The 114,447-nt window shown below is 71.3% G+C and carries 105 protein-coding genes (2 of these 105 running past the window's edge); 27 read left to right on the top strand and 78 right to left on the bottom strand.

Going from position 1 to position 114,447, the window contains the following annotated elements:
• Together pyk and SALPAC3_RS0121920 are read right to left on the bottom strand one after the other, a co-directional pair.
• On the bottom strand, positions 1-366 hold the start of the coding sequence (gene pyk / locus SALPAC3_RS0121925) for a pyruvate kinase (RefSeq protein ID WP_026185806.1). The gene continues 1,083 nt to the left of window position 1, outside the view; the window shows 366 of its 1,449 coding nt (coding positions 1-366); the start codon lies at positions 364-366; its stop codon lies beyond the left edge, outside the window.
• Positions 367-735: 369 nt separating this feature from the next.
• Entirely contained in the window at positions 736-1,599 is an 864-nt protein-coding gene (locus tag SALPAC3_RS0121920) for an esterase/lipase family protein (protein ID WP_026185805.1), read from the bottom strand.
• 265 nt (positions 1,600-1,864) lie between these two features.
• Between SALPAC3_RS0121920 and SALPAC3_RS0121915 the strand changes: the two genes are divergently transcribed.
• The 3 genes from SALPAC3_RS0121915 to SALPAC3_RS0121905 are packed head-to-tail and all read left to right on the top strand — an operon-like array spanning position 1,865 to position 3,952.
• On the top strand, positions 1,865-2,842 hold the full coding sequence (locus SALPAC3_RS0121915) for an ABC transporter ATP-binding protein (RefSeq protein ID WP_026185804.1): 978 nt from the start codon (positions 1,865-1,867) through the stop codon (positions 2,840-2,842).
• Entirely contained in the window at positions 2,839-3,690 is an 852-nt protein-coding gene (locus SALPAC3_RS0121910) for an ABC transporter permease (protein WP_018223317.1), read from the top strand. The genes SALPAC3_RS0121915 and SALPAC3_RS0121910 overlap by 4 nt, the downstream gene beginning before the upstream one ends.
• 10 nt (positions 3,691-3,700) lie before the next feature.
• Positions 3,701-3,952 (top strand): helix-turn-helix transcriptional regulator, encoded by a 252-nt coding sequence (locus SALPAC3_RS0121905; protein WP_018223316.1) that lies wholly within the window; start codon positions 3,701-3,703, stop codon positions 3,950-3,952.
• A gap of 90 nt (positions 3,953-4,042) precedes the next feature.
• Here SALPAC3_RS0121905 and SALPAC3_RS0121900 read toward each other — a convergent pair whose 3' ends face one another.
• The 8 genes from SALPAC3_RS0121900 to trpC form a co-directional block, all read right to left on the bottom strand.
• Positions 4,043-4,840 (bottom strand): SGNH/GDSL hydrolase family protein, encoded by a 798-nt coding sequence (locus tag SALPAC3_RS0121900; RefSeq protein ID WP_018223315.1) that lies wholly within the window; start codon positions 4,838-4,840, stop codon positions 4,043-4,045.
• Between the two features lie 148 nt (positions 4,841-4,988).
• Positions 4,989-6,494, bottom strand: a complete 1,506-nt coding sequence (locus SALPAC3_RS0121895; RefSeq protein ID WP_018223314.1) for a glutamate synthase subunit beta — start codon at positions 6,492-6,494, stop codon at positions 4,989-4,991.
• Positions 6,487-11,208: a glutamate synthase large subunit gene (gene gltB, locus SALPAC3_RS0121890; protein ID WP_018223313.1), complete on the bottom strand. Its 4,722-nt coding sequence runs from the start codon at positions 11,206-11,208 to the stop codon at positions 6,487-6,489. The genes SALPAC3_RS0121895 and gltB overlap by 8 nt, the downstream gene beginning before the upstream one ends.
• Positions 11,209-11,401: 193 nt before the next feature.
• Entirely contained in the window at positions 11,402-12,589 is a 1,188-nt protein-coding gene (locus tag SALPAC3_RS0121885) for an FAD-dependent oxidoreductase (RefSeq protein WP_018223312.1), read from the bottom strand.
• 14 nt (positions 12,590-12,603) lie between these two features.
• Complete coding sequence (gene lgt / locus SALPAC3_RS0121880) at positions 12,604-13,701, bottom strand: prolipoprotein diacylglyceryl transferase (RefSeq protein WP_018223311.1); 1,098 nt, start codon at positions 13,699-13,701, stop codon at positions 12,604-12,606.
• Between the two features lie 140 nt (positions 13,702-13,841).
• The gene (gene trpA, locus SALPAC3_RS0121875) at positions 13,842-14,645 is read right to left on the bottom strand and encodes a tryptophan synthase subunit alpha (RefSeq protein ID WP_018223310.1); all 804 of its coding nucleotides are present in this window, start codon (positions 14,643-14,645) and stop codon (positions 13,842-13,844) included.
• A 4-nt stretch (positions 14,646-14,649) separates the two neighbouring features.
• Entirely contained in the window at positions 14,650-15,882 is a 1,233-nt protein-coding gene (gene trpB / locus SALPAC3_RS0121870; protein WP_018223309.1) for a tryptophan synthase subunit beta, read from the bottom strand.
• Positions 15,883-15,913: 31 nt separating this feature from the next.
• Positions 15,914-16,717: an indole-3-glycerol phosphate synthase TrpC gene (gene trpC, locus SALPAC3_RS0121865; protein WP_018223308.1), complete on the bottom strand. Its 804-nt coding sequence runs from the start codon at positions 16,715-16,717 to the stop codon at positions 15,914-15,916.
• 467 nt (positions 16,718-17,184) lie between these two features.
• Between trpC and SALPAC3_RS0121860 the strand changes: the two genes are divergently transcribed.
• The gene (locus SALPAC3_RS0121860; RefSeq protein ID WP_018223307.1) at positions 17,185-17,430 is read left to right on the top strand and encodes a hypothetical protein; all 246 of its coding nucleotides are present in this window, start codon (positions 17,185-17,187) and stop codon (positions 17,428-17,430) included.
• A gap of 55 nt (positions 17,431-17,485) precedes the next feature.
• Here SALPAC3_RS0121860 and SALPAC3_RS0121855 read toward each other — a convergent pair whose 3' ends face one another.
• Genes SALPAC3_RS0121855 through hisI form a run of 3 tightly spaced genes read right to left on the bottom strand, consistent with a single transcriptional unit; the run spans position 17,486 to position 20,066 of the window.
• The gene (locus SALPAC3_RS0121855; protein ID WP_018223306.1) at positions 17,486-18,079 is read right to left on the bottom strand and encodes a Trp biosynthesis-associated membrane protein; all 594 of its coding nucleotides are present in this window, start codon (positions 18,077-18,079) and stop codon (positions 17,486-17,488) included.
• Positions 18,076-19,629: an anthranilate synthase component I gene (locus SALPAC3_RS0121850; protein ID WP_018223305.1), complete on the bottom strand. Its 1,554-nt coding sequence runs from the start codon at positions 19,627-19,629 to the stop codon at positions 18,076-18,078. The genes SALPAC3_RS0121855 and SALPAC3_RS0121850 overlap by 4 nt, the downstream gene beginning before the upstream one ends.
• Positions 19,626-20,066 carry a phosphoribosyl-AMP cyclohydrolase gene (gene hisI, locus SALPAC3_RS0121845; protein WP_018223304.1) on the bottom strand — a complete coding sequence of 147 codons (441 nt, stop codon included), beginning with the start codon at positions 20,064-20,066 and terminating at the stop codon, positions 19,626-19,628. Before hisI ends, SALPAC3_RS0121850 begins: the two co-directional genes overlap by 4 nt.
• Before the next feature lie 118 nt (positions 20,067-20,184).
• On the opposite strand from hisI, the gene SALPAC3_RS0121840 reads away from it, so the two are divergent.
• From SALPAC3_RS0121840 to SALPAC3_RS0121830, 3 genes are read left to right on the top strand one after another with little or no spacing between them, the layout of a single operon-like run.
• Positions 20,185-20,922, top strand: a complete 738-nt coding sequence (locus SALPAC3_RS0121840) for an ABC transporter ATP-binding protein (RefSeq protein WP_018223303.1) — start codon at positions 20,185-20,187, stop codon at positions 20,920-20,922.
• A complete protein-coding gene (locus tag SALPAC3_RS0121835) occupies positions 20,919-21,674 on the top strand; it encodes an ABC transporter permease (protein WP_018223302.1) in 756 nt (251 codons plus the stop codon). The genes SALPAC3_RS0121840 and SALPAC3_RS0121835 overlap by 4 nt, the downstream gene beginning before the upstream one ends.
• A gap of 30 nt (positions 21,675-21,704) precedes the next feature.
• On the top strand, positions 21,705-22,343 hold the full coding sequence (locus SALPAC3_RS0121830; protein ID WP_018223301.1) for a TetR/AcrR family transcriptional regulator: 639 nt from the start codon (positions 21,705-21,707) through the stop codon (positions 22,341-22,343).
• A gap of 22 nt (positions 22,344-22,365) precedes the next feature.
• On the opposite strand, the gene SALPAC3_RS0121825 is transcribed toward SALPAC3_RS0121830, so the two are convergent.
• Both SALPAC3_RS0121825 and SALPAC3_RS0121820 read right to left on the bottom strand, forming a co-directional pair.
• Entirely contained in the window at positions 22,366-24,132 is a 1,767-nt protein-coding gene (locus SALPAC3_RS0121825; protein ID WP_018223300.1) for an ABC transporter ATP-binding protein, read from the bottom strand.
• Between the two features lie 96 nt (positions 24,133-24,228).
• Positions 24,229-26,106, bottom strand: a complete 1,878-nt coding sequence (locus SALPAC3_RS0121820) for an ABC transporter ATP-binding protein (protein WP_050563706.1) — start codon at positions 26,104-26,106, stop codon at positions 24,229-24,231.
• 129 nt (positions 26,107-26,235) lie between these two features.
• Between SALPAC3_RS0121820 and SALPAC3_RS0121815 the strand changes: the two genes are divergently transcribed.
• Entirely contained in the window at positions 26,236-26,865 is a 630-nt protein-coding gene (locus tag SALPAC3_RS0121815) for a TIGR03085 family metal-binding protein (RefSeq protein WP_018223298.1), read from the top strand.
• Positions 26,866-26,962: 97 nt separating this feature from the next.
• Here the strand turns inward: SALPAC3_RS0121815 and SALPAC3_RS0121810 are convergent, their stop codons facing one another.
• Together SALPAC3_RS0121810 and yczR are read right to left on the bottom strand one after the other, a co-directional pair.
• Positions 26,963-28,270 carry a low temperature requirement protein A gene (locus SALPAC3_RS0121810; RefSeq protein ID WP_026185802.1) on the bottom strand — a complete coding sequence of 436 codons (1,308 nt, stop codon included), beginning with the start codon at positions 28,268-28,270 and terminating at the stop codon, positions 26,963-26,965.
• A gap of 59 nt (positions 28,271-28,329) precedes the next feature.
• A complete protein-coding gene (gene yczR / locus SALPAC3_RS0121805; protein ID WP_018223296.1) occupies positions 28,330-29,787 on the bottom strand; it encodes a MocR-like transcription factor YczR in 1,458 nt (485 codons plus the stop codon).
• A 61-nt stretch (positions 29,788-29,848) separates the two neighbouring features.
• Here yczR and yczE point away from each other — a divergent pair, with 61 nt between their 5' ends.
• Together yczE and SALPAC3_RS0121795 are read left to right on the top strand one after the other, a co-directional pair.
• Positions 29,849-30,490 carry a membrane protein YczE gene (yczE, locus tag SALPAC3_RS0121800; protein WP_018223295.1) on the top strand — a complete coding sequence of 214 codons (642 nt, stop codon included), beginning with the start codon at positions 29,849-29,851 and terminating at the stop codon, positions 30,488-30,490.
• Between the two features lie 142 nt (positions 30,491-30,632).
• Positions 30,633-31,094 carry a hypothetical protein gene (locus tag SALPAC3_RS0121795; RefSeq protein WP_018223294.1) on the top strand — a complete coding sequence of 154 codons (462 nt, stop codon included), beginning with the start codon at positions 30,633-30,635 and terminating at the stop codon, positions 31,092-31,094.
• Between the two features lie 34 nt (positions 31,095-31,128).
• Here the strand turns inward: SALPAC3_RS0121795 and hisF are convergent, their stop codons facing one another.
• From hisF to hisD, 10 genes are all read right to left on the bottom strand, one after another.
• Positions 31,129-31,896: an imidazole glycerol phosphate synthase subunit HisF gene (hisF, locus tag SALPAC3_RS0121790; RefSeq protein ID WP_018223293.1), complete on the bottom strand. Its 768-nt coding sequence runs from the start codon at positions 31,894-31,896 to the stop codon at positions 31,129-31,131.
• 112 nt (positions 31,897-32,008) lie between these two features.
• On the bottom strand, positions 32,009-33,013 hold the full coding sequence (locus SALPAC3_RS0121785) for an NADP-dependent oxidoreductase (RefSeq protein ID WP_018223292.1): 1,005 nt from the start codon (positions 33,011-33,013) through the stop codon (positions 32,009-32,011).
• Between the two features lie 5 nt (positions 33,014-33,018).
• Positions 33,019-33,468: a MarR family winged helix-turn-helix transcriptional regulator gene (locus tag SALPAC3_RS0121780; RefSeq protein WP_026185801.1), complete on the bottom strand. Its 450-nt coding sequence runs from the start codon at positions 33,466-33,468 to the stop codon at positions 33,019-33,021.
• 171 nt (positions 33,469-33,639) lie between these two features.
• Positions 33,640-34,365 carry a bifunctional 1-(5-phosphoribosyl)-5-((5-phosphoribosylamino)methylideneamino)imidazole-4-carboxamide isomerase/phosphoribosylanthranilate isomerase PriA gene (priA, locus tag SALPAC3_RS0121775; RefSeq protein WP_018223290.1) on the bottom strand — a complete coding sequence of 242 codons (726 nt, stop codon included), beginning with the start codon at positions 34,363-34,365 and terminating at the stop codon, positions 33,640-33,642.
• Between the two features lie 17 nt (positions 34,366-34,382).
• A complete protein-coding gene (locus SALPAC3_RS0121770) occupies positions 34,383-34,706 on the bottom strand; it encodes a hypothetical protein (RefSeq protein WP_018810901.1) in 324 nt (107 codons plus the stop codon).
• On the bottom strand, positions 34,703-35,368 hold the full coding sequence (hisH, locus tag SALPAC3_RS0121765) for an imidazole glycerol phosphate synthase subunit HisH (protein WP_018223288.1): 666 nt from the start codon (positions 35,366-35,368) through the stop codon (positions 34,703-34,705). Before hisH ends, SALPAC3_RS0121770 begins: the two co-directional genes overlap by 4 nt.
• The gene (locus tag SALPAC3_RS28445) at positions 35,365-35,538 is read right to left on the bottom strand and encodes a hypothetical protein (protein ID WP_018223287.1); all 174 of its coding nucleotides are present in this window, start codon (positions 35,536-35,538) and stop codon (positions 35,365-35,367) included. Before SALPAC3_RS28445 ends, hisH begins: the two co-directional genes overlap by 4 nt.
• A 31-nt stretch (positions 35,539-35,569) precedes the next feature.
• The gene (gene hisB / locus SALPAC3_RS0121755; RefSeq protein ID WP_018223286.1) at positions 35,570-36,181 is read right to left on the bottom strand and encodes an imidazoleglycerol-phosphate dehydratase HisB; all 612 of its coding nucleotides are present in this window, start codon (positions 36,179-36,181) and stop codon (positions 35,570-35,572) included.
• Entirely contained in the window at positions 36,178-37,254 is a 1,077-nt protein-coding gene (locus tag SALPAC3_RS0121750) for a histidinol-phosphate transaminase (protein WP_018223285.1), read from the bottom strand. The genes hisB and SALPAC3_RS0121750 overlap by 4 nt, the downstream gene beginning before the upstream one ends.
• Complete coding sequence (hisD, locus tag SALPAC3_RS0121745; RefSeq protein ID WP_018223284.1) at positions 37,251-38,573, bottom strand: histidinol dehydrogenase; 1,323 nt, start codon at positions 38,571-38,573, stop codon at positions 37,251-37,253. The genes SALPAC3_RS0121750 and hisD overlap by 4 nt, the downstream gene beginning before the upstream one ends.
• 107 nt (positions 38,574-38,680) lie before the next feature.
• On the opposite strand from hisD, the gene SALPAC3_RS0121740 reads away from it, so the two are divergent.
• A complete protein-coding gene (locus SALPAC3_RS0121740; protein ID WP_018223283.1) occupies positions 38,681-39,379 on the top strand; it encodes an LON peptidase substrate-binding domain-containing protein in 699 nt (232 codons plus the stop codon).
• On the opposite strand, the gene SALPAC3_RS0121735 is transcribed toward SALPAC3_RS0121740, so the two are convergent.
• The 24 genes from SALPAC3_RS0121735 to mraZ form a co-directional block, all read right to left on the bottom strand.
• On the bottom strand, positions 39,294-40,121 hold the full coding sequence (locus SALPAC3_RS0121735) for a DUF2567 domain-containing protein (protein ID WP_018223282.1): 828 nt from the start codon (positions 40,119-40,121) through the stop codon (positions 39,294-39,296). The two genes, SALPAC3_RS0121740 and SALPAC3_RS0121735, sit on opposite strands and share 86 nt — an antisense overlap.
• 56 nt (positions 40,122-40,177) lie before the next feature.
• Positions 40,178-41,617: an AAA family ATPase gene (locus tag SALPAC3_RS0121730; protein WP_026185800.1), complete on the bottom strand. Its 1,440-nt coding sequence runs from the start codon at positions 41,615-41,617 to the stop codon at positions 40,178-40,180.
• A 44-nt stretch (positions 41,618-41,661) separates the two neighbouring features.
• On the bottom strand, positions 41,662-42,849 hold the full coding sequence (locus SALPAC3_RS0121725; RefSeq protein WP_018223280.1) for a hypothetical protein: 1,188 nt from the start codon (positions 42,847-42,849) through the stop codon (positions 41,662-41,664).
• Positions 42,850-42,898: 49 nt separating this feature from the next.
• Positions 42,899-43,843, bottom strand: a complete 945-nt coding sequence (locus SALPAC3_RS0121720) for an RluA family pseudouridine synthase (protein WP_018223279.1) — start codon at positions 43,841-43,843, stop codon at positions 42,899-42,901.
• Positions 43,840-44,559: a signal peptidase II gene (lspA, locus tag SALPAC3_RS0121715; RefSeq protein ID WP_018223278.1), complete on the bottom strand. Its 720-nt coding sequence runs from the start codon at positions 44,557-44,559 to the stop codon at positions 43,840-43,842. The genes SALPAC3_RS0121720 and lspA overlap by 4 nt, the downstream gene beginning before the upstream one ends.
• Positions 44,560-44,622: 63 nt before the next feature.
• A complete protein-coding gene (locus SALPAC3_RS0121710; protein WP_012014414.1) occupies positions 44,623-45,042 on the bottom strand; it encodes a TraR/DksA family transcriptional regulator in 420 nt (139 codons plus the stop codon).
• 592 nt (positions 45,043-45,634) lie between these two features.
• Positions 45,635-45,967, bottom strand: coding sequence for a DUF167 domain-containing protein (locus tag SALPAC3_RS0121705; RefSeq protein WP_018223277.1), 333 nt, complete (start codon positions 45,965-45,967; stop codon positions 45,635-45,637).
• Entirely contained in the window at positions 45,948-46,502 is a 555-nt protein-coding gene (locus SALPAC3_RS0121700; RefSeq protein WP_018810897.1) for a hypothetical protein, read from the bottom strand. The genes SALPAC3_RS0121705 and SALPAC3_RS0121700 overlap by 20 nt, the downstream gene beginning before the upstream one ends.
• Before the next feature lie 109 nt (positions 46,503-46,611).
• A complete protein-coding gene (locus tag SALPAC3_RS0121695) occupies positions 46,612-47,424 on the bottom strand; it encodes a DivIVA domain-containing protein (RefSeq protein WP_018223275.1) in 813 nt (270 codons plus the stop codon).
• A 41-nt stretch (positions 47,425-47,465) separates the two neighbouring features.
• The gene (locus SALPAC3_RS0121690; RefSeq protein WP_018223274.1) at positions 47,466-47,774 is read right to left on the bottom strand and encodes a YggT family protein; all 309 of its coding nucleotides are present in this window, start codon (positions 47,772-47,774) and stop codon (positions 47,466-47,468) included.
• A gap of 30 nt (positions 47,775-47,804) precedes the next feature.
• Positions 47,805-48,485 carry a cell division protein SepF gene (locus tag SALPAC3_RS0121685; RefSeq protein WP_018223273.1) on the bottom strand — a complete coding sequence of 227 codons (681 nt, stop codon included), beginning with the start codon at positions 48,483-48,485 and terminating at the stop codon, positions 47,805-47,807.
• Positions 48,486-48,672: 187 nt separating this feature from the next.
• Positions 48,673-49,416 (bottom strand): YggS family pyridoxal phosphate-dependent enzyme, encoded by a 744-nt coding sequence (locus SALPAC3_RS0121680; RefSeq protein WP_018223272.1) that lies wholly within the window; start codon positions 49,414-49,416, stop codon positions 48,673-48,675.
• Between the two features lie 9 nt (positions 49,417-49,425).
• Complete coding sequence (gene ftsZ / locus SALPAC3_RS0121675; protein WP_018216362.1) at positions 49,426-50,541, bottom strand: cell division protein FtsZ; 1,116 nt, start codon at positions 50,539-50,541, stop codon at positions 49,426-49,428.
• A gap of 226 nt (positions 50,542-50,767) precedes the next feature.
• Positions 50,768-51,550, bottom strand: coding sequence for a cell division protein FtsQ/DivIB (locus tag SALPAC3_RS0121670; protein ID WP_018223271.1), 783 nt, complete (start codon positions 51,548-51,550; stop codon positions 50,768-50,770).
• Positions 51,551-51,582: 32 nt separating this feature from the next.
• Positions 51,583-53,127, bottom strand: a complete 1,545-nt coding sequence (murC, locus tag SALPAC3_RS0121665) for a UDP-N-acetylmuramate--L-alanine ligase (RefSeq protein WP_018223270.1) — start codon at positions 53,125-53,127, stop codon at positions 51,583-51,585.
• The gene (gene murG, locus SALPAC3_RS0121660; protein ID WP_020493370.1) at positions 53,124-54,230 is read right to left on the bottom strand and encodes an undecaprenyldiphospho-muramoylpentapeptide beta-N-acetylglucosaminyltransferase; all 1,107 of its coding nucleotides are present in this window, start codon (positions 54,228-54,230) and stop codon (positions 53,124-53,126) included. The genes murC and murG overlap by 4 nt, the downstream gene beginning before the upstream one ends.
• Complete coding sequence (locus tag SALPAC3_RS0121655) at positions 54,230-55,636, bottom strand: FtsW/RodA/SpoVE family cell cycle protein (RefSeq protein WP_232430572.1); 1,407 nt, start codon at positions 55,634-55,636, stop codon at positions 54,230-54,232. Before SALPAC3_RS0121655 ends, murG begins: the two co-directional genes overlap by 1 nt.
• A gap of 227 nt (positions 55,637-55,863) precedes the next feature.
• Positions 55,864-56,988 carry a phospho-N-acetylmuramoyl-pentapeptide-transferase gene (gene mraY / locus SALPAC3_RS0121650; protein ID WP_018223265.1) on the bottom strand — a complete coding sequence of 375 codons (1,125 nt, stop codon included), beginning with the start codon at positions 56,986-56,988 and terminating at the stop codon, positions 55,864-55,866.
• Complete coding sequence (locus tag SALPAC3_RS0121645) at positions 56,985-58,400, bottom strand: UDP-N-acetylmuramoyl-tripeptide--D-alanyl-D-alanine ligase (RefSeq protein ID WP_018223264.1); 1,416 nt, start codon at positions 58,398-58,400, stop codon at positions 56,985-56,987. The genes mraY and SALPAC3_RS0121645 overlap by 4 nt, the downstream gene beginning before the upstream one ends.
• Positions 58,397-59,980, bottom strand: a complete 1,584-nt coding sequence (locus tag SALPAC3_RS0121640; RefSeq protein WP_456300021.1) for a UDP-N-acetylmuramoyl-L-alanyl-D-glutamate--2,6-diaminopimelate ligase — start codon at positions 59,978-59,980, stop codon at positions 58,397-58,399. Before SALPAC3_RS0121640 ends, SALPAC3_RS0121645 begins: the two co-directional genes overlap by 4 nt.
• Before the next feature lie 52 nt (positions 59,981-60,032).
• A complete protein-coding gene (locus SALPAC3_RS0121635) occupies positions 60,033-62,183 on the bottom strand; it encodes a peptidoglycan D,D-transpeptidase FtsI family protein (protein WP_026185799.1) in 2,151 nt (716 codons plus the stop codon).
• A gap of 2 nt (positions 62,184-62,185) precedes the next feature.
• Entirely contained in the window at positions 62,186-62,764 is a 579-nt protein-coding gene (locus SALPAC3_RS0121630; RefSeq protein WP_018223261.1) for a cell division protein FtsL, read from the bottom strand.
• Entirely contained in the window at positions 62,754-63,860 is a 1,107-nt protein-coding gene (gene rsmH, locus SALPAC3_RS0121625; protein WP_033660477.1) for a 16S rRNA (cytosine(1402)-N(4))-methyltransferase RsmH, read from the bottom strand. Before rsmH ends, SALPAC3_RS0121630 begins: the two co-directional genes overlap by 11 nt.
• Before the next feature lie 204 nt (positions 63,861-64,064).
• Positions 64,065-64,493 carry a division/cell wall cluster transcriptional repressor MraZ gene (gene mraZ / locus SALPAC3_RS0121620; protein WP_012014432.1) on the bottom strand — a complete coding sequence of 143 codons (429 nt, stop codon included), beginning with the start codon at positions 64,491-64,493 and terminating at the stop codon, positions 64,065-64,067.
• Positions 64,494-64,845: 352 nt separating this feature from the next.
• Here mraZ and SALPAC3_RS0121615 point away from each other — a divergent pair, with 352 nt between their 5' ends.
• The 3 genes from SALPAC3_RS0121615 to SALPAC3_RS0121605 are packed head-to-tail and all read left to right on the top strand — an operon-like array spanning position 64,846 to position 67,575.
• Positions 64,846-66,093, top strand: coding sequence for a MurT ligase domain-containing protein (locus SALPAC3_RS0121615; RefSeq protein WP_018223259.1), 1,248 nt, complete (start codon positions 64,846-64,848; stop codon positions 66,091-66,093).
• Positions 66,083-66,802 (top strand): type 1 glutamine amidotransferase, encoded by a 720-nt coding sequence (locus tag SALPAC3_RS0121610; protein ID WP_018223258.1) that lies wholly within the window; start codon positions 66,083-66,085, stop codon positions 66,800-66,802. Before SALPAC3_RS0121615 ends, SALPAC3_RS0121610 begins: the two co-directional genes overlap by 11 nt.
• Positions 66,799-67,575 (top strand): TVP38/TMEM64 family protein, encoded by a 777-nt coding sequence (locus SALPAC3_RS0121605; protein ID WP_018223257.1) that lies wholly within the window; start codon positions 66,799-66,801, stop codon positions 67,573-67,575. Before SALPAC3_RS0121610 ends, SALPAC3_RS0121605 begins: the two co-directional genes overlap by 4 nt.
• Positions 67,576-67,693: 118 nt before the next feature.
• Here the strand turns inward: SALPAC3_RS0121605 and leuS are convergent, their stop codons facing one another.
• The 7 genes from leuS to mbhE form a co-directional block, all read right to left on the bottom strand.
• Entirely contained in the window at positions 67,694-70,558 is a 2,865-nt protein-coding gene (leuS, locus tag SALPAC3_RS0121600) for a leucine--tRNA ligase (RefSeq protein ID WP_018223256.1), read from the bottom strand.
• A 267-nt stretch (positions 70,559-70,825) separates the two neighbouring features.
• Positions 70,826-71,182, bottom strand: coding sequence for a monovalent cation/H(+) antiporter subunit G (mnhG, locus tag SALPAC3_RS0121595; protein WP_018223255.1), 357 nt, complete (start codon positions 71,180-71,182; stop codon positions 70,826-70,828).
• Positions 71,179-71,436, bottom strand: coding sequence for an MrpF/PhaF family protein (locus SALPAC3_RS0121590; protein ID WP_018216379.1), 258 nt, complete (start codon positions 71,434-71,436; stop codon positions 71,179-71,181). The genes mnhG and SALPAC3_RS0121590 overlap by 4 nt, the downstream gene beginning before the upstream one ends.
• A 3-nt stretch (positions 71,437-71,439) precedes the next feature.
• A complete protein-coding gene (locus SALPAC3_RS0121585) occupies positions 71,440-71,826 on the bottom strand; it encodes a Na+/H+ antiporter subunit E (RefSeq protein ID WP_018223254.1) in 387 nt (128 codons plus the stop codon).
• A gap of 55 nt (positions 71,827-71,881) precedes the next feature.
• The gene (locus tag SALPAC3_RS0121580) at positions 71,882-73,366 is read right to left on the bottom strand and encodes a monovalent cation/H+ antiporter subunit D family protein (RefSeq protein WP_018223253.1); all 1,485 of its coding nucleotides are present in this window, start codon (positions 73,364-73,366) and stop codon (positions 71,882-71,884) included.
• Positions 73,345-73,668 carry a sodium:proton antiporter gene (locus SALPAC3_RS0121575; RefSeq protein ID WP_018223252.1) on the bottom strand — a complete coding sequence of 108 codons (324 nt, stop codon included), beginning with the start codon at positions 73,666-73,668 and terminating at the stop codon, positions 73,345-73,347. Before SALPAC3_RS0121575 ends, SALPAC3_RS0121580 begins: the two co-directional genes overlap by 22 nt.
• Complete coding sequence (gene mbhE, locus SALPAC3_RS0121570) at positions 73,665-76,415, bottom strand: hydrogen gas-evolving membrane-bound hydrogenase subunit E (RefSeq protein WP_018223251.1); 2,751 nt, start codon at positions 76,413-76,415, stop codon at positions 73,665-73,667. The genes SALPAC3_RS0121575 and mbhE overlap by 4 nt, the downstream gene beginning before the upstream one ends.
• A gap of 327 nt (positions 76,416-76,742) precedes the next feature.
• Between mbhE and SALPAC3_RS0121565 the strand changes: the two genes are divergently transcribed.
• The 3 genes from SALPAC3_RS0121565 to SALPAC3_RS0121555 are packed head-to-tail and all read left to right on the top strand — an operon-like array spanning position 76,743 to position 81,568.
• The gene (locus tag SALPAC3_RS0121565) at positions 76,743-77,795 is read left to right on the top strand and encodes an AAA family ATPase (RefSeq protein ID WP_018223250.1); all 1,053 of its coding nucleotides are present in this window, start codon (positions 76,743-76,745) and stop codon (positions 77,793-77,795) included.
• Between the two features lies 1 nt (position 77,796).
• A complete protein-coding gene (locus SALPAC3_RS0121560; RefSeq protein WP_018223249.1) occupies positions 77,797-79,092 on the top strand; it encodes a DUF58 domain-containing protein in 1,296 nt (431 codons plus the stop codon).
• Between the two features lie 16 nt (positions 79,093-79,108).
• Positions 79,109-81,568, top strand: a complete 2,460-nt coding sequence (locus SALPAC3_RS0121555; protein WP_018223248.1) for a transglutaminase TgpA family protein — start codon at positions 79,109-79,111, stop codon at positions 81,566-81,568.
• 50 nt (positions 81,569-81,618) lie between these two features.
• On the opposite strand, the gene SALPAC3_RS0121550 is transcribed toward SALPAC3_RS0121555, so the two are convergent.
• The 9 genes from SALPAC3_RS0121550 to SALPAC3_RS0121510 all read right to left on the bottom strand — a co-directional run bounded on the left by SALPAC3_RS0121550 (position 81,619) and on the right by SALPAC3_RS0121510 (position 92,180).
• The gene (locus tag SALPAC3_RS0121550) at positions 81,619-82,014 is read right to left on the bottom strand and encodes a DUF3040 domain-containing protein (RefSeq protein ID WP_018223247.1); all 396 of its coding nucleotides are present in this window, start codon (positions 82,012-82,014) and stop codon (positions 81,619-81,621) included.
• A 114-nt stretch (positions 82,015-82,128) separates the two neighbouring features.
• On the bottom strand, positions 82,129-83,388 hold the full coding sequence (locus tag SALPAC3_RS0121545) for a DNA polymerase IV (RefSeq protein WP_018223246.1): 1,260 nt from the start codon (positions 83,386-83,388) through the stop codon (positions 82,129-82,131).
• A gap of 61 nt (positions 83,389-83,449) precedes the next feature.
• Positions 83,450-84,688: an alkaline phosphatase family protein gene (locus tag SALPAC3_RS0121540; protein WP_018223245.1), complete on the bottom strand. Its 1,239-nt coding sequence runs from the start codon at positions 84,686-84,688 to the stop codon at positions 83,450-83,452.
• The gene (locus SALPAC3_RS0121535) at positions 84,685-85,455 is read right to left on the bottom strand and encodes a methyltransferase domain-containing protein (RefSeq protein WP_018223244.1); all 771 of its coding nucleotides are present in this window, start codon (positions 85,453-85,455) and stop codon (positions 84,685-84,687) included. Before SALPAC3_RS0121535 ends, SALPAC3_RS0121540 begins: the two co-directional genes overlap by 4 nt.
• Positions 85,456-85,532: 77 nt before the next feature.
• Entirely contained in the window at positions 85,533-85,712 is a 180-nt protein-coding gene (locus SALPAC3_RS0121530; protein WP_018223243.1) for a hypothetical protein, read from the bottom strand.
• Between the two features lie 98 nt (positions 85,713-85,810).
• Positions 85,811-89,185, bottom strand: a complete 3,375-nt coding sequence (locus SALPAC3_RS0121525) for an error-prone DNA polymerase (RefSeq protein ID WP_018223242.1) — start codon at positions 89,183-89,185, stop codon at positions 85,811-85,813.
• Positions 89,186-89,239: 54 nt separating this feature from the next.
• Positions 89,240-90,826: a DNA polymerase Y family protein gene (locus SALPAC3_RS0121520; RefSeq protein WP_018223241.1), complete on the bottom strand. Its 1,587-nt coding sequence runs from the start codon at positions 90,824-90,826 to the stop codon at positions 89,240-89,242.
• Positions 90,823-91,605: a hypothetical protein gene (locus SALPAC3_RS0121515; protein ID WP_018223240.1), complete on the bottom strand. Its 783-nt coding sequence runs from the start codon at positions 91,603-91,605 to the stop codon at positions 90,823-90,825. The genes SALPAC3_RS0121520 and SALPAC3_RS0121515 overlap by 4 nt, the downstream gene beginning before the upstream one ends.
• A 125-nt stretch (positions 91,606-91,730) precedes the next feature.
• Positions 91,731-92,180, bottom strand: coding sequence for an SAV_6107 family HEPN domain-containing protein (locus tag SALPAC3_RS0121510; protein ID WP_018223239.1), 450 nt, complete (start codon positions 92,178-92,180; stop codon positions 91,731-91,733).
• Positions 92,181-92,731: 551 nt separating this feature from the next.
• Here SALPAC3_RS0121510 and SALPAC3_RS0121505 point away from each other — a divergent pair.
• From SALPAC3_RS0121505 to SALPAC3_RS0121480, 6 genes are read left to right on the top strand one after another with little or no spacing between them, the layout of a single operon-like run.
• Entirely contained in the window at positions 92,732-93,220 is a 489-nt protein-coding gene (locus tag SALPAC3_RS0121505; RefSeq protein ID WP_018223237.1) for a YbaK/EbsC family protein, read from the top strand.
• A gap of 6 nt (positions 93,221-93,226) precedes the next feature.
• Complete coding sequence (locus SALPAC3_RS0121500; protein ID WP_018223236.1) at positions 93,227-93,985, top strand: monooxygenase; 759 nt, start codon at positions 93,227-93,229, stop codon at positions 93,983-93,985.
• Positions 93,982-94,551, top strand: a complete 570-nt coding sequence (locus SALPAC3_RS0121495; RefSeq protein WP_018223235.1) for a GNAT family N-acetyltransferase — start codon at positions 93,982-93,984, stop codon at positions 94,549-94,551. Before SALPAC3_RS0121500 ends, SALPAC3_RS0121495 begins: the two co-directional genes overlap by 4 nt.
• The gene (locus SALPAC3_RS0121490) at positions 94,548-95,426 is read left to right on the top strand and encodes a carotenoid biosynthesis protein (protein ID WP_018223234.1); all 879 of its coding nucleotides are present in this window, start codon (positions 94,548-94,550) and stop codon (positions 95,424-95,426) included. The genes SALPAC3_RS0121495 and SALPAC3_RS0121490 overlap by 4 nt, the downstream gene beginning before the upstream one ends.
• Before the next feature lie 52 nt (positions 95,427-95,478).
• Positions 95,479-96,606 (top strand): glycosyltransferase family 2 protein, encoded by a 1,128-nt coding sequence (locus SALPAC3_RS0121485; RefSeq protein WP_018223233.1) that lies wholly within the window; start codon positions 95,479-95,481, stop codon positions 96,604-96,606.
• A 9-nt stretch (positions 96,607-96,615) separates the two neighbouring features.
• Positions 96,616-98,103, top strand: a complete 1,488-nt coding sequence (locus SALPAC3_RS0121480) for a phytoene desaturase family protein (RefSeq protein WP_018223232.1) — start codon at positions 96,616-96,618, stop codon at positions 98,101-98,103.
• A 127-nt stretch (positions 98,104-98,230) separates the two neighbouring features.
• On the opposite strand, the gene SALPAC3_RS0121475 is transcribed toward SALPAC3_RS0121480, so the two are convergent.
• Both SALPAC3_RS0121475 and metF read right to left on the bottom strand, forming a co-directional pair.
• Positions 98,231-98,920 carry a CDP-alcohol phosphatidyltransferase family protein gene (locus SALPAC3_RS0121475; protein ID WP_026185796.1) on the bottom strand — a complete coding sequence of 230 codons (690 nt, stop codon included), beginning with the start codon at positions 98,918-98,920 and terminating at the stop codon, positions 98,231-98,233.
• A 44-nt stretch (positions 98,921-98,964) separates the two neighbouring features.
• On the bottom strand, positions 98,965-99,882 hold the full coding sequence (gene metF / locus SALPAC3_RS0121470) for a methylenetetrahydrofolate reductase [NAD(P)H] (protein ID WP_018223230.1): 918 nt from the start codon (positions 99,880-99,882) through the stop codon (positions 98,965-98,967).
• Between the two features lie 181 nt (positions 99,883-100,063).
• Here metF and SALPAC3_RS0121465 point away from each other — a divergent pair, with 181 nt between their 5' ends.
• On the top strand, positions 100,064-101,146 hold the full coding sequence (locus SALPAC3_RS0121465) for a polyprenyl synthetase family protein (RefSeq protein ID WP_026185795.1): 1,083 nt from the start codon (positions 100,064-100,066) through the stop codon (positions 101,144-101,146).
• Between the two features lie 47 nt (positions 101,147-101,193).
• Here SALPAC3_RS0121465 and SALPAC3_RS0121460 read toward each other — a convergent pair whose 3' ends face one another.
• Positions 101,194-101,574: an Rv2175c family DNA-binding protein gene (locus tag SALPAC3_RS0121460; RefSeq protein WP_018223228.1), complete on the bottom strand. Its 381-nt coding sequence runs from the start codon at positions 101,572-101,574 to the stop codon at positions 101,194-101,196.
• 185 nt (positions 101,575-101,759) lie between these two features.
• On the opposite strand from SALPAC3_RS0121460, the gene pknB reads away from it, so the two are divergent.
• Together pknB and SALPAC3_RS0121450 are read left to right on the top strand one after the other, a co-directional pair.
• Positions 101,760-103,742, top strand: coding sequence for a Stk1 family PASTA domain-containing Ser/Thr kinase (gene pknB / locus SALPAC3_RS0121455; protein ID WP_018223227.1), 1,983 nt, complete (start codon positions 101,760-101,762; stop codon positions 103,740-103,742).
• Positions 103,739-104,602, top strand: a complete 864-nt coding sequence (locus tag SALPAC3_RS0121450; RefSeq protein ID WP_018223226.1) for a deoxyribonuclease IV — start codon at positions 103,739-103,741, stop codon at positions 104,600-104,602. The genes pknB and SALPAC3_RS0121450 overlap by 4 nt, the downstream gene beginning before the upstream one ends.
• Before the next feature lie 18 nt (positions 104,603-104,620).
• Here the strand turns inward: SALPAC3_RS0121450 and SALPAC3_RS0121445 are convergent, their stop codons facing one another.
• The 4 genes from SALPAC3_RS0121445 to SALPAC3_RS0121430 form a co-directional block, all read right to left on the bottom strand.
• On the bottom strand, positions 104,621-105,640 hold the full coding sequence (locus SALPAC3_RS0121445) for a threonine aldolase family protein (RefSeq protein WP_018223225.1): 1,020 nt from the start codon (positions 105,638-105,640) through the stop codon (positions 104,621-104,623).
• Between the two features lie 195 nt (positions 105,641-105,835).
• The gene (locus SALPAC3_RS0121440) at positions 105,836-107,242 is read right to left on the bottom strand and encodes a class II 3-deoxy-7-phosphoheptulonate synthase (RefSeq protein ID WP_026185794.1); all 1,407 of its coding nucleotides are present in this window, start codon (positions 107,240-107,242) and stop codon (positions 105,836-105,838) included.
• Between the two features lie 125 nt (positions 107,243-107,367).
• Positions 107,368-107,856, bottom strand: a complete 489-nt coding sequence (locus tag SALPAC3_RS0121435) for a hypothetical protein (protein ID WP_026185793.1) — start codon at positions 107,854-107,856, stop codon at positions 107,368-107,370.
• A gap of 140 nt (positions 107,857-107,996) precedes the next feature.
• Positions 107,997-109,604 carry a glycosyl hydrolase family 18 protein gene (locus SALPAC3_RS0121430; protein WP_026185792.1) on the bottom strand — a complete coding sequence of 536 codons (1,608 nt, stop codon included), beginning with the start codon at positions 109,602-109,604 and terminating at the stop codon, positions 107,997-107,999.
• A gap of 401 nt (positions 109,605-110,005) precedes the next feature.
• Here SALPAC3_RS0121430 and SALPAC3_RS0121425 point away from each other — a divergent pair, with 401 nt between their 5' ends.
• Positions 110,006-111,022 carry a LacI family DNA-binding transcriptional regulator gene (locus tag SALPAC3_RS0121425; protein WP_018223221.1) on the top strand — a complete coding sequence of 339 codons (1,017 nt, stop codon included), beginning with the start codon at positions 110,006-110,008 and terminating at the stop codon, positions 111,020-111,022.
• A gap of 74 nt (positions 111,023-111,096) precedes the next feature.
• Here SALPAC3_RS0121425 and SALPAC3_RS0121420 read toward each other — a convergent pair whose 3' ends face one another.
• The 4 genes in view from SALPAC3_RS0121420 to SALPAC3_RS0121405 are tightly spaced (at most 1 nt apart) and all read right to left on the bottom strand, a layout consistent with a single transcriptional unit that may run on beyond the window.
• Positions 111,097-112,059, bottom strand: a complete 963-nt coding sequence (locus tag SALPAC3_RS0121420; RefSeq protein WP_018223220.1) for a carbohydrate kinase family protein — start codon at positions 112,057-112,059, stop codon at positions 111,097-111,099.
• Positions 112,056-113,333, bottom strand: coding sequence for an AGE family epimerase/isomerase (locus tag SALPAC3_RS0121415; protein WP_018223219.1), 1,278 nt, complete (start codon positions 113,331-113,333; stop codon positions 112,056-112,058). The genes SALPAC3_RS0121420 and SALPAC3_RS0121415 overlap by 4 nt, the downstream gene beginning before the upstream one ends.
• A 1-nt stretch (position 113,334) precedes the next feature.
• Complete coding sequence (locus tag SALPAC3_RS0121410) at positions 113,335-114,228, bottom strand: carbohydrate ABC transporter permease (protein ID WP_018223218.1); 894 nt, start codon at positions 114,226-114,228, stop codon at positions 113,335-113,337.
• Positions 114,225-114,447 carry the end of a carbohydrate ABC transporter permease gene (locus tag SALPAC3_RS0121405; protein WP_026185791.1) on the bottom strand. It continues 674 nt past the right edge of the window, so only the last 223 of its 897 coding nucleotides appear in the window; the start codon falls outside the window, past its right edge; it ends in the stop codon at positions 114,225-114,227. The genes SALPAC3_RS0121410 and SALPAC3_RS0121405 overlap by 4 nt, the downstream gene beginning before the upstream one ends.

Genomic DNA, 114,447 nt, shown 5'->3' with positions numbered 1-114,447 from the left:
GTCGCCGGGCTTCACCTCCTCGGGCAGCTTCCGGTAGGTGCAGGCGACTCGGTCCCGGGTGCCGAGAACGTCATCACCGGTGATGACCACCGAGTCACCGGTGCGCCACTCGTGCGGACCGTCAGCGAACCGGCCAAGCCGGATCTTGGGACCCTGGAGGTCGGCGAGAACCGCGACCGGCCTCCCCGCCGCCTCGGCCGCCTCCCGCACCAGCCGGCAAACCGCCTCGTGATCGGCGTGGCTGCCGTGGCTGAAGTTGAGCCTCGCCACATCCATTCCGGCCTCAACAAGGCCACGAATACGCTCCGGCGAGGAGACGGCGGGGCCGAGTGTGCAAACAATCTTTGCGCGGCGTGTCACGCCCATCAGGCTAATCTCTCCTCCGGGCCGGTCCGCGGGCCGACCCCTGTCGCAGTGCGAACACGTTCTCCGACGTTGCGCGGCTGCACGGCCGGCAGTGGATAACCGCCGGGAACGTCGTGGGGGGCGGGCGTCGGCGACCGCGCGCCCCGAGATCGTACCGCCCACGGTAAGCCGGGCCGAAAGGCATGGGTTAACAGCGCGGGGACATTCGACCTCGCTCGCCGGTTTGCCCGATCCCCGCCCCACTGCGACCGGGAACGCACGCCACGGGAGGGCCGAAGCAGCTTGGCACGCGGCCCGGGCGACAACTGGATCAGCCGGCACAGCCCAGTGGGGCGGTCTACGTGCCGACCGCCCCACCGGAAGACATGCCTAGACGGCCCAGCAGTTGGGGCGAATCGACTCGTCGCGCAGCGCCTGCCGAATCACCGTGTAGGTGGTCCCGTCCAGCGCCAGCCCGAGGTGCCCGACCAACCGCAGCGGACACCAGGACTGGATCAGTACGTTTTTCGCCCCGTCATCCAGCGCGGCGTTGCGCACCGGCCGCACCAATTCGTCCTGCCACGTACGAACCGTGGTGTAGCTGACCGAGCCGGGGGTGTCGTCGCCGGCGTTGAGGTCGGCGAGGAAGTCCGAACCGATCCTCATCTGCTGACAGGCCACCACACCAGCGCAGCTGCCGAGCCCGAGGAAGGCGATGACGTTGGCCACGTACGTCCCGTACTGCGGGCTGCCGAGGCTGACGTATCGGTCGACGGCTCCGGTGCCACCGAGTCGCTTCAGGTAGTAGCGGGCCACCAAGCCCCCCTCGGAGTGCCCCACCAGATCCACCCGGGTGGCACCGGTGGTGGCGCGAACCTGATCGACGTAGTCGGCGAAGGCGCGGGCCGAGGTCGGGATGTCGCCGAAGCCCAGCCCCGGCAGTTCATAGATGAAGGGACGGAAGCCATCGGCGCCCAGACGCGCGGCGAGCGGCTCGTACGCGAAGGCGAAACCGCTCAACCCGCCAACGATGATTACCGGGTTGTTGGTCGCCACGGCCGGGCCGGCTGCGGCGGCACCGGAGCTACTCGCCGGGGCGTCGTGGGTGGACGTTTGCTCAGCCGCAGCACCGGCGGGTGCCGCACTGACGGCGCCCTCCGGGACGGCGGGTGCTGCGCTGGCGGCGACACCGGGGACGGTGAGCGTGGCGCCGAGCGCGAACGCGAGCACGACGGCGGTCTTTCGAAGCAGCATGGGCTGCACCTCCATGAGGGTGGTGGGTGCGGTGCGAGTCCGATCGACCGGTGCGAACGATGATGCGGGCAGTAATTCTCGTTCGTCAATGCCTAGCTACCTCCCAGTAACCTGTTGTTCCACCTACGGCACACTCCGGCGATCCAGACAAAGACCCCCCAGAGGGATACGACTCGCGGAACCCCCACACCGCAACACCGCCCCAACCCCGTCAGGAGAGAGTTGCTATACCTAATCCTGTAGTAGAGGTGCTATCTTCAAGAGCATGACTACAGTCGAACGGTCGGAGGCTGTCGAGGCCCCCCGAAGTCCCGACGATCATTTGGTCCTCGACGTTCGAGACCTACGCATGCGCTACGGCACCGTGGACGTGCTGAACGGCATCGACCTCACCGCGCAGCGAGGGGAGGTGATCGCGCTGCTCGGGCCGAACGGTGCCGGCAAGACCACCACCATCGAGATCCTTGAGGGGTTCCGGCTGCCCTCAGCCGGCTCGGTCCGGGTGCTCGGCGTTGAACCCGCCCGCGGGGACGAGCGGTGGCGTGCCCAGATCGGCGTGGTGCTCCAGTCCTGGCGTGACCACGGCCGGTGGCGGGTCCGGGACCTCCTCTCCCACCTCGGCGACTACTACGCGCCGTACGCGACCGACCTGATCCAACGCCCGTGGCCGGTGGACGACCTGCTGGCGGCTGTCGGGCTGACCGCACACGCCAACGCTCGGGTGTCCCGGCTCTCCGGCGGGCAACGGCGGCGCCTCGACGTGGCGGTCGGCATCGTGGGCCGGCCAGAGCTGCTCTTCCTGGATGAGCCGACGGTCGGCCTTGACCCGGCGGCCCGCCGGGAGTTCCACGAGCTCGTGCACCGCCTCGCCGACCTGGACCAGACCACCATCCTGCTGACCACCCACGACCTGGCCGAGGCGGAGAAGCTCGCCGACCTGATCGTCATCCTGGCCAACGGCCGGATCATCGCCCGGGGCTCGCCGGACCAGCTCTCCCGCCGGCTGACCACCGATGCGGAGATCCGCTGGACCTGCGACGGCCAACGCCACGTACACGCCACCATGGACGCCACCGGGTTCCTGCGCGACCTGCTCCGCGACCACGGCGACGGGGTGCAGGAGCTGGAGGTACGCCGAGCCAACCTGGAGGACGCGTACCTGGCCCTGGTGCACGAGGAGGAGACCGGAATCCGTACCGGCTGGGCCGATCGGGTGTGGCAGCAGCAGGAGGAGACCCGATGAACCCGAAGACCACCGCACTCCGGGTCGGCCTGCGGCGCGGAGCCATCGAGTTGCGCAGCACCTTCACCAACGGCCAGGACCTGTGGAACTACTTCTTCCCCACGGTGGTGCTGCTGGTCGCCGTCTTCTTCATGCGGGGGGCGACCGTACCCGGCACCGACTTCTCCCTCGGTGCGCGGACGCTGCCCAGCGCGCTGGGCATGGGCCTACTCTTCGGCGGGCTGCTCGGGCTGGCCCAGCAACTCGTCGTGGACCGGGAGGACGGCACCCTGCTGCGGGCCAAGGCCATCCCGAACGGGATGCTCGGCTACCTGGTCGGCAAACTGGTGCTGGTCTCCTCGGTCGCGATGATCGGCCTGGTCATCCAACTGACCCCCGGGATGCTCTTCCTGGACGGGCTCCGGCTGGGCGACCCCGGCGCCTGGTTCACGCTGGCCTGGGTGGTGCCGCTCGGGCTGGTGGCGACGCTCCCGCTGGGCGCGATGATCGGCTCCCTGATCGAGAACCCGCGCAACATGGGGCTGGTGGTGCTGCCGGTGATGGGGCTCATCGGCATCTCCGGCATCTTCTACCCGATCACCGGCCTGCCCGACTGGCTCCAGGGCACCGCCCAGGTCTTCCCGCTCTACTGGCTAGGCTTGGGCATGCGCTCCGCGCTGCTTCCGGCTGACCTGGCGGCGGTCGAGATCGGCGAATCCTGGCGCCATCTGGAGATGGTTGCCGTCCTCGGGGCGTGGGCGGTGCTCGGACTCGTGCTGGCGCCGGTGCTGCTGCGACGGATGGCCCGCCGGGAGTCCGGCTCGCGGGTCGCGGCCCGACGGGAGCAGGCCATGCAGCGGGTCGGATGAGAGGGCATTGATGAGCGAGACCGTGCACAACCGAATCGCGGTACTGCGCGCCGAACGGGGCATCTCCCGACGGCAGCTCGCCGACGCGCTCGGAGTGCACTACCAGACGATCGGCTACCTGGAGCGGGGGGAGTTTCGGCCCAGCCTGCACCTGGCGCTGCGGATCGCCGCCCACTTCGAGGTGCCGGTCGAGGTGGTCTTCTCGATCGAACCGTTTCCCCGCATCGGTGATGCCGCTGTCGGGAACCGCCGCCCAGCGTGAAGCAACGGCGGCGGCCGGCGACGTCGATGTCCACACCCGCCGCCACCGTCGGCCGGCCGTCCACCTGGGACTGCCGGCCGACGGGCGGGATCAGCCGGTGACGGCGTTCAGCGCCGGCAGGTAGCCGTCGCGGTAGCCCTCGTCGTTGGGGTGGTACGCCTCGATGATCCTGGTGACGTCGTTGATCCAGGGCTCGTCACCGCAGACGCCATGGCCGGCGAAGTGGGGACGGAGGTCGGCGAAGGCGGCACCGGCCGCGCCGGCACGGCCGGCGGTGATGCTGTTGAGAAGGTCAGCGGCGTCGTTGAGCTGCTGTCGCTTGGTGGCGCTCATCCCGAACAGGCCACACCAGCCGGTCTCGAAGAGTCGCGGGTAGCCGAGCACGATCAGCTGGGCGTTCGGCGCCCGGTCCCGGATCGTCGCGTAGGTGGCGTCCAGCCGGCCGGGCAGGGTGGTCTGGGCGAAGTCCCGGGCCTCGTCGATGGCCTCCGTGCAGGCCGAGGTGCTGCCGAACCGACAGGTCAGCATCACGCTGGCGAAGCCGACGTCATTACCACCGATGGTGACCGTCACCATCGTGGTGCTGGCGCTGAGCGAGTCGACCTGGTTGTTGATGACGTCGGCGGTGACCGCGCCACCACAGGCCGGGAACTGGAAGCTGGTCACCGCATTCGCCGCAGCCCAGCGCGGGGCGTAGGACTTCTGACTGCGCAGGCAGCTGGATCCGTCGTACGGGCCGGCGCCGACGCCGGAGGAGTACGAGTCGCCGAGCGCGACGTAGTTGATGGTCGCGGCCTGCGCGGCGCTGGGGACCAGCACCGCGCCGACAACGGCGACGCAGAGGGCGACCAGCGCCGCCAGGGCGCGGGCGGGTGCACGGGGTGGCATGTGGACCTCCACAGGGCCGGGGGGTGGGGAGCCCAGAGACCGCGCGCGTGGCCAGGGTAGAGCTTGTTACTAGCTGGTAATGCTACCGAAACAATTCACCAAAGTGAATCGTTTCACCCGGCCACCCGCGCCCCCGGCCACCCGCCCCTCAGCCGGCCAGCGGCCGAGCGTCCGATCCCACCGGCGCCGGCAGCGAACCCCGCCCGTCCAGGTACGAATGGATGGCGGCAGCGGCGGCCCGGCCCTCGGCGATCGCCCACACGACCAACGACGCGCCCCGGTGCATGTCCCCGGCGACGAAGACGCCATCCACATCGGTCTGCCAGTCCGCACGGGCCGCTACCGCGCCCCGTTCGTCACGGGACACCCCGAACTGCTCAAGCAGCGGCTGCGGCTCGGTACCGTCGAAACCGATCGCCAGCAGTACCAGGTCGGCCGGCAGCTCCCGCTCAGTGCCCGGCACCGGGGTGACGAGCCGCCGGCCATCGCGCTTCTCCACCGTCACCTCGGCGATCCGGACCGCCCGCACCGCCCCACTGCCGTCGTCCACGAACTCCTGCACGGCGACGGCGAAGACCCGCTCCCCGCCCTCCTCATGCGCCGGGTACTCGCGCAGGATCCACGGCCAGGTCGGCCACGGATCCCGTGCCTCGTCCCGCTCCCGGGACGGCTGCGGGTAGAGGTCGAGCTGGTACACCGCGGCGGCGCCCTGCCGGTGGGCGACGCCGAGGCAGTCCGCGCCGGTGTCTCCGCCACCGATGATGACGACGTTGCGGCCCGCCGCGTCGATCGGCGTGCCGTCCGGCAGCACCGCGGTGGCCGGCGGGTTGGTCTCCGCGGCGGCCACCACCCGGTTGGCCGCGACGAGGTGCCCCATCGCCTGATGCACCCCGCGCAGCGAACGCCCCGGAGTCGCCGGGGTGTCCCGGCTGGCCAGGGCACCGCAGGCCAGCAGCACCGCGTCGTGCTCGGCCCGCAGCTGCTCGGCGGTCACGTCGACACCGACCTCCACCCCGGTCCGGAACCGCACCCCCTCGGCGGCGAGCTGTGCCAGCCGCCGATCGATGTGGTGCTTCTCCAGCTTGAAGTCCGGGATGCCGTACCGCAGCAGGCCGCCGAGGGCGTCGTCCCGCTCGTACACGGTGACCGCATGCCCGGCCCGGGCCAGCTGCTGCGCGGCGGCGAGCCCGGCGGGCCCGGAGCCGACCACCGCCACCGCACGGCCACTGGCCGGCGGCACCGACCAGGGCCGTAGCCCGCCGCGGGCCACGGCAGCGTCGGCGATCTCCACCTCGACCTGTTTGATCGTGACCGGCTGCTGGCCGCCGAGGCCGAGTACGCAGGCCGCCTCGCAGGGGGCCGGGCAGAGCCGACCGGTGAACTCCGGAAAGTTGTTGGTGCCGTGCAGCGTCTCCACCGCGGCGTCCCAGCCACCGGTGCGGACCAGGTCATTCCAGTCCGGGATGCGATTGCCCAGCGGGCAGCCGTCGTGGCAGAACGGAATGCCGCAGTCCATGCAGCGGGTGGCCTGCTCCCGGATCAGCTCCTCACCTGCCGGTGGGTAGACCTCCCGCCAGTCCATGATCCGCACCGGAACGGGCCGTCGGGCGGGAAGCTGCCGGTCGTACCGCAGGAAACCAAACGAATCAGGCACGAGCTACCTCCTGGACAGCCACCCGCGCGACGGGCGACACCGGCGTGGACGGTGCGGACGACGTGGGCTGCGCTGCCGGCGCCGCCAAGGCGCTCATCACCGCGTCGTCCACGTCGTAGCCGGCGGCTTCGGCAGCCCGCATGATCTCCAGCACCCGGCGGTAGTCCCGGGGCACCACGGCGGTGAACTCCTCCACCGCCTCCGACCAACGCTTGAGCAGCTCCTCCGCGACCGCGGAGTCGGTCTCGGTGTAGTGCCGCTGGACCAGGTCATAAAGGGTTGCCTGCTCCTGCTCGCTCAGGGGCGTCAGGTCCACCAACTCCGTGTTGACCCGCCGACGATCCAGCCGCCAGACGAACGCGGTCCCGCCGGACATCCCGGCCGCGAAGTTCCGCCCCGTCGGCCCCAACACCACGACCGTACCGCCGGTCATGTACTCGCAGCCGTGGTCGCCGACGCCCTCGACGACAGCAGCCGCCCCGGAGTTGCGTACCGCGAACCGCTCCCCCGCCCGACCGCGGAGGAAGACCTCACCTGCCGTGGCGCCGTAGAGGATGGTGTTGCCGGCGATGATCTGATCCTCCGCCCGCCGGCCCGGCATGGCCTCCGCGTCGACAAAGGGCGCGGCCCGGTCCGGTCGGAGCACCAGCCGCCCACCGGAGAGCCCCTTGCCGACGTAGTCGTTGGCGTCGCCGTGCAGCCGCAGGGTGACCCCGGACGGCAGGAACGCGCCAAACGACTGCCCCACGGTGCCGTACAGGTCGAACTCGATCGTGTCGGTGGGCAGGCCGGCCCCGCCGTGGCGGCGGACCACCTCGCCACCGAGCATCGCGCCGACGCTGCGGTGCTCGTTGCGCACCGGCACCCGGGTCCGCACCCGGGTACCGAAGCGCAGCGCCGGCTCGGCGAGCGCGATCAACTCGTTGTCCAACGCCAGCCCGAGACCGTGGTCCTGGACGCGAACACCCCGTCGAGCGGTCCCCTCGGGTAGCTCCGGCAGGCGCAGCACGGGGCTCAGGTCGATACCGGCCGCCTTCCAATGATCAACTGCGGGGGCGACATCGAGCAGTTCGGTCCGGCCGATCGCCTCGTCGATCGAGCGCAGACCCAGCTCGGCGAGGTACCCGCGGACCTCCTCGGCGAGGAAGAGGAAGAAGTTCTCCACGAACTCCGGTCGGCCGGTGAACCGCTCGCGCAGCACCGGGTTCTGGGTGGCGATGCCGACCGGGCAGGTGTCCAGATGACAGACGCGCATCATCACGCAGCCCTCGACGATCAGCGGGGCGGTGGCGAAGCCGAACTCCTCCGCCCCGAGCAGGGCCGCGACCAGCACGTCCCGACCGGTCTTGAGCTGGCCGTCAACCTGCACGGTGACCCGGTCCCGGAGCTTGTTGAGCAGCAGGGTCTGCTGCGCCTCAGCCAGGCCCAGCTCCCACGGGGTGCCCGCGTGCTTGAGCGAGTTCAGCGGGGACGCACCGGTGCCGCCGTCGTGCCCGGAGATGAGGATGACATCGGCCTTCAGCTTCGCCACGCCCGCCGCCACCGTACCCACCCCGACCTCGCTGACCAGCTTGACGTGCACCCGCGCCGCCGGGTTGACGCACTTGAGGTCGTGCACGAGCTGGGCCAGGTCCTCGATGGAGTAGATGTCGTGGTGTGGTGGCGGAGAGATCAGGCCGACCCCCGGGGTGGCGTGGCGGGTCCGGGCGATCCACGGCCAGACCTTGTTGCCGGGAAGCTGGCCACCCTCGCCGGGCTTGGCGCCCTGCGCCATCTTGATCTGCAGGTCATCGGCGTTCACCAGGTACTCGGTGGTGACCCCGAACCGACCGCTGGCGATCTGCTTGACCGCGGAGCGGCGGGTCGGATCGTGTAGTCGCTCGACGTCTTCACCGCCCTCGCCGGTGTTGGACTTGCCGCCGAGCCGATTCATCGCGATCGCGAGGGTCTCGTGCGCCTCCACCGAGATCGACCCGTAGGACATGGCGCCGGTGGCGAAGCGTCGAACGATCTCGGTGGCCGGCTCGACCTCCTCGATCGGCACCGGCGGGCGCACTCCGGTACGGAGCGCGAACCGACCCCGCAGCGCACCCCCCTGGGCGGCCAGCGCGTCCACCTTCGAGGTGTACGCCCGGAACACGTCGTACTGCCGGCTGCGGGTGGCGTGCTGGAGCAGGAAGACGGTCTCCGGGTTGAACAGGTGCAGCTCGCCCTCACGCCGCCACTGGTACTCGCCACCGACAGCCAGCCGGTCGCTCGTCGCCGTCCCCGGCTCCGGCCAGGCGTGGGCGTGTCGAGCGGCGACCTCGACGTGGATCCCGTCCAGGTCAACCCCGCCGATCTTGCTGGGAGTGCCCCGGAAGTACCGCTCGATCAGCTGGCTGTCCAGCCCAACCGCCTCGAAGACCTGGGCGCCGCAGTACGACGACACGGTCGAGATGCCCATCTTGGACATGATCTTCAGAACGCCCTTGCCGAGCGCCTTGACGTAGTTGCGGACCGCGGTGCCCGACTCGACGCCGACCAGCGCCCCCGTCGAGATCATGTCCTCCACCGACTCGAACGCCAGGTACGGGTTCACCGCCGCCGCGCCGTACCCGACCAGCACGGCCGCGTGGTGCACCTCCCGGCAGTCGCCGGACTCCACGATCAGCGCCACCTGGGTCCGGGTCTGCTCCCGAACCAGATGCTGATGCACCGCCGCGGTGAGCAGCAGCGACGGGATCGGGGCGAGGTTGGCGTTGGAGTCCCGGTCGGAGAGGACGAGGATGCGCACGCCGTCCTCGATGGCCTCGGAGACGTGCCGACAGATCTCGGTCAGCCGCGCCCGGATGCCCGCGCCGCCCTCCCGGATCCGGTACAGGCCGGAGACCCGGACCGCCTTGAATCCGGGGAGGTCCCCGTCCTCGTCGATGGAGAGAATCTTCGCCAGCTCGTCGTTGTCGATCACCGGATAGGGGAGCACGAGCTGCCGACAGCTCGCCGGCCCCGGCTCGAGCAGATTGCCCTCCGGCCCGATCGTGGTCTGGAGACTGGTCACCAACTCCTCCCGGATGGCGTCCAGCGGCGGGTTCGTGACCTGGGCGAAGAGCTGGTGGAAGTAGTCGTAGAGCAGCCGGGGCCGGGTGGAGAGCGGAGAGATCGGGGTGTCCGTCCCCATCGAGCCGATCGGCTCGGCGCCGACCCGCGCCATCGGCGCGAGGAGAATCTTCAGCTCCTCGTCGGTGTAGCCGAACACCTGTTGCCGGCGGCGTACCGAGTCGTGGGTGTAGACGATGTGCTCCCGGGCCGGCAGGTCGGTCAGCTCGATCAAACCGGCGTGGAGCCACTCCTGGTACGGCTGGGCCGCCGCCAGCTCGGCCTTGATCTCGTCGTCGTGCACGATCCGGCCAGCCACGGTGTCCACCAGGAACATCCGACCGGGCTGCAGGCGCCCCTTGGCGACCACGGTGGCCGGATCCAGGTCCAGCACACCCGCCTCGCTGCCGAGCACAACCAGCCCGTCGGCGGTCTGCCACCAACGGCCGGGACGGAGGCCGTTGCGGTCCAGCACCGCCCCGACGATCTCGCCGTCGGTGAACGCCACCGACGCCGGCCCGTCCCAGGGCTCCATCAGGCTGGCGTGGAACCGGTAGAAGGCCCGTTGGTCAACGGGCATGTCCGGGTCGTTCTCCCAGGCCTCCGGAATCATCATCAACACCGCGTGCGGCAGGCTTCGCCCCGCCAGGTGCAGCAGCTCCAGGACCTCGTCGAAGTTGGCCGAGTCGGATGCCCCCGGGGTGCAGACCGGGAGGATTCGACGAATGTCGCCGGGCAGCGCCGCACCGGCTCCACCGGCGAGCATCGACTCTCTCGCCTGCATCCAGTTCCGGTTGCCCCGGATGGTGTTGATCTCGCCGTTGTGGGCGATGAACCGGAACGGGTGCGCCAGGGGCCAGGACGGGAACGTGTTCGTGGAGAAGCGGGAGTGCACCAGCGCGATGGCGCTGCGCATCCGCTCGTCGGTCAGCTCCGGGTAGAACTCCGGCAGCTGGTCCGGGGTGAGCATGCCCTTCCAGACCATCGTGCGGCCGGAGAGCGACGGAAAGTACGCCGGCACGCCACGCTCCGCCGACTCCCGCTCGGCCTGCCTGCGGACGCGGTACGCCACCCGCTCCAACTCGATGCCGGTCAACCGGGAACCAGCTGGGCCCGTCGCCGAGTCGGTGAGCCGGTGCGCGGTGACGAAGAGCTGCCGGACCCGGGGCATCGCCGCGAGCGCCGTCGCACCCAGGCCCGCCGGATCCACCGGTACGTCCCGCCACCCCAGCAGGTCGGCGCCCTCGACCAACGCGTACTTCTCCACCACCCGGCGGGCCCGCAGCTCGGCCTCGTCGTCGTCGGGCAGGAAGACCAGGCCGGTCGCGTACTCACCGATCGGGGGCAGCGGGAAGTCCACCACCGCGCGCAGCAGCGCGTCCGGCACCTGGATCAGGATGCCCGCGCCGTCGCCGGTGTTCGACTCCGCACCTCGGGCACCCCGATGGTCCAGCCGGCGCAGCGCGGCGAGCCCATTGGCCACCACCTCGTGCGACGGCCGGCCGCGCAGGTCCGCCACGAACGCCACCCCACACGCGTCGCGTTCGTAGGCGGGGTCGTAGAGCCCGGCGGTGGACCCGTTCGGGCCGGAGTGCGGGACCTGCTGCGGGATGCGGTGCGGGTACGGAGCGGCCACCCGGGCCTCCTGTCGTCACTCAGGCTGAATCTTGGTCGGGACGACGTCGGCCCTCAAGGGTCATTTGAGTCTACGTTAGGGGGGGCCACACAAGGCCAGTGCAGATTGATCACACCTTCCAGAGTGTGAGAAAGATACTCCCATTACCGCACCACCCTCGGCCGCCTTCCCGTCGGTTGGCATCCGGAGCTGGTCAGGACGGAGGATGCCACTGGTCGGCGGTCGTGCTGGCGCTGCCCAGCAGCCGGGGGGTGAGGGCGCCGAGGACAGCGTCCCGGGCCCTAAGTGCGAGCCGGCCCCGGGCCTGGAGCACCGCCGACATCCGTCGGGTCTGCCGGACCGTCGCCGTCACCCGGGGCCGTCGGGTCCGGTCGTAGGCGACGACCGCGTCCGGCAGCCGGGACTCCCGGAGCAGCCCGGCCAGGGTGGCGGCGTCCTCGAAGGCGAGGCAGGCACCCTGCCCCAGGTGCGGGGGCATGCCGTGCGCGGCGTCACCGAGCAGCACCGCCCCACCAGGACCGGTGGGGAAGCCGTACGTGCGGGGCAGCGGGCGCAGTTCGCGGATCTCCCGCTGGACCAGGTCGGCCGGGTCGGTGGCGTCGAGCAGCTGGGCGATGGGTGCGGGCCAGCCGGCGTACCAGCGACGCAGCAGGGCGAGCTGGGTCTCCGGCGACTCCGGCCGGGGCGCACCGGCGGCGGTGGCCACCCAGTAGATCCCGCCGCGGCTGGAGGCCCCGGACGCGCCCCGTTCGCCCAGCGACACGTAGACGAAGCGGTACCCGGCACCGAGGATCTCCCCGGTCGGCGGCAGGTCGGCGGGGAGTTGGGGCGCCCGGTACCACGGGATCACCGCCCGCCACGCGGCCGAGCCGCAACTGACCACTGCCGCCTCCGGTGCGAGCTGCGCCCGCGCCACGCTGTCGAGGCCATCGGCGGCGACCACCAGGTCCGCCTCGTAGGTGTGCCGGCCGTCACTGACCGACGGGCGGTCGCCCGGTTCCGCGCGAACCGAACGGAGGGTCACGCCGGTCCGCAACTCCACACCGTCGCCCAGCCCGGCGATGAGCGCATCGTGCAGGTCCTCCCGGTGCACCACGACCGGGCTTCGGTCCGCCGGGACCGGACGGGGCCGCACCAACTGGTGGCCGTCGGGTCGGCGCACCCCACCGCTCGACAGCGGGGTGGCGATCGCGTCGAGCCCGGCGCCGAGACCGAGGGCGCGCAGTGCGCGTACCCCGTTGGGCCAGAGCAGCACCGCGGTGGGCTCCGGACGGATCCGGTCGGCTCGCTCGACCAGCGTGACCTGCCAACCGGAGCGCGCCAACGCGCCCGCGACCGCAAGGCCACCGACACCGGCGCCGACCACGACCGCGCTACGCATGCGGCCCTCCTCGCTCAGCTGTCGCGCTGGTCGGCGGGCGGGGCGGCATCCACCGGCTGGTCGGTGGGCGGACCGTCACCGGGGCCCCCGGCCTCCGGCCCCGGCGGCGCCTCGCCCGTCTCCTGCCAGTGCCGGAACTGCTCCTCGCCAACCACCTGGTAGCCCTCCGGCGCCGCCGGCCGGGCACTCGCCTCGCGGGCGGAGAGGTCGACCTGCGACACGTCCGACTCGGGGGCGGACGCCGGCACCTCGCGGATCGGAATCAGGTACTCGCGCGGTCCGCGCACCCGCAGGAAGTAGATCAACGCACCGAGGAAGACCACCGCCGCGGTCCAGACGTTCAGCCGTACGCCGAGGATCATGTTCGCCTCGTCGGTACGGATCATCTCGATCCAGAACCGGCCGGCCGTGTAGCCCAGCACATAGAGCGCGAAGGCTCGGCCGCGGCCCAGCTTCAGCCGCCGGTCGAGGAAGAGGACGAGGGCGACCACACCCAGGTTCCACAGCGCCTCATAGGCGAAGGTCGGATGGTAGAGCCCCGCCTCGAGGATGGGTGTCCCGGTGTCGTCGCGCAGGGCCTGGCCCGACTCCTGGTCCATCCGGTGGATCTCCAGGCCCCAGGGCAGCGTGGTGCGCCCACCGTAGAGCTCGTTGTTGAACCAGTTGCCGAGCCGCCCGATCGCCTGGGCCAGCGGCAGCCCCGGGGCGAGGGCATCCGCCACCACCGCGAGCGGAATACCGAGCTGCCGGGCGGCATACCACGCACCAAGCGCGCCACCGGCCACCGCACCCCAGATGCCGAGACCACCCTCCCAGATGGCGAAGACCTTGAGCGGATCGCCACCGGTGCCGAAGTATTTCTCCGGTGAGGAGATCACGTGGTAGATCCGGGCGCCGATGATGCCGGCCGGCACCGCCCACACGGCGATGTCGAGCACCGCCCCCGGCGCCACCCCGCGCTGGCGTAGTCGTCGCTCGGTGATCCAGCAGGCCACCACGATGCCGAGGAGGATGCAAAGCGCGTACGCACGGATCGGCACCGGGCCCAGCTGCCACACGGCGGTGGTCGGACTGGGCAGGGCCGCCATAGAGGTCTGCGAGGCGAGGTTCACGAGTGCACAGGCTACCGCCGTTCGGCCCCGCCGTGGCACCCCGGCCCACGCGACCCGTGGCGCTCATCTCCGGGGCGCCGGGCCCGTGACCCGGGTGTGCTCAGCTCGGGGGTGCCGGGCTGATGGCCCCGGGGCGGGCGTCAGGAGGCCGGGGTCCGGACACCCGCGGCGAGTTCGGTGCTCAGCTCACGCAGGGCGGTCAGCCCCGCCGGTAGACTCGCGGCATCTAGCAGGCAGCGGATCAGGGCGCTGCCGACGATGACCCCATCGGCGAACCCGGCCGCCGTGCCGGCCTGTTCCCCGCTGCCGATCCCGAGGCCGACACCGACCGGCAGGTCGGTGACCGCCCGGACCCGGGACACCAGCACCGGGGCCGCCGCCGAAGCCCGCTCACGGGCCCCGGTGACCCCCATGAGCGCGGTCGCGTACACGAATCCCCGGCAGTGCTCGACGGTCATCTGCAGCCGGGCGTCAGTCGAGGAGGGCGAGACGAGGAAGGTCCGGTCCAGCCCGTACGCGTCGGAGGCGGCCAGCCACTCCTGCGCCTCGTCGGGAATCAGGTCGGGTGTGATCAGCCCGGTGCCGCCCGCCGCGGCGAGGTCCCGGGCGAAGGCGTCAACGCCGTACTGCTCGATCGGGTTCCAGTAGGTCATCGTCACCACGGGCGCGCCGGTGGCGGCGACCGCGTCGACGATGCGCAGCGTGTCGGCGACCCGGACCCCGCCGGCCAGGGCGATGTCACTGGCCCGTTGGATCACCGGACCGTCCATCACCGGGTCGGAGTACGGAATCTCCACCTCAATGACGTCCACGCCCGCTTCGACCATGGCGGTCATCGCGGCGATGCTGCCCTCGACGGTCGGGAACCCGGCGGGCATACAGCCGACCAGGACAGCCCGGCCCTCGGCCCGAGCCCGGTCGTACGCAACCCCGATGCGACTCACGCTGTCACTCCTTGTCGAGGACGCCGAAGTACTCCCCGGCGGTGTGCACGTCCTTGTCCCCACGGCCGGAGAGGTTGACCACCACGACCGGCTCCCGGCCCAGCTCGGCGGCGAGTTCCGGGGCGATCGCGACCGTGCCGGCCAACGCGTGGGAGCTCTCGATCGCGGGGATGATGCCCTCGGTACGGCAGAGCAACTCGAAGGCGGCCATCGCGTCGGCGTCGTTCACCGGCCGGTACGTCGCCCGGCCGGTGTCGTGCAGCCAGGCGTGCTCCGGCCCGACGCCCGGGTAGTCCAACCCGGCCGAGATCGAGTGCGACTCGACGGTCTGACCATCGGCGTCCTGCAGCACGTAGGTCCGGGTCCCGTGCAGCACGCCCGAGGAGCCACCGGTAATGCTGGCCGCGTGCCGGCCGGTCGCCGGCCCGTCCCCGCCGGCTTCGAAGCCGTACAGGCGCACGCTCGGGTCGTCAACGAAGGCGTGGAAGACACCGAGTGCGTTGGAGCCGCCGCCCACGCAGGCGGTGACCGCGTCGGGCAGCTTACCGACCAGGTCAAGGCACTGCTGGCGGGCCTCGTCGCCGATGCCTCGGACGAAATCGCGGACCAGGGCGGGGAAGGGGTGCGGGCCGGCCGCCGTACCGATCAGGTAGTGGGTGCTGTCGACGTTGGCAACCCAATCCCGCATCGCCTCGTTCATCGCGTCCTTGAGGGTGCGGGACCCGGTGGTGACCGGCACCACGGTGGCGCCCAGCATCCGCATGCGCGCCACGTTCAGCGCCTGCCGTTGGGTGTCCACCTCACCCATGTAAACCACACACTCGAGATCGAACAGGGCGGCCGCGGTGGCGGTGGCCACCCCGTGCTGACCGGCGCCGGTCTCGGCGATGACACGCCGCTTGCCCATCCGCTTCGTCAGCAGCGCCTGGCCGAGCACGTTGCGCACCTTGTGCGCCCCGGTGTGGTTGAGGTCCTCCCGCTTCAGCAGCACCTGTGCGCCGATCTTGGCGGAGAGACGCCGGGCGGGGTAGAGCAACGAGGGGGTGCCGGCGTAGTCGCGGAGCAGGGCGGCGAACTCGGTCTGGAATGACTCGTCGCCGATCGCGGTACGCCAGGCGCCGTCGAGTTCGTCCAACGCGGCCACCAGGGCCTCGGGGACGAACCGGCCGCCGAACCGGCCGAAGTGACCGGCGGCGTCCGGGTATCGGACGGTCGCGGCAGGCGTGTCGACGCTCATCGCGGCTCCCTTCGTTCTGACCAGCGCGCGCTCAGCGCGCCGGACGGGGTGTCGCCGGGTGGTTACCGGCGTTGACCAGCTCGGCCACCGCCTCCCGGGGGCTCTTCTGGGTAACCAGGCCCTCACCGACCAAGACCGCGTCGGCACCGGCCGACGCGTACCGGATGAGATCGTGCGGCCCGCGCACCCCCGACTCAGCGATCTTGACAACGCTGCTGGGCAGGCCGGGCGCGATCCGCTCGAAGACCGACCGGTCGACCTCCAACGTACGCAGGTCGCGCGCGTTCACGCCGATCACCTGGGCGCCGGCCTCCAACGCCCGGTCCGCCTCCTCCTCGTCGTGCACCTCGACCAGGGCGGTCATGCCCAGCGACTCGATCCGCTCCAGCAGGCCGACCAGCACCTTCTGCTCCAACGCCGCCACGATCAGCAGCACCAGGTCGGCGCCGTGCGCCCGCGCCTCATGCACCTGGTAGCTGGATACCACGAAGTCCTTCCGCAGCACCGGAACATCAACCGCGGCCCGGACGGCGGCGAGGTCATCCAGCGAGCCACCGAACCAGCGCCCCTCGGTGAGCACGCTGATCGCCCGGGCACCGCCGGCGGCGTAGTCGCTGGCGAGGTCGGACGGGTCGGCGATCTCCGCCAGCCGTCCCTTGGACGGCGAGGAGCGCTTCACCTCGGCGACCACCGCCACGCCGGGCCGACGCAGGGCCGCGTACGCATCCAGCGGCGGCGGGGCGGCGGCGGCCAGCTCTCGAATGCGCTCCAGCGGGACCTGGTCCTGCCGCCGAGCCACGTCCTCGCGCACTCCGGCCAGAATCTCATCGAGCACGCTGGGCTTCGCCGAACCGGCGTCGCTCCCTCCCGCGTGCGCATGCTCCGCAGTCACCAACGCTCCCCTCTCCGGGCGTCATGGACCGATGCTAGGCGGCGTACCCGATGCCGGCCGCCGGGGGTATGGCGCTACTCACGAATCGGCTTGCGGCATAATGCCCAACCTCCAGTGAAGGTGAGCTCACACACAGCCATCACCTCCCGGTCGTCAGTCGAGGCCGACGATCATCGACCACCACCATCCTGGGCATTGATGTGATGCTATCCGGCCGGCTAGCCACCGGCTGAAAGCCCGGGGCAGGGCTGTGAGCAAGCTCAAGGCCAGTGGACTCTTCCCAGGTCAGCACCGCGGAGCCAGGGTTGACACGGCGGACACCCCGACGAAACGTGAGTCGATGAGCATTCCCCTCGGGCAGACTCGGTTCGGCATCCGCCCGCGCCACCCAACGATCTCCGGGACTGATCATGAGCACTGAGAGCATCGGCCTCACCACCATCTCCCGTACGGTCGCCTCGCTCGCCGTCGGCGTGGTGCACACGCTCGAACGCGCCGTGGTCGGCGAGGCGCAGACGCGTACCGCACGGGGCAATGCGTGGGAAGCCGTCTGCGCCGACCAGGCCCGCGCCGACCAGCGGGCCGAACTGGACCGGATCGTCGCCGAGTTCACCACGAACCGCGACACGAACCGCGACCCGCGGCCGATGGGCTGAGGCGGCGGGGCAGCCGGACCCGGCCGCGGTCGCCGGCAGCGGCCGGCGGTCGGCGTCAGTCGTCCGTCGGATCAGCGCCCCGGTCCAAGGCATCCCAGGCGTCCCTGGCGCTCCGGCCCGACACCGGGCCGGTCGTGGCCCCCGCCGGCCGCTCGTATCGAGCACCCATCACCGACCACCGTTCCCCCCGGACCGCGGTCAGCACGCCGGCGACCGCGGCACACCCCCCACCGAGCAGGCAGAGCAACGGCCACTGCCGACTGATCGCGCCGCTGAACCCCGCGACCAGGCCATACCCACCACCAGCGGCCACCGCCATCGCGAGCCCGGTCAGCACACCGCCCAGGAGCCGCCGGACCCGCCCCCGGGTGGCCAGCACCGCGCCCCATCCGGCGAGGGTGACCAGGGCCAGCGCGGGCAGCCAGGGCAACAGCTGCGCGCCGGTGCGGGTGACGCGGACCGGCGGCAACGGGGCCGGACGGGGTGCCAGCTCAACGACCCAGGCCTGGCTCACCGCCCAGATCGAAAGGCCCGCTCCGGCCACCCCGAGGAGCACGGCGTAGAGCAGTTCCCGCCGGCCGGGCCGGGGCCGCCCCGGATTGGCCCCGTCCCCGGCGCGCCCCGGACCGACCCCGTCCCCGGCGCTCACCGGGCCGCACGCAGGGTCTCGGCCGCGGCGATGGCGGCCAGCACGGCGGCCGCCTTGTTCCGCGTCTCCTGCTCCTCGGCGGCCGGGTCCGAATCCGCCACCACGCCCGCGCCGGCCTGCACGTGCGCGCGCCCACCGTGGATCAGCGCGGTACGGATCGCGATCGCCATGTCGAGGTCACCGCCGAAGCCGAGGTAGCCCACGGTGCCGCCGTAGAGCCCCCGCCGCACCGGCTCCAGCTCCTCGATCAGCTCCATCGCCCGCACCTTGGGGGCACCGGAGAGAGTACCCGCCGGGAAGGTCGCGACGAGCGCGTCGAAGGCGGTGCGGTCCTCGGCGAGTACACCGACCACCGTGGAGACAATGTGCATCACGTGGCTGTACCGCTCGATCGTGGCGAACTCGGGTACCTCGACCGTGCCGGGCCGGCAGACCCGCCCCAGGTCGTTGCGGCCCAGATCCACCAGCATCACGTGCTCCGAGCGCTCCTTGGGGTCGGCGAGGAGTTCGGCGGCGAGCTGGGCGTCGGCCTCGGGCGAGCTGCCGCGCGGCCGGGTGCCGGCGATCGGATGCAGCAGGGCGCGCCGTTCTCCGTCCACCTCGGTGGCCACCTTCAGGTGCGCTTCGGGAGACGAACCGACGATGTCGAAGCCGTCAAAGCGCAGCAGGTACATATACGGGCTGGGGTTGGTGGTCCGCAGCACCCGGTACACGTCGAGCGGGTCGGCGTCGGTCGCCCGTTCAAAGCGCTGCGACAGCACGATCTGGAAGCACTCGCCGGCGCTGATCGCCTCCTTGGCCGCCACCACCGCCTTCTGGTAGCCGCCGTTGGGCGTACGGCAGCGCACGTCCCCGACGGGCGCTGCGCCAACGGTGGAGGTCATCGGCGGAATCGGCCGGGACAGCGCGGCGGTCATCGCGTCCAGCCGCCCGACCGCGTGGTGGTACGCGGCGGTGACCGCTGCCGCCCGATCCGGTGCCTGAGGCGGTGGCAGGACGGCGTTGGCCACCAGGAGCGCCGAACCGTCGTAGTGGTCGAGCACCACCAGATCAGTGGCGAGCATCATTCCCAACGCGGGCAGACCGAGGTCGTCCTCGGTGCGCTCGGGCAGCCGCTCGAAGTGCCGCACCAGGTCGTACCCGAGGTAGCCGACCATGCCGCCGGTCAGCGGCGGCAGCCCGCCAGTGTCATCGGGGGGTGACCCGGCAAGGGCGGCGACGGTGTCCCGAAGCACCGCGACCGGGTCGCCAGCCATGGGTAGCCCCGCCGGCGGCTGACCCGTCCACACCGCGACGCCGTCGCGTTCGGTCAGGGTGGCCGCGCTGCGGACCCCGATGAAGGAGTACCGGGACCAGGTCATGCCGGTTGACCCAACGCCCTGCTCGGCGGATTCGAGGAGGAAGGTGCCCGGACCGCCGGCCAGCTTGCGGTAGACGCCCACCGGCGTCTCCGCGTCGGCGAGCAGCCGCCGGGTGACCGGCACCACCCGCCTCCCGGCGGCCTGCTCGACGAAGCTTGTCTCGTCCGGACGGACGGTGCCGTCGGTCATGGCCGGGCCCGCCGTTCGCCGGACCCACCGGTGACCGGCAGGTCGTTGTGGAAGCAGCTCCGCCGGCCGGTGTGACACGCCGGGCCGACCTGGTCGACGTCGACCAGCAGGGCGTCTCCGTCACAGTCGAGGGCGACGGCGCGGACGTACTGGTGATGTCCGGAGGTCGCGCCCTTGACCCAGTACTCGCCGCGGCTACGAGACCAGTAGGTGGCCCGGCCCGTGGTCAGCGTCCGATGTAGCGCCTCGTCGTCCATCCAGGCGAGCATCAGCACCTCGGCGGAGCCGTGCTGGCGGACCACCGCGGCGAGGAGCCCGTCCGACGTACGGCGGAGGCGCGCGGCGATGGCCGGGTCCAGGCGGGACGGCCGAGCCGGACCGCCGCTCGGGTCCGAGCCGGGCAGGGCGCCGGGCGACGGCGCGTCAGGTACGGGCATAGTCACCCATTCTCCGATACCCGACCGGCGGGTGGTACGGCACCCGTGCGCCTTGCTCACCCCGCACAATTCAACTACCGTTGAGTTAAACAGTCGATCTTCTACCCGGAGGTGCGCGATGCAGGACGCCATCGCCCTTCGTGACCTGGTTGTCGACCGGGGCGGGCGACGGGTGCTATCCGGAATCAACGCCACCGTGCCGTGCGGGACGGTGACCGGCCTGCTCGGGCCGAGCGGCAGCGGAAAGACCACACTCCTGCGGGCACTGGTCGGGGTGCAGGTCGTCACCGCTGGCGCGGTCACCGTCCTGGGCCACCCGGCCGGTGCCGCACAGCTACGCCGCCGAGTCGGCTACCTGACCCAGACGCCGAGCGTCTACGCGGACCTGACCGTCCGGGAAAACGCCCGCTACTTCGCCGCCCTACAGGGGCGAGGCGCCGCCCAGGCCGACCAGGCCGTGGCCGACGTCGGGCTGCGGGCAGCCGCCGGCCAGCTGGTCGCCACCCTCTCCGGCGGGCAGCGCAGCCGCGCCGCACTGGCCTGCACGCTGGTCGGCGACCCCGAGTTGCTCGTGCTCGACGAGCCGACCGTCGGTCAGGATCCGGTGCTACGAGCGGAGCTCTGGGCCCGGTTCCACGCGCTGGCCGCGGCCGGCACTACCCTGCTCATCTCCAGCCACGTGATGGACGAGGCCGCCCGCTGCGACCGACTCCTGCTGATTCGCGAAGGGCGGCTGATCGCGAACGACACACCAGCAGCGGTACGCGCGGCGACCGGCGTGGACGACCTGGAGGAGGCGTTCCTACGAATGATCCAGGCAGTCGAGGCCGGTACGGCCGGGCAGGAGGCGTCGTGAACCCCCGGATCCTCGCCGCCACCACCGGCCGCATCCTGCGCCAACTGCGTCATGACCGGCGCACGGTCGCGCTGCTCGTGGTCGTGCCGGCGGCGCTGCTCACCGTGGTCTACTACATGTACGTCGACCAGCCGACACCGCCCGGCCAGCCGGCGCCGTTCGATCGGATCGCGCTGGTGCTGCTGGGGTTCTTCCCCTTCATCATCATGTTCCTGGTGACCAGCATCGCGATGCTTCGCGAACGCACCAGCGGCACGCTGGAACGGCTGCTCACCACCCCGTTGGGCAAACTCGACCTGCTCTTCGGGTACGGCATCGCGTTCGGCCTGGCCGCCGTGGTGCAGGCGGCGGTCGCCGCCGCGGTGGCCTACTGGCTGTTCGATCTCGACACCGCCGGTAGCAGCGGGCTGGTCATCCTGATCGCGGCGGTCAACGCCGTGCTCGCGGTCGCGCTCGGGCTCCTCTGCAGTGCCTTCGCCCGAACCGAGTTCCAGGCCGTACAGTTCATGCCGGTCGTGGTCGCCCCACAGCTACTGCTCTGCGGGCTCTTCGTCCCCCGCACCGAGATGGCCGGCTGGCTCCAGGCGGTCAGCGACGTCCTGCCCCTGTCGTACTCGGTCGAGGCGTTGCAGGAAATCGGCTCGAACGCCGAACCGACCGCAACGATGTGGCGCGACCTTGCGATCGTGGGCGGCGCCGCGGTGCTGGCGCTGGTACTCGCCGCCGCCACCCTGCGACGACGCAGCGGCTGACCCGGCGACGGCGACGAGCGAAGGACGACGATGGCGCGGCGGATCGGACGGCGACCCGGCAACCCGGACACCCGGGCGACGATCCTGGCGGCGGCCCGGACCACCTTCGCCGAACGGGGCTTCGACCAAGCCTCCATCCGCGCCATCGCCGCCACCGCCGGCGTGGATCCGGCGCTGGTGCACCACTATTTCGGCAGTAAGGACAAACTCTTCCTCGCCGCGATGAACGCCCCGGCCGACCCGGCCAAGGTGGTGCCGACGATACTCGCCGGGGACCCGGACCAGATCGGAGAACGGCTGGTCGGCGCCTTCCTCAGCATCTGGGACTCCCCCGCCGGTACCCCCGCGGTGGCGCTGCTGCGCTCGGCGGTCAGCAACGAGTGGACCGCTCGGCTGCTGCGCGAATTCCTCACCACGCAGGTACTGCGCCCGGTCCTCGACCACCTCGACGTGGACCCGGCGCAGGCACCGCTGCGCGGGTCGCTGGTGGCCAGCCAACTCTTCGGCCTGGCGATGGCGCGCCACGTGCTCCGGCTCGAACCAATCGCCACCGCTGCCCCCGAAACACTCATCAGCTCCGTCGGCCCCACCATGCAGCGCTATCTCACCGCCCCGCTGGAGGGCCAGCCACCCCACCGGCGGAGCCGGGTCACCCCGCCGGAGGGCTGAGGCTCGGCTCGCCCCGCCGCAGTCACCGGGTCTGCTCCAGCCACGAGGCGTAGAGCTGCCCGTACACCGACTCGACGTCGCGGACCAACTCCTCGTGCGCACCCCGCTGCACGATCCGCCCTCGATCCACCACGATCACCTCGTCGGCCGCCTGTGCCGTGGAGAGCCGGTGTGCGATGGCGAGCGTGGTCCGGCCCCGGGTCACCGCGTCCAGGGTGCGCTGCAGACGCACCTCGGTCGCCGGATCGACCGCGCTGGTGGCCTCGTCGAGCACCAGCAGATCCGGGTCGGCGACGTACGCGCGGGCGAGCGCGACCAACTGCCGCTCGCCCACACTCAACGCCTCACCACGCTCCCCCACCGGGGTGTCCAGGCCCGCCGGGAGACTGTCCAGCCAGTCCGCCAGCCCCAGCTCCACGAAGGTGGCGGTGAGCTGCGCGTCGGTGAGGTCCGGTCGGGCGAAACGGACGTTGTCTGCGACCGTGGCATCGAAGAGGAACCCGTCCTGCGGGACCATCACCACCCGCGAACGCAGCGAGCCGAACCGCACCTCCCGCAACGGCACCCCAGAAAGCAGCACGTCCCCCTCGGTCGGATCCATCAGCCGGGTGAGCAGCTTCGCGAACGTCGTCTTCCCGCTGCCGGTCTCACCGACCACCGCCACCCGGCTCTTCGCCGGAATCTCCACCGAGATGTCGTGCAGAACCGGTGCGCCGCCCGGATAGGCGAAACCCACCCCGACGAAGCGGATATCCAGCGGACCCGGCGGAAGCTCCCGCCCCGACTCGCCGGGGTCCGCGACATCCGGCTCGACATCCAACACGTCGAGTACCCGTCGCCAGCCGGCGATCGCGTTCTGCGCCTCGTTGAGTACCTCGGTGGCGATCTGCACCGGCTGCACGAAGAGGGTCACCAGGAACAGGAACGCGGTCACCTCACCGACGCTCAACGTACGGTCGGCGCCGAGCAGCACACCCAACACCACCACGCCGGCCAACGCCAACCCGGCCGCGATCTCCCCGACCGAGCTACCCAGGATGCTGATCCGGATAGCCCGCTGCTGGGCCCGCCGCTGGCTGTCGATCGCCTCGTCCAACCGGCGCCCGGTGCGCCCGGAAATGCCGTACGCCCGGATCACCGACGCGCCCACCACGCTCTCGGCGATCGCGCCGAGCAGTGCGCCGGTGCGCTGCCGTACCACCCCGTACGCGCCGGCGAGCCGCCGCTGGATCAGCCGGATCACGAACACCGCCGGGCCGAACGCCGCGTACACCACCAGGGTCAGTTGCCAGGAGTACGTGAGCATGACCGCGGTGGTGACCACCAGCTGACCGAGGTTGATCAGCAGGATCACACCGCCCCACTGGAGGAACTGGGTGATCTGGTCGACGTCGCTGGTCACCCGGGACACCAACGACCCACGCCGCTCGGACTGCTGGTGCAGCATCGACAGGTCGTGGACATGTCGGAAGGCCCGCACCCGAACGTTGGAGAGGGCGGTCTCGCTGACCGTGAACAACCGCCGCATCATGAGGTAGCCACAGGTCGTGGTCACCACGAGCACCGCCGTGGTGACGGTCACCACCGTCCAGACCACATCCAGGCGGAGGCCGCCGGCGATACCGTTGTCGATGCCCTGCTGCACCGCCACCGGCACGGCCGCCCGACCAACCATGTAGACCAGCGCCAGGCCGAGCGTGCCCGCCAACCCGACCCGCAACTCCGGGGAGAGCGCCAAGCCCCGCCGCAGCGTCCGCCAGGTCGACTCAGCCGCCGCCTCCGGCGCCATGGTGCCACTACTCACTGATCCACCCTCCGCTCGCGACTGCGGGGCTCGCAAGCTCACTCCTCGCACTCACCAGTCCACCCTCCGCTCGCGACCGCCTCACCGGTCCACCTCCAGTTCGAGGCCGGTTGTCAGCGGCGGCGGGACCTCCTCGTACCCCTGCTGTTTGGCCTGCTCCACGTCGGCCTGCTCGTAGGCGGTGACCAGGTCGGCGTAGCCGGGCACGGTGGCGAGCAGGTCGGTGTGCGTGCCCCGGGCCACCACCCGCCCGTGCTCCAGGTAGACCACCTCGTCGGCGAGGGCAATGGTCGCCCGCCGGTAGGCGACCACGAGGATCGACGTCGCCGCGCTCCCCGGCTCCGCGGCGCGCAGCCCGGCCAGGATCGCCGCCTCCACCCGCGGATCGACCGCGCTGGTCGCGTCATCCAGCACCAACAGACGCGGCCGACCGACGAGGGCTCGGGCCAGGGTGAGCCGCTGCCGCTGCCCCCCGGACAGCGACGTGCCCCGCTCGCCGACCCGCGTGTCCAGGCCCTCCGGGAGAGCCGCGACGAAGCCATCCGCTCCCGCCAACCGCAACGCCGCCCAGACCTGGTCATCACCGAGGCCGGGCCGGTCCAGGGTGATGTTCGCCCGCACCGAGTCGTCAAAGACGAACGGCACCTGCGCCACGAGCGCGACGGTACGGGCCAGCGAGTCCGCGGTGAGGTCGCGTACGTCCATCCCGTCGATCTCGACGGCGCCCGCACGCGGGTCGACCAACCGAACAGCGAGCGAGGCGATGGTGGACTTCCCCGCGCCGGTCGGCCCGACCAGGGCGACCGTCCGCCCCGCCGGCACGGTGAAACCGACCTCACCCAGCACCTCGGCGCCGGGCAGGTGCGCCTCGGCCGGCTCGTACGCGAAGTGGACGTCACGGAAGGTGAGCGTTGCCGGGCCGGCGTCGGCGGAGTCGAACGACATCGGGCCGTACGGCATCTCGCCGGTGGCGTCGAGTACCCGCCGGACCCGTTCCCAGCCGGCGACGCTACGCGGCAGTTCGGCCAGGACCCAGCCGATCGCCCGCACCGGGAACGCCAGCACGGTGAAGAGGAAGGCGACGCTGACCAGCTCGGCCACACTGATCGCGCCCTGCCGCAACCGGAGGGTGCCGACGACCAGCACGGCGAGCGTCCCGAGGCCGGGCAGGGTCTCCAGCATGGGATCGAAGACGCCGCGCAGCCGGCCCACGGACACCAGCGCGTCCCGCAGGTCGCGGGCGCGCGCGGCGAACCGCTCAGTCTCCTGCGCCTCCCGGCCCATCGTCTTGACCACCAGCGCGCCGTCGAAGCTCTCGTGGGCGATACCGCTGACCTCGGCCCGCAGCCGCTGGGCGCGGGCCTGCCGGGGGGCCATCCGGCGGGAGTAGACGACGTTGAGCGCGAAGAGCGCCGGGAAGACACCCAACCCGACCAGGGCGAGCGCCCAGTCGGTGACGAAGAGTGAGACCACCGCACCGACCAACATCACCAGCGTGCCCACGGCGAAGGGCAGCGGGGCCACCGGGTGCCACGCGGCCTCGACGTCGGAGTTCGCGTTGGACAGCAGGGTGCCGGTGGCGTTGCGCTGGTGCCAGGAGAGCGGCAGGTCAAGATAGCGGCGGGTGACCCGACGACGGTAGGCGGCCTGGAGCCGAAACTGCATGTAGCCGGCGCCGAGTCGACGACCGAGGATGCCGACCACCCGCAGCACGCTGAGCCCGAACAGCGCGGCGGCGGCCAGGGCAAGCGCGGCGGTGGGCACCGAGCCCTCGGCGATCGCCGGTACGACCACGTCGCCGACCACCGCACCCACCACGTACGCGCTGGTGACGACCAGCAGCCCGAAGAGCACACTGGAGCTCGCCGCGACCGCGAAGATCCTGGGTTGTTCCCGAATCGCCCGACCGAGGACGACCAGCCCTCGCCAGAGCACGTCCCGACTCGTTCCGCTCGCCACGTTCTCCCCCGCCGTAAGTCGCCGCTGTCTCCCCCATCCTTACCTGCCGGAAGCAGGTCCGACGACTCGGAGGCCATTCTCATGCGGCGCGACCGAGGTATCCGGAGGTAATGGGCCTACCATCAAGGGATGCCGCAGTACGCCCGATCGGAGCGGAAGACGCTCGCCGACCTTATGCAGACGCTGGGACCGGACGCACCGACGCTCAACGCGGGTTGGACTACCCGGGACCTCGCCGCCCACCTGGTGTTGCGGGAACGCCGCCCGGACGCCGCCGCCGGCATCCTGTTGCCGCCGCTGCGCGGGCACGCCGAGCGGGTCCGCCAGAAGCTCGCCGCCCGCCCCTGGGCAAGCCTGGTTGACCAGGTACGACGGCCGCCGGTGTGGAGCCCGATCAGCAATCCGCTGCTCGACGGGGCGGTCAACACGATGGAGTTCTTCATCCACCACGAGGACGTTCGCCGGGCACAGGCCGACTGGCAGCCCCGCGACCTGCCCGCGGGGCTGCAACAGGCGCTGTGGCAGCGGGCAGCGGGACTGGCTCGGCTGACGCTGCGCCGTTTCCCAGCCGAAGTGCTGGTCCAAGCCCCGGGGTACGGGCAGCGAGCCGCCGGGCGGGGCGGCGAGCAGCTCCGGTTGGTGGGCGCCCCCAGCGAGTTGGTGCTCTTCCTGAGCGGACGGCAACGGGCGGCGCGGGTGCAGATCGACGGCCCGGCGGGCCCGGCCGACCGGCTGCGCGACGCCCAGTTGGGGCTGTGAAACGACCGCACGGTCGCAAAGTGCCACCGGCCAGCCGCGCCTGAACCGCCCGGACGGCGGGATTGTCCCGCCGTCCGGGCTGGCGATACCGGAGTGGTCACAGGTTCCGGCCGCGCCACTCGTCCTGCTTGGCCTCGGTTGCCAACTGTTCCCGCAGCGCCGTCTCACGGATCTGATGCCGGTTCGGCGCGTCCACAACGAACTGCACGATCAACAGCAACAGGCACACCGCCAACAGCAACACCAGGGCGAGCAGACCCGGCAGCCGGTGGGACAGCGGAATCAGTGGGAGAAGCAGCGCGACCGCGGTGACCGGCGGCCAGCGGAGTTTGCGGGGTGCCACGGCGCCCAACGCAATCAGGGTGACCAGGTAGATGATCACACCGCCGTAGAGGCTCAGCGCCTCAATGACCGGCAGGGGTAGCCCCCAAGCCGGTGTCTGCGGATCCGCCAGGTCATGCAGCAGCCGCTTCAGGGCCAGGGCGAACAGGATGATCCCCGCCACCAGCGGCAGATGCAGATAGGTGTAGGCGTAGCGGGCGAGTCTGCGCCGCGCATCCGGATCCTGGGTCCGGTACAGGGCGTGCTCCATCCCGACCGCGAGACTGTCGAAGTACGCCCACCACAGCACGGCGATGATGGCGATACCCACCACCGCCGCCAGCACAACTGGCGCGGTCAGCGGCAGGCTGTCGGCGGCCAGGTTCGGTCCGAGCCCCAGCGAGATGATCGACTCCCCCAGGGCGATCAACACGATCAAGCCGTACCGTTCCGCCCAGTGCGCGGCGGAGGTCACCGTCCCCCGCACACCCAGGCCCGCGCCGTACTCGACACCGATCGCGGCGATCCAGAGCGTGAGCCGGAGCAGCCGCTCGGCGTCGCCCTGGAGGAGGTGCTGCGGCACCAACGCGGCGGCGACCAACAGGGCGGTGGCGGTCAACGCCGGCGCGAGCAGCAGCAGCCAGCGCCGACGCAACTTCGGATTTGACCGCGCCACCCAGCCGAAGACACCCACCTGGAGCACCCGCACAAGGCAGTAGCAGGCAGCGAAGAGCAGCGGACCGGCCAGGCCCTCGGGTGTCGTCACGAACGCCGACGGGCTACTCAGCGCGAGTACGAAGACCGCTGCCGTGGTGACGAACCCGACCAGCGGGACGCTGCCCTGATCAACGCGGATCACGTTGCCGAGGGCGGCGAAGCCCACCCAGCACCACCAGAGCAACGCCAGCACCAGCAGAGACCGCAGGAGGACAGGCACGTTGAGGTCAACGGCGGCCAGCTCAGTGACGTTGAGAAACGCGAATACGAAGACCAGATCGTAGAAGAGCTCGAGGCGGGTGGTCCGGGAGCCGGGCGCGCCCGGCTGAATCGCCGGCGACCAGCGGACCCGGCTCTCGCGCTCCACCCGGCCAGTCTCCCAGCGGGACCGGCTGCCGCGGGCGACTTCCGCCGGCGCTACCCGATTCAGGCGATGACCGCCGGCTCCGACCACTGCGGCCGGCCGGCGCGGTCCAGGTCGTAGCGGACGGCCGCGATCCGGCTAACCGCCTCCACCAACTCCGCGCCGGGCAGGGTGAACGGCAACCGCAGGAAGCGCTCCAGCGTCCCGTCCAGACCGAACCGGGGGCCGGGGGCGAGGCGGACGCCCGCCTGCTCGGCGGCGCGGGCGAGTGCGCTGGAGACCGGACCGTCGAGCTCCGCCCAGAGGGTTACTCCGCCGTGCGGCACGGTCACCCGCCACTCGGGCAGGCGCTCGGCGAGGGCACCGAGCAGGACGTCCCGCTGGGCGGTGAGCTGGGCTCGCCGGGCCGCCACGATCGCCGGCCGCTGCGCCAGCAGGTGGACGGCGACCAGTTGGTCCAGTACCGGACTCGCCATGTCCACCCCGACTCGGACGGCGGCGAGCCGCTGCACCTGTGGCGCGGAGGCACGGATCCAGCCGATCCGCAGCCCGCCCCAGTACGCCTTGCTCATCCCCCCGACGGTGAGCACCCGGGAGTGTCGGTCGAAGCTGGCCGTGGGCGGAGGCATCACCCCACCGGCCAAGGATAGGTCCACAAAGGATTCATCAATCACCAGTTCGGAACCGACGGCGTGAGCGGTGGCGACCACGCGCTCCCGCAGCTGGGCCGGCATCAGATGGCCGGTCGGGTTCTGAAAGTCGGGGATCAGGTAGGCCAGCTTGGGTCGCCCCTGACGGAGGGCGCCGAGCAGGAGCTCAGCGTCCCAACCGGGATAGTCCCGGGCGAGTCCGTGGGTGCTGATGCGGGCCCGCCGGGCGTGCAGCGCGGCCAGGGCGTTCGGGTAGCTGGGCGCCTCCACCAGGACGCCGCTACCCGGAGCGTGTGTGAGACGAAGCACCAGGTCCAGGGCGTGCTGGGTGCCATTGGTGACCATGACCTGCTCGGGTGAGGTGGGTAGGCCCCGTTCGTCGTACGTGCGGGCGATGGCCTCCCGCAGTTCGCTGATACCGGTCGGGTGGTAGCCCGCCCCACCCAGGTAGCGGGGCAGGTCTGCGGCGGCGGCTTGGGCGGCCGGCAGCAGCTCAGGCGGGGCGGCCAGGGCCGCAACGCCAAGATCGAGCATCTCGCGATCGTCCAGCGGAGTCCACAGGCCGCTCCCCGCCATCCGATGGTTGCCGGGGAGCATGGTCCAGCTGCCGGCACCGCGCCGGCTGGCGAGGTGGCCGCTGTCCCGGAGTTCCCGATACGCCGCGGTGACCGTGGTGCGGCTGATCCGCAGCGCCTCGGCCAGCTCGCGCTCGGCCGGCAGGCGGGCGCCCAGCGGAAGCCGCCCGTCGGCGAGCAGCCCCCGGACGGCGGCGGCCAGTGCCGCGTAGTCGGGGCTGCGCCGGCGACCGGGGAGCGCATGCCACTGGCCGAGCAGCCGGGTTAATTGGTTTCCACGTATCTGACTCGCCATGGGGGCCACTCCACCATAATTGGCTCTACTGGTTGCCTAATTGGTTACTAGATTGGCATGCGTGCAACAGATTGGCAATCTCAGCTACCGGCCCGCGCGACGGCTGACCCAGCTCTACGCTGGACTCGGCCTCTACGGCGTGAGCATGGCCCTGTTAATCCGCTCCGGCCTCGGCCTGGACCCCTGGGACGTCTTCCACCAAGGGATCGCCGGGCACACCGGGCTCTCTTTCGGCACGGTGACCATCGCAGTCGGGGCGCTGGTGCTGCTGCTGTGGATCCCGCTACGGCAGCGGCCGGGCCTCGGCACGGTCAGCAATGTGGTGGTGGTCGGGCTCGTGGTGGACGCCACCCTCGCCCTACTACCGGCGGACCTGCCGCTCGCCACCCGAACCGCCCTACTCGTCGGCGGGATCGTCGCCAACGGCACGGCGAGCGGGCTCTATCTCGGCTCCCGGCTCGGCCCCGGCCCCCGCGACGGCCTGATGACCGGCTTCGTCGCCCGCCGGCCACGATTCTCGATCCGGCTCGTCCGCACCACCATCGAGGTCGCCGTACTGGGGCTGGGCTGGCTGCTCGGCGGCGCGGTCGGCCCCGGCACGGTGGCGTATGCCCTGACCATCGGCCCGCTGACCCAGTTCGTGCTGCCCCGCGTGACGGTCCCTCCTCCGCCCAACCCCACCCCAGTCCCGGCTCCCGGTTGAACCGTGTGCTTCCGCGCACCGTCCCCGTCCCGCCGCCCCCCGGCGGCTGTCCGGCTCACCGCTAGCGACGCAAAGGACGACCCGTTGTAGTCCAAAGGGAGGAGGTGTTTCCTTTCCGGCGCGGGATCGGCACAATCTGGCCATGGGGGAGAGACAGTGGCAGTGGACGGATGCGTGGATCTTCGTTTCGTTGGTGATCGCACATGGCGCCGGCCGGCACCGCCGAGCAGCGTCCAGCCGGCGGCCGTTAGGGGTTCGGCTCACCGATGTTCTCTCTACCGCCGACCACCTCAACCGCGCGATCCCCGAACGGCATGAGGTCGAGGTGGCGGTCCGCCGGTTGGTCGGCACCGGCCTGGTCAGTGTCACCGACGGCTGGTTCCGGATCACACCGGAGGGGGAACGGCTCTGGCGCACCCGTCCCCACGCCGGCCTGGCCACCACAGTCGACACCGTGCAGGACGTGTTGAGCCGTCGGCACACCCCGGGCGACGCGGACTGGCAGCTCGACGAGGCCGAGCACGCGGCGGCGGTCCAGGAGTACGCGGTACGTTCCATCCCGACGCGACGACAATCTTCGCGGCATCACGCCCGCCGGGACTGACCGACGCAGCCCGCCCACCCACCGGCGAGGCGGCTCAGCAGACCAGGTGACCACCCTCGCGCAGCGCGTCCTTGACTTCACCGACGGTGAGTTGGCCGAAGTGGAAGACGCTCGCGGCGAGCACCGCGTCGGCGCCGGCGTCGATCGCCGGCGGGAAGTGACCCGCCTCCCCCGCGCCCCCGCTGGCGACCACCGGCACGTTGACCCTCTCCCGCACCGTGCGAATCAGCTCCAGGTCAAACCCGGTCTTGGTGCCGTCGGCGTCCATCGAGTTGAGCAGGATCTCACCCGCGCCCAGCTCGGCGCCGCGCCGCGCCCAGTCGATGGCATCGATGCCGGTACCACGCCGGCCGCCGTGCGTGGTCACCTCGAACCCGCTGGTCGTGGTGGCGGAGGGGGCGCGCCGCACGTCGAGGGAGAGCACCAGCACCTGCCGGCCGAACCGCTCCGCGACCTCAGCGATCAGCTCGGGGCGGGTGATCGCGGCGGTGTTCACGCCGACCTTGTCCGCCCCCGCGCGCAGCAGCGCGTCAACGTCGCTGACCTGCCGCACCCCGCCACCGACGGTGAGCGGAATAAAGACTGACTCCGCGGTACGGCGGACCACATCCAGCATCGTGCCGCGGTCGCTCACCGAGGCGGTGACATCCAGGAACGTCAGCTCATCAGCGCCCGCCCGATGGTACGCCGCGGCCCGCTCCACCGGGTCACCCGCGTCCCGCAGGTTACGGAAGTTGACGCCTTTGACCACCCGCCCGGCGTCCACGTCGAGGCAGGGAATCACGCGTACGGCCAGGGACATGCCGCCAGCCTAGCCAACGCGATCAGCCGGTGGCCATCGTGTGCGGCCGGCCACCGGCGGATCGCGTTGCGGAAGATGCGTCCCTACCGCCGAGGCGCGGCGGGACCCCGACTCACACCCGGACCAGCATCTTGCCGAGGTTCTCGCCGCGGAGCATGCCCAGGAAGGCCGCGGGGGCGTTCTCGATGCCGTCGATCATCGTCTCGTCGTAGCTGAGCTTCCCGTCGCGCAGCCAGCCGCCGACCTCCTGCACGAACTGCTCGCCCAACTGCCCGTAGTCGGAGACGATGAAGCCGCGCAGGGTGAGCCGCTTGCTGATGATCATTGCCAGGTTGCGCGGGGCGGCTGGCGGCTCGGTCGCGTTGTACTGCGCGATCATCCCGCAGATCGCGGCCCGGCCGTTCGGCCGCATCGCGCCGATCGCCGCCTCCAGGTGCTCGCCGCCCACGTTGTCGAAGTAGACGTCGATCCCGTCCGGCGCGGCGGCGCCGAGCGACTCTCGCACCGGGGCCTCGTGGTAGTCGAAGGCAGCGTCGAAGCCGAGCGCCCGCAGCCGCTCGACCTTGGCCGGCGAGCCGGCGCTGCCGACCACCCGACCGGCGCCGCGAAGCTTGGCGATCTGGCCAACCATGCTCCCCACCGCACCGGCCGCGCCGGAGACGAAGACGGTCTCCCCCGGCTGCATCGCGGCGACCTCGAGCAGTCCGGCGTATGCGGTGAGCCCAGTCATTCCCAGCACCCCGAGGTACGTGCTGACCGGGGCGAGGGCAGGATCGACCTTCCGGACGGTCGTCGCGTCCAGCAGCGCGTACTCCCGCCAGCCGAGCGAGTGGAGCACCGTGTCGCCGGGGGCGAAGTCGTCGGCCTCGCTCGCCACCACCGCACCGACCGCCCCACCGTCGAGCGGCGCGTCCAGCGCGTACGGCGGGACGTAGGAGGCGACATCATTCATCCGCCCCCGCATGTACGGGTCGACGGACATAAAGGTGTTCCGCACCACGATCTGCCCCGGACCCGGGGTGGGGATGTCGGTGGAGACCAACCGGAAGTTCTCCTCGGTCGGCCAACCCTGCGGCCGCGAGGCTAGTTGGATCTCGCGGTTTGCGGTCTTACTCATGGTCGCTACTGCTCCTTGTGTTGGTGGATCGTACTGGTAATCCGGTTGAGGGTGTCGCGTAGGACGACGAGATCGTCCGCGCCGAGCCCGGTCGCCTGGGCCAGTTGGCGGGGAAGGTCGGCCATCCGCCCACGCAGGGCCCGCCCCGCCGGGGTGAGCTCCACCACCACCCGTCGTTCGTCGGCCGCCGACCGCCGCCGGGTCACCAGGCCCGCCGCCTCCAGCCGCTTGAGCAGGGGGGAGAGCGTTCCGGAGTCCAACTGCAGCCGAGCGCCGAGGTCAGAGACGGTCGGCAGCTGCTCCTGCTCGCCCTCCCAGAGCACCAGCAGCACGAGGTACTGCGGATAGGTCAGCCCGAACTCGGCGAGGATGGGCCGATAGACATCGGCCATGGCGCGCGACGCGGTGTAGAGCGCGAAGCACACCTGCCGCCGCAACACCAGATCATCGGTCACCAGAAAAGCGTAGCCCACGGTTTAGTTGTGCACAACTAAACCGTGGGCTACGTCGCCCTCCTGGCTCAGAACCACCGGTACGAGGGACAACACACCCGGACGCTGGGCTGACGACGCCGGCGGGTGGCCAGCCCGGCAAGGGCGCCGGGTGAGATCAAGCGTCGGGTGCGATCAGGCGTCGGCCAGTGTCCGCAACGCCTCGGCCACGGTGAAGGCACCCGCATACAGCGCCTTGCCGGCGATTACCCCCTCCACCCCGACCGGCTCCAGAGCGGCCAGCGCACGCAGATCGGCCAGGGTCGAGACCCCACCGGACGCGATCACCGGTGCGCTGGTGCGGGCGCAGACCTCACGAAGCAGCTCCAGGTTCGGCCCGCGCATCGTGCCGTCCTTGGTGATGTCGGTGACCACGTACCGGGACGCGCCGGCCCGGTCCAGCCGCGCCAGCACCTCCCACAGGTCGCCGCCGTCCCGGGTCCAGCCCCGGGCGGAGAGGGTCTGCCCACGCACGTCGAGGCCGATCGCCACCCGGTCGCCGTACTCGCCGCAGACCCGATCGCACCACTGGGGATCCTCCAGCGCGGCGGTGCCGATATTGACCCGAGCGGCCCCGGTCGCCAGCGCGGCCCGCAACGACGCATCGTCCCGGACTCCGCCGGAGAGCTCCACCCGCACATCCAGGCTACGCACCACATCGGCGAGCAGCTCCGCGTTGGAGCCCCGGCCGAACGCCGCATCCAGGTCAACCAGGTGAATCCACTCCGCCCCGTCCCGCTGCCAGGCCAATGCGGCGTCGAAGGGATCACCGTAGGCGGTCTCGCTACCGGCGGCGCCCTGCACCAACCGGACCGCTTGCCCGTCAGCGACATCAACAGCGGGCAACAGGGTTAGGCTCACAGCAAAATCTCCTCGGATCAGGAACGGCGGTCCAGGGCGATCACCACGATCGCCGGCAGTACGAGCAGCAGGAGCGCGACCAGCCCGAACCGCAACGCAAGATCATCTACCAGGGTCCAGATCATCAGGATCACGGCCACCGTGGACAGCACGATCGCGGCGCGCTCACCTCGGGTCCGCCGGGGCAGCCGGCCGATCCGCCCCCGGCGTACCGTCGGAGTCAGCCGACGAAGCAGCGCCCGCCGCTCGGCTTGCCGGGCGAGCTGCCGCTGCCGCACCGCCCGCCGCTGCGCTGCCTCCGCCTCCCGAGCAGCCCGACGCCGCGCCCGCTCCTTGCTCACCGACGGCCCCCAGCAGCGTGGCCGGTCGCCGGCTGAACGCTCGACGAAAGCGTGCGCAACCAGTTGCGCAGCAGCGCGGCACCAGTATCGGCGGATTTCTCCGGATGGAACTGGACGGCGCTGAGTGGACCCCGCTCCACGGCCGCCACGAACTCCGCCCCGTGGTGGGCGGTGGTCACGGCGACACCGGCAGCGGCCAACGCGGCCACCCCGTCCGCCGCGTATGAGTGCACGAAGTAGAACCGGCTCTCGGCCAGGCCGGCGAAGAGCACCGAATCGGCCGGCGGAGCGACCGTGTTCCAGCCCATGTGCGGCAGCCGCGCAGCGGGGAGTTGACCCACCTGCCCGGGCAGCAACCCGAGACCATCGGTCACCACACCGTGCTCGGCACCGCGCTCGAAGAGCACCTGCATCCCGACGCAGATGCCGAGCACCGGGCGGCCGGCGGCGACCCGCTCAACAATCACCGGACCGGCGCCCAACGCCGCTATTCCCGCCATGCAGGCGGCGAAAGCCCCGACACCGGGGACCACCAGGCCGTCCGCCTCGGCAGCGGCGGCCAGATCGTCGGTCACCGTCACCTCCGCGCCGGCCGCCGCGAGGGCGCGCTCCACGGAGCGGAGATTCCCCGACCCGTGGTCCAGCACCACGACCCTGCTCACGAGCCCTCCCCCGGCAGCAACCACAGGCCCCCGGCAACCGCCGCCAACATGGCCAGCGCCGCGGTGGTGAGCACCGCGCCCCGCGGCACCCCCTGTCGGTGCAACGAGACCGCCCCGCCGACCAGCACCCCAGCCAGAATCAGCAGCAGGATCGGCAGCACCCCACCCATCAGCGCCACCCTCCACCCACGACCAGGACTTTCACAGCTTCCCCTTCGTGCTGGGCACCACGCCGGCAGTCCGCGGGTCCACGGCCGTCGCCTCGCGCAATGCCCGGGACACCGCCTTGAACTGGGCCTCCACCACGTGATGGGCGTCCGGATGTCCGCCCGGCCGGGCCGCCCGTAGCACGTCAACGTGCAGCGTGACCCGGGCCGACTGACCGAAGGACTCCCAGATGTGTCGGGTCATGCTCGTCGGGTAGACCGGTCCGATGTACGGGGCGAGCGACGGCTCGTCGTGCACGACGTACGGCCGACCCGAGAGGTCAACGGCGGCCCGGACCAACACCTCGTCCATCGGAACGGTAGCCGAGCCATACCGCCGGATGCCCGCCCGGTCACCCAGCGCGCGATCAACCGCGACGCCCAGCGCCAACGCCGTGTCCTCCATCGTGTGGTGCGCGTCGATGTGGAGGTCGCCGACGGTGTGCACGGTGAGATCAAACCCGCCATGCCGGGCGACCTGGTGCAGCATGTGGTCATAGAAGCCGATACCGGTCTCGATGTCGGCCTTGCCGCTACCGTCGAGGTCGACCTCGACGAGAACCTTGGTTTCCTTGGTGACCCGCTCAACCCGGGCGGTGCGACTCATGACGAAAGCTTCTCCACAGCGATTAGGAAGGCATCGGTCTCGGCGGGGGTGCCGGCGGTGACCCGCAGCCAGCCGGGCAGGCCGACATCGCGAACCAGTACCCCGGCGTCGAGCAGGACCTGCCAGGCGGCCCGTTGGTCCCCGCCGACCTCGAACAGCACAAAGTTGGCGTCGCTGTCGGCGACCCGGTGACCGCGGGCCCGGAGCTCGGTCACGATCCGGTCCCGCTGCACCCGGATCGCCGAGACAGTGCTCAGCAACTCGTCGCGATGCGCCAGGGCGGCCCGCGCCGCCGCCTGCGTCAGCGCCGACAGGTGGTAGGGCAGCCGGACGAGTTGCACGGCCGCCACCACCGCCGGGTCGGCGGCCAGGTAGCCCAGCCGGCCGCCGGCGAACCCGAACGCCTTGCTCATGGTGCGGGTCACCACCAGCCGGGGATGGTCGCTCAACAGCGACAGGGCGCTGACCGTGCCGGCCCGGGCAAACTCCGCGTACGCCTCGTCGACCACCACCATCCCCGGCGCCTCGGCCAGCACCGCCGTGACCACGGCCAGGTCCAGGACGGTGCCGGTGGGATTGTTCGGTGAGCAGAGAAAGACCACGTCCGGGCGGTGCTCACGGACCTGTGCCACCGCCGCGGCGACGGTCAGCCCGAAGTCGACGCCGCGCCGGGCCGGCGCCCACCGGGTGCCGGTGCCGAGCGCCAGCAGCGGATGCATCGAATACGCCGGCAGGAAACCGAGCGCGGTCCGTCCCGGCCCGCCGAAGACCTGGAGCAACTGCTGGTGGACCTCGTTGGAGCCATTGGCCGCCCAGATGTGGTCCAGGTTGAACCCGGCGCCCAGGTACGCCGCCAGGTCGCCACGGAGCGCCACCGCGTCCCGGTCCGGGTACCGGTTGAGGTCCCGCAGCTCGGCGGCGATCGCCCGGCCGATCGTCTCGGCCACCGCCTCCGGCACCGGGTACGAGTTCTCGTTCGTGTTCAGCCGAACCGAGGCATCCAGCTGCGGCGCCCCGTACGGGGTCAGCCCGCGCAGATCCGCCCGGATCGGCAGGTCGTCCCAGCTGGTCACGACGCTCCCTCCGGCAGCCGGGCGGTGACCGCCTGGCCGTGTGCCGGCAGGTCTTCCGCCGTCGCCAGGGCGACCACGTGCGGCGCCACATCCCGCAGCGCGTCCTGCGTGTACTCCACCAGGTGGACACCGCGCAGAAAGGACTGCACCGACAAGCCCGACGAGTGCCGGGCGCAGCCCCCGGTGGGCAGCACATGGTTGGAGCCGGCGCAGTAGTCGCCGAGCGACACCGGTGACCAGGCCCCGATGAAGATCGCTCCGGCGTTGCGCACCCGCAGCGCCCACTCGCGGGCACTCTCGGTCTGGACTTCCAGATGCTCGGCCGCATAGGCGTCCACCACCCGCAGCCCGGCCGCCAGGTCCGCGACGAGGACGACGCCGCTCTGCTCTCCGGTGAGCGCGGTGCTCACCCGCTCGGTGTGCCGGGTCGCCGGTACCTGCCGGGCCAACTCCCGGTCCACCGCGTCGGCCAGCTCCACCGACGGGGTGACCAGCACACTCGCCGCGAGCGGGTCGTGCTCGGCCTGGCTGATCAGGTCGGCGGCCACATGCACCGGGTCGGCGGTGTGGTCGGCCAAGATCGCGATCTCGGTGGGACCCGCCTCGGCGTCGATGCCCACCACACCCCGCAGCAACCGTTTGGCGGCGGTGACCCAGATATTGCCCGGCCCGGTGATCAGATCAACCGGCGGACAGAAGGCGGTGCTGTCCGGGTCAACCGCACTGCCGTGCGCGAGCATCGCCACCGCCTGCGCGCCGCCGACGGCGTACACCTCGGTCACCCCAAGCAGGGCGCAGGCGGCGAGTACCCGCGGGTCGGGCAGCCCGCCGTTGTCCTTCTGCGGTGGACTGGCCACAACCAGCTCACGTACCCCGGCCTCCTGCGCGGGCACCACGTTCATGACCACCGTTGACGGGTACATCGCCAGACCACCGGGCACGTAGAGCCCGACCCGGTCAACCGGCACCCAGCGCTCGGTCACCGTGCCGCCCGGTACGACCTGCGTGGTGTGGTCGCTGCGACGCTGCGCGGCGTGCACCCGGCGGGCCCGGTTGATCGACTCCGACAACGCGGCGCGAACCCGCGGGTCGAGCGTGCCCTCAGCCTCGGCTATCGCCTCCGCCGGGACCCGCAGCACCTCCGGCGAGACCCCGTCGAACCGCTCGCTCGCCGCCCGGATCGCCGGGTAGCCATGCTCCCGCACCGCCGCCACGAGCGGACGGATCTGCTCGACAGCCGCGGAGACGTCGAGCCGGGCACGGGGCAGCAGGCGGCGCGGGTCACGAACCCCGCCACGTAGGTCAATCCGGTGCAACACCCTTGCGAGTCTAGGCGGCTCGGGTCCGGGCTGACCGGCACCGCCCACACGGCGAGACGATGAGCCGAGACACACCCTCCGGAGCCGGATCGGGCTACCCTCGACCCGTGACTGCGCGGCTGCCGGTGTTCCCGCTCGGGACCGTTCTCTTCCCCGGTCTGGTGCTGCCGCTACACATCTTCGAAGACCGATACCGGGCCCTGGTGCGCCACCTACTCACCCTCCCGGAGCAGCGGCCACGCGAGTTCGGCGTGGTGGCGATCCGGACCGGTTGGGAGGTCGCTCCCACCGCGCCGGACGGCCGCCCGTTGCCCGACGCCGACGTCACGCTGCACGAGGTCGGCTGCACCGCCGAGCTGCGCCAGGTGACCGAGCTGCCGGACGGGGGCTACGACATCGTCACCGTGGGTCGGCAGCGGTTCCGGATAGACAGCGTCCACCGGGCCAGCGCGCCGTACCTGACTGCCGAGGTCGAGTGGTTGCCCGAGCCGCACCCCCCGGACCAGGCGGGAGAGCTGTCCGCCCGGGTGACCGCGGTCTTCCGCCAGTACCTGGGCCTGATCCGCGCCGAACCGGAGGAGGCCTCGGAGCAGCTCCCGGAGGACCCAACCGTCCTGTCGCACCTGGTCGCCGCGACGGCCGCGCTGACCCTCGCCGACCGACAGCGGCTACTCGCCATCGACGGCACCGCTGACCGGCTCCGCGCCGAGCTGCGACTGCTCACCCGCGAGGCGGCTCTGCTGCGCCGGGTCCGGGCGGTTCCGGTGCCGCTGAAGGAGCTGGCGTCTCCGCCGACGCCCAACTGACGCCCGGCCCGGTCGACCAGTCGGGTGTCGGCTCCGGGCGCAACGACGGCCAACGGGACCAGCCCGCCAGCAGGGTGTAGCCGACCGCCGCGCCAAACGCGGGCAGCAGCACGTTGCCGTACGGCACCGGCAGGGGACCCACCCACCTCACTCCCCCGGCTCGCAGTTGCGCGGGTTGTCCGAAGGTCTGCCCCTCCGCGGCGGTCGCCAACAGGTGCTCGAAGGTGGCCAGCCCCACCTGTTGGCCAACCTGCCAGGCGACCAGCGCCGCGCCCAGCGACCCCAGCACGGCGGCAGCCAGTCCGATCGGGCCCCGCGAGCGGCGCAGCAGGAACCAGAGGCCGACCGCGACCAGGACGCCGAAGCCGAGACCGAGCAGGCTGAACCAGCCGTCGGCAGCGATCGGCTGCTCCGGCTGCGACTCGCCGTAGACAGCACCCGACTCGGTCTGCAGCACCGGGGTGTCGGGGGCCAGCGTGGCCCAGAGCAACCCCAGCGGAACCCCGAGGATCATCACCCCGAACGCTCCCGCCGCCGCCCACCCGAGCTGCGGCCGGAGCCGTTGCCGCGGCGCCGCGGCAACGGACGGCGCCTCGTACCAGGTCAATGAGGCCGGTGGTACCGGCCCGACGGCCGAGGCACGATCTGGGTACGGCGACGTGCGGCCATCGCCCAGCGACTCGACGTACGGCGGTTCGGCCCCGGATCTGGGCCGGTCGGGGTCGGGGGTGTCCGCGCTCACCCGATGATCCTCTCAGGAGTGGCGGCGCCATGGGGCGCCGGTGGACGACACGCCACTCAGCGGGCGAACGGCTCCAGCATCACCGCGGCGGCGCTCAACCACGCCTCCCGGGTCGCCGGCTGGAGCTGGTGGTACTCGATTGACGAGCCGGACTCCAGGATCGGGTCATATGGCACCACAGTCACCGCCCGGGTCCGGGTAGCGAAGTGTCGTTCCAGGTCGGCCCGGAGCTCACTGTGCCCTGGGGTCGGGCACGAGATCAGGGTCACCGCGTTGTCAGCCAACTCCCCCATGCCCACCTCGTGTAGCAGGTCGAGCATCCAGTCCGCGCTGAACGCGGCGTCTTCCCGCGGCACCGTGGTGACCACAAGTTGGTCGGCGGCCTGCATGACGGTACGCCAGTTGGGGCTCTCCACGTTGTTGCCGGTGTCCACGCAGATCACGTCGTGGGTGCGGCGGAGCAGTTCCAGCACCCGCCGGACGGTGAACTGGTCCAGCCGTTGGGCGAACCGGGGACTCTCCTCACCCGCCAGCACGTCGTACGAGCCGTCTGAGGCGTGCCGGAGATAGTCGTCGAGCTGCTCCAGCAGCTGCGGCCCATCCTTGATCTCGATGTGCGCGAGGTCGCTGATCAGGTGCCGAATGGTACGGGCGTGCCGGGCACTGCCCGCACGCAGCCCGAGCGTGCCCCGTAGCTCGTTGTCGTCCCAGGCCAGTACGCCCCGGCCGCGTACGCTGCCGACGGTCGCGGCGGCCAGCACGGTCGCGGTGGTTTTGTGCACTCCACCCTTGGGGTTCGCGAACGCCAGCACCCGTGGGCCGCCGAGCTCCCCCCGGAGTACGTTTGCCGCGCGCTCCGATCCACTCCGCGCCGACTGCGGCCGCCACTCCAGTCGAGCGTAGCCCCGGCCTACCGCGGGCTGGTAAGCCGGCTCAGGCCGATACGCCGGCTCAGGCCGATACCCGGGATCAGCCGGGTGCGCCGGCTGAGTCCGGTAGCCGTTCGCTGCCGGCGGCGCATGCCGGTAGCCGTTGTCCAGCAGGGCATAGCGGGACGGCGCCGGCGCTGCCTCCGGTTCGGAGTAGCGGGGCTCCGGAGCCGGCGGCAGCGGGGCCCGGTAGCCCGGATCAGCCCCATACGCCGGATCGGCCGGTAATCCCCGCTCGGCCCGGTAAGCACCCCGGTGCCCCGCGTCCCGCGGATCGGCCCCGTAGGTTCGCGCCTCCGCGCCATACGACACCTCGGCGGGCGGCAAGCCCGAGCCCGGCACGTGCGACCCGACTGCCGGCACGCGGGCCGCGTAGCCGTTGCCGTCGGCCCGTCGGGGCAATGACTCGGCCTGAGCCGCATGCCCCGATCGGTCCGGCCCAGCTGGCTCCGCGGCACGGCTACCGAGCCTCGCCCGGTCGAGCAACGCCCGCCACCGCGGTGCCGGTTCGGCGGGCTGGCCCCAGCCGGTCTCGCTGCCCTCCACGGCTCGCCCTCCCAGCTCCATGCTGCCGCCCCGTCTGACAGGCTACGAACGAAAGCCTATTAGGGCTATACCGATCCGCCTGCCACCGGGCCGACCTCAGCTTCCGAAACCGCCCCGGAGGCACCGCTGCTGACCACGTTCGCCGAGGTGGCCGGCGTGGGCGGCGCCCCAGACGCGAGGTCGGAGGTTGGTGAAATTGATGGTGACTTCCTCGCCTCTGGGGCTGGGCCGGGAACGGGTTCCTCCGTCGGCGTCGGCGGGCTGAGAGTGACCGGTTCGGGGCTCGGGGTGGGGCTGGCCTGGTCTGGGACCACCAGGGTGGGGGTGGTGACCGGATCCGGGACCGCCGGGTCGGGAACAACCGGGTCGGAAACCGCTGGATCCGGGACCACCGGGTCAGGAACAACCGGGTCAGGGAAGACCGGATCGGGGGTGGTCAGATCGGAGTCCGCAAGGGGGTGCGCCACCGCATCCTGCTCTGGCAGGGGCGGAGTGAAGACGGTACGGTCCAGCCGACGCACCTCCGGCGCGGGATCAACGACCCGCACGTCCGGCTGGGACGCCACCTGGCGCAACTCGACCGGCTCCGCGCGGACCACCGCCGCGTAGACGCAGGCACACCCGCCACGGTATGCCGTTGCCTCGGCCTCCGCCATCTGCGCTGCGCTCAGGTACAACTCGCGCTGCTCGCGCTGCTCCGGTCTCTCATCAGTGACCGCGGCGGCCCGGGACCGGTAGTCACCCGCCTCCCGTTCCTTGCGGGCCGCCAGGTCAGCCATGGCGGTGATCACATCTTTCGGCAGGCCCGGCACGTCGATCCGGACAACCTCCGGCTGCCGCTCAGGTAACGGCACCCGGCCGATGACAGCGGCGACCGGCACGTCACCGAGGACGTTGGCGGCCTGATCCGGCGTCAGGTACGCCGACAGCGAGACCAGCGCGAAGGTGCCGCTCGCTGGGGACGGGACCGCCGTCGGTAGCGCTGCCAGGTCATCCGTGGCATCCTGCAGATAGCCGGGAATTGATTCCCCGGCGGCCACCCCGACCCGGGTCATCTCGTCCGCAGTGGGAGCACCGGCCGGCGGAGCGCCGGTTCCCCACACCGCGGTGACCGCTACCGCAAGGCAGGAGAGCAGCACGGCCCCGAGGAGGAGCCCGAATTGGGCAGAACCCTGGGCCAGCCGGTTCGCCGCGCCCACGAGGTGGGGTAACAGCCGCTGGTCCAGCTGGCGCAGCAGGTCACCGGAGCGCACGGACGGAGACCCCTTCGTCGCGTTTGGATCGGTCAGGTCATGGCCGCGCTCATTCCCGCAGGATTCCCAGAGCACGGTCCAGGTCGTCAGGGTAGCCGCTGACGAAGCAGACCTCCTCCCCTGTGCGGGGATGGCGGAACCCCAACTCCCGGGCGTGTAGCCACTGCCGATCCAGGCCGAGCCGCTTGGCGAGGGTGGGATCGGCCCCGTAAGTGAGGTCGCCCACACAGGGGTGCCGTAGCGTCGAGAAATGCACGCGGATCTGGTGGGTACGGCCCGTCTCCAGCCGTACGTCCACCAGACTGGCCGCCGGAAACGCCTCAAGGGTGTCGTAGTGGGTGATGCTGGGCTTACCGCCCGAGACCACCGCCCAGCGGTAGTCGTGGTGTGGGTGCCGATCGATCGGAGCGTCGATGGTGCCCCGCAACGGATCGAGGTGCCCCTGCACCACGGCGTGGTAACGCTTCTCCACCTCGCGGTACTTGAACGCCCGCTTCAGGAAGGTGTAGGCCTGCTCGCTCTTGGCCACCACCATGATCCCAGTCGTGCCGACGTCGAGCCGGTGCACCACACCCTGCCGCTCGGCCGCGCCGCTGGTGGCGATCCGGTGGCCGATCGCGGCAAGCCCACCGATCACGGTCGGTCCGGTCCAACCGGGACTGGGGTGAGCGGCCACGCCAACCGGCTTGTCCACCACCACGATGTCGTCGTCGGCATACACGACGCCCAGGCCGGATACCGCCTGCGGCACGACGGCCGGCGGAGCCGCCGGCGCCGGCAGCGTCACCTCCAGCCAGGACCCGGCCCGAATCTTGTAGGAATTAGCCCGCACCGTGCCGTCGACCAGCGCGGCGCCCTCGTCAACCAGGGCCGCCGCGGTCGTCCGGGAGAGCCCGAAGAGCCGCGCAACGGCCTGGTCGAGGCGGAGTCCGTCGAGCCCGTCCGGGACTGGCAGCGATCGTTGGTCACCGCCGGCCGCATACGCCGCCGTCATGCCCGCTCCCGGGGCGCGGTGGGGGTCGCCTGCCGTCCGCCCCGGCCGAGCCGGCTGCCGTCGCGCTGGCGGCCGGTCAGTTCCAGGAACACCGCGAGGAAGACGCCGCAAACCAGAGCGCTGTCGGCCACGTTGAACACCGGAAACGCCCGGCCGTACGGCTCCAGGACACTGATCATGTCGACCACGTGACCGACGAACCAGCCCGGAGCACGGAAGATGCGGTCCATCAGGTTTCCGAGTGCCCCGCCGAGCACCAGCCCCAACGACACCGCCCAGGGCAGGGAGCGCAGGCGCAGCGCGGTCCAGAGGATCCAGCCGATCACGAGGATGGTGATCAGCGAGAAGATCCAGGTGTGGTCGGCGCCGATGCTCCACGCCGCGCCGCTGTTGCGGGTGAGGCTGAGATAGACCAGGCCGCCCAGGAGCTGGACCGGCTCTCGGCCCTCCAGCGCCTGAAGTGCCAGATGCTTGGTCCCGAGGTCGAGCGCCAACACGGTGAGGCCGATGCCGAGCAGGACCGACGCGGCGCGGCGCCGGGTCGTCGCACCGTCGGCGGCGCCGGGCGACTCGACGGCACCGGGCAACTCGGCGGCAACGGGCGGCCCATCCGCCTCGACGGCGCCATCCGGCCCGGGGGCCGGACGGCCCTCGGCGGGCCCGGTTGACCCGGTCGCCTCGGCACGGCCGGATCCCGGGGTCGGTCCTGCGGTCATCTACTCCCCATCGACGCTCGCGGCGGCGGACGCCGCCTCACCGGGCTACTGGAGAGCGAGGTCTCAGCGCCGCTCCGCCAGCTGCTTACAGGTCACACAGAGGGTCGCCGACGGGAAGGCGGCCAGCCGCTCCACCGGGATCGGGTTGCCGCACCGTTCGCACCAGCCGTAGCCACCCTCATCGAGCCGTTCCAATGCCCGCTCGACCTGCGTGATCCGTTCCAGGATGCTGTTGGCGAGGGAAATCTCCTGCTCCCGCTCGAACGTCTTGGTGCCGGTGTCGGCCTGGTCATCCCCGGCCGAGTCGGTCAGCCGGTCGCGCTGCAGCTCGGTGATCTCGCTCAACGTCTGATCATACTCGGCACGAAGCTCGTCCCGCCGTGCCGCCAGGGCTGCCCGGATCTTCTCGGTCTCCGCCGCGCTGCGGGTGGACTTGGTCGCCGGCTTACGGCCGGCGGTCCTGGTGTCGGCTGGCTTCGCCATCGTCGCTCCCTTAGCCGCGGAGCCGCGGAGGGCCGCGGCACCTGGACAGGGGCCGCCGCGTTCGGCGCCCCCAGGTACAAAACGGGCGCGCAGCCATTGGCCGCGCACTCCGGAGGTTCGCAAGGATACGGAACGTACAGGCGTCGGACAATGTGGCGCACCGACGCCCTGACGCCCACCCCGAATTTACACATCTCGGGCAAAAAGAACGCTAGCAGACTGATCGCTCCGGCCCTCGCCGTAATCGCCAAACCCGTACCCCACTCGCCGCTGCCGGATAAGAGGCCGCAGCCACCGCTGCACCTCGGTCCGCCGCCGCGGAAGCGTCCCACCGCCTCGGATGCCCGGCGAGCAGGTTGTTGCCGGCCGCGACGGAAAGTGGTCACCCGCATCCAACCAGCAGCACCCGCTGCCCAGCACAGCAGGTTTGGGCCGGGCAGGGCGATGGCTCAGAACCGAGGCCGGGGCAAGTGCCAGGGGCTGGGGCAAGTGTCAGGGGACCGGGGCGAGCGCCAGGGGACCGGGACCGGTAGCAGCGGGAGCCGGGGCGAGTTGCGGACGCAGGGCCTGGGCGCGCGGTGACCGGCCCGCCCTATCCGTCGCGGAGTTGGCGCAGCCTCTGGGCGATCTCGGCACTGACCCCACCGACGTAAAAGATCTTGTTTCGGCTGGCCGCCCCAGCGCCCAGCAAGACCGCTCCCCGCCGGACACCGAGCGCTTCGGCCAGGGCACGGCGCGCCGCCTCGGTGGCCCGCCCGTCCACCGGTGGTGCCGTCACCGCGATGATCAGAGCAGGGCCATGCGGACCCAGGTAGCAGCCCCCTACTCGGGACCGAGACGATCCCGGTTTGATCCGGACCGCGACAGTCAACGAGTCACCGCCGTGGGCGGCTGGCGCCTCGGCCTCAGGGACCGGCACCGGCACCGCCGCTGGCGATCCGCCCTTCCGCACTCAACAAGGCGGCGACCGGGGCGCAGTGGGCACAAGGGGTGAAGCCGAGGTCTGTCGCCTCGGCCACGGGAAGCGGCTCGGGCTCGCCGAGTAGCTCCCTACAGCCGGCAAGGTGGTAGCGGGGGTGGGCGTCAACCACCCACACCTCCCGGTCGAGTTGGGCCAGCAGTGCTGCCTCCGCCGGGGTGACCGCCGCTGGAGCTGGCTCGCCGTCCACAACCGGTGCGGAGCCCACGACCGGCGGCCCGGGTGGTTGCCGCCACCCGGTGCCGCCATGGTCGATCGACGGAGGAACATGCTGGCCGGGAGGCATGCGGCCGCCCGGCTGCCGGTCGGCGCTCCCACCACCTTGATCCGCCTCGGCCGGGGTCTGCTCCGCCGCTGCCCGGGCCGCGGCTGCCTGGCGGGCACCCATGACGAGCGCGACGGCAGCCAACAGGCTGGCCGCGATGGAGACGATCAGCAGGCTGCTGGATCCATCAGCGAGGCCCACCACCAGCAGCACCACGGCAACGAGAATGAGCAGGATACTGGCGACTATCAAAGCCCACCCCCCGCGTCTCGTTCCGATTCTGCGACCGGGCAACCGTCAGTGCGGCGACCGCCCGCCGGTGTGGTCAGCGACCGGATTCCAACGCACCAGAGCGACCGCCGCCGTAGGAGCCGGCGAGACCGGCTGCGGCAAGTCCGTTGCCGCCACCGGCACGGCCCCCACCATCGGTCCGGTCAATCTCGACATCCGGGCCCTGCCCACGGCTGTCAAGGTCACGCAGCTGACTCTCGAGGTACGCCTTGAGGCGGGTGCGGTACTCGCGCTCAAACTGCTTGAGCCCCTCGATGTGCTCCTGCAACGCGGTGCGCTTGGTGTCCAGGCCGCCCATGGCCTCCTGGTGCCGCTGACGGGCATCCCGCTCCAGGGCGTCGGCCTTGGCCCGCGCCTCGAGGGTGACCTCCTCGGCCTTGGACCGAGCCTCGGAGAGCACCTGGTCGGCTTCGCGGCGGGCGTCAGTGACGTGCTCGTCGGCGGTCCGCTGGGCCATCATCAGCACCCGGAGCGCCTGCTGCTCGCCGTCGCCGCCGGCTGGCACGGCACCGGCACCACGGACCTGCTCCAGCTCCGCCTGCATCGCGCGGGCGGCCTGCTCGGCTCCGGCCTTGTCCCGCTGGACCCGGTCGAGCTGCGCCTTCACGTCGTTGAGCTCGGCGGCGAGCCGGGCGTCACCACCGGGGCCGACCGGACCGGCGGGGCCAGCGCCGCGACCACCGCGCTCCACCTGAGCGCGCAGCTCGTTGTTCTCCTCGATCAGACGGGCCAGCTCACGCTCGACCTCGTCCAGGAAGGCATCGACCTCCTCCTCGTCGTACCCCCGCTTGCCGATCGGCGGCTTTTTGAAGGCGACGTTGTGGACGTCGGCCGGGGTCAGCGGCATCGAAACTCCTCGGGTCAGTTGCGGCCGCGAAAGCGCATCGGTCATCCAGCAGTGCTGGTGATCGACGGCCCTAACACGAACTCCATCAGCACGAACAGGATAACCAGGAGCACAAGGGAGGCCAGGTCGATGCTCACGGTACCAATTCGCAGCGGAGGGATCACACGCCTCAACGCGTGGAGCGGGGGATCAGTGACGCTCCACACGGTTTCCAGCCCTGCCGAAGCCCCACGCCCTGGTTGCCAACGCCGACCGTACTGGAGCACCGCACTTAACACAAATCGGGACAACAGGATAAGAAGAAAGACATACAAGACCAGATACAAGACCTGGAGCAGGATTGACAACACGGCTGGCGACGTCCCTTGCACTCGGGCTGATCAACTGAGGCTGAAGAAACCGCCCTCAGCGATCTTGGCTTTGTCCTCCGCGGTGACCTGGACATTGGCCGGCGAAAGCAGGAACACCCGATTGGTCACGCGCTCGAACCCGCCACGCAGCCCGAACGCGAGCCCAGCGGCGAAGTCCACCAGTCGCCGTGCATCCGCCTCGTCCATTTCCGTCAGGTTGATGATAACCGGGACCCCATCTCGGAAGTGCTCGCCGATGGTCCGCGCCTCCCGGTAGGTGGTCGGGTGCAGCGTGGTGATCTGGTAGCGCTGCTCCTCCTCCACCGAGACCCGCTCCCGAGCCGACGCCTGCGGCGCCAGGGCCAGATTGTCGCGGGTGTGGTAGGTCAGGGCACCAGTCGCCTCGGGGACGGACCGGGTGATCGACCGGACACTGGAGCGCTCGGCCCGCTCCGGCTGCTCGTTCTCCTCGTCTTGGTCCGCGTCGCCAGCCCGCGCCGCAGCCCGCTCCAGACGCCCCCGGTCGCCAAGCCGCGAGCGGGGCGGAGCGGCCTCCTCATCGTCGTCGTCTCCAAAGTCCTCGGAGTATCGGCTCGACCGATACCGCGACTCGCGGTAGTCACCCTTGTCGTAGCCACCGTCGTCGTAAGCCCGCTCGTCGTCCTCCTCGACCAGACCGAGCCAGACCCCCGCCTTGCGCAGCGCACCCATCCCGCGCCCTTCCCGTCCGCCCTGCGGCACGCACCCCCGTGCCGCGTCGCCTGCCGCAAGTGGATCATTTCTGCTCGCCGGGTCGGCACCCCCCTGGGCGCGCGTTTCGCGTCGCGCGCCACAACCCGACGAGTGGAGTGCCACTCCTACCAAACAACACCGATGTAATTTGCTCCTGGCGGCCAGGCTACCGCAGCGTGGGGCGCATTCCGAGTAACGCGCTGCCCACCCGGACATGTGTCGCGCCGTACCGGATCGCCGATTCCAGGTCCCCACTCATGCCGGCCGACACCAACGTCGCCCGCGGATGCTGGGCCCGGAACCCGGCCGCCACCTCCGCCAACCGGGCAAACGCCCGGTCCGGTTCCCAGCCCAGCGGTGCCACCGCCATCAACCCGCCAAGCCGCAGCCCGTCCGCACCCGCCACCACCTCGGCCACCGGATCGAGCCCCGCGTCCAGGTCGGTGGAGCCGGGCAACGCGCCACCGCGGCCCAGCGCCCCGTCGATGCTGACCTGAAGGAGGACCTCCAACGGTCGGTCCCGTTCGGCCGCCGCCCGATCCAGCGCCCGGGCCAACCGGACGCTGTCGACCGAGTGCACCACGTCGGCGTACCGGACCACCGACTTCGCCTTGTTCCGCTGCAGTTGGCCGACGAAGTGCCACCGGGGCGTCACCCCCGCCGCGGCCACCTCGGCGGCCTTCGCCGCGGCCTCCTGGTCCCGGTTCTCCCCGACCTCGGTCGCCCCGAGCCCCACCAGGGCGACGACGTCACTCGCCGGGTACGTCTTGGTCACTGCGATCATGGTCACCTCCCCCGGGTCCCGACCGGCCGCCGCACAGGCGTCGGCGATTCGGGTACGGACTCGGGCAAGGCCAGCTGCGAGATCGGCGCTCCGGTCGGTGGGCGCCGCGGCGGGGGTGTTGGTCATCGGCGGGACTCAGGAACCGTTCTTGAGGAAGTCGGGAACATCGACGTCGTCGAAGAGAACCCGACGCGGCGACTGCTGCGGGGCGGGAGTGGTTGGCGGCGCCGGTGCCGCGGGTGTGGCCGGTGCCGGCTGATTCTGATTCGTCTTGCGGGCCGGCTCGGCCGCCTTGTATGCGGGCGCGCCTCCGTCGAAGCCCGCGGCGATGACAGTGACCCGCACCTCGTCGCCGAGGGCGTCGTCGATCACCGCGCCGAAGATGATGTTGGCTTCCGGGTGGGCCGCGTCGGTGACCAGTTGCGCCGCATCGTTGATCTCGAACAGCCCCAGGTCAGAACCGCCAGCGATCGAGAGCAGCACGCCGCGCGCGCCGTCCATGCTCTGCTCCAGCAACGGACTGGAGATGGCCGCCTCGGCCGCCTCCACCGCCCGGTTCTCACCCCGGGCACTACCGATTCCCATCAACGCGCTGCCGGCACCGCTCATCACGCTCTTGACGTCGGCGAAGTCCAGATTGATCAGACCGGGAGTGGTGATCAGGTCGGTGATCCCCTGGACACCGGAGAGGAGCACCTGGTCGGCGGTACGGAAGGCGTCCATCATGGAGATGTTCCGGTCACCGAGCGCAAGGAGCCGGTCGTTCGGGATCACGATCAGCGTGTCGCACTGGTTCCGCAGCTCGTCAATGCCGGCCTCTGCCTGCACCTGGCGGCGCTTACCCTCGAACGAGAACGGCCGGGTGACCACACCGATGGTGAGCGCGCCGAGCTTGCGGGCGATGTTCGCCACCACCGGAGCGCCGCCGGTGCCGGTGCCACCGCCCTCGCCACAGGTCACGAAGACCATGTCGGCGCCCTTCAGGACTTCCTCGATCTCGTCGCGGTGGTCCTCGGCCGCGTTCTTTCCGACATCTGGGTTGGCACCAGCGCCCAGACCACGGGTCAGTTCCCGCCCCACGTCGAGCTTGACGTCGGCGTCACTCATCAGCAGTGCCTGTGCATCGGTGTTGATCGCGATGAACTCGACGCCCTTGAGCCCAACCTCGATCATTCGGTTGACGGCGTTCACGCCGCCGCCACCGATACCGACGACCTTGATGACCGCCAGGTAGTTGTGCGGAGGTGTCATCTGAAGGTCCTTTCCCCCTCGAGATTGGCATGGGCCGCGCCACTCGGCTTGCCCAGGATCAACGGTTGACGACGCGGCCATCACCAGGGCTCGGGTGTAAACCCTCACCCTCTACTAGAGGGTTACATTTATGTCAACCACTGATCCTCTTCGGGGCAACGTAAGCGCCTCCGCCCAATGTGCCAAGCAACCCGGCGGCGTGTCGCCCCCGCGGGCAGATCACACATCACCGGACGGTCACCACGTCCGGAGCGCTGACATCGATCGTGGCCGCCGCCCCGTTCAGCAACGAGGTGGCGATTCGCGCCTTGTCCGCCCCCCGGGTCGCATCCCCCCACACCACCTGCCGCTCATCGCGCAGGTGGAGCGTGAGTCGGGCCAGCCCTTCCACCGTGACGTCCACGAGTTCGGCCCGCAGTTGCGGGGTGAGCTCGGCGAGCACCGCCAGAGCGGCCTGGGTCTCCGGATCGGCCGGGCCCGGCGTCGCCAGCCGGATCACCGGTAGGCCGTCGGGGGGAACCGACAGCCGACGGAAGACAACCCCAGCAGCGTCCACCACGAGAAACTGGCCCTCCTGCGGCACCACCGCCGCACCGGTCCGCTCGGTTAGCCGGACCACAAGGACATCCGGCCAGTCCCGCGTCACGTCAACCCGCTCGACTGCCGGCAGGCCACCGATGCGCTCCGCGGTCGCCGCAAGGTCCACCCGGGCCAGCGGCGTGCCGTCGGGCACCCCCGCGACCTCACGCACCTCCACCGGGGTCACCAACTCGGCCCCCTCCACCCGCACCTCACGCACCCCGAACAGGCCAGTGCCGACCAGCACCCAGCCGACCAAACCCGCCAGCGCCAGCCCGCCAGCGGTAAGCGCCCAGGGCAGAACCGCGCGCATTCGGCGCCGCCGGGCACGGGCCATGAACCGTCGGGTTGAGGCGGGCACCGCGTCCCGACCGGCCCGAACCAGCTGCCAGCGGCGGGCCGGCCCCCGGCGGCCGACGCCCCCCTCCACCCCGGAGGTACGCCGACGCCCAGGCCGCGAGGTCATCCGGCGGTAGAAGCGTCGGGAGTGGAGCTACCCGGGAGGTCGGGAACGGTACCCCCGATCGTCGTCGCACCCCCGACGTCACCGCCGGGCACGGCGCCGGCGGTGCCCGCCACGCCCCGCTTCGCCAGCGCGTCAAGTAGCTGGTCGCCCAGGAGCGAGCTGGGTGGCGCGCCCATCGTCACCACGACATCGCCCGACCTCGCCCGGCGGGCCACCTCGACCGGCGCCGCCTCCCAGGAGTCCACGAAGATCTTACGGTCGGCCGGCAGCGGCACCGCCTCGATCAGCTCCGCCGAGCCCTCCCCCGGCCCCCGGAGCTCCCCCGGGCCGAAGACCTCCAACAGCACCAGCTCGTCGGCGATGGCGAGGGCCTCGGCGATCTCCGCCTGCAGGTCGCGGGTGCGGTAGAGCCGATAGGGCTGGAACACCACGAGCAACCGTCCCTCGCCGGCCACCTCCCGCAACGTCCGCAACGCCAGCGCAATTGGTGTCGGGTGGTAGGCGTACTCGTCATAGACGAGCACGTCGTCCGCGACACCCTTACGCTCGAAGCGCCGCCGAACGCCGGGAAAGGCCGCCAGCGCAGCCTGCGCCGCCTCCAGCGGCAGGTCCAACAGGTGTTCGGCGAGCACCGCCGAGGCGCTGTTGAGCCCCATGTGCCGCCCCGGCACCGGCAGCCGGAACTCGCCCAGCGACCGGCCGTCGATCTCGGCGAGGTAACGGATACCCCGGGTGGAGGAGGCCATCTCGGTCAGCTGAAGATCCGCGTCGGCCGAGGTGCCGTACGTGTACACCCGTCGTCCCTCGGCGCGCAGCGTCTCGGCCAGTCGCCGGCTGCCCGCGTCGTCAGCGCAGGTGATGATGAAGCCGTCCGGGTCGGTGAGGCGGGCGAAGTCGGCGAAGGCCGCCTCCAGATTGGCCAGGTCACCGTAGGTGTTCAGGTGGTCGGCCTCAATATTGGTGATGATCGAGACAAACGGTCGATAGATCAGAAAGGAACGGTCACTCTCGTCCGCCTCCACCACGAAGTACTCACCCGTGCCGTGGTGCGCACCGGAACCGACCTCGGATATCTCCCCGCCGATCACGAAGGACGGATCCACCCCGGCCTGCTGAAGCACCATGGTCACCATCGAGGTGGTGGTGGTCTTGCCGTGGGTGCCCGCCACCGCGACCGTCCGGCGGCCGGTCATCGCCGCCGCAAGCGCCTCGGAACGGTGCAGCACCCGCAGGCCACGCCGGCGCGCCTCCACCAGCTCCAGGTGATCGGAGGGGATCGCCGAGGAGTAGACGACGGTGTCCACACCGTCGAGGTTGGCCGCCTCGTGAGTCATGTGGATGGTGCCACCCAGCGCCCGCAGGCCCGCCAGGGATGGCCACTCGCGCAGTTCGCTGCCGGAGACCGAGATCCCACGGGTGAGGAAGAGCCGGGCCAGGCCGCTCATCCCGACCCCGCCAGCCCCGATCAGATGGATGGCGCCGAGGTCCTCCGCCGTCAGCTGACCGGCCGGGGAGAACTTCGCCGTACTGTTCCCGCTCACCGGGCCACCGCCTCGTAGACGAAGTTGAGTAACGCCTCATCGCCGTCACGATGCCCGTACGCCGCCGCGGCACTCCCCATCGTGGCCAGCCGCTGCGGGTCCCGGATCAGCGGGATCACCGTGCTCTCCACCCAGGCCGGGGTCAGCTCGGCGTCGTCAACGAGTAGTCCGCCCCCGGCCTCCACCACCGGCACCGCGTTTCGTCGCTGCTCCTGATTGCTGTGTGGGTACGGCACGTAGACCGTCGGCAGCCCGACCGCCGCCACCTCCGCACAGGTCATCGCCCCACCCCGGCCGAGCATCAGATCGGCCGCCGCGTACCCCAGCTCCATCTGCGACAGATACGGCACCGTCACGTACGGCGCGGGCAGGTCGGTCGGCACCGACACCGCCTCGTTCCGTGCGCCTACCACGTGCAGTACCTGCACTCCGTTCCGGGCCAGTTCCTTGGCCGCCCCGGCGACCGCCAGGTTGATCGAGCGGGCGCCCTGCGATCCGCCGGCGACGAAGAGCACCGGCAGGTCCGGCCGGAGCCCGAAGTGGGCGCGGGCGGCGGTACGCATGGCGGCCCGGTCCAGACCGGCGATGCCCCGGCGTAGCGGCACCCCCACCACCCGGGCCCTGCGTAGCGACTCGGCCTGCGCGGGCTGGTGCGGGAAGCCCACCGCGAGGTGTTTGGTGAACTTCATGCCCAGCCGGTTGGCCACCCCCGGTGGCACATTGACCTCGTGAATGACGATCGGCAGCTCACGTCGCCAGGCGGCGAGGTACGCCGGGACCGAGACGTACCCGCCGAACCCCACCACCGCATCGGCCTGCACCTCGTCGATGACCCGGCCAGCTGCCCGGGCCGCGGTCCACATCCGGCCTGGGGTCTTCACCAGGTCCAGGTTGACCGAGCGGGGCAGCTGGTGCGCGGGGATCTGACGCAGGTCGTATCCGGCGGGTGGGATCAGCTCGTTCTCCAGCCCCTTGGGGGTGCCCAGGCAGGTGATCCGGATACCGGAGTCGTGCCGGCGCAGGCAGTCGGCGAAGGCGAGTAGCGGGTAGATGTGCCCCCCGGTGCCACCTCCCGCAAGCACCACCGAACGCAGCGGACCCATCACCGTCTCCTCTCCTCGGCCGACCCACGCCGGGCCCGGTTCGCCCGGACGGCACGCGGCGCGGCTTGGTCGTCTTCATGCCGCCCCCGGGGCACCCGGCCCCGGGGAACTGGTGGGGAACCCGGGCGGCGCCGGCCGGGGAGCGGCGGCAACGGGGCCCAGACTAGTCGGACCCATCGGGCCGGCGGACGGGCATGCAGGGCTCTCGCCGCATCAGGTTCGGCCCGCGCGAACGAGGCGAGCATGCCGACCGCGGCGAGCGTGACGACCAGGGCGGTCCCGCCCTCGGAGATGAAGGGCAGCGGCACGCCGGTCAGCGGTAGCAACCCGGTCACGCCACCAATGTTGATCACCGCCTGGCCGACCAGCCAGGCGGTCGCCCCGGCGGCGGCGAGCTGCCGGAACCGGCCGGCCACCCGGCGGGCGATCCGCAGCCCGGTGTACGCGAGCACCGCGAACAGCGCCACGACCACACCGCACCCGACCGCACCCAACTCCTCAGCGATGATCACGAAGATGAAGTCATTCTCCGCCGCCGGAAGCGCCTCCCACTTCAGGGAACTCTTGCCCAACCCGGTGCCGAACCAGCCCCCGTGCTCGATCGCGTACCGAGCTTGGAGCATCTGGTAACACTCGTCCGCCTTACAGGTGTCGAGCGGCGGCGGGTCAAAGAAAGTCGTCAGCCGCTCCAGCCGGAAATTGCCCTCGCCCTTCTCGCCCGACCCCTTCGACCCGGCGCCGTACGAGGCGACCGCCACCAGCAGACCGACACCGAGCAGGCCGATCGCACTCAACACCGCGAAGACCCGCAACCGCACCCCGGCCGCCCAGAGCAGCCCGACGACCAGGGCCAGCAGACAGAGCAACGTGCCGAGGTCGTTGTAGCCGACCAGCACGAACAGCAGCCCCAGCACCGGGAAGAGCGGCGTGGCCAACTCCCGCCACCAGCCGAGCCGGGCGCCCTTCCGGGCGAGCACGTCCGCCCCCCACACCACGAGGGCGAACTTCGCCAGCTCGGAGGGTTGGAGCTGGAACGGCCCGAGGTACAGCCAGTTCCGGTCTGCGGAGAACGGGCCGATCTGGCCGACATCGGCCAGCGAGCTGAGCACAAGCACCAGATTCAGCAGCAGCAACAACCCCACCGCGCCACCGAGGGCCGGCCAGGCGACCGCCTGGAAGGTGCGGACCGGCAGCCGCTGGCACGCCCAGAAGGCCACGATCCCGAACACCGCGAAGAAGGCCTGCTCGGTCAACGACGCGGTGGCATCGCCGCGTCGGGCGAAGTCCTCCACGCTGGTCACCGAGAAGACCATGGTGAGACCGATCAACAGCAGCAGGCCGACACTGGACAGCAGAAGGTAGTAGGAGGCCAGCGGCCGGTCCAGCAGGCCACGCAGCGCGGCCAACCCGCCGGCGGCGCTCAGACCGCGCAGGGGCGGAGTGTCTGGAGGCGCCTCCGGTGCCCGCGCCACCGGCGGAACCTCGGCGGTACGCGTACTCCCCGGCGGCCAGCGCCGCCCCGCTCCCGGGCTGTCCTCTTGATCTGGTCCCTCCCCCACCCGACCATCATCGCGGGTGGGGGAGGCGTGGCCCTCGCAACCATCTCCCCGGCGTGTCGAGAAGCTGCGTCCGGTCAACCGACGCGGGCGAGGAACTCGCTGTAGAACAGGCCCAGCGCGATCGCCACCCCGATGCCGGCGATGATCCAGAACCGCACCACGATGTTGACCTCGCTCCAGCCCGCGAGCTCGAAGTGGTGCTGCAACGGTGACATCCGGAAGACCCGCTTACCGGTGGTCCGGAACGAGATGATCTGGATCACGACGGACATCGTGATGATGACGAAGAGTCCGCCGATGATCGGCAGCAGCAGGATCGTCCGGGTCGACATCGCCATCCCGGCGATCAGACCACCCAGGCCCAGCGCCCCGGTGTCGCCCATGAAGATCCGGGCCGGCGAGGTGTTCCACCAGAGGAACCCGACGCAGGCACCGGCCGCCGCGCCGGCGATCAACGCGATCTCCAGCGGGTCCCGAACCGCGTAGCAGTACTCCTGGGTGTAGTTCGGGTCCGCGCACCAGTGCCGGTACTGCCAGAAGGCGATCAGCGCGTACGCCGCGAGCACCATCACCGAGGCACCGGTGGCCAGACCGTCCAGACCGTCGGTGAGGTTGACGCCGTTGGTGGCGGCCATCACCACGAAGATGAAGAGGATGACCGCACCGACCTTGGTGAGCTCCAGCGCCGGGATGTCCCGGATGAAACTCAACGTCGTGCTGCCGACCGTCTCGGTGTTGGTCAACGCGCCCTGAGAGTCGGTCATGGTGCTCGGGAAGTAGAGCGCGATCACCCCGAACACCGCGCCGACCAGGATCTGGCCGAGCAGCTTACCGCGCTTGTTGAGGCCACCGCTGTGCCGCTTGCGGACCTTCAGGAAGTCGTCAATGAAACCCACCGCGCCGGAGAACACCATCAGCCCCAGCAGCACCAGCGCCGTGATGGTCGGTTCGACCTGAGCGATCTGCGCGTCCGGCAGCGTGGTCAGGGCCAGGTGACCGGCGACATACGCGATGACGGTGGCCAGGATGAAGACCACCCCACCCATTGTCGGCGTGCCCTTCTTGCCCTGGTGCATCACCGGCCCCTCGGCCCGAATGGGCTGGCCGGCCTTCAACCGGGTGAAGACCTTGATCGCAATCGGGGTACAGAACAGCGAGACCAGGAAGGCCACCCCGACCGCGACGATGACTGCCCTCATGCCAGGCCACCGTCCGCTCCCGCGCCCCGATCGGTCCCGGCGTCGGCGCGCAGCGCGTCCGCCACCTCCCAGGTGCGGTACCGCGAGCCCTTCACCAGGACGACGTCACCGGGCCGCAGGTCTCCCCGCAGCACCTCGACAGCGTCCGCCTGATCGGTGAGCTGCACCGATTCTCCTTCCCAGTCACGTACCGATGTTGCGCCCTGATGGATTGGGGCCGCCGCCTCGCCCACCACGAGCAGGCGGTCCACCCCGAGCTCGGCGGCGAGTCGCCCGACCTCGACATGCCCCTCCTGCTCGTACGGCCCCAGTTCGGCCATGTAGCCGAGCACCGCGATGGTGCGCCGCCGCTCGAACCCGGCCAGCGCCCGCAGGGCGGCGGCCATGGAGGCGGGGTTGGCGTTGTACGAGTCGTCGATGACGGTGACCCCGTCCACCCGCTCGAAGACATCCATCCGGCGACTCGAGACCAGCCCGAGCTCACCCAGGGCGGTCGCCAGCTCGGTCACCGGCATTCCCAGTTCCCGGGCGACCGCGGCGGCGGCGAGCGAGTTGGACACCTGGTGCCGGCCGGTCAGCCCGAGCCGCACCGGCGCGCGCCCCTCCGGAGTCACCAGCGTGAACGAGGGCCGGCCCCGCTCGTCCAGCACCACGTCAACGGCGCGCACATCTGCATCGGCCGCCTCGCCGAAACGGACCACCCGGGCCCGGGTTCGCGTCGCCATCGCGGCGACGAGGTCGTCGTCGGCGTTGAGCACGGCCAGCCCCTCCGCCGGCAGCGCCGCCACCAGTTCCCCCTTCGCCAAGGCGATGGTCTCTCGGGAACCGAACTCACCGATGTGGGCCACCCCCACGTTGAGCACCACGGAGATCTGCGGCGGCACCACCTCGCAGAGGTAGCTGACGTGCCCCACCCCGCGGGCCCCCTTTTCCAACACGAGGTAACGCGTGCCCGGGTCGGCCTGGAGTGCCGTGTAGGGGTGCCCCAGCTCGTTGTTGAACGAGCCGGGCGGGGCGACCGTCGGCCCCAGTCGAGAGGTGAGGGCAGCGATCAGGTCCTTGGTGCTGGTCTTACCGGAGGAGCCGGTGAGCCCAACGACGGTCAGCTCGGGCAGCCGATCCGCCACCGCGCGGGCCAGTCGCCCCAGCGCCAGCTGGGCGTCGGCTACCAGCACCATCGGCACGCCAGGCAGCACCCGGGTGCCGAGCACCGCCACCGCGCCCGCCCGGATCGCCCCGTCGGCGTAGTCGTGCCCATCCACCCGTTCCCCGGGGAAGGCGACGAAGAGCCCGCCTGGCGCGACCTTGCGGGAGTCGAACTCGACCGAGCCGGTGACCACCACGCTCGGGTCGGCGGCGACCAACCGACCGTCAACCGCCGCCGCCACCTCGGCCAGGCTCAGCCGGATCACGGCTGCCCCGGCCGGTCGCCGAAGCGGGCCCGCAGCGCGGCCGCCAGCTCCGTGCGGTCGTCGAAGGGATGCATCTGTCCGCCAACCTCCTGCCCCTGCTCGTGCCCCTTGCCCAACAGCGCCACCACGTCCCCGGGCTCAGCGAGCTCGACCGCCTCGGTGATCGCCGCACGCCGACCAGGCACCTCCAGGATTTGCACCTCGGTGTCGGCCCGACGCACGCCGGCGAGCACCTCGGCCCGGATCTCGGCGGGATCCTCGGTCCGCGGGTTGTCGTCGGTCACCAGCACCACATCCGCTCCCTGGGCGGCGGCGGCGCCCATCAGGGGCCGCTTGCCCCGGTCCCGGTCACCGCCGGCGCCGAGTAGGCAGATCAGCCGACCGGTGCTGAACTCCCGCAGGGCGGCCAGCGCGGCGACGATCGCATCGGTCTTGTGTGCGTAGTCGACGACGCCGCGCACCGGGCCGGGGGACGGCACCAGCTCCAGCCGACCGGGAACGCCGCCGCAGTCGGCCACTCCCGCGACGGCGGGCCGCGGCGCCACCCCGGCCGCCACCAGCACCGCGACGGCGAGCAGCGCGTTGGCGACGTTGTGTCGACCGGGCAGGGCCACCCTGGCGGGCAGGGTCAGCCCGCGCGGGCCGTGCAGGGTGAAGCGCTGCGCGTACCCCTCGCCACCGACCTCGTCGGCCCACCAGGTGGCGCCGCGGTCGCCGGCCGCGGAGTAGGTCACAGTGGCGGGTCGGCGCAGCGGGGTCAGCGCCGGGTCGTCGTGGTTGAGCACCTCCACCGCGCAGCGGCCGTCGAAGAGCTTCGCCTTGGCGGCGAAGTAGTCCGCGGAGTCGGCGTGGAAGTCGAGGTGGTCGGAGCCGAAGTTGGTGTAGCCGCCGACGGTGAACCGGACGCCGCCGACCCGCCCCATCGCCAGGGCGTGGCTGGACACCTCCATGACCACGGCGGTGACGCCGCGCTCTCGGGCAGCGGCGAGCATGGCGTGCAGGTCGGTCGCCTCGGGCGTGGTCCGGACGCTGTCGATCACCAGATCACCGAGGCGGGTCTCCACGGTGCCGATCAGGCCGGTGGTGTGCCCGGCCGCCCGCAGTCCTGACTCAACCAGGTACGCCGTGGAGGTCTTGCCCGCGGTTCCGGTCACCCCGATCACCGTCAACCCGGCGGTCGGTTCGCCGTACACCACACTGGCCAGGTCCCCCAGCACGGTCCGCGGGTCCGGCACCACCAGCATGGGCAGACCGGCTTCCGCGGTCGCCGCCGCGCCATCCGGGTCGGTCAACACGGCCACCGCACCAGCCTCGGCCGCGGCCGAGACGAACTCGGCACCATGCCGCCGGGCACCGGGCAGGGCCGCGTACAGGTCGCCGGGGCGGACCTCCTGGCTGGCGTGTGTCACTCCGGTGACCGTCGGTTCCGTTGGACCGGACCGGAGATCAACAGCGTCCGCGCCGGACTCGGCGGCGAGCCGAGCGGCGAGGTTACCGAGCCGGATTCCGGTCACGCTACGAGGGCGAGGTTTGCCGGACACGGCGTCAGACCCTACCCGGTCGTCCGGTTCCGGCCGCACAGCCGCCCCGGTGGTTCGTCGGCACGCACCGATGATGTCCCGTCTACGCTGCTCAGCGGGGAAAGACGTCAAAGTTGGGCGGTGGGACCTGCGACGGCGGCACCCGATAGTGCTGCAGGGTGAACCGCATCATGTCGGCGAACACCGGCGCGGCGATGTCGCCACCCCCACCATTGGGAGTGTGGGCGAAGACAGCGATCACGTAACGGGGCTTCTCAGCCGGGGCCATCCCGATGAACGCCGCCACCTCACCGGGCTGTTTCTGCCCGTCTACCAGCCGCGTGCCCGTGCCGGTCTTGCCGGCCACCCGGTAGCCGGGGACCGCCGCGGCCCGACCGGTCGCGCCGTCTACGGTGGTCACCGCCTCCAGGAGGGTACGCAGCTCGGCGGCGGTCTCCGGGGTCAACACCTCCCGGGTCGTCGGCGCCTCCGGCGTTGTCCGCTCTCCCCGCGGCCCGACGATCTCCTTCACCAGGCGCGGCGCGACGTATGTGCCGTCGTTGGCGATGGTCGCGTACGCGGCAGCCATCTGGATCGCGGTGGCGTCCACACTGTGCCCGATCGGCACCGACCCATGCGACGAGGCACTCCACTCGTCGGCGGGCAGCACCGCGCCGCTCGCCTCGCCGAGCAGCCCGACACCGGTCGGCTCACCCAGCCCGAAGCGCTTCTGGTAGTCGATGAGCCGCTCCGGACCGAGCCGGTCGGCGATGGCGATGGTGCCGACGTTGGAGGAGTACGCCATCATCCCCGCCAGGCTCATCCGTCGGCCGTCCACCTTGGTGGTGTCGAAGAACGTGGTGCCGCCGAGGCGGATGGTGTTGGGTACGGGCAGCGTGGTGTCCGGGGTGATGACGCCTTCCTGGAGGGCGGCGCCGAACGTGATCGCCTTGTGCACCGACCCCGGTTCGACCACGAACGTGGTCGCCACGTCATCCCGGTCGGCCGGGTCGCTCTCCCCCCAGTTCGCGACGTTGTAGGTGGGGTAGGAGGCCTGGGCCAGAACCTCGCTGGTGCCCACCTCCAGGACGACCGCGGTGGCGGTCGAGCCGTTGACCGCTTCCATCGCCTCGGCCAGCTTGGCCTGGACCATGTATTGCAGGTCCCGGTCGAGGGTGAGGCACAGCGAGCTGCCCGGTTTCGCCTCGGTCGTCTCGCTGAAGCCCCCGGGGATCTGCACACCCCGCCCCGCCTCGTAGCGTTCCAGGCCGTCCTTGCCAGCGAGCACCTTGTCGTAGCCGGCTTCGAGCCCCTCCAGGCCGGCCATCTCCTGGCTGGTGATGCCGATCAGGTTGGCGGCCAGATCCCCTCCGGGGACCTCCCGTCGCTCATCTTGGCGGGTGTCGATACCAGCCAGCCCAAGATCCTCGATCTGCTCGGCCAGGTCAACGTCCACCCCCCGTTTGAGGTATACGAACTGCAGTTCGTTTCCGTTGGGCCCGTCGCGTTTCCGCATCCGATCGGCGAGTTCCGACGCCGGGATACCGAGCGGCTCGGAGAGTGCCTGCGCGGTGGCCACCGGATCGGCGATCTGGGTCGGGTCGGCGAAGACATACCGCGCCTCGACACTGTGCGCCAGCACCTCCCCGTCCCGGTCGTGGATCGCACCACGAGGCGCCGGCAGAACCACGACCTTCAGCCGGTCGTCGATTCCGGCGCCGGCGTAGTCCGGATTCTCCACGACCTGCAGCACGACGAGCCGGATACCGATGACGGTGAACAGGGTCAGCACCAGCGCGGTGCCGAGCCGCAGCCGACGGCCGGAGTCGGCCAGGCGGGGTGGCCTCAGCCGGCGGCGTCGCTTCGGCCGAGCTGAGGTTGGGCGCGGCGGGCGTCGCCGCGGCGGCGGCTCCTCCGCCGGTGGACGCCGGGGCACGGTGCGCACCACGGAGGTGCGACGCGGCGGGTTCGCCCGCCGGGCAGCACCGGCCCGCCCTCCGCTGAGCACCTGGAGTGCCGGCCGGAACGGGTCACCGGAGCGACCGCGACCTCCCTGCGGTGCCCGACGGGGCTCGGCGCGACCTGCGCGGGCCTCCCCCAGCCGCTGCTCGCCGATGCTGCGGCCGCGAGGGGTGTAGGCCCGGGCACCGGAGATGCCACCACCCGACTCGGCCGGACGGGGATCGGCTGAACTGTCGGCGCGGGACGGACCGCGCCGGGACCCCTTGGCGTCCCGGCGCGGCTCCTCCGATCTGGGCGGCACGACTATCCCCCGGTACCCGGCTGGCCGACCCCCGACGATGGCCCGCTGCCCGGCTGTGGCACATCAATGGCCGCGCCGCCGTCGGGCAGCTGGATGTAACCCGGCTCGAGCTCGACGAGGCCAAGCTTGCGAGCGGCTTCGAGCAGGTTGCCCGGTGCCTTCGCCTCGGTGATCTGTTGGTTCAGCTGCTGCTGCTGCAGGTTGAGGGTGGTCTGCTGCTCCCGGAGCTCACCCAGGCGAATCGCGTTCTCGTTGATCTTGGTGTTTACCAACAGGATGCCGAGCACCCCACCGACCACCAGTGCCACGACCAACGTGGCGAACGGTGCGCGCGGCACCGACACCGGAGCCGGTGGCGCCACCCGTAGCCGGGTCGTTCGGGTGCTGACCGTCCGCGCGCTCGGGCGCAGCGCCGCGGTGCCCTGGGTCGGGAACGCACGCGTGCCCCGCGCGCGGGTCGCCCCCGACCGCGGCTGGGTGCCGGTGCGCGTGGCCCGCTCCGCCGCGATCCGGCCCCCCGACCGCGGTGTGCGCTGCCCGGCGCCGGCCCCCTGCCGGCGGTCGCGCTTGTCAATCGTCATGTCCCTCCCCCTCGTCATCCGCCCCTGTCCCGTCATCCCCCGAGGCCGGCCGCCGCACGGCCGACCCCGTCCCCGGTTGGTGCATCGCCCGGACCCGCCGCCGGTACCGTTCGCGGTCGGTACGCTGGCGCTGCTGCATGGTCGGATCGAGCCGTTCGGCGGCCCGCAGCCGCACCGAGGCCGCCCGTGGGTTCACCGCGACCTCCGCCTCGCCGGGCAGCTCCGCCCCTCGGCTGAGGAGCCGGAAGGTCGGGCCGGTCCCCGGCAGCTCGACCGGAAGGTCGATCGGGCCCTTGCTGCGAACCCGGTCCGCGAGCGCCACCTTGGTAAGCCGGTCCTCCAACGAGTGGTAGGACAGGACCACCATCCGACCCTCGATCGTGAGCCGGTCGAGCGCCGCCGGCAGCGCCGTCTCCAGCGCCGCTAACTCTCTGTTCACCTCAATCCGTAGCGCCTGAAAAGTTCGCTTTGCCGGATGGCCACCGGTGCGCCGGGCTGGCGCGGGGATGCTCTGCCGGACCAGCTCGGCCAGCCGCGCCGACGAGGTGATCGGGGCCCGGGCCCGCTCCCGAATGATCGCCGACGCGATTCGCGGCGCGAACTTCTCCTCGCCGTAGACCCGCAGCACCCGGGCCAGCTCCGGATGCGAATAGGTGTTGACCACCTCTTCGGCGGTCACTCCCCGGCTCTGGTCCATCCGCATGTCCAACGGAGCGTCCTGCGCGTAGGCGAACCCGCGGTCGGGCGCGTCAAGCTGCAACGAGGAGACCCCGAGATCGAAGAGGATCCCGTCCACGACCGGATGGCCGAGCTGATCGAGCACCTCGGGCAACTCGTCGTAGACGGCGTGCGCCAGGTGCACCCGGTCCGCGAAGCGGGCCAGTCGTACGCGGGCGTGCGCCAGCGCCTCGGTGTCCCGGTCCAGCCCCACCAGCACGGTCCGCGGATGCGCCGTCAGGATCGCCTCGGCGTGCCCACCCAGCCCCAGCGTCGCGTCAACGTAGACCGTCTGCCCCGGCCGGTCCAGCGCGGGAGACAGCAGCTCGAGACAACGCTCAAGCAACACCGGCACGTGCGCGCCGCGCAACTCCCCCATGTCGCCCCCCACTGGTTCCGTCCCGTCTGTCATGCCGTGCCTGTCGTCGGACGGCGCCCCGTCGTCGTACTGCCAGATCCCCATCCGCTCCCGCCCGCCTTCCGGCAACGGCCCCCGATCGGATCGCGCGCCTGGCACCGGGGAAGGGATGCCAGGAACTCGAAAGCGGCTGGAGATCTCGCAGTACGCCAGGCGCCGTCGCGCCTACAGACCGGGCAGCACCCCCTCCTCGATGTCAGCGAATTCGTCTTCACTCTCGGCAAGGTAGCTCTCCCAGGCGACCCGGTCCCAGATCTCCACCCGGGTGTGCGCACCGATCACCACCAGATCCCGGTCAAGCGCGGCGTACTCCCGCAGGTGGCCCGGGATGGTCACCCGCCCCTGTTTGTCGGGGACCTCGTCGTGCGCGCTGGCGAAGAAGACCCGGCTGTAGGCCCGGGCCGCCTTGTGCGTCATCGGCTGCGCGCGTAGCTGATCCGCGATGTGCTGGAACTCCGGCGTCGGGAATACGTATAGGCAACGCTCCTGCCCTTTGGTGATCACGACACCCCCCGCCAGCTCATCCCGGAACTTCGCCGGAAGAATCAGCCGACCCTTGTCGTCCAGGCGCGGAGTGTGGGTGCCGAGGAACACGGCCCTAACCCCCTCGCCCCTTCAAGCGGCGTTCGCGGCGCCGCTGACCCCCGGGCCGGTGCGCCCTCCCGGCCGCACCATCGGGCCCCACTCTACTCCACTTCCCTCCACCTGCAACCAGAATCGCCCGCGCGGCGCGGCGACCGTCCCACCAAAACCGCACGTCAAAGCGGGTGGAGCGGAGTGGAGGGCAGCACCACGCCGGGAGCCACCCACCGTCCGACATAGATCGACTCCACTCCCGCCCCCGATCGGCTCGGCCGCATCGGGCAACGAGTCGAAGCGTTCCGCGCCAGCAGCGATCTGGGGAGCCCGGGCGTGGAGTAACCTCGCTCGCGTGACGGACGCGAGAATGCCCCTACGGGCGAAGGTGGCCAGCTCCGTGTCGCGGACCGCCGCGGCCCTGTCGCGGGCCGCGGGCCGCGGGGACGGCTCGGTTATCGGTGGTTGGATCGGCCTGAAGATCGACCCGGAGCTCCTCGCGCACCTCGCCGCGGGCCGCGCCATCGCCCTGGTGTCCGGCACCAACGGCAAGACGACGACCACCCGACTCGCCACCGCCGCGGTCGGCGTACTCGGCAAGGTCGCCACCAATTCGTTCGGCGCGAACATGCCCACCGGGCACACCTCGGCGCTCGCCAAGGCCGGTAGCACCCCGTACGCGGTGCTCGAGGTGGACGAGCACTACCTGGCGCAGGTGCTGGACGCCACCGATGCCCACGTGGTGGCACTGCTCAACCTCTCCCGCGACCAGCTGGACCGGGCCCGGGAGGTCGCCATGATGGCGCAGCTCTGGCGCGCGGCGCTGATCCGCCACCCCGAGCTTCGGGTCATCGCCAACGCGGACGACCCGATGGTGGTCTGGGCCGCCACCCCGCCGACCAATCACGACCAGCGCCTCACCCCGCCCCAGGTCACCTGGTTCAGCGCTGGCCAACGCTGGCACGACGACTCCTGGGTCTGCCCCGAGTGCGGCTCGACCATCGCCCGGCAGAACGACCAGTGGTGGTGCACCGGCTGCCCGCTGCGCCGGCCACAACCGCAGTGGTCCGTCGAGGACGACGGCGTGATCGATCCGACCGGCGCCTGGCACAAGGTCCAGCTCCAGCTCCCGGGCACGGTCAATCTCGGCAACGCCGCCACCGCCCTCGCCGTCGCGGCCGAGTTCGGCGTACGACCGGTTGACGCCGTACTCAAGCTCAGCTCAGTCACCTCGATCGCCGGCCGGTACGCGCAGGTCGAACGAGACGGCCGGCTGATCCGCCTGCTGCTGGCGAAGAACCCGGCCAGCTGGCTGGAGGCGTTCGACATGGCCGACGAGGCGCCGACACTGCTGTCCATCAACGCCCGCGATCCAGACGGGTTGGACACCTCCTGGCTCTTCGACGTCGACTTCAGCCCACTGCGGGGCCGGCAGGTACTCATCACCGGTGACCGAGCGTTCGACCTGGCCGTACGACTCGACGTGAACGGCGTGCCGTTCCAGCACGTACGCACCTTCACCGAGGCGATCCAGTCGGTCCCACCAGGCCGACTGGAGGTCATCGCGAACTACACCGCGTTCCAGGACATCCGAGCGGAGTTGGACCGTGTTCTCTGACAGCCTGCGCATCGTCTGGGTCTACCCGGATCTGCTCTCCACCTACGGTGACCGGGGCAACGCACTCATTCTGGCCAGCCGCGCCCAGCGGCGCGGCTACCCGGTCGAGGTGCTGGAGGTCCGCTCCGACCAACCGCTGCCTGCCACCGCCGACATCTACCTGGTCGGTGGCGGCGAAGACGGCCCGCAGGCGCTCGGGGCACAACGGCTCATCGCCGACGGCGGCCTACACCGTGCCGCCGCGCAGGGCGCGGTGGTGTTCGGCGTCTGCGCCGGCTACCAACTCCTCGGCTCCTCTTTCTTCGCCAAGGGCACGCAGTACGCCGGCCTGGAACTGCTGGACCTCTCCTCCGACCGGGGCCCCACCCGCGCCATCGGCGAACTGGCCGGCAACATCGACTCACGGCTGGGCCTGCCACCGCTGTCCGGGTTCGAGAACCACGGTGGGCGTACCCGCCTCGGCCCGGAGGTGTCGCCGCTGGCCCAGCTGACCGCCGGGATCGGCAACGACACCCGGACCGAAGGGGCCTGGCGGGGCAAACTGCTCGGCACCTACTCGCACGGACCGGCCCTGGCTCGTAACCCGGCCCTGGCCGACCTGCTGCTGCGCTGGGCAGTCGGTGTCAACCAGCTCCCCCCACTGGACGACACCTGGTCGAACCGACTCCGCGCCGAACGCCACGCCGCAGTGGCCGCCGCCCGACCGTGACCCACGACGGTCGCCGCGACCCCACTCCCCGCGGCGGCCACCACGATCCGGGCACCTCCCACCGCTGGGAACCCCCCGCCGTCCAGCCCCGCTGGTGGCGGGGGCAGGACCCGGCGGCCGGCCGGTTTGGCCTGCTACTGCTTCTGCTAGCCGGGTTCGGAGTGGCACTGCTGGTGGTTCCCCGCCCGGACCCGGCCGCCCTGCCCGACCTCGCCGACCAGTTGGGCGGGTACGCCCCGATCACCGCGATCGGTGGCGGCGCGCTCCTGCTCGTTGCGCTGGTCCCCCGTACCTTCATCACCCTGGCCGCCGGTGCGCTATTCGGCGCCGTGGAAGGGGCCGCGTACGCGCTCGGCGCGGCACTGCTGGCAGCCGCCGTCGGCTTCACCATCGGCCGGTTCCTCGGTCGGGAGTTCGTCGCCGACCGGATTCGCGGTCGCCTCGCCCGGCTGGACGGCTGGTTCACCCGGCAGAACGTACTCGGTGTCGTTACCGTACGGCTGCTGCCAATCGCCGGCTTCGGCCTGGTCAGCTACGGCTACGGCACCACCGGGGCGCGGGTGTTGCCGTTTCTCGTCGGCAGCGTCGTCGCCTCCGCGCCGACCGCCTTCGGATACGCCGCCGTCGGCGCCGCGGTCACCTCACCCGGCGAGGTCAACTGGTTCGCCGCCGCCCCGGCCGGGCTCGGCCTGATCGCCAGCGCGGTGCTCCTCCACCGCTGGTGGCGCGCCGAGCGGACCAGCGGGGGCACGCAGCCCAGAACGGACTCGTAGCCGGCGCTGAGCCGACGCACCCATATCCAGCACGGAGGTGGTGGGGCGGCGCATCCCGAACCGGTACCCGCCCGGCACCACAACTCCGTGATCGGCAGTGTGGGCTGAGGAGTGGACCTCAGGCCACGACGGAAACCATTCGGCCACGGACCACGATGACCTTGCGGGGTTCCTTGCCGGCGAGCGAGGCGGCGACCGCCTCCAGCGCCGCCGCCCGGACGGTCTCCTCCGCCGCGTCGGCCGGCACCTCGATCCGACCCCGCACCTTGCCGTTGACCTGCACCGGGTACGTCACCGACTCGGCCACCAGCAGGGCCGGATCGGCGGCCGGGAAGTCGGCGTAGGTCAACGAGGTCTCGTGACCCAGCCGGCGCCACAGCTCCTCGGCGATGTGCGGAGCAAACGGCGCCAGCATCAACACCAACGGTTCGGCCACCTCACGCGGCGTCGCCGGTAGTCGGGTCACCGCATTGGTCAGCTCGATCAGCTTCGCGATCGTGGTGTTGAACCGCATCGCGTCCATATCGCCCCGGACCCCGTCCACGATCCGGTGCAGCAGTCGGCGGGTCGCCTCGTCGGCCGGTTCGTCCACCACCCGGGACGCGCCGCTGCGCTCATCCACGATCGCCCGCCAGACCCGCTGCAGGAACCGGAACGACCCCACCACAGCCCGCGTCTCCCAGGGACGGGAGACCTCCAGCGGGCCCATCGACATCTCGTACACCCGGAACGTGTCCGCCCCGTACGCGGCACACATCTCATCCGGTGTCACCACGTTCCGCAGGGACTTGCCCATCTTGCCGTACTCACGGTTGACCTGGACATCGCCCAGGTAGTAGGCACCGGAGCGCTCGACCACCTCCTCCGCCGGCACGTACGCCCCGCGCGCGTCGGTGTACGCGTACGCCTGGATGTAGCCCTGGTTGAACAGCTTGCGGAACGGCTCGAAGCTCGACACGTGCCCCAGGTCGTACAGCACCTTGTGCCAGAACCGGGCGTAGAGCAGGTGCAGTACGGCGTGCTCGGCGCCGCCGACGTACAGGTCGGTGCCCCCGCAGTCGCCCTCGCCACGGGGACCCATCCAGTACCGCTCGGTCTCCGGGTCGACGAAGCGGTCGGCGTTGGTCGGGTCCAGGTAGCGCAGCTCGTACCAGCAGGAGCCGGCCCACTGCGGCATCACGTTGGTTTCCCGGGTGTAGCGCTTCGGACCGTCGCCCAGGTCCAGCTCCACCTCGACCCAGTCCCGGCGTCGCGACAGCGGCGTCTCCGGGTTCGACTCCGCGTCCGCGGGATCGAAGGTGCGGGGCGAGAAGTCATCCACCTCGGGTAGCGCGACCGGCAGCAACTCCTCCGGCAGGGCGATGGCGGCGCCGGTCTCGTCGTACACGATCGGGAACGGCTCACCCCAGTACCGCTGCCGGCTGAACAGCCAGTCCCGCAGCCGGTAGGTCACCGCGCCCGAGCCGTGGCCCTCCGCCTCCAGCCAGGCGATGGTCCGCGCCTTGGCCTCGGCGACAGCCAGGCCGTTCAGGTCCAGGCCGCGTTCGGGCACGGCGCTGTTGATGGCCGCGCCCTCACCGGTGTACGCCTTACCGGCGAACCCCTCGGCCGGCTGGACGGTACGGACGATGGGCAGGTCGAACACCTCGGCGAAGGCCCAGTCCCGCTCGTCCTGACCGGGCACCGCCATGATCGCGCCGGTCCCGTAGCCGGCCAGCACGTAGTCGGCGATGAAGATCGGAATCTGGGCCCCAGTGACCGGGTTGGTGGCGTACGCCCCGGTGAAGACGCCGGTCTTCTCCTTCGTCTCGGCCTGCCGCTCCAGGTCGGTCTTTGCCGCGGCCACCTTGCGATAGCCCGCCACCGCCGCCCGTGGGCTGGCCTGCCCGCCGGTCCAGGCCTGCGGAACCCCCGCCGGCCAGGCCGTCGGTACCAGTTCGTCCACCAGGTCGTGCTCGGGCGCCAGCACCAGGTAGGTGGCGCCGAAGATCGTGTCCGGCCGGGTGGTGAAGACGCTGATCCGCTGCTCGCCCCCCGGGTCCGAATCCGAGGCCGAGGTGGGGAACTCGATGTGCGCGCCGATGGAGCGGCCGATCCAGTTCCGCTGCATCAGCTTGATCGGCTCGGGCCAGTCCAGCTGCTCCAGGTCGTCCAGGAGCCGGTCACCGTACGCGGTGATCCGCATCATCCACTGCTTCAGGTTCCGCTTGAAAACCGGGAAGTTTCCCCGCTCGGAGCGGCCGTCGGCGGTGACCTCCTCGTTGGCCAGCACGGTGCCCAGCCCGGGGCACCAGTTGACCGGTGCCTGCGAGACGTACGCCAGCCGGTGTTGGTCAACGACGGACCGCCGCTCGGCGTCGGTCAACGCACCCCATGGTCGCCCGTCGGGGGTGCGCCGGACACCGCCGGAGAACTCGGCGATCAGCTCGGTGATCGGGCGGGCCCGCTTCGCCTCGCTGTCGTACCAGGCGTTGTAGATCTGCAGGAAGACCCACTGGGTCCAGCGGTAGAAGTCGGCCTCGATGGTGGCCACCGAGCGGCGCTCGTCGTGGGCCAGCCCCAGCCGGCGCAGCTGCGCCTTGTACCGGGCGATGTTCGCCTCGGTGGTGGTACGCGGGTGGGTGCCGGTCTGCACCGCGTACTGCTCAGCGGGGAGCCCGAAGGCGTCGAAGCCCATCGCGTGCAGCACGTTCCGCCCGGCCATCCGCTGGTAGCGGGCGAAGCAGTCGGTGCCGATGTAGCCCAGCGGGTGGCCGACGTGCAGCCCGGCACCCGACGGGTACGGGAACATGTCCAGTACATACAGCTTCTCCGCTCCCGCCCGCGGATGCTCGGGGTCGGCCAGCGGGCCGGTCGGGTTGGGGGCGTGGAAGGTGCCCTCGCGTTCCCAGGTGTCCTGCCAACGGCGCTCGATCTCGTCGGCCAGGGCCGCCGTGTAGCGGAAGGGGGGAATCTCGCTGGCCGGTGCGGCTGCCTCAGTCATGGCTCTCCTCGCTTCAGTCGGCGCGGATGGTCTCGTGCGGTGTCGGTTGATGCTCGCCACCTGCCGGCGGGACCGGGCCGGCGACGGGCACGAAAAAGCCCCTCGCGCAGGAGGGGCCGCCGTGCTGTCGCGCGTTCAGCGCATCAGCACGGCCCGGTAAGAAGCAGGAAGACTCCGGCCATGTCCCGGAGTGTACCCCGCCGGCATCCAGGAGCGCGCCCGCGGCCACCCGAGCCGGTCATCCCCGGGCCCGTCCGGCCAGACCGGTCATCCGCGGCCCGGCCGCCGGGGTGCCGCTGGGATCCGCCCGCCGAGTTCGTCATAGCGCGTGCTGTCCGCCAGCGGGCTACCGGCCCGGTAGGCGGCGCGGGCCAGGGCGTACCCGCCGACCGGCGCCGAGACGAGTTGCAGCCCGATGGCGACCAGGCCCACCAGCACCGTCCGGGGGCCGGGCAGCAACAACAACACCGCCAGCAGGACGCAGATCAGGCCCAGGCTGCCGGACTTCGCGACGGCGTTCATCCGGTTGTAGACATCGGGCAGTCGGATCAACCCGATGGAGCTGATCACGATCAGGCCGGCGCCGATGACCAGCAGCGCGGAGGCGACCAGCAAACGAATCATGGCCGCCGCCGATGTACCAGCCGGGCCAACGCGACCGTGGCCAAGAAGCTGACCAGGGTGCCGGTGAGGACCAGGTCCAGCAGCCCGGGCGCGTCCAGCCGCACCGCCAACACCGCCACCGCCGCCAGGAACACGAAGAAGCCGTGGTCGAGCGCGGCGGCCCGGTCGGCGTCGGTGGGGCCGACGATCAGCCGGCCGAGCACCACGGTCATCGACAGGGCGAGCACCACCAGCACCACGTCGAGTAGGAGCATCCGTCACCCACCTCCCTCACCACCGGCCCGGCCGCCGCCGACCGGCCGGACGGCAGCCAACAGCCGCCCCTCCAACTCCGCCACGGCGCGGCGAAACGCCGTCGCGTCGTCGGCGTACATGCCGTGCACCCACATCACCCGCGGGTCCCGCCGCACCGCCAGCGCGAGGGTGCCCGGGGTCAGGGTGACGAAGAGCGTGAGCAGGGCCACCTCGGAGTCGGTCCGGGCACGCAGCGGAACCCGAACCACCGCGGGCTGCAGCCCCAGGCCCGGAGTGACGATCTCCCGGGCCACCACCAGGTTCGCCTGCACCAGCCGACCCGTGAACCAGGCCAGGAACCCCACGATCCGCGCCGCCCGGAGCGCGGCCCGCCGCACCACGCCACCCACTGCCCGGTACCCCCCACCGCTCACCGCCGGCTCACCGCCCGCCGTACCACGCCACTCATCGGCCGCTCACCGCCCGCACATACCCGGCCGGCTCCAGCAGCCCCGCCGCGGCGTCATCGGCCACCTGCAGCAGCGGCCCGCCCAACGGCCCAAGCAGCAGCGCGCACGCGCCGAGCGCCAACGGCGGTCCGAGCAGCGCCAGACCGGGGCGGGCGGTTCGCTCCCGGGCCGCTCGCGGCACCTCACCCCAGAACGCGACACCCCAGATCTTCAGCATCGACAGCAGCGTCACCAGGCTGACCAACACCGCCACCGTCAGCACGAGCCAGTCACCGACCTCGTTGGCGGCCCGCAGCACCAGAAACTTGGCGAGAAACCCGCCGAACGGGGGCAGACCGGCCAGGGACAGAGCGGCGACGCCGAAGGCCAACGCGAGCAGCGGGCTGGACGAGGCCAGCCCACCCAGCCGACTCAACCGGTCGGTACCACGGGTGGCTCCCACCACCGCCGCGCACAGGAACAGTGCCGCCTTCACCAACACGTACTGGGCCAGGTAAAAGATGGCGGCGGCGAGACTCGCGGCGGTGAACAGGGCCAGCCCAAGCAGCACGTACCCGATCTGGCTCACCATGTGAAAGGCCAGCACCTTCCGCATCGAACCGACGCCGATCGCGCCGAGCACCCCGATCACCATGGACGCCAGCGCCACCGCCACCAGCAACGGGTGGTACGCCGGGTCGCCGCCGTACAACACGGCGTAGATTCGAATGATCGCGTACAGCCCCACCTTGGTGAGCAGACCGGAGAAGAGCGCGACGACCACCGGCGAGGCGACCGGGTAGGCGCGGGGCAGCCAGTCGTGCAGCGGCACGAGCGCGCCCTTGAGCGCGAACGCCAGCAGCACGACACCGCCGGCGGCTGCGGCGGCGGGGACCTCCCGGGCCGTACCGGCGAGGTCCGCGAGCCCGACCGTACCGGTGACCCCGTAGAGCAGTCCGACGCCGGCCAGCAGGATCGTGGAGCCGAGCAGGCTGGTGGCGATGTACACCCGGCCCGCACCGGCACGCCCCGGGCCGCCGGAGAGCGCCAGCAGCACGTAGGACGGAACGAGCATGACCTCGACCAGCACGAACAGGTTGAACAGATCGGTGGTGAGGTAGGCGCCGTACGCCCCTGCCGACAGCACCATCGTCAGCGGCAGAAAGGCCCGCTGGCAGTCATCCCCGGTCCCGGCGGCAGCCACCAGGCAGGCCAGCACCACCATCGCCGAGACCGTGACCAGTAACGCGCTCAGCGGATCGGCCGCCAAGGTGATCGTGACAACCGGCGGCCAGCCGCCGACCCGGAGCACCGGAACCGCGCCGTCGGAGGTCGCCACCAGCAGGACGACACCCACCGCGATGACGGCCGCCGTGGCGAGCAGCGCCACCACCCGGCGCAGCACCAGCCGGTCGGGAAGAGCGAGCAACACGGCGGCGGCGAGAAGCGGACCCACCACCGGAACCATCAACAGGATGCTCACCGCGGCCCCCCGTCCCACGTCTCCGGTGGGCGACTTCCCCGCCGGGCGCCGCGGCGCAGCAGCCGCAGCAGGTAGACGGTGATACCGAAGGTGATCACGATGGCGGTCAGGATGAAGGCCTGGGGCAGCGGGTCGGCGCTCTCCGGGCCGCCGCCGTCGACCGGCGGCTCCCGCCGGTGCAGCCCACCAGCGGCCAGCAGGAGCACGTTCACCGCGTGCCCGAGCAGCACGAAGCCGAGCACCAGCCGCAGCTGCCCGGGGCGGAGCAGGAGGAAGACGCCGGCCGCCACCAGCACTCCGACGATCAGCGGCCCGCTCATCGGACCCGCTCCCGAATCGGCCCGGGCGCCGGGCCGGCGGGCGCGCTGTCCAGCCGGCGGACCGCCGCCACGACCAGGGCCAGCACCATCAGGTACACACCCAGGTCGAACAGGAGAGCCGACGACACCGAACCGACGCCGGGCAACGGGAGCTTGACCGGGGTCAGGAAGGCCCGGCCCACAGCCACCGGCGCCAAGCCCACGACCAGCGCCAGTAGCAGGCCGACGGTGAGCAGTGGCGCTCCCCGGAGGCGGCCCAGCAGCGGCGCTCCCGCGGGGTGCGCCAGGTGGCCGAGGCCGACCGCGGTACCGGCGAGCAGGGCGGCGATGAACCCGCCCCCGAGCTCCTGGTGGCCGCGGAGGAACAACACCGCGGAGGCGACCAGCATGACCGGGGCCAGCACGCGGTACGCCAGCTCAAGCACCGGATCGACGGCGTGCCGTACGGCGTCGGGACGCTGCCCTGCGGCTTTGGCCGGCCGGGCGAGCCCGATCAGCCCAACCGCGACCACCGCGAGTACGACCGCCTCGCCGAGGGTATCCAGGGCCCGGAAGTCGACGAGGATGGTGTTGACCAGGTTCTGCCCACCGGTGACCGCGGACGCCTCCCGCAGGTACCAGTCGCCGGCGGGCGACAGGTCGCGGCGGCCGGTCAACGCCGCGGTCGCCACCGCCGCCGCCACCCCGGCGAGCACCGCCAACCCGGCGCCGGCGATCAAGCCCACTCGTCGGCCCGGCGCGACCAACCTTCCGGGCCGGCCCCGCAGGGCGAGCATGACCACCACCGTGGTGAGCACCTCGACCAGCATCAGGGTGAGCGCCACGTCCGGGGCGCCCGTGGTGAGGAACCAGGCTGCCAGGATCAGGCCGACCGCGCCGGTCAGCGCGACCGCCGCGAGCGCCGACCGGGTGGTCAACAGGCCGGCGAGGGCGACGAGTAGTAGCCCGAGCACGAGCCAGTCCCCAGGTCGGGTGGCGTCCGGATGCCCGGTGGGCAGCGGACCGAGGAGCAGCCCGGCGACCGCCGCCAGCGCCACCACAGCCAGCAGCGGCCGGGCCAGGTAGGGAGCCGGAGCCGTGACCTGGGCGGGTCGGGCGACGACCGCCCCGAAGCGCAGCAGGGCACGCCGGAACCGCTCGAGGTAGCCGGTGAACGGTGGGGTGGTCGGTATCGCCGCGAGCACCGGGCCGGTCCGGCGCCGGTACCAGAACAGCAGCGTCCCGAGCAGGACGGTGAGCGCGGAGAGCCCGAGCGCCGGGGTAAAGCCATGCCAGAAGGCCAGGTAGGGCGCCGGCCCCTGGGGGCGGGCATCGCTGGCGGCCCGCTCCACCATCGGGCTGAGGATTGCGACGGCCGGGCCGAGAGCGGTGGCGAGGAGCGCCGCGACAGCCGCCGGCGCCAGGAACGACCAGGCCGGTTCGTGCAGCTCACGCTGCCGGGTCGGGCCAGAGAGGACACCGTGGACCAGCCGCGCGGCGTACGCGAAGGTGAGCGTCGCGGCGAGCACCGCCAGGCCGGCGGCGATCCACCCGAGCCAGGGCACCGCGTCCACCGTGATGAGCGCCTCGAAGATCGCCTCCTTGCCGACGAAGCCGATCGTCGGCGGCAGACCGGCCAGCGACATGGCCGCCAACACGGTCAGCGTCACGGTGATCGGCATCGCCCGCCGCAACCCGGACAGGGCCCGGATGTCCCGGCTGCCCGCCTGCCGGTCGATGATTCCCACCAGCATGAACAGCGTCGCCTTGAACAGGGCGTGCGCGATCGTGTACAGGATCGCCGCCGCGTCCGAGGCGGGCGTGCCGACGCCGATGACGCTGACCAGCAGGCCGAGCTGGCTCACCGTGGAGTACGCGAGCAGCGCCTTGAGGTCGTGTTGGCGGAGCGCCAACAGCGCGCCGACGATCGCGGTGAGCAGCCCGAGGCCAATCAACGTCAGGTCCCACGGCCACTGTCCGCCAAACAGCGCCGAGAAGCGCATCAGCAGGTAGATGCCCGCCTTCACCAGCGTGGCGGCGTGCAGATAGGCGCTGACCGGGGTGAGGGCGACCATGGCACCGGGCAGCCAGAAATGGAACGGCACCTGCGCCGACTTCGTGATCGCCGCGAAGATCACCAGGGCGCCCGCCGCCCAGGCGGGTCCGGTCGCCAGCCGGCCCGGATCGGCCAGGATCAGATGGAGGTCGCTGGTGCCGAGGCTCACGGTCAGCACGACCACCGCCACCAGCAGCGCCACCCCACCGGTGGTGGTGATGACGAGGGCCTGGATCGCCGGCCCACGGGCCTGCGGGCGACCGTCCTGCCCGATGAGAACGAACGACAGGATGCTGGACAGCTCCCAGAAGACGAAGAGCAGCAGCAGGTCGTCGGCGAGCACCAGACCCAGCATCGCCGCGGCGAACAGGGTCATCGTCACGTACACCCGGGTGTGCCGGCTGTCCGGGCTCAGGTAGCGCGGACAGTACGCCATGACGAACGCGCCCACTCCCAACACCAGCAGGGCGAAGATGAGATTGAGCGCGTCCATCCGCAGCTCCGCGTAGACCCCCAGCGACGGTAGCCACGGCCAGGAGACGGCGACGGCCTGATCGGCGAGCAGGAGCGGACGCTGGGAGAGGAGCAGGCCCGCCCCGGCCAGGTAACCGACGGCGAGCAGGTAGCCGGCGTTTCGCCCCAACCACCAGGTCAACACCGGCGCTACGGCAGCGAGGAGGAACTGCCCGCCGAGGACGACAGCGAGAATCATGCCGGCCCGCAGCAGCCGGACCGGTGTCGCCCACGAACCCCCGGCGCCGCCACGGCTGCCATCGCCTTCTCCCTACTCCACCGACCGTGTCGGGGCTGCGGACTACTACCCGTCCGGCGCCCCGTCGACACCTCCCCCCGACGGACGAATAATCCGGACGTATGCGATGGAACACCGGTGACGGTCGGCTGCGGTGTCAAACATCGCTAGCCTGAGAGGCCAGTGAGATTTCTGCGGCAGACGAGGCTTGCGCGGGACCGCACGAACCCAACGGCGGGTCCAGCCGCTCCGGACGGAGCTGCCGTCGAGGCGACGAGGAGGACGTCCGTGACCCAACAGACCTGGGACGAGGTGGGCGATCTGCTGCCACACGATGAGTTCTGCGCCGTCGGTGACGCGATCGTGGCGAACATCGAACAGGTCATTGAGGGTAAGACCGCCACCGTGCAACTCGCCCTCGCCGTTCTACTCGCCGAGGGTCACCTGCTCATCGAGGACGTCCCCGGAGTCGGCAAGACCAAGCTGGCCAAGGCACTGGCGCGCTCGATCGACTGCTCGGTACGCCGCATCCAGTTCACCCCCGACCTGCTACCCAGCGACGTCACCGGGGTCAGCGTCTACAACCAGGAGACGCACGACTTCGAGTTCCGTCCCGGCGCTGTCTTCGCCAACCTGGTGGTCGGCGACGAGATCAACCGGGCCTCACCGAAGACCCAGTCCGCGCTGTTGGAGTGTATGGAGGAGCGGCAGGTCACCGTGGACGGCATGACCTACCCGCTGCAGACGCCGTTCATGGTGGTCGCTACCCAGAACCCAATCGAGATGGAGGGCACCTACCCGCTGCCGGAAGCCCAGCGCGACCGGTTCACCGCCCGGATCGCGATGGGGTACCCGGACGTCGGGGCCGAGTTGGCGATGCTCGACGGGCATGGCGGCACCGACCCGCTGGAGTCGCTGCGGCCGGTCTCCGACGCCGGCATCGTGAGCCGACTCATCACCCACGTCCGGCAGGTGCACGTCGCCGACGCCGTCAAGCGCTACGCGGTGGAGCTGGTCACCGCCACCCGCGAGGCTCCCGACCTCCGCCTCGGTGCCTCGCCCCGAGCGACCCTCCAGTTGCTGCGCACGGCCCGCGCGGTCGCCGCGCTCGAGGGGCGCGACTACGTCCTCCCCGACGATCTGCAGGTGCTGGCCGTACCGGTGCTGGCGCACCGAATCATCCCGACCGCCGACGCCCAGCTGGCCCGACGCACCACCGACACGATCGTCTCCGAGCTGGTGCACCGGCTGCCGCTGCCGCAGGAGCGCCGGCGTTCGTCGTACGACACCCGGCCCGCCACCGACAGCGGCCGCGCCCCGTACGAGCCGCGGAGGGCGTGAGGTGCGCGACGGGCTGCGCGGGCTGACCACGCGGGGCCGGTCGTTCCTCGCCGCGGCAGTCGCGGCGGGGATCTCGGCCGCCATCCTCGGGGAACGGGACCTGCTCCGGGTGGCGGCGCTACTCGCGGTCCTGCCGCTGCTGGCCGCACTCTACGTTGGCCGTAGCCGCTACAAGTTGGCCTGCAATCGGTCACTGGAACCAGAGCGGGTACCGGTCAGCGCCAGCTCCCGGGTGGTGCTGCGGCTCCAGAACCTGTCCCGCCTGCCCACCGGTACGCTCCTGCTGGAGGACCGACTGCCGTACGCGCTGGGCAGCCGGCCCCGGGTCGTGTTGGACCGGCTCGGCGCGCAGCAGGCCAGCTCGGTGGCGTACACGGTGCGGGCCGACGTGCGCGGCCGATACAGGCTCGGCCCACTGGTGGTCCGGATGACCGACCCGTTCGGTCTGTGCGAGGTGACCCGAGCCTTCCCCAGCACCGACCAGCTGACGGTGGTCCCGCAGGCCACGCCCCTGCCCACAGTCCGACTTCCCAGCGAGTACGCGGGCAGCGGCGACAGCCGGGCCCGGTCGGTGGCGGTGCACGGCGAGGATGATGCGGCGACCCGGGAGTACCGGTTGGGCGACGACCTGCGGCGGGTGCACTGGAAGTCCACCGCGCGCACCGGTGAGCTGATGGTCCGCCGCGAGGAGCAACCCTGGGAGAGCCGCGCCACCGTGCTGCTGGACACCCGGGCGTACGGGCACTGTGGTGACGGGCCGACGGCCAGCTTCGAGTGGGCGGTCTCCGCCGCCGCGAGCATCGCCGTGCACCTGCGACAGAGCGGCTACCGGCTCCGGCTGCTCACCGGCTCCGGCACGGACATCGACGCGACGGAGGCGGCCGGGCACGGGCTCCTCCTGGACAACCTCGCCGACGCCCGCCTCGACCAGCGGACCGAGCTCGCCACGCTGATCCGGGAGGTTCGGCAACACGTCGGCGGTGGTCTGATCGTCGGCTTGTTCGGGACGCTCAGCACCGTTGAGGCCGAACTACTGGCCGCGCTACGCGGCAACGGCGCTACCTGCGTGGCGTTCCTACAGAACAGCTCCACCTGGCTGACCCTGCCGGCTGGTGCCCGGGCCGAGGCCGACGACGCGCACGCCGCCGCCGCGCTTGCGCTGGTCCGAAGTGGCTGGCGAGTGATCAGCGTAGACCATGGTTCCCGGCTACCGGCCCTGTGGCCGCAGGCCGGGCGGGGCGCGCAGGGCTTCGCTGTCCGGGCGGCGTCGGCCGAGACCGTGGCGAGCAGACGATGAACCGGAGGCCGCGCGCATGAACTCCCACCGGAATCTGGGCTTGGTCGCTGCGGCCGCGACACTGCTCGCCGCGGCGCCGTTGTCAGCCATCTTCGACCGCTGGACCTGGCTGGTCCAGTCGACCATCACCGTCGCCGCGGTGGCCGCGGTGGCCGCCCTGGCCCGGCTGGGCCGGGCCCCGCTGTGGGGGCAGGTGCTGGCCATGCTCGGTGGCCTGTTACTCGCTCTGACCTGGCTGTTCCCCGCGGGCACCGAGTTGCTGGGCGTAGTGCCGACCCCGGCCACCATCGGGCACTTCGGGGCGCTGGCGGAGGCGTCGCTGGTAGACATGCGCAGCTACCGCGTGAAGGTGCCCGACACGGACCCGATGCTGTTCCTCACCGCACTCGGCATCGGCGGGGTCGCCGTGCTGGTGGACCTGTTGGTGGTCGGGCTGCGCCGGCCCGCACTCGCCGGTCTGCCGATGCTGGCCATCTACTCGGTCCCGGTGGCCATCTACGTGAACAGCGTCCCCCCGGTGCCGTTCGCCGTCGGCGCGGCCGGTTACCTGTGGCTGTTGGCCGCCGACAACGTCGACCGGGTACGCCGGTTCGGCCGGCGATTCACCGGCGACGGCCGGGGGGTGGACGTGTGGGAGGCCTCCCCGCTTGCCGCCGCTGGTCGCCGGCTCGCGGCGGTGGGGGTCGCGGTCGCGGTCCTGCTGCCGCTGGCGGTGCCGGGGATGACCAGCGGCCTACTCAGCACGCTCGGCTCGGGCGCCGGGGACGGCACGGGCGGATCGGGCCGGGGCACAACCGGCCAGGTCGACCTCTTCTCGGCCCTCCAGGGCCAGCTCAACCAGGGCGAAATCACCGACCTGGTGAAGGTGACCACCAATGAGCCGTCCCCGCCCTATCTACGGTTCGGCACCGCCGACCAGTTGCGAAGCGGTGGCTTCCAGGCCCGCTCTCCCAGTGGTACACCGATCAACCGGGAGTTCCGCCCGACCGTGCCAGACCGGGCGGAGATCACCCGCGCCCGCTACCAGGCGACGGTCGAGGTGACTGCGAATTTCGACATGCCGCTGCTGCCGGTGTACCCCGAGCCGGTGCAGTTCAAGCTGGACGGCAGCTGGTCCTTCGACCCGAACCAACAGGTCCTCTTCTCCAATCGGGAGCGTTCGTCGGGCAAGCGCTACGAGTTCGAGTACGTGCGGTCGACCTACTCGCCGGCGGCCCTGCGGCAGGCCCGCCCACTCCCGGCCGAGCACAGCCTCCGCCGACAGACGGCCACGCCGGCGGTGCCCGCGGTGGAGGCGTTGGTGGACGAGCTGACCCAGGGCCAAGACACCGAGTACGACAAGGTGCGGGCCATCTATGACCACTTCGCCACGGAGAACGGGTTCAGTTACGCCCTCAGCACCGAGGGAGGCACCAGCGGTTCCGAGATCGTCGACTTCCTCACCAACAAGGTCGGTTTCTGTCAGCAGTACGCCGCCGCGATGGCCTGGTTGGTCCGGGCCGCCGACATTCCGGCTCGGGTCGCCTTCGGCTTCACCACCGGCACCAGGTCCGACGGTGACGCCTACGTGCTGACCAACCGCAACCTGCATGCCTGGACCGAGGTCTACTTCGACGGGTTCGGCTGGGTTCCGTTCGACGCCACTCCCGCGTACGGCGTGCCGGGGTCGGTCCGCTCCGACTGGGCCCCCGATCTTGAGGTGGAGGAGGAGGTCGCCCCGGGGCCGAGCGCGTCAGCGGGGCCGGCGGGCTCCGGTTCCGAGACGAGTCAGAACCAGCTGCAGGAGGGGCTGGAGGGGGATTTGTCGGGGCTGTCGAACGGCACCAGCACCCCCACCCGGCCCGGATCATCCTGGCTCTGGTGGGCGGTCGGGGCGCTGGCCCTGCTCGTGCTGCTCACCGCACCGGCGTTACGCCGGTCCGCCCTACGCCGACGGCGCAGTGGCAGCAGCCGGACGCCGTCGGCCGCGCGGGCCGGGGTGACCACCGGCGGTAAACCTTCGGACGACCACCGCATGGTGGTGCTGGCCGACGCGGACCGGGCACGGGCCGACGCGCACGCGGCCTGGGACGAGTTGCTGGACACGTTGGTGGACTTCCGGCAACGGATCAACGGGGCGGAGACACCGCGCGCCACCGCGAGCCGACTCGCCCGCGACACCTTCCGTGCGGACAGCGAGGCCGGTTCAGCGGTACGGCTGCTGGGCCGGGCCGAGGAACTCGCCCGCTATGCCCGCGATCCGCACCCCGGGGAGCCGCTGCTGCCAGCTCTGCGCCGGGTTCGGGCCGCGCTCGTGGCAAGATCCGACCGCCGTACGCGCCTGCTGGCGGCAACCCTGCCCTCGTCGGTGCTGCTGCGCTGGCAGACGGCCGCCGCTGCCGTCTTGACCCGCCTGACGTCGTCCTACGGTCGGTTCCGGGTCGTGACCCTACGCTGGAGCCCGCGCCGGCTACTCGCCGACCGCCGCCCCCGTTGACACACCCGCCCCAACCGGTCGTCGCCGGTTGGGGCGGGACGGTCAAGGTCTCAACGGCGCCCCTCCGGGCGCTGCCGCCACCGGTCCTCCATCCGATCCAGGATTGACGGTCGACGCCCCGACCGCCCACGGGACCGGCGGCGCGTTGTCGTCCCACCCACGACATGCAGGTCGGGGGACTGCGACCGCCGGTGCGACTGCGCCCCGAAGCCCAACGCGGCCAACATGACGACGAAACCCGCCACCGCCAGCGGCGGGGTCTTGATCACCGCGCCGTAAACCAGCAGGGACAGGCCGACGACGACCACGCCGGCGGCGATGAGCAAACGACGCCGCGCGTGGAAACGCGGGTCGCTGGCGCGCACGGCCGAGGCGAACTTGGGGTCCTCGGCAAGCGACCGCTCGATCTGATCGAACAGCCGCTGCTCGTGCTCCGAGAGCGGCACGGCACTCCTCCCCGGTCACGTTGGTCGGCCCGGGCGGCCGACAGACCGTGGCAGCCAACCAGCTGCTTACCCACAAGTCTACGAGGGCCCTCGCGCGTCGGAAAGCGGGACGACCTATGGCCGGCGCTGATTTTCCCTCAGCTGCTGGTCACGGGGGCGCAACAGGCTGGCTGGACCGATGACGGAACGCCCGAAACGGGCAGCGGCGGCGTCAACGGCGCGTTCGGCCTCCCGCCACCCCCGAGCGGGCTCACCAAGGGCGAGTTGCCGGGGTGCGTCCCGGACGGGCACGATCTGCTCAGCCCGGACGCCGACCAGCCGGATCGGTTCCCCGGGGTCCAGGAGGGTGTAGAGCGCCCAGGCGGTGTCGAACATCTCCCGGCCGACATCGGTCGGAACATCGAGGCTGCGGGAGCGGCTGACCGTACGAAAATCGGCCAACCGCACCTTCAACGTCACCGTCCGCCCCACCTGGCCACCGCGGCGCAGCCGGGCACCGACCTTCTCGGCGAGGCCGAGCAGAGCCCGACGGATCTCCCGCCGATCGGTCACGTCAACGTCGAACGTCACCTCCGCACCGACCGACTTCTCCCCCCGCTCCGGGGTGACCCGCCGCGGGTCCCGCCCCCACGCCAGCTCGTGCAGGTGCCGGGCCGCGGCGGCACCGAGCGCCCGACGGAGCATCCCGTCCGGCGCCTGCGCCAGCTCACCGACGGTGACCAGGCCGAGCCGACGCAGCGTCTCGGCCGACCGCTCCCCAACCCCCCAGAGCGCCTCCACCGGCAACGGATGCAGAAACTCAAGCACCCGTGCGGTCGGAACCACCAGCAGCCCGTCCGGCTTGGCCCGCGTCGAGCCAAGCTTCGCGACGAACTTGCTCGACGCCACCCCGACCGAGCAGGTGATCCCCACCTCGGTCGCCACCCGCTCGCGAATCAGCCGGGCGATCGCCGACGGCGGGCCGAACAGCCGCTGGGCGCCGGCCACGTCGAGGAAGGCCTCGTCCAGGGAGAGGGGCTCGACCAGCGGTGTGACCTCCCGGAAGATCTGCATCACCCGGCGCGAGGCGGTCGTGTAGGCGGTGAAGTCGGGCGGCAGGAAGACCGCGTGCGGGCAGAGCGCCCGGGCCCGCGCGGTCGGCATCGCGCTGCGAACCCCGTACCGTCGGGCCGGGTAGCTCGCCGAGCTGACCACCCCCCGCGGTCCCAGCCCGCCGACCACGAGCGGCCGGCCGCGCAGCTCCGGCCGGCGGCACACCTCGACAGCGGCGAAGAAGGCGTCCATGTCGACGTGCAGGACCCGGCAGCCGGAGTCGTCGGCGTCCGGCCCGAAACGTGGGTCGCCGCCACGCGGCAACGACTGGCTGCGGCCCATACCCGGAAGGCTAGTGCGGTTATCCCTGCCCCGGCCAGCGACGCGGCAGCGAAACCGCAGCTCAGCCCCGGACCACCAACAGTGGGATCATCATCTCCGCCGCGGTGTCCGAACCGTGGTACGCCACCAGCCGACTCGCCATCGGCGGCTCGGAGCGGGTGGCCAGCACGGCGTGGTCGCCGTTGCAGAGCACCACCACGTCCCCGATTCGGCCCAGGTGCTCCTCGGGCACCGGGCCGAACCAGCCCGCCGCCACCAGCTCCGCCCGGGTGGTGACCCGGGCGGCGGCACCGAGCACGGCCGACCAGGTGGCCACCACGTCGTCCTGGGCACCGGGCCGCACGTGCAGGTAGCGCACTCGGGGCTCGCCGGCCACCACCGTCACGCCGGCGCGCAGGCGCGGGTCGGCATCCAGGTCGAACCGGTGCTCAGGGGGAATGTCGAGCTGACCGTGGTCGGCGGTAACCAGCAACGCCGCGTCCGGCGGCAGCCCCTCCACGAGACGAGCCAGCAGCCGGTCGACATCGGCCGCGGCGGCGCGCCACGGCGCCGAATCGACCCCGCTGAGATGGCCGCGCCGATCGAGGTCGGGGTGGTAACCAGAGACCAGGGTGGGCCCGGACCCCGCCGCCAGCGTGGCCAACATCTCCCGACCCAGTTCGTCAGCGTCCGCCGCACCCCGGTAGTCGCCACCCCGATTGGCCGCCAGGGTGAGGCCGCTCCCGCCGAACTCGGGCCGGCTCACCACCGTCACCCGGACCCCGGCGGCCTGGGCCCGTTCCAGCTGGGTGGGGACGGGTTGCCAGCGCAGCGGCTCCGGGTCGCCGGCCCAGTCAAGGTGGTTGAGCACTCGGTCGGTGCCGGGGACCCGCAGGGTGAACCCGAGCACGCCGTGCGCACCGGGGGCAGTGCCCGTGCCGAGGGTCACCAGGCTGGTCGGAGTGGTGGACGGAAAGCCGGAGGTGAGCGGCCGGCCGACGGTTGCGGTCAGCCCAGCCAGGGTCGGTGCGTACGGCGTGGCGGTGGGGATCTGGTGCCAGCCGAGCCCATCCACCAACAGCACGGCGATCCGGCGCACGCCTTCGAGCACAGCAGTCAGGCCGAGCACGTCGGTCGCGCCGGGCACTCCCAGCGCCGCGAGCGCGGCGGGCAGGATGTCCGCGAGGCTCGCCACGCCGTACTGGGGGGCGAGGATCCCGTACGGATCGCTCGCCCCGGAGTCAGCCCCGACCGGCGAACCGGCCGCGGCCCACGGCGACGGGACGCCAGGCCGGCGGGTGTGCTCCGGCGGGCCGGTCATGCCTGCCGACGGGCGAACAGGTGTAACTGGGCGGCGAGGTCCCGCCAGGGCGGTTGGGCGGCGAGCGCCAACTCCAGCTCCAGCAGGGCGGCGGGCTGGCCATCGGCGACCGCGGCGGGCAGCAGGTCGGTGAGGACGCGTACGCCGTGGATCTCCTCGACCGCCAGACCTGCGGCCGTGAGCAGCGCGGCCGCCTCATCGGCGGCGAAACGCCGCCGCAGCGGGTCCCGGGGACCGGCGGCTCCGGAGGTATCGGCGGCGAGGAGTGCGGCGACCTCCAGCTGGCCGGTCATGGCCCGACCGAGCACGGCGGCGGCCCGCCCGGCGACCAGGGCGCTCGCGGCCCCGCCGGGGCGCAGCGCACCGGCCAGCGCGGCGACCACCGCCGCCGGGTCGTCAACCACCTCCAGAACGGCATGGCAGAGCACCAAATCCACGCTGGCCGGCTCCACGAGCCCGGCGAGCGCGTCACCGTCGCCCTGCACCGCATGCACCCGGTCGGCAACCCCGGCCTCAGCGGCGCGGCGGGTCAGCGCGGCGAGCGCGTCGGGGTTGGCGTCCACGACAGTCACCTGGTGCCCAGCCAGGGCCAGCGGGACCGCGAAGCCGCCGGTGCCGCCACCCACGTCGAGTACGGTCAGGTCGGTGCCGGCACGGCGGTCAAGCTCGGCGCGCAGCACCGACCAGATGACAGCGGTACGCGGGGTCAGCGGCGGGCCAGTGAGCCGCCCTCGGGTCTGCTCCACCTCGACCAGCCTAGTCACCACGTCCAGTCCCGTCCGGAACGGCTGGCCGGTCAGGACCCGGGACGGTCAGGACCCGGGACGGTCAGGACCCGGGACGGTCAGGACTCGCCGCCGGTGACGGCTTCCTCCTCGTGTCGCGAACGCACCGAGTTCGCCACCGGTCCCTCGGTGATCTCGTACTCCCGGGCCTCGGCGTGATGGGTGGGCACCCACCCGGCCCCGAGCCGGGTCCGGCTCGTGTTGGCCACCCCACCGTTGTAGGCGCGATTCCCCGTCATCGGTTCGTCCCCTCGTTACCGCGCGGGCCACGTTGCCAGCGCGGGCAGGAGTCTTCCGCCGCCCGAAGGCAAAAACCGTAACCCGAATCACTTAACGATCATCGGAAATCGCGGGCGGGCTGCCGAACCTGGAGTTCAATCGGATCCAGTCGGTCAGCGGTGAGATTGATCACCCCCTCGTGTCGGCGGAGGAGGCCCCGGACCACCAGCCCCCCGCTGTTCTTCGCCACCTGCCGATAGCGCTGCCACAACCCGGGGGAACAGGTGACATTGAGCATCCCCGTCTCGTCCTCCAGGTTGAGGAAGGTGACCCCACCCGCGGTCGCCGGACGCTGCCGGTGGGTGACGATCCCGCCAACCCGAATCCGCCGACCCGGCTCCACCAGCGCGAGCCGGGCGATCGGCACCGCCCCCAGAGCGTCGAGCTGGTCCCGGACGAACCGGGCCGGATGGCTCTCCGGCGACAGCCCGGTCGCCCAGACATCCGCGACGAGACGATCGACCGCCGCCATCCCGGGCAACGTCGGCGCGACCGTGCCGGGCACGGTACCGGGCAGGCGGTCAGGATGCTCCTGGGCCGCTGCCCCGGCGCTCCAGAGCGCCTGCCGTCTGGTCACGCCGAAACACGCGAAGGCATCTGCGGTGGCGAGCGCCTCCAGCTGCGTGGCGGTCAGACCCGCCCGCCGGGCCAGGTCCGACATATCCTGATACGGCCCATGCGCTGCCCGCTCGGTCTCGATCCGCTCGGCCACCTCCACACCGAGCGTACGCACGCTGCCCAGCCCGAGCCGGACCGCCGGACCACCCAGCCCCCACTCGTGCGGCGGCTCCCCCGGCTGGCTTCCCCACCGGGTGTTCGGGGTGGACTCCAGGACCGCCCCGGCACCGCTGGCATTGACATCCGGCCGGCGGACCTCCACCCCGTGCCGACGGGCGTCATCCACCAGGGTCTGCGGCGAGTAGAACCCCATCGGTTGGGCGTTGAGCAGCGCGGCCAGGAACGGTGCCGGGTGGTACCGCTTGAGCCAGGAGCTGGCATAGACCAGGTAGGCGAAGCTCATCGCGTGGCTCTCCGGGAAGCCGTAGCTGGCGAACGCGGTGAGCTTGCGGTAGACATCGTCGGCCAGCTCACCGGTGATGCCCCGCTCGGCCATCCCGGCGTAGAGCCGATCGGCGATCCGGGCCATCCGCTCCGCCGACCGCTTGGCCCCCATCGCCCGGCGCAGTTGGTCCGCCTCGGCCGCGTCGAAGCCGGCCAGGTCGATGGCGAGTTGCATGAGCTGCTCCTGGAACAGCGGCACGCCCAACGTCTTCTCCAGCGCGTTGCGCATCAGCGGATGCGGGAAGGTGACCGGCTCCTGGCCATTCTTACGCCGGATGTACGGATGCACCGAGCCGCCCTGGATCGGACCCGGCCGGATCAGCGCCACCTCCACCACCAGGTCGTAGAAGCAGCGGGGCTTGAGCCGGGGCAGGGTGGCCATCTGGGCGCGGCTCTCCACCTGGAACACCCCGACCGCGTCGGCCCGACAGAGCATGTCGTAGACCTCGGCGTCGTCCAGGGACATGTCGCCCAGCTCGAGCCGCGCCCCGATCAGGTCGTAACCATGGTGCAACGCGGCGAGCATGCCGAGGCCGAGCAGGTCGAACTTGACCAAACCGACGGCGGCGCAGTCGTCCTTGTCCCACTGAAGCACACTCCGGCCGGGCATCCGCCCCCACTCCACCGGACACACCTCGATCACCGGCCGGTCGCAGATCACCATGCCGCCGGAGTGGATGCCCAGGTGCCGGGGAAAGGTCTGCACCGCGTCGGCGTACGCCACCACCGGCTCGGGGATGCCCTCGACATCAACCGCGGCGACCGAACTCCACCGATCTATCTGTTTACTCCAGGCATCCTGCTGGCCGGGGGAGAACCCGAACGCCTTCGCCACGTCCCGCACCGCCGACCGGGGCCGGTACGAGATGACATTGGCTACCTGAGCGGTGTGCTCCCGCCCGTACCGAGCGTAGACGTGTTGGATCACCTCCTCTCGACGGGAGGACTCGATGTCCACGTCAATGTCCGGTGGCCCGTCCCGCTCCGGAGCGAGAAAGCGCTCGAAGAGCAGCCGGTGGCGGACCGCGTCAACGTTGGTGATCCGTAACGCGTAGCAGACCGCCGAGTTCGCCGCCGACCCTCGGCCCTGACAGTAGATGCCCTGCTCACGGCAGAACGTGACGATGTCGTAGACCACCAGGAAGTAGCCGGGAAAGCCCAGCTCCTCGATCATGTTCAGCTCATGTTCAAGCTGCGCGTACGCCTCGGGGTGCGCCTCCGGCGGGCCGTAGCGCTCGCGTGCCCCCCGTGCCGTGAGATGACGCAGCCAGCTCATCTCGGTGTGCCCAGAACCCACCGGATACGCCGGTAGCGCCGGGGCGACGAGCTGTAGGTCGAAGGCGAGTTCCGCGCCGAAGCCGGCGGCTCGGGCCACCGCCCCCGGATAGGCGGCGAACCGGGCCGCCATCTCGGCGCCGCTACGCAGGTGAGCGGTGCCGGCAGCAGGTAGCCAGCCGTCGATCTCGTCCAGGCTACGGCGGGCTCGGACCGCGGCGAGGGTGGTGGCCAGCCGACGTCGCCCCGGAGTGGCGTAGTGCACGTTGTTGGTGGCCACTGTCGGTAACCCGGCGGCCTCCGCCAGCTCGGCGAGGGCGTCGTTGCGGTCAGCGTCAATCGGGTGGCCGTGGTCGGTCACCTCCACCGCGACCATCTCCGTGCCGAACAGCGCGGTCAGCCGATCCAGTTCCCGGGCCGCCGCGTCAACTCCCTCGGTGAGCAGCGCGGCCGGTACGTGGCCCTTGCGGCAGCCGGTGAGCACCAGCACGTGATCCCGCAACTCGGCCGCGACCTCCGCCAACTCCCCGTAGACCGGACGGCCCTTCTCGCCACCGCGTAGCTGGGCCCGGGAAATGGTGGCGGCCAGCCGGGCATACCCCTCGTGGCCGTGGGCGAGCAGCAACAGGTGCCGCCCGAGCGGGTCCGGCTCGCCACCGGGCGGTCCCGGTAGGTCGAGGGAGAGCTCCGCGCCGAAGACCGTCGGCAGGTGCAGGGCACGCGCCGCCTCGGCGAAGCGCACCACGCCGTAGAAGCCATCATGGTCGGTCACCGCGAGCGCGGTGAGCCCCAGCCGGGCGGCCTCCTCGGCCAACTCCTCCGGGTGGCTGGCACCGTCGAGGAAGCTGAAGTTGGTGTGCGTGTGCAGCTCGGCGTACGGCACCGCATCGTCCGGGCGGGCTGTCGCGGGCGGCGGATGGTACGGACGCCTGCCGGCCCGCGCGGGAGCATCGCCGCCGTCGGCCTCCACCGTCAGCGGGTCCACCACGTGCAGATGCCGCTCGCGATCGCGGGTACGACGTTGCCCCCGAGTGGATTCACCGCTGAGCACCCGCTCCAGCTCCGACCACGGCAGATCCGGGTTGTGGAAGCTCATCGGCGCCCGCCAGCGCCGCAGAGGCTCATCGGTGGGCCGCCGGCGCCACAGAAATCAGTCATAGCTCGCCTCCACCAGCCACCGGCCTCCCTCGACCGCGAGTAGCAGGGCGGCACCGTCGGCGAGGCAGACCTGGAACCGGGCCCGCCGCCGGGCCGTCGCCGGCTCCCACCACCGCTCGTCAACCGGCCATGGACCGGCCCATCCGGTGATCGCCACCGGCCGGCCGGCCCCGATGGTGAGCCACGCCGGTGCCGCGCTCACCGCCAACCGTGCGCTGACCACGACGGGCTCCTCAACGGCGTCCCGCACGGTGGCGGCCAGCGGCTCGGGAAGCACCACCGCCGGCGCCGGCGGTGGCAACCGGCCCGGCCACGGCGGCTCCCCCGGCCGGTCCGGCAACCACCCCGGCGTGGGGGACCCGGGGCGGGCCGACCGGCGTTCATCGCCCCACGGCACCAGGCGCACCTGGTCGGCCGGGGAGCGCCCACCGCCGAGTACCGCGGTGACCACCGCCTCGGGGCCAAGGAGACCCTGGATCCGGCTCAACGCCCGATGCGCCCGATCCCGCTCCTCCCCGGCCTCCCCCCACAGGCCGGGCTGGAGGGCCCCCAGCGCGACCACCCCGTCGGGCACCAGCCGTAGCCGGACGATGCCGGCGGTGGGTCGCACCGGGGCGGCACCCGACCGGCCACCGGAGAGCCACCCGTCGAGCTGCCACCGCGTCCGGTCGGCGATGGCAGCGGCGGTGAGCAGACCGTCGTGCCGCCAGGTTCGATGCAGTTCCTGACCGTGCGCGGTCACCGCCTCAATACCGAGACGGGTGCAGGCCAGCCCGTACGCGGCGAGGCGGTCGTGCAGCCGCTCAGCCAGTGCGCGGCCGACGAAGGCCGCCGCGTCAACCCGGTCGAGCGGTTCGTCCTGGTCCGCGGTGACCGTCAGGTCCACCGGGGGCCGCCGAACCGCGAGCGGGCGGTGGTCCCGGCCCATGGCCAGCTGGTGGGCCAGCGCACCGTCGGCGCCGAATCGGGCCAGCACGTCGCCGGGGGGCAGCGCGGCGAAGTCGCCGAGGGCGCAGATACCGAGCCGACGCAGCAGGTCGGCCAGGGCCGGTCGACCGAGCGCCTCGACCGGCTGGTCGGCGAGGAACCGGGGCGTCCCACCTGGGGGGACCACCCGGCCACTGCGGGCGGCCAGCCCGGCGGCGAACTCCCCGTCAGCGATGCCGACCTGGCTCTCCACCGCACAGGCCTGGGCGACGTGCTCGATGATTCGCTCCGCCGCCACCTCCTCACCGCCGAGGTGGCGGGCCGGGCCCCGGGCCGGTACCGCGCACATTCCGGGGCGGACCACCGCCACCCCGGCCACCAACTCCTCGACTGCGGCCACCACCGGCTCGAACGCTCGGGCGTCCCGGGCGGGATCGTGGGCGACGACGGTGAGTCGGGGGCAGCGGCTCTGTGCCTCCCGCCGCCGTAGTCCTCGGCGCACTCCCTCGGCCCGGGCCGGCTCGGAGCAGACGACCACCCGGTTGGCGTGCAGTACCGCGACCGGGTCGGTGCTGGGCACCCCCTCCACCAGCTCAGCGGCGACCACCGGCCAGTCCGGGCACCAGAGCACCATCGTGCGGAGCCCGGTCATGCCGAACCAGCCAGGGTGAGCGGCCCGGGCGCGTCGGTGGCCGGTGGCACCGCCCGGAGTCGCCCGGCGCCGGAACGCCCCGTGGGCGAAGCCGCCCGGGTGCCGCCGGTCGAATCCGGAACCACCCGGGTCGAACCAGCACCGGGCAGCCAGATCGTCACCTCCCGGGGACGGGTGGCGGCGCCCCGCCCCCGCGCCGCCACGGTGACCTCCCGCCGCCGCAGCCGGCCCCGGCCGACACCGACTCCCTGCCAGACTCCCCGGGTCACCTGAAGGGTCAGGTCGGCGCCGTCCCACCGGCCGTACGGGACGAGGACGCTGCCCCGCTGCCGGGCCCGCGCCGCCAGTCGACTGGCGACCGACGCGGACACTGTGGCCGGGACGGCGGCGACCACGACGTCCACCCCATCGATCAGCGTGGCGACGACGGTGGCCCACTCGGGTCCTGGATGCGGCACGAGGGCGAGCCGGTCCAGGGCGATCCCGAGCTCGGCGGCGGCGACCGCCCCGAGGGTCGGCACCCCGACCACGGCGCACCACGAGCCGGCCCGGGACGCCTCGGCGAGCAGCGCCAGGGCCAGGGAGGTGGCGCCGCTGTGCCGGAGCTGGCCAGCGGCGACCGAAATCGTGCTGCCGCGGCGTAGCCCCCGGTTGGGCAGCAGGCCGGTCAGCTCGGGGGCGACCGGCAGCACCCGCTGCCCCCCGATCGGGTCCGGCGCACTCGCCGGACGCACCAGACCCGCCAACGCGGCGGAACCGACCACCATGCGGCCCGCCATCGGCCCTACCCCCTGTCGTGCTGTTGTACTGATGGACCAGCGCATTACAAATAGCTCAAGAACTCACAAAACGGACTTATTAGAAGAATCTCTGCTACTACCAGCACCCTCGGTGGCGCCGCGACTCAGGCCGCCCGGCCCTCCGGGGGCGGCGCCTGCGCCACACCCAACGCGGCCTCCACCACCAGCACGAACTCCTCGGCGGCACGCAGCAGGTCGTCGGCCTCCCGGGCGGTGACGACCCGCGGGATGCCAGCCTCGGCAGCGGCGCGCTTACTGGCGGCCAGGGCAAAGAACCGGGCCCACTCGTCGAGCTCGGGGGCGACACCGGAGAGCAGGACCCAGACACTGGTAACCCGGCTACGCCGAGTCGGCACGGGGCGAGCATGGACGGCGAGCAGCGCCGCGGCGGCCCGCAGAGCCGCCAGGTGGGCCGCCGCGTAGCGGAGACCGTCGGGGCCAGTGCGGGCAGCTTCGACGAGCCCGCAACGGGCCACCGCGAGGAGCTGGACAGGGGTGCGCTGCGGCAGCACGTGAGCCGGCACCGTCGGCACTGGAGCTGGGTTGATCGGCATGCGCTGTCTCCTCCAGGGGCCGAGGCGCCACCCGACGGACCTGATCCGCCGGCGGACCGCCGGGTCGAGTGGTGCGGAGGAAGACGCACCGGCGGGGCCGGCCGGGCGTGGACGCTTCCCCACACCACACCCGGCCGGCATGACCAGCAGGTTCGTCGCCCGCCACCCGGGGGTCGAGGGCGGCGGGCGACGCTCCCGCCTGACGGACCGGGGCTCGCGACCGCCCATGGCCCTGGGCGCGACCCGCGGCGCCGCACCCGCCCGGAGCAGCGCCGCGAAACACCACTCCGGAGGTCAGAACGAGCATGCGAAGCAAACCCTCGGTATCGAACACCCGTTCTAACTACTGCTGACAGTACACCCTCCGGTCGACAAAAACACAACGTGTGCCACACATCGCCGCACGTCGGACGGGTCGCCGGCCGCCGTACCACCGCAGTCAACCTGGCGGCCGGACCGCCGTGGCCGCCACCTCGGGCTCGCCACCCACCGGCCACCACCGCTGGCGTGGTCAACGAAGGCGCCCGGGGCGCACCGGGAAGAATGGCCGGATGCACCCACACCCGAAAGTACGAGCGACACAGGAGGCGCTGGACGGCGCTGGCGCACTCGACGGCGCTGGCGCACCCAGCCTGGTTCGCCTGTTGCCCGACGCCGTCCACACCGCCGCGGCGGCCGCCGCCGCCCTCGAGGTCGAGATCGGGCAGATCGCCAACTCCCTGGTCTTCGAGACAGCCGACGGGCCACTGCTGGTGCTGACCTCCGGAGCGCACCGGGTGGACACCGTCGGCCTCGCCGCGGCGATCGGCGTCCCCCGACTCCGGCGGGCCACGCCGGAGTTCGTCCGCGAACACACCGGACAGGTCATCGGTGGAGTCGCCCCGGTCGGCCACCCCCAGCCGCTACGCACCCTGGTGGACACCACCCTCGACAAGTACGACGAGATCTGGGCCGCTGGCGGCGTACCCCGCGCGGTCTTCCCCACCACCTATCCGGAGCTGCTGCGGGTGACCGGCGGCACACCGGCCGAGGTGGCGTGAGCGGGCTTGTCGAACGAGCCACGCCCGGTCAACCGCCGGGCGCCGGTCCCCGAGTTGGTCACCCTGCATGTGTGGCGGACCAGCCGAGCCGGGCTGCCCCGGGCGCTGGCCCGGATGGCAGCCGACCCGCGCCGGCTCCGCGCGCTGCCCGGCGTCCGCTTCGCCAAACTGCTCGGCACCGGGACCGGCACCGGCTTCGGTCCACGCGACGCGGACCTGACCCGGTGGGCGGCGCTGACCGTGTGGGACTCCCCCGCCGCGGCCACCGGCTTCGCCGGCTCCCCGGTGGGACGGGCCTGGGCACGCATCGCCCGCGCCGCCGTCCGGATCGACCTACGCCCGCTCACCAGCCGGGGTGAGTGGTCCGGCCGGCAGCCGTTCGGCGACCCGCCAGGCGGGCGATCCAACGGCCCGGTGCTGGCACTGACCCGGGCCCGGCTCCGCCCCGCCCGGGCGGTCACCTTCTGGCAGGCGGTACCCCCGGTGGCCCGCGCGCTGCACACCGCACCCGGCCTGCTCGCCCGCTTCGGCGTCGGCGAGGCGCCGCTGGGCTGGCAGGGCACGGTCAGCGTGTGGCGCACCCCGGCGGAGCTGGTCGCATTCGCGTACCGTCACCCCGAGCATCGTGCCGCGATCAGGCGAACCCCCACCGCGGGGTGGTACGCGGAGGAGCTCTTCGCCCGGTTCGAGGTACGCGACGTGGTCGGTGACCGGACGGTGCTGGGCTGGACCACGGACGGCGGAACGAAGGTGGGAACGGCATGAGGCTGGTGCGGTGGACACCGGACGACCTCGTTCGGCGGCTGGACGACGTGGTGGCCGTCTACGGCGAGGCGATGGGGTACCGCGCCGACCTACTCAGGGCGCGGCGCGGCTACATCGCCTCCCACGTCCGCCGCCCCGGCTTCCGCGCCGTCGCCAGCCTCACCTCCGAAGGCCACCTGGCCGGATTCGGCTACGGATACCACGGGAAGCCCGGCCAGTGGTGGCACGACCAGGTGGGGCGGATGCTGGACCCGGCCACCCGCCGCCGCTGGCTGGCCAGCTGCTTCGAGGTGGTCGAGCTGCACGTCCGACCACCCGCGCAGGGGCATGGGCTGGGCGCCAGCCAGCTGCGCGCCCTGCTCGGGATAGCAGAGGGGAGCACCACCCTGTTGTCCACCCCGGAGGCGGACGAGCAGCACTCCCGGGCCTGGCGACTGTACCGACGCTTCGGCTTCGTTGACGTCCTGCGCGACTTCCGCTTCCCCGGTGACGAACGTCTGTTCGGGGTACTCGGCCGGGACCTGCCGCTCCCGCCACCCGCCGCCTCCGGGAGGGCCCCCACATGACCCGGCCCGCCGCCCTGCCGGGGCAGGCCCTCCGGACCGTCTGGGCGCTGTTGGCCGTGCTGGTACTGGCGCAGATCTGCTACCCCCTGACCACGGGGCAGACCCGGGCCCGGCTGACCGTCGCCACCGTCCTGCTCGGCTACCTGCTCTCGGTCGGCCACGCGCTGCTCAGCCGGGGTCCTCGGACGGCGGCGGCGTTGCTCGCCGTGGTCACCGGCGGCGGCTTCGCCATCGAGGCGCTCGGCGTGGCCACCGGGTTCCCGTTCGGCAGCTACGACTACGCGGAGCAGCTCGGGCCGAAGCTGGCCGGAGTACCGCTGATCATCCCCCTCGCCTGGACCTGGATGGCCTGGCCCGCCTGGCTGACCGCGGTCCGCCTCACCGGTGGTGGGCCGACCGGGGGCACCGGGCCGGCTGTCCGCCGAATCGCGCTGGCAGCGGTCGGACTGGCCGCCTGGGATCTCTTCCTCGACCCGCAGATGGTCGCCGAGGGGCACTGGGTCTGGCGGAACGCCACCCCCGCGCTGCCCGGCCTGCCCGGCATCCCCATCAGCAACTACCTGGGCTGGCTGCTCTTCGCGGTGCTGGTGATGGCCGCCCTGCGGCCACTGGCCGGCACCGCCGTGGCCACCACCGACAGCCGCGACGCTCCGATGCTCGCGCTCTATCTGTGGACGTACGGCTCCAGCGTGCTGGCCCACGCCGTCTTCCTCGGCCTGCCCGCCTCAGCCGGGTGGGGCGCAGCGGTCATGGCGCTGACCGCGGTGCCGCTGGCGGTGACGCTGCTGCCCCGACGCATCCGGCCGACGCTGCTGCCCCGACGCGGCCGGACAGCACCGCCGGGACGACAGCGTCGCGCCGGCACGTCGGTATGAGCGATCCGGCCCGGCGTCGCGCCGCCGGCCCCCACCGAGGTGGGGCGCCGACATGATCCTGTTGCTGGCGATCCTGGCCGGCGTGGCCACGCTGACCACACACACCCTGGTCAACGCGGGCCGTTGGCTGCGCCGTCCGGTAGGGACGCCGGCGAGGGTGACCGAACCGGTGGCGGTGCTGCTGCCGCTGCGCGACGAGGCCGCCCGGGTCACCCCATGCCTGCGCGCGCTGCTGGCCCAGCGCGGTGTGCCGCAGCTACAGATCGTGGTACTCGACGACGGGTCAACCGACGGCACCTGCGAGGTCGTCCGCACGGTCGTCGGCGACGACCCTCGGGTCACCCTGCTCGACGGCGGCGCTCCACCGCCGGGTTGGCTGGGCAAACCGCACGCCTGCTGGCAGCTCGCCGCCCGGGCCGACCCGGCCGCCACCGTGCTGGTCTTCGTCGACGCCGACGTGGTGCTCGCCCCCCACGCCGTGGCCGCGGCGGTCGGCGAGCTACGGGCCGCGCGGGTGACGCTGCTGTCGCCGTACCCCCGGATCCTGGTCACGACGGTGGCCGACCGGCTGGTTCAGCCGCTGTTGCAGTGGTTGTGGCTGACGTTCCTGCCGCTGCCCGCGATGGAGCGGTCGGCCCGGCCGTCCCTGGCCGCGGCCGGTGGACAGTTCCTGGTCGTGGACCGGGCCGGATACACCACCGCCGGTGGACACGCGGCGGTGAACGACCGGGTTCTGGAGGATGTCGAGTTGGCCCGGGCGGTCAAGCGGTCCGGCGGCCAGATCGCCCTCGCCGACGGCTCACGGCTGGCCACCTGTCGGATGTACGACGACTGGCCACAGTTACGCGACGGCTACTCGAAGTCGCTGTGGGCCTCGTTCGGTCGTCCCTCGGCGGCAGCCACGGCGGTCGCGCTGCTGCTACTGCTCTACACCGCCCCGGCGCTGGTCGTCGTGGCCGCGCTGATCGGCGGTGCACCGGGGACGGCCGCCGTCGCCGCTGGGGCCTACCTGCTCGGGGTCGCCGGGCGGGTGGTCAGCGCCCGGGCGACCGGCGGCCGGTGGTGGCCGGACGCGTTGGGGCACCCCGCGTCGGTAGCGGTCCTCGGTTGGCTGACCCTGCGGTCGTACCATCTGCGGAGGCGACGGCGCCTGAGCTGGCGGGGCCGTCCGGTCGGCTAGGAGGCACCCATGGCGCGGATCGTGATCGTCGGCGCCGGGGTGGGTGGCCTGGCCACCGCCGCCCGGCTGGCCACCACCGGACACCGTGTCACCCTCCTGGAGCAGGGTGACACGGTGGGCGGCAAGCTCGGCCGGTACGTATCCGACACACCCGCCGGCCCCTTCCACTTCGACACCGGGCCCAGTCTGCTGACCCTGCCCCAGGTGTTCCACGACCTGTTCGAGGCGACCGGGGCGAAGCTCGACGAATACCTGGACCTGGTCCCGCTCGACCCGATCGTGCGACACGTCTTCCCCCAGGGTGGACCAACTCTCGATTCGTGCGCCGACTCCGACGAGTTCGCCGCCCGCGTCGGCGCGGCCCTCGGTGAGCGGGCCGCCGCCCAGTGGCGGCGCCTCTGGCGGCGTGCCGAGCGGGTCTGGACGGCCTCGGAACGCGATGTCCTGCGCCGCCGGGTCGACTCGCCCCGGGACCTGGCGATGCTGGCCTGGCGGCTGGGTGACCTGGCCGCTATCGGGCCCGGCCGGACGCTCCGCGGACTGGGCCGTGCCCACCTGTCCGACCCCCGGCTCCGGATGCTGCTCGACCGGTACGCGACGTACGCCGGAACTGACCCGCGCCGGGCGCCGGCGGCCCTCGTCGCCGTCCCCTACGCCGAGCTGGCCTTCGGCGGCTGGTACCTCCGCGGTGGCCTGGGCACCCTCGCCGACGCCCTGCTGACCCGCTGCCTGGAACTCGGGGTGATGGTACGGACCGGCGTCCGGGTCACCCGGATCGACGCGGCGGGCGGACGGGTGCACGGCGTACGCCTCGCCGGCACCAGCGCCCCCGTGCCGGCCGATGTGGTGGTGGCCAACGTTGACGCGCTCACCCTCTACCGGGACCTGCTACCCACCCCACGACGGCTGGCCACGCTGACCGACCGCAGCCTCGCCGGCTTCGTGCTGCTGCTCGGCGTACGCGGGGACTCTGGGCTGGCCCATCACAACGTCTTCTTCCCCGACGCCTACGACAGCGAGTTCGACGCGGTCTTCGGGGCGCCCGGGCGGGGGGTTCGGGCGCGCCCGGCCCCGGACCCGGCGGTCTTCGTCACCGTGGCCGCCGACGAAACGGTCCGCCCGGCTGGGCACGAGGCGTGGTTCGTGCTGGTCAACGCCGCTCGGCAGGGTACCGCCGCCGGTGCTGTCGACTGGCGACGCCCCGGCCTCGCCGAGGCGTACGCGGACCGGATCCTGGCCGTGTTGGCCGCGCGGGGGGTGGACGTACGGGACCGGTTGCTGTTCCGGGAGATTCGCACGCCGGCCGATCTGGGCAGTGCGACGGGTACACCGGGCGGGGCGATCTACGGCACCACGGGCGGCCTGCTCCGCCCGCCCAACCGGGGGCCGGTCCGTGGGCTGTGGCTGGTCGGTGGCTCCTGCCACCCGGGCGGCGGGCTGCCGATGGTCGCCCTCTCCGCCCAGATCGTCGCCGACTCCATCGGCCCCGCCTGGTAGCGGACCGGGCCGGTCCGCCGACGCCTACCGCGCGGGCTCTCCCGACCACCCGCGGGCTCTCTCGGCTTCGCCGCCGCCCACCCACGGTCCCGGGCTTCGCCGGCGCGCCTCCGGTGGGGCGCGAGCGTCAACTGGCGTTGATCAGCGCGCCCCGGACCGCGGCCAGTAGCTGTCCGAGGCCGAAGCCGGCCAGCAACGCCCAGACCGCGCTCGCCATGGTGCTGGTGCCCGCGGTCAGGTCCGGCGCGATCAGCCCGGCCAGCCCGGCCAGCAGCAGGCCGACGAGGGCCACCACGACCCGGGTCGGCCGCTCCCCCACGGTCACCGCACCGATCTCTCGCATTCCGGCGGAGGTCGCCCGGGCCCGCACGTACTCGTGCAGCCAGGAGAGGGCACCACCGGCGACCACCAGCGCGCCCGGCGCGCCGAGCAGCCAGAACGCGACCAGCCAGGCCGCCTCACCGAGCCGGTCGGCCACCGAGTCGTAGACGTACCCGAGCCGGGTGGTGCGGTTGCTCGCCACCGCGACCGCGCCGTCGAGACTGTCCGCCACCGAGGCGAGCAGCACCAGCAACGCACCGAGAAAGGGCCCGTCCTGGGGGCGTATCGCGACCAGCGGCACACCGAGGCAGAGCAGCACCCCGGCGACGGTCACCGCGGTCGGGGTGACCCGTAGCCGACCCAGCACGTAGCCCCCGTGGTACGCGAGGCGCAGCCAGGCCCGGACGGGCGGGGCCGCGGCGCGCGGATCGAACCCACCGTGCAGTCGCGCCCAGGCTGTGGCGTACTGGTCCCAGTTCAGCTGTCTGCCCACCACGGATCAACCGTCGCACCGATCGCGCGGTGTCGTGGCGCGTCTGCTCACCCGGGGGTACTGACCCGCAGATTCCGCCAGATCTCCCGGGTCGCGGTGGACCGGTTGAAGGTGATGAAGTGGATACCGGGAACACCCTCGTCCAGCAGCCGCTGGCACATCTCGCTGGCCTGCTCGACCCCGAGCTGGCGGACTGCCTCCGGGTCGTCCGCGACCCGCTCGAAGCGTGCGGCCAGAGCCGGCGGGAAGGGCGCGCCGGAGAGCTGCTCCGACCGCTCGATGGTGCTGACCTTCGTCACCGGCATCACGCCCGGGATGATCGGCGTGTCACAGCCCGTCGCTACCACCCGGTCCCGCAGCCGAAGGTACTCGTCCGCGTCGAAGAACATCTGAGTGATCGCAAAATCGGCTCCGGCCCGGCACTTGCGGACGAAGTACGCCGTGTCGGAGTCGATGTCGGGCGAGCGGGGGTGCTTGTACGGGAAGGCGGCAACGCCAACGCTGAAGTCACCCGCGTCACGGACCAGGCGGACCAGGTCCTCCGCGTAGTCCACGCCATCCGGGTGTGGGATCCACTCGCCGGTGGGGTCGCCGGGCGGGTCGCCGCGCACGGCGAGCACGTTACGCACGCCCGCAGCGGCCAGCCGCCCGATCACGTGCCGCAGCTCGGCCACCGAGTGGTTGACTGCGGTCAGGTGCGCCATCGGCAGCAGCGTGGTCTCGGTAGCGACCCGTTCGGTAACCGCCACGGTCGTGTCCCGAGTCGAGCCACCGGCGCCGTAGGTGATCGAGACGAACGACGGGCGCAGCGACTCCAGCTCCCGGATGGCCTGCCAGAGCAGCCGCTCGCCCTGCGCTGTCTTCGGGGGCATGAACTCGAAGGAGAAGGTCGGCCGGCGGTCGCGGATCAGCTCCCCGATCGCCGGCTGCGGATTGGGGAGAACCGATGGAAGACCAAGCGCCACGCCATGACTCTAGCGGCGTGGGGCCGCGATCCCTAGACCTTCCCCCGTCGCAAACGATGACAAGGGGTACGGCACGGCCGACTCCCCGCAACATGGCACAGTCGACACCGCACGACCGGGCCCGGCGCGTCGACAGGCCGCCGGTGGGGAGCCGGCCGTCGCGACCGGCTAGCGTCAGGGCGTGACCTACGCTGCTCCTGTCTCCCCGGTGGACCGTGCCGGGCTTCGGCAACGCGTCAACAAGGCACTGGCCGACTTCCTGGTGACCCGACGTGCCTGGATGACCGAGGTTGATGCCTCTCTCGCCCCGTTGGCCGACGCGGTCGAGGCATTCGTCCTCGGCGGCGGCAAGCGGCTACGGCCCGCCTTCGCCTACTGGGGCTACCGGGGCGCCGGTGGAATCGACACCGAACAGGTGGCGACCGCCCTGGCCGCGTTGGAGTTCGTGCAGGCCAGCGCCTTGATTCACGACGATCTGATCGATCGCTCGGACACCCGGCGAGGGGAGCCGGCGGTGCACCTGCGGTTCGCCGCCCGGCACCGGTCGGCGAACTGGGACGGAGACGCGGACGGCTTCGGTGACGCGGCGGCCATTCTCCTGGGCGATCTGTGCCTGGTCTGGTCGGACGAGCTGCTGCACTCCGCCGGACTGGACCCGCGCACCGTCGCCCGGGCACGGCCGGTCTTCGACCAGATGCGGACCGAGGTCACCGTGGGCCAGTACCTCGACGTACTGGCCCAGGCCACCGGGGACACGTCGGTCGAGCGGGCCGGGAAGGTCGCCCGCTACAAGTCGGCGAAGTACACCGTCGAACGCCCGTTGCTACTCGGCGCCGCGCTGGCCGACGCCACCCCCGAGGTCCACGCGGCGTACTCGGCGTACGGGCTGCCACTGGGTGAGGCCTTCCAGCTGCGCGACGATGTGCTGGGGATCTTTGGTGACCCGGCGCAGACCGGTAAACCAGCCGGTGACGACCTCCGCGAGGGAAAGCGCACCTACCTGGTGGCGGCGGCGTTGGAGGTGGTCGGCCCCGCCGACCGGGAGATGTTGCTCGACGGTCTGGGCGACGCCGACCTCGACGACGCCGGGGTGGCCCGGCTGCGGGAGCTGATCGGAGCCAGCGGCGCGCTCGGCCGCGCCGAGCAGCGGATCCAGGAGCTCACCGACACCGCGCTCGCCGCACTGTCCACCGTTGATCTCGATACCGAGGCGCACCAAGCCCTGGCCGACCTCGCCATCGCCGCCACCCGCCGCCCTGCCTGACCCCCGCCCATCCAGACCTCGACCGGACCGGGCGGGGAACGCCGAGGTCAGAAACCGAGGGCTTGGGCGCGACGTTTGACCTCGCGGGCCTGGTCGCCGGCCAGCGCCACGGCGGCGGTGCCGCCGGCCAGGGTGTCATCGGGCTGATAGAGCCAGCGCAGGATCTCTTCATCGTCGTAGCCGGCGTCGGCGAGGAGGTTCAACACCCCGGGTAGATGCTTGAGCACCCCTCGGGTCGCCACCAGGTCCGCCGGCACCCGACGGGCACCGTCTCGGCGGACCGCGATCAGCTCCCGGTCCCGGATCATCTGGTGGACCTTGCTGATCGTCAGGTCGAGGCGCTCGGCGACAGCCGGCAGGGTCAGCCACGCGGTCGGTTCGGCGGCAGGGCTCACGGCGGGCTCGCCAGCGGGTACGGAGTCGGTCACCCGACCACCCTGCCACGCCGCCCCGGCATCGGGCGAGCGCCCCCACGGCCCCGGACCTGGGCCGCCGGGCACCGACCGGAGCTGCAAGAACGGCCGTCCGGCGAGTCACCGGATTCAAAACGTCACTGCCGGCCTGTAGCATCGGTGTCCAACCACCTACCCCTGGACACATAGACTTCCTGCCGATGGACACACAGGTCGCCGACACGTTGCCGGGCTCACTGATCGATGGGCGCTACCGCATCCGCGGTCGGGTCGCCCGGGGTGGCATGGCGACTGTATACACCGCAACCGACGAGCGCCTCGATCGCACCGTTGCACTTAAGATCATCCATCCCGCGCCGAGCCCGGAGGCCCAGGGGCGGACAACGGGCTTCGTGGACCGTTTCGCCGACGAGGCGAAGACCATCGCCCGGCTGACCCACCCCAACGTCGTCGCGGTCTACGACCAGGGCATCCACGCCGACCGGCCATACCTGGTCATGGAGTACGTGCGCGGGCGCACGCTGCGCGACGTGCTCTCCGAACGGCACCGCCTCAACCCCGACGAGGCGCTCGCGATCATCGAACAGATGCTCGCCGCGATCGCCGCCGCGCACCGAGCCGGGCTCGTCCACCGGGATGTCAAACCGGAAAACGTGCTGGTCGCCGAGGCACCGACCGGAGGTGCGGCCAACCTGGTCGACAGCGTGGTGAAGGTCGCTGATTTCGGACTGGCCCAGGCGGTGGAGGCGAGCGCCGACGACGCACAGGCCAACCAGCTGATGGCCACGATCGCCTATGTGGCACCGGAACTGGTGACCGATGGGCACGCCGACCCGCGCACCGACGTCTATTCCGCGGGCATCGTGCTGTTCGAGATGCTCACCGGCCGCGTGCCGTATGACGGCCAGCGCCCGGTCGAGGTGGCCTGGCAGCATGTCCGACAGGATGTGCCGGCACCGTCGACCCTGGTGCCGGGGCTGCCAACGGCCCTCGACGACCTGGTCATCCGCGCCACCCGGCGCGATCCCGGTGCCCGCCCGGCCGACGCCGGTGCGCTGCTCATCCAGGCACAGGCGGCTCGGGAGGGGTTGGGTAACCCGAATACCCACACCACGGTGCTGCGCCGGGTGACTGAGAGGCCCCCGGTGAGTGACCCGACCATGGTGGTCGCGGCCGTACAGCCGGCGCAGCGCCCCGCCTGGGCCCGGTTGCCCGAGGAGGCCCCTCGGGGTGGCCGACGACGGGCGGTCGACAACGAGAGTGTCCGGTCCCGGTTGGCCCCGCTGCCTCGTCGGCTGATGGGTGAGCAGCGCGGCCGGCTCGCGGTGGCCGCTGTCGTCGTGATGCTGGGGCTGATTGCCGCGGTGGGTGGCTGGTGGGTCGGTGTCGGCCGATTCACCGAGGCCCCAGAGTTGGTGAGCCTGGACCAGGCCGCCGCGGAGGCGCAGGCGAAGCGGGCCGGTCTGATCCTCCGATACGCCGATCCGCGCCACGACGATCAGGTGCCGAAAGATGCCGTCCTGTCCCAGGATCCGGCCTCCGCATCCCGGATCCTGAAGGGTGGCACGATCACCCTCACCCTCTCACTGGGCCCCGAGCAGTTCGCGGTGCCGGATGTCGTCGGCAAAGAGTTCGAGTTGGCCTCGACCGACCTGACCGAGGCCGGCCTGGAGGTGATCAAGGGTTCCACCAGCTACCACAACAGTCTGCCGGAGGGCATGGTGGTCGCCACCGACCCGGAGGCGGGCACCGAGGTCAAGCCCGGACACGAGGTCACCGTAACTCTGAGCAAAGGCAGGGCGCCCATCTCGGTGCCGAACCTGGTCGGCAAGCCCCTGGACGAGGCCCGTTCGGTCCTGAACCAGCTCGGGCTGGTACTCGTTGAACCGCCGACGGTGAAGGAGTCCGACAAGCCCAAGAACGAGGTCATCGGGCAGAGTCCAGCCGACGGCGCCGGCGTGGAGAAGGGGGCGGAGGTCAGCCTGGAGGTCAGCCAGGGCCCACCGCAGGTTGTCGTCCCCCGCGTGATCGGCATGCCGTGCCAGCAGGCCAAGCAGATGTTGGAGGGGCAGTCCTTCCCGGTCGCGGTGCAGTTCAACCAGAACGGCACCGTCCGGTTCCAGACACCCGGTGAGAACTCCCAGGTACCACCGGGTACCCAGATCACCCTCGGCTGCCTGTGATGGCGGCAGTGCGACCGGTCGGCGCGCACACACCAGCTGGGGGCGGGCTGGCGAAAGCCGCCCTGCCCTACCTGGATGCGACGGGCGCCGAGGTAGCCCAGGTCTACGTGTCCAACTCGCGGGGCTGGGCATTGCCGCCCGGCAACCCGACGCAGGACGCGCTGTTTCGCGCCGGCTGCGCCGAGCGTGGCGTCCCGGTGTTCATCCACGCGTCCCTGCTGGTCAACCTCGGCTCGCCCACCGCCGCGACGGTGGAGCGGTCAGCGCTGACGCTGGCACACGCGCTACGCCGAGGGACGGCGATCGGCGCCCAGGGGGTGGTGTTCCACGCCGGCAGCGCGGTTGACGCCGGGTACGCCGACACGGCGATGCGCCAGGTTCGGGAAATGCTGCTGCCACTGCTGGACACCGCCGGTGACGCAAACGGGCCGATGCTGCTGGTCGAGCCGAGCGCCGGTGGCGGGCGCTCGCTCGCCGCCCGGGTAGAACAGCTCGGCCCCTACCTGGATGCGGTGGACCGGCACCCATGGCTCGGTGTCTGCTTCGACACCTGCCATGCCTGGGCCGCCGGGCACGACCTGTCCGTCGAGGGTGGCATGACCGCCACCCTCGACACGCTGGTGGACACCGTGGGGTCGGACCGGCTACGGCTGGTACACGCCAACGACTCGAAGGACCTCTGCGGCTCCACCCGGGACCGACACGAGAACATCGGCAAGGGCACCATCGGGGAGCCCGCCTTCGCCGAGCTGATGCGCCATCCGGCGACCTCCGGGGTGCCGACGGTGGTGGAGACCCCCTCCGAGAAGCACGTGGGCCACGCCGGCGACGTGGCCATTCTCAAGCGACTGCGTACCTGACCCGACCCGCGGTACGGATCAGGTACGCAGGGCACGGGTGAGGACGTCGATCGCGCGGTTGATCGCCGCATCGTCGACACCCAGATGGGTGACCAGGCGGGCGGTGTCCGGGCCGAGCACACTGACCAGCACCCCTTCCGCACGGACCGCGGCGGCGAAGGTGTGCGCGTCCATCGGTGTCTTGGTGAGATCCAACGGGACCAGGTTGGTACGCACCTCGGCCGCCAAGACCCCGAACGGGGCAACCGCCTCGGCGAGCCGGGTCGCCTTCGCGTGATCCTCGGCGAGCCGCTCCACCTGGTGTGCCAGGGCGTACCGGCCGGCAGCGGCGAGGATCCCGGCCTGCCGCATACCACCGCCCATCCGCTTCCGGATGAACCGAGCTCGTTCGATCTTGTCGGCACTGCCGACCACCAGCGAGCCGACCGGCGCACCAAGCCCCTTGGAGAGGCAGACCGCCAGGGTGTCGAAGAGCACGCCGTAGGTGGCCAGCGGCACCCCGTCGGCGATGTGCGCGTGCCAGATTCGAGCGCCGTCGCAGTGCACCGCGACCCGGGCCGCGTCGGCGACCCGACGCAGCTCACGCAGAGCCGCCAGCGGGATCACCCCACCGCCGCCCCGATTGTGGGTCTGCTCCACGGTGACCGCCCGGGTGGGCACCGCAAAGTAGCCGTCGGGCCGAATCATGCCAGCGACCACGTCCGGGTCGACCGCCGCGCCGACCGTCGGCCAGGTCCGCGACGAAATGCCGCCGTACGCGGCAGCCGCACCGATCTCGTACGTCACCACGTGCGCGTCCGCGTCGCAGAGCAGTTCGCCACCGGGTGGCACCAACAGCTGCAGCGAAATCTGGTTGGCCATCGTCCCGGTTGGGCAGAACAGCGCCGCCTCATGGCCGAAGAGCGCCGCGACCTCGGCTTCAAGGGCGTTGACCGTAGGGTCCTCGCCGTACACGTCGTCGCCCACCTCGGCGACGGCCATCGCCTCCCGCATCCCCGCGGTTGGGCGGGTGACAGTATCCGAACGCAAATCGATCATGACGTCCTCACTCCTCGCGTCAGCCACGGAGTATCCTTCGGCCGCCGACTGCGGGGCTCGCAAGCTCACTCCTCGCGTCAGCCACCATCATCCTCACCGGCCACCGACTGCGGGGCTCGCAAGCTCACTCCTCGCGTCAGCCACCATCATCCTCACCGGCCACCGACTGCGGGGCTCGCAAGCTCACTCCTCGCGTCAGCCACGGAGCATCTCGGCGACCAGAAACGCCAACTCCAGCGACTGTTGGGTGTTCAGCCGTGGGTCGCAGGCGGTCTCGTACCGGTCGGGCAGATCAACATCGCCGATGCCCTGGGCACCCCCGAGGCACTCGGTGACATCTTCACCGGTCAGCTCGACATGCAGCCCGCCGGGGTGGGTTTCCAGGCCACGGTGTACCTCGAAGTAGCCCAGCACCTCGTCTACGATCCGGTCAAAGTGCCGGGTCTTGTAGCCGTTGGACGATTCATGGGTATTGCCGTGCATCGGGTCGCACTGCCACACCACCTTGGCGCCGGCGGCGGTCACCTTGGCGACGAGCGATGGCAGGACGTCACGGACCCGGTGGTTGCCCATCCGGCTGATCAGGGTCAGCCGGCCCGGAACATTGTCCGGGTTGAGCTTCTCGCACAGCTCGATGACCTCGTCCGGCTTCGTCGTCGGGCCGAGCTTCACCCCGATCGGGTTCGCGATCCGGGAAATGAAGTCAATATGTGCCCCGTCGAGCTGCCGGGTCCGCTCGCCCACCCAGAGCAGGTGCCCGGAGAGCCCGTACGCTCGGCTGTCGGAGACACGGGTCAACGCCCGGTCATACTCCAAGGCCAGCGCCTCGTGGGAGCAGTAGAGGGTGACGGTCCGCAACGCCTCGTCCTCGGTCATCCCACAGGCCCGGATGAAGGCCAGCGCCCGGTCAATCTCCCGGGCGATCGCCTCGTACCGCTCGCCGGCCGGCGAGTTCCGCACGAAGCCCTTGTTCCAGTCGTGCACCGCGTGCAGGTCCGCCAGCCCGCCAGCAAGGTAGGCCCGGAGCATGTTCATCGCGGCGGCGGAGTTCGCGTACGCCCGGATCATGCGTTGCGGGTCGGCGACCCGCGCCTCCGGCGTCGCGTCCAAGGAGTTGATCATGTCACCCCGGTAGGCCGGTAGGCCACGGGCGTCGGTCGGCAGCGACCGGGGCTTGGTGTACTGACCGGCAGCCCGGGCGACCTTGACCACCGGCAACGAGGCGCCGTAGGTCAGCACGATCGCCATCTGCAGCAAGGTACGGGCGTTGGCGAGCAGGTGGCTCTCGGTGTTGTCGGCGAAGGTCTCCGCGCAGTCCCCACCCTGGAGCAGGAACGCCTTACCCTCGCAGACCAGTGCGAGTTGGCGCCGCAGCTGATCAACCTCGTACGGGGCCACCACCGACGGGACGTTCTCCAACACCTTGCAGACCTCGGCGACCTGGGCATCGTCCGGCCACGGCGGGGTCTGGGCGCGCGGCAGGTCCCGCCAACGGTCCAGGCCGAGGGCGGCGTCCTCGGCGGAATCGATGGTCGGCCGGCTGGTCTGCAGCACCGGACTACCGACAGCGGGATGGCTCAGCTGATGCCACTCTTGGCGCATGCCAGAAAGCCTACGGCGACGGACCCGGCACCCAACCCGCGAGGGGGGCCGTTCCGCCAGGTGAGAGATCCGTCACCGACATCGAACCGAGTCGGGCGCCGGGCACCGGCCGTCAGACAGCCAGATCAGGGGGTTTGGGTCGGCTCCGGAGCCCCGGCCGACGCGGACGCCGTACTGCCGGGTGTCTCACTCGCGATACACCAGTCAGCCCCGTCCCGGGTGACCGTGAACAGCAGCGGGCGGACCAACTCCTCCGCACCGGAGGTCACCGACACCGTCGCACTGACCTCCTCGCCCCGCGGACCGGGCCCGACCTCGGTGATCTGCGCCTGCGACACCTCAAAGTGGTCGGCGAAGTCGCCGCTCGGTCCGGTGGCGACGGCGTCGAACGCCGGATGCACCACAGCGCAGAACTGGCTGCGGCCGGCGGCCACGTCCTTGGCCGCCACCGCGTCAAGGTACGCCTGCACCCGCTCCCGCGCCTTGGTTGCGCTCTCCACCGCGGGCGCCTGCTCGGCGGACTCCGTCGGCTCGTCCGCGCTGCAGCCAAGGAGGGTCGCCAGCAGACTCACGCCGAGCACGCCGAGCCCCAGCCTGCGGTACGCCGTACGCATGCCACCTCCGAACGCCATGGATTCCGACCGTCGACCGGCGAGTCTGTCACACCGGCCGGAGCGCCGGTCCAACCGACACGGGCGGGGCAGGAGCGATCCGTGGCCCCTCCCCCGCCCGGGTCGATCGGGCGGCGGCCGGGCTAGCCGAGACCGCCCTCGATGGCGCTGATCAACTCACCGTTGGTCGTGTCACCGGAGAGTTCCCAGAAGAACGCTCCGCCGAGACCCTCGTTCTTCGCGTAGGTCATCTTGCCGCCGATGGTGGACGGGGTGTCGTAGCTCCACCAGTTGTTGCCGCACTTGGCGTACGCCGTGCCACCGACCGTTCCGGTTACCGGACAGGTGTTCTTCAAAACCTTGTAGTCATCAAAGCCCGCCTCGTAGGTGCCGGAAGCGGGGCCGGTCGCGGTGCCACCTGGCGCCGTCTGGGTGACACCGGTCCAACCTCGACCGTAGAAGCCGATGCCGAGCAGCAGTTTGTCGGCCGAGACCCCCTTACTCTTCAGCTTCTGAATCGCCGCGTCGGACCAGAAGCCCTGCTGCGGGATGCCGGAGTACGAGTAGAGCGGCGAGTGTGGGGCGGTCGGACCCTGCGGGCTGAAGGCGCCGAAGTAGTCGTAGGTCATGGCCATGATCCAGTCGAGCGTGGGCGCCGCGCCGGCATAGTCGGCAGCGTCGATCCGGCCACCGTTGCTGGCATCGCCGGTGATCGCGGCCGTGATCAGTGCCGACGGGCCAAACCGGGCACGCAGCGCGTCCACCACGTTCTTGAACGCGGCTGGTCCGCTGGAGTCACAGGTGAGACCGCAGGCGTTCGGGTACTCCCAGTCGATGTCGATGCCGTCGAAGACGTCCGCCCAGCGCGGATCCTCAACCAGGTTGTAGCAGCTCTCGGCGAAGGCGGTCGGGTTCTGCGCTGCCTGGGTGAACCCGCCGGACCAGGTCCAGCCGCCGAAGGACCAGATCACCTTGAGGTGCGGGTACATGGCCTTGAGCTTGCGCAGCTGGTTGAAGTTCCCCCGCAACGGCTGATCCCACGTGTCGGCGACGCCGTCCACGCTGCCCGCCGCGGTGTACGCCTTCTCGTAGTCGGCGTAGCTGTCGCCGATCCCGCAGCGCCCACCTGCCGTCTTGCCGAACGCGTACATGATGTGGGTCAGCTTCGCTGCCGAGCCACTGGTGTGGATGTTCTTGACGTGGTAGTCGCGGTCGTAGACACCCCACTGCGTGAAGTAGCCGACAATCTTGTGGTCACCACTGGGGGGTGCGGTGGTCGGGGGCGGCGTGGTCGGGGGCGCGCTCGTCGGAGGTGACGTGGTCGGGGGCGACGTGGTTGGTGGGGCAGACCCGCCGGAACAGGCAACACCGTTGATCGTGCAGTTCAGGGGCGCTCGGTAGGGGCCGGTCCCGTTGTACCCCCAACTGAAGCTGACACCCGGGGCAAGCGGCCCGGCCCAACTCTTCTTGACCGCGACGTAGTGGTTCCCGGTGCGGGTGACGTCGGCGTCCCAGAACACGCCGATACTGGTCCCGGCAGGAAGGTCGAACTCGATCCGCCAGGTGCTCACCGACTCATTCGAGCCGTTGGTGACCGTCACCTTCGCCGAGTGGCCGGTCCCCCAGTCCTGCACCTGGTTGAAGGTGGCGGTGACGCTGCCCGCTCCGTACGCAGAGGCCATCGGAACAGACGCGGCTGCCAACACGACTACGGCGCCAACCCAGAGAGCCCGGCGAAGTGATCTCTTCATGTAACACTCCTCAAATAGTTAGTAAACTTTGTTAATTATTTGAGACGTTACTCACAGCGCGCAAATTCGTCAAGAAGTTCACACACATCGCATTCGAACGCTCTGGTTAACACCGGCGAACCCGCTGTACATGCGTCGCACGCCACCCAACACAACTGGAAAATCCATAAAGCCTGAAATTCCACGCATGACGGAAAGAGTAAGTTTTTCGCCAAAACCGCCCCCGAAGTAGCTTCCCCCGGAAGCGCACGCGGCGGAAGGCAGCCCTTTCCACACCCGCGGGGACGTTCTTTCGCACGTACGCTAGAGCGGTTTGGTTCGCAGTAGCGCGATTGGTAAGGTCACGCCATCTTTCGGGTCCAGCCACGGAGCCGGCGACCCGGGCCGACAAGGACGGCGCAATGCTGCATCACCCAACCAAACTGCCCCAGCCTCGACGGCCCACGATGGTGGATGTCGCGCGACGTGCCGGTGTGAGTTTGAAGACCGTCTCCCGCGTGGTCAACAACGAGCCAACCGTCGGCCCCGAACTTGCCGAACGAGTGATGACTGCCATCTCCGAGTTGGGCTTCCGGCCCAACGGCATCGCCCGCAATCTCCGATCCCGGCAGCTCAGCGCGACGATCGGCCTACTCATCGAAGAAATCGCCAACCCGTTCTACGCGACGGTCGCGGGTGTCGCAGCGGAGATCGCGGCGGCACACCAAACACTGCTGATCACCGCCTCTTCGGAGGAGGATCCGGACCGCGAGCGCACACTGTTGCTGGAGCTGGTCCAGCGCCGGGTGGACGGCTTGCTCGTGGTTCCCGCCGGAACAGACCACTCCTTTCTTCGGCGGGAGGTGGAGATGGGCCTTCCGGCGGTGTTTATCGACCGACCACCCGGGCAACTCCTCGCCGATGTGGTACTCCTGGACAACCAGGGCGGAAGTCGCACCGGAATCCGTTCACTACTCGACGCCGGGCACCGACGGATCGGCCTGTTACTGGGTTCCTTGAACGTCTACACAATGCGTGAGCGGCTGGCCGGCGTACAGGCCGAGTTGTCGGGTTCCGGTATCCCGTACGACGAGGCGTTGGTGCGAAGTGGGCTAGAGGGTCCCGAGCAGGCCAGCCGGGCGGTGGCAGACATGTTCGGCCTCGCCGACCAGCCCACCGCCTTCTTCTGCGCCAACAACCGCCTCACCCTCGGCGCACTCCAGGAGCTTCATGACCGAGGCAGCGACGCGGCGTTGGTTGGCTTCGACGACTTTGAACTGTCCCATCTGATGCCGCGACCGTTGACCGTCATCGCCTACGACGAACGTGAACTGGCACGGGTCGCGACGGAGCAACTGTTCGAACGCATCGGTGGAGACCGGTCGTGGCCGTCGACCTCGGTCCTGCCGACACAGCTGGTTCACCGCGGCCCGCGCTGACGCCAGCCCGCCGCCCGGGACCGCCGAGCACCAACGGGGCCCGGCCGACGCTTCCGCCGGCCGGGCCCAGATCGCTACCCTGGCCCTAGGGGAAGCGCCGCGACGACATCGGCGAGCGTGGGTGGATCGGCCCCCCGCCGGCCGCAGGTGAGCGCGGCGATGGTGCTGGCCTGGTGCAGCCCCTGGCGCCACTGGTTCGGGGTGACGGCCGCGAGACGGGCCCCGGGCTGTTCGCCGAGCGCACCGAAGTCCGCGAGGGCGGCGAGCAGGCCGCCGGTGAACGCATCACCGGCACCGACGGTATCGACCACCTCACCCCGCCGGGCCGACTGCCGGTACATCTCCCCGTCCGGCGCCAGCAGACAGCTACCGGCAGCGCCGCGCGTCACCACCGCGCAGGCCACCCCGGCAGCCCGCCACTCGGCCATGACCTGCTCGATGGTCCGGTCTGGGTAGAGCCAGTCAAGGTCCTCCTCGCTCGCCTTGACAATGTGCGCGGAGCGCACCTGTCGCTCCACCCGGCGCTGCTCCCCGACGCGGTCGGGGATGATGGAGGGGCGCAGGTTGAGGTCGATCGACAGGGTACGCGCCCCGCGGTCCCGCTCCCGGGCGAAGAGATCTTCCACCACCGCCGCGCCCGGTGCCAGGGCCAGTGCCAGTGAGCCGGAGTGCAGGGCGGTGAGCCCGGTGTCTTCGAAGCTTGGTAGCTCGGCCGTGGTCCACTGCCAGTCGGCGGTCCCAGCCAGGTAGCACTGATAGGTGGCCTGGCCGGAGTCGTCGAGCGTGGCCACCACCAGTGAGGTTGACTCGACCGCGGAAACCGCCCAGGTCAGGTCGACTCCGTTGGCGTGCAGGTGGCCCCGGATCCGCTGGCCGAAACCATCACTACCGAGCCGGGCGAGCAGCCGGACCGGCTGCCCGAGCCGGGCCAGGGTGAGTGCGACATTGGCAGGTGAGCCGCCGGGTACGGCCCGGTAGCTCCCGGCCTTGTCCTCGGCGACCAGGTCGACCAGCGCCTCGCCAACAACCGCGATCACCGGTCTACCTCCACCTGATCGGTCCCCATCGGGTCGTACAGACCCGCGAGGCTGGGCTTTATCGGCGCCTGGGACAGCAGGACGGCCTGGTACGCGTGGTAGACGTCGGGGCGGCCGTGCCAGACCCGGTTCGCCGGCTGGTTCAGCTCGTCCAGCTCGTGGTGCCACTCTCCGGTCTTCGGGTCAATGAGGTGGCGGACGGCGTAGTCCCAGAAGGTCTGGTACCAGTGCTCGTAGTAGTGGTCGCCGGTGCGCCGCCACAGGGTCGCCGCCGCCCCGATCGCCTCGGCCAGCACCCAGTGCATCCGGGATCGAACCACGGGCCGGTCCGACCAGTCGAGGGTGTAGACAAATCCATCCGCCCCATCAACCGACCAGCCCCGGGTGACCGCCGCGGTGAAGAGCGCGCGCGCGTCTTCGAGTAGCCAGTGCGGGGGCGCAACGAGCGCGGTCTCAAGGTGTAGCAGCAGTCGCGCCCACTCCAGCCAGTGGCCCACCGTGGACCCGTACGGCCGGAAGGGGTCCGCGGGTTGGTCGAGGTTGTAGTCCAGCTGCGGTTCCCAGTCGGCGGTGAAGTGCTCGGGCAGCCGCCAGTCGTGTCGGGCGGCCACCCCGTGCACCAGGTGCTCGCAGATCGCCAGCGCGCGTTGCGCCCAGCGACGGTCCCCGGTGACCTCACCGACGGCCAGGAACGCCTCGACCATATGCATGCTGCTGTTCGCACCCCGGTAGGGCTCCAGCTCGGAGAAGTCCCGGCTCCACGACTCCCGGGTCCGACCGGCGGTCTCGTCCCAAAACCGCTCGCCCACCACCGCGATCGCCTCGGCCAGGAGTTGGTCGGCGCCGGGCCGGCCGGCGTGGGTCGCGCTGCTCGCGGCCAGGAGGACAAAGGCGTGCTCGTACGCGGACTTCCGGTCCGTGACCGGTTCCCCACCCAGCTCCACGGCGCTGAACCAACCGCCGTGCCGCGCGTCCCGCAGGGTATTGCGCAGCGTGGCGACGCCGTGGTCAACCACGTCGGCGGTGTCCGGGGTCTGTTGCAGGTGTGCCAGGGCGAAGACGTGGGTCATCCGACAGGCGATCCAGGTGTGCAGCGGCTGACGGGGGTCGGGGCCGCCATGTTCGCCCAACCACCAGAACCCTCCCTCGGGCCGAACCGAGGTGCGGGCGGCGCGCAGCAGCGCGGCGCGCTGGTCGGCGAGGAGCTGCTGATGGGCGGTGTCCGGGGTCGGGCCGGTTCGCGTCGGCCGCCGGCCGGAGAGATGTTCGGTCATGTCAGCTCTTCACCGATCCCGCCATGAGGCCACCGATGAACCAGCGACCCAGGAGTACGTAGACAACCAGCGTGGGCAACGAGGTGATCAGCGCCCCGGCCATTGAGGCCGCGTAGTCGGGGGACTGAGCTCCCGCGAGCGCGTTGAGCGCGATCGTGATCGGCCCATTACGGGTGTTGGAGAGGAAGATCGCAAACAGGTAGTCGTTCCACGCCGAGGTGAACTGCCAGATCACGGCGACCACGAAGCCCGGAATGGACACCGGCAGGATGATCGACCGGAAGGTACGGATGAGGCCCGCACCATCGACCCACGCGGCTTCGACCATCTCCACCGGCACCGTGGTGGCGTAGTAGTTACGGAAGATGAGCGTGCAGATCGGGATGCCGTAGACGCAGTGCACGAAGATCAGCGTAGGAATACCCGGCGCGATCCCGAGGGTGCTGACCACATCCCGCAGCGGAATCATCACGGCCTGGTAGGGGATGAACATCCCGAACAGGATCAGGGTGAACACGATGTCCGCACCGGGAAACCGCCACCGGGACAGGACGAAGCCATTCGCCGCACCGAGCAGCGACGAGATCACCGCGACCGGAATGGCGAGCTGGAAGGTCCGGACGAACGACGGGCCCAGGGCCGCCCACGCCTTGGCCCACGATTCGGTGCTCCACTGCTCGGGCAGGTTCCACTGCCCGTTCACGCCGATGTCAGAGCCCGACTTGAAGCTGGTCACGACGAGGACGTACGCCGGCATCAGCACGATGAGCAGGAAGAGCAGCAGCAGGCCGTACCGGAGGGTACGCCCGATCACGCCGGCGGCGGGACGGCGACGCGGCGGGGGCGGCGCCGTGACGGCCGGTGGGGACGTCCGCTGGGTGGTCGTGGTGGTCACGAACGTCGCTCCGTTCTCATCGTCTGCACCAGGTAGGGCACGATGACCAGCGCGACCAGCAGCAACAGAATCACCGAGATCGCCGAGGCCTTGGCGTAGTCACTGGTCAACAGGGTCTGCCAGACGTAGACGGCCGGCACCTCGGTCAGCCACTGGGCGCCGGAGACCGACATGATCAGGTCGAACATCTTCATGGACATGTGTCCGACGATGATCAAC

Source organism: Salinispora pacifica DSM 45544 (assembly GCF_000378845.1).
Taxonomy (GTDB): domain Bacteria; phylum Actinomycetota; class Actinomycetes; order Mycobacteriales; family Micromonosporaceae; genus Micromonospora; species Micromonospora pacifica.
This window is presented reverse-complemented; position numbering and strand designations above follow the sequence as displayed.

Excerpts from the sequence above, each read along its gene's own strand:
- ftsZ (WP_018216362.1), bottom strand. The coding sequence starts at position 50,541 with ATGACACCTCCGCACAACTACCTGGCGGTCATCAAGGTCGTCGGTATC.
- SALPAC3_RS0121695 (WP_018223275.1), bottom strand. The coding sequence starts at position 47,424 with ATGCCGCTGACCCCGGCCGACGTCCACAACGTCGCCTTCAAAAAGCCG.
- mnhG (WP_018223255.1), bottom strand. The coding sequence starts at position 71,182 with ATGATTCGTTTGCTGGTCGCCTCCGCGCTGCTGGTCATCGGCGCCGGC.
- SALPAC3_RS0121920 (WP_026185805.1), bottom strand. The coding sequence starts at position 1,599 with ATGCTGCTTCGAAAGACCGCCGTCGTGCTCGCGTTCGCGCTCGGCGCC.
- SALPAC3_RS0121630 (WP_018223261.1), bottom strand. The coding sequence starts at position 62,764 with ATGACGATTGACAAGCGCGACCGCCGGCAGGGGGCCGGCGCCGGGCAG.
- mraY (WP_018223265.1), bottom strand. The coding sequence starts at position 56,988 with ATGAGGGCAGTCATCGTCGCGGTCGGGGTGGCCTTCCTGGTCTCGCTG.
- SALPAC3_RS0121680 (WP_018223272.1), bottom strand. The coding sequence starts at position 49,416 with ATGACCAACACCCCCGCCGCGGCGCCCACCGACCGGAGCGCCGATCTC.
- SALPAC3_RS0121480 (WP_018223232.1), top strand. The coding sequence starts at position 96,616 with ATGGCGCGGATCGTGATCGTCGGCGCCGGGGTGGGTGGCCTGGCCACC.
- SALPAC3_RS0121915 (WP_026185804.1), top strand. The coding sequence starts at position 1,865 with ATGACTACAGTCGAACGGTCGGAGGCTGTCGAGGCCCCCCGAAGTCCC.
- SALPAC3_RS0121495 (WP_018223235.1), top strand. The coding sequence starts at position 93,982 with ATGAGGCTGGTGCGGTGGACACCGGACGACCTCGTTCGGCGGCTGGAC.
- hisB (WP_018223286.1), bottom strand. The coding sequence starts at position 36,181 with ATGAGTCGCACCGCCCGGGTTGAGCGGGTCACCAAGGAAACCAAGGTT.
- SALPAC3_RS0121785 (WP_018223292.1), bottom strand. The coding sequence starts at position 33,013 with ATGAGTAAGACCGCAAACCGCGAGATCCAACTAGCCTCGCGGCCGCAG.
- pknB (WP_018223227.1), top strand. The coding sequence starts at position 101,760 with ATGGACACACAGGTCGCCGACACGTTGCCGGGCTCACTGATCGATGGG.
- SALPAC3_RS0121575 (WP_018223252.1), bottom strand. The coding sequence starts at position 73,668 with ATGAGCGGGCCGCTGATCGTCGGAGTGCTGGTGGCGGCCGGCGTCTTC.
- SALPAC3_RS0121510 (WP_018223239.1), bottom strand. The coding sequence starts at position 92,180 with ATGCCGATCAACCCAGCTCCAGTGCCGACGGTGCCGGCTCACGTGCTG.
- hisI (WP_018223304.1), bottom strand. The coding sequence starts at position 20,066 with ATGCCCGTACCTGACGCGCCGTCGCCCGGCGCCCTGCCCGGCTCGGAC.
- SALPAC3_RS0121720 (WP_018223279.1), bottom strand. The coding sequence starts at position 43,843 with ATGACGGCGGCGTATGCGGCCGGCGGTGACCAACGATCGCTGCCAGTC.
- SALPAC3_RS0121840 (WP_018223303.1), top strand. The coding sequence starts at position 20,185 with ATGCAGGACGCCATCGCCCTTCGTGACCTGGTTGTCGACCGGGGCGGG.
- trpB (WP_018223309.1), bottom strand. The coding sequence starts at position 15,882 with ATGAGCGTCGACACGCCTGCCGCGACCGTCCGATACCCGGACGCCGCC.
- hisF (WP_018223293.1), bottom strand. The coding sequence starts at position 31,896 with ATGTCCCTGGCCGTACGCGTGATTCCCTGCCTCGACGTGGACGCCGGG.
- SALPAC3_RS0121815 (WP_018223298.1), top strand. The coding sequence starts at position 26,236 with ATGCCGCAGTACGCCCGATCGGAGCGGAAGACGCTCGCCGACCTTATG.
- SALPAC3_RS0121885 (WP_018223312.1), bottom strand. The coding sequence starts at position 12,589 with ATGCGTAGCGCGGTCGTGGTCGGCGCCGGTGTCGGTGGCCTTGCGGTC.
- SALPAC3_RS0121900 (WP_018223315.1), bottom strand. The coding sequence starts at position 4,840 with ATGCCACCCCGTGCACCCGCCCGCGCCCTGGCGGCGCTGGTCGCCCTC.
- SALPAC3_RS0121505 (WP_018223237.1), top strand. The coding sequence starts at position 92,732 with ATGCACCCACACCCGAAAGTACGAGCGACACAGGAGGCGCTGGACGGC.
- SALPAC3_RS0121905 (WP_018223316.1), top strand. The coding sequence starts at position 3,701 with ATGAGCGAGACCGTGCACAACCGAATCGCGGTACTGCGCGCCGAACGG.
- SALPAC3_RS0121440 (WP_026185794.1), bottom strand. The coding sequence starts at position 107,242 with ATGCGCCAAGAGTGGCATCAGCTGAGCCATCCCGCTGTCGGTAGTCCG.
- SALPAC3_RS0121910 (WP_018223317.1), top strand. The coding sequence starts at position 2,839 with ATGAACCCGAAGACCACCGCACTCCGGGTCGGCCTGCGGCGCGGAGCC.
- SALPAC3_RS0121520 (WP_018223241.1), bottom strand. The coding sequence starts at position 90,826 with ATGACCGGGCTCCGCACGATGGTGCTCTGGTGCCCGGACTGGCCGGTG.
- SALPAC3_RS0121445 (WP_018223225.1), bottom strand. The coding sequence starts at position 105,640 with ATGATCGATTTGCGTTCGGATACTGTCACCCGCCCAACCGCGGGGATG.
- lspA (WP_018223278.1), bottom strand. The coding sequence starts at position 44,559 with ATGACCGCAGGACCGACCCCGGGATCCGGCCGTGCCGAGGCGACCGGG.
- leuS (WP_018223256.1), bottom strand. The coding sequence starts at position 70,558 with ATGACTGAGGCAGCCGCACCGGCCAGCGAGATTCCCCCCTTCCGCTAC.
- mbhE (WP_018223251.1), bottom strand. The coding sequence starts at position 76,415 with ATGATTCTCGCTGTCGTCCTCGGCGGGCAGTTCCTCCTCGCTGCCGTA.
- SALPAC3_RS0121555 (WP_018223248.1), top strand. The coding sequence starts at position 79,109 with ATGAACTCCCACCGGAATCTGGGCTTGGTCGCTGCGGCCGCGACACTG.
- SALPAC3_RS0121425 (WP_018223221.1), top strand. The coding sequence starts at position 110,006 with ATGCTGCATCACCCAACCAAACTGCCCCAGCCTCGACGGCCCACGATG.
- SALPAC3_RS0121615 (WP_018223259.1), top strand. The coding sequence starts at position 64,846 with ATGCCCCTACGGGCGAAGGTGGCCAGCTCCGTGTCGCGGACCGCCGCG.
- SALPAC3_RS0121860 (WP_018223307.1), top strand. The coding sequence starts at position 17,185 with ATGAGCACTGAGAGCATCGGCCTCACCACCATCTCCCGTACGGTCGCC.
- SALPAC3_RS0121850 (WP_018223305.1), bottom strand. The coding sequence starts at position 19,629 with ATGACCGACGGCACCGTCCGTCCGGACGAGACAAGCTTCGTCGAGCAG.
- SALPAC3_RS0121430 (WP_026185792.1), bottom strand. The coding sequence starts at position 109,604 with ATGAAGAGATCACTTCGCCGGGCTCTCTGGGTTGGCGCCGTAGTCGTG.
- SALPAC3_RS28445 (WP_018223287.1), bottom strand. The coding sequence starts at position 35,538 with ATGGGTGGGGTGCTGCCGATCCTGCTGCTGATTCTGGCTGGGGTGCTG.
- SALPAC3_RS0121825 (WP_018223300.1), bottom strand. The coding sequence starts at position 24,132 with ATGGCGCCGGAGGCGGCGGCTGAGTCGACCTGGCGGACGCTGCGGCGG.
- SALPAC3_RS0121490 (WP_018223234.1), top strand. The coding sequence starts at position 94,548 with ATGACCCGGCCCGCCGCCCTGCCGGGGCAGGCCCTCCGGACCGTCTGG.
- SALPAC3_RS0121515 (WP_018223240.1), bottom strand. The coding sequence starts at position 91,605 with ATGGCGGGCCGCATGGTGGTCGGTTCCGCCGCGTTGGCGGGTCTGGTG.
- SALPAC3_RS0121830 (WP_018223301.1), top strand. The coding sequence starts at position 21,705 with ATGGCGCGGCGGATCGGACGGCGACCCGGCAACCCGGACACCCGGGCG.
- yczR (WP_018223296.1), bottom strand. The coding sequence starts at position 29,787 with ATGGCGAGTCAGATACGTGGAAACCAATTAACCCGGCTGCTCGGCCAG.
- murG (WP_020493370.1), bottom strand. The coding sequence starts at position 54,230 with ATGGGTCCGCTGCGTTCGGTGGTGCTTGCGGGAGGTGGCACCGGGGGG.
- rsmH (WP_033660477.1), bottom strand. The coding sequence starts at position 63,860 with ATGGGGGAGTTGCGCGGCGCGCACGTGCCGGTGTTGCTTGAGCGTTGT.
- SALPAC3_RS0121435 (WP_026185793.1), bottom strand. The coding sequence starts at position 107,856 with ATGCGTACGGCGTACCGCAGGCTGGGGCTCGGCGTGCTCGGCGTGAGT.
- SALPAC3_RS0121795 (WP_018223294.1), top strand. The coding sequence starts at position 30,633 with ATGGGGGAGAGACAGTGGCAGTGGACGGATGCGTGGATCTTCGTTTCG.
- SALPAC3_RS0121485 (WP_018223233.1), top strand. The coding sequence starts at position 95,479 with ATGATCCTGTTGCTGGCGATCCTGGCCGGCGTGGCCACGCTGACCACA.
- SALPAC3_RS0121525 (WP_018223242.1), bottom strand. The coding sequence starts at position 89,185 with ATGAGCTTCCACAACCCGGATCTGCCGTGGTCGGAGCTGGAGCGGGTG.
- SALPAC3_RS0121530 (WP_018223243.1), bottom strand. The coding sequence starts at position 85,712 with ATGACGGGGAATCGCGCCTACAACGGTGGGGTGGCCAACACGAGCCGG.
- SALPAC3_RS0121590 (WP_018216379.1), bottom strand. The coding sequence starts at position 71,436 with ATGCTCCTACTCGACGTGGTGCTGGTGGTGCTCGCCCTGTCGATGACC.
- SALPAC3_RS0121545 (WP_018223246.1), bottom strand. The coding sequence starts at position 83,388 with ATGGGCCGCAGCCAGTCGTTGCCGCGTGGCGGCGACCCACGTTTCGGG.
- SALPAC3_RS0121685 (WP_018223273.1), bottom strand. The coding sequence starts at position 48,485 with ATGGGTGCGCTGCGCAAGGCGGGGGTCTGGCTCGGTCTGGTCGAGGAG.
- SALPAC3_RS0121710 (WP_012014414.1), bottom strand. The coding sequence starts at position 45,042 with ATGGCGAAGCCAGCCGACACCAGGACCGCCGGCCGTAAGCCGGCGACC.
- SALPAC3_RS0121540 (WP_018223245.1), bottom strand. The coding sequence starts at position 84,688 with ATGACCGGCCCGCCGGAGCACACCCGCCGGCCTGGCGTCCCGTCGCCG.
- SALPAC3_RS0121415 (WP_018223219.1), bottom strand. The coding sequence starts at position 113,333 with ATGACCGAACATCTCTCCGGCCGGCGGCCGACGCGAACCGGCCCGACC.
- SALPAC3_RS0121730 (WP_026185800.1), bottom strand. The coding sequence starts at position 41,617 with ATGGAGCTGGGAGGGCGAGCCGTGGAGGGCAGCGAGACCGGCTGGGGC.